Source organism: Micromonospora sp. NPDC047187 (assembly GCF_040643355.1).
Classification (GTDB): Bacteria; Actinomycetota; Actinomycetes; order Mycobacteriales; family Micromonosporaceae; genus Micromonospora; species Micromonospora salmantinae.
The window spans coordinates 1-101,665 of sequence record NZ_JBEYUF010000024.1; the positions used below are offsets into that span (position 1 = coordinate 1).

The 101,665-nt window shown below is 71.8% G+C and carries 86 protein-coding genes and 1 pseudogene; 41 read left to right on the forward strand and 46 right to left on the reverse strand.

Annotated features, from left to right (window positions below):
• Window positions 1-149: 149 nt before the first annotated feature.
• The 6 genes and pseudogenes from ABZ794_RS27585 to ABZ794_RS27610 form a co-directional block, all read right to left on the reverse strand.
• Window positions 150-1,082, reverse strand: coding sequence for an HNH endonuclease (locus tag ABZ794_RS27585; RefSeq protein ID WP_210782343.1), 933 nt, complete (start codon window positions 1,080-1,082; stop codon window positions 150-152).
• A gap of 26 nt (window positions 1,083-1,108) precedes the next feature.
• The gene (locus ABZ794_RS27590) at window positions 1,109-1,255 is read right to left on the reverse strand and encodes a hypothetical protein (protein WP_210782341.1); all 147 of its coding nucleotides are present in this window, start codon (window positions 1,253-1,255) and stop codon (window positions 1,109-1,111) included.
• A 57-nt stretch (window positions 1,256-1,312) separates the two neighbouring features.
• Window positions 1,313-1,939: a restriction endonuclease gene (locus ABZ794_RS27595; RefSeq protein WP_357518264.1), complete on the reverse strand. Its 627-nt coding sequence runs from the start codon at window positions 1,937-1,939 to the stop codon at window positions 1,313-1,315.
• A gap of 257 nt (window positions 1,940-2,196) precedes the next feature.
• Window positions 2,197-2,769 carry a hypothetical protein gene (locus ABZ794_RS27600; protein ID WP_357518266.1) on the reverse strand — a complete coding sequence of 191 codons (573 nt, stop codon included), beginning with the start codon at window positions 2,767-2,769 and terminating at the stop codon, window positions 2,197-2,199.
• A gap of 114 nt (window positions 2,770-2,883) precedes the next feature.
• Window positions 2,884-4,509: an anibiotic ABC transporter gene (locus ABZ794_RS27605; protein WP_357518268.1), complete on the reverse strand. Its 1,626-nt coding sequence runs from the start codon at window positions 4,507-4,509 to the stop codon at window positions 2,884-2,886.
• A gap of 119 nt (window positions 4,510-4,628) precedes the next feature.
• Window positions 4,629-5,498: pseudogene (locus tag ABZ794_RS27610) on the reverse strand (ABC transporter ATP-binding protein); the annotation flags it as partial.
• Between the two features lie 109 nt (window positions 5,499-5,607).
• On the opposite strand from ABZ794_RS27610, the gene ABZ794_RS27615 reads away from it, so the two are divergent.
• Complete coding sequence (locus tag ABZ794_RS27615; RefSeq protein WP_357518270.1) at window positions 5,608-6,573, forward strand: TetR family transcriptional regulator; 966 nt, start codon at window positions 5,608-5,610, stop codon at window positions 6,571-6,573.
• Between the two features lie 44 nt (window positions 6,574-6,617).
• Here ABZ794_RS27615 and ABZ794_RS27620 read toward each other — a convergent pair whose 3' ends face one another.
• A complete protein-coding gene (locus ABZ794_RS27620; RefSeq protein ID WP_357518272.1) occupies window positions 6,618-8,411 on the reverse strand; it encodes an ABC transporter ATP-binding protein in 1,794 nt (597 codons plus the stop codon).
• An 83-nt stretch (window positions 8,412-8,494) separates the two neighbouring features.
• Between ABZ794_RS27620 and ABZ794_RS27625 the strand changes: the two genes are divergently transcribed.
• Both ABZ794_RS27625 and ABZ794_RS27630 read left to right on the forward strand, forming a co-directional pair.
• Window positions 8,495-8,926, forward strand: a complete 432-nt coding sequence (locus ABZ794_RS27625; protein WP_238688777.1) for a MarR family winged helix-turn-helix transcriptional regulator — start codon at window positions 8,495-8,497, stop codon at window positions 8,924-8,926.
• 98 nt (window positions 8,927-9,024) lie between these two features.
• Complete coding sequence (locus ABZ794_RS27630) at window positions 9,025-10,809, forward strand: N-acetylglutaminylglutamine amidotransferase (protein WP_357518274.1); 1,785 nt, start codon at window positions 9,025-9,027, stop codon at window positions 10,807-10,809.
• 22 nt (window positions 10,810-10,831) lie between these two features.
• On the opposite strand, the gene ABZ794_RS27635 is transcribed toward ABZ794_RS27630, so the two are convergent.
• Window positions 10,832-11,965 (reverse strand): glutamate--cysteine ligase, encoded by a 1,134-nt coding sequence (locus tag ABZ794_RS27635; protein ID WP_357518276.1) that lies wholly within the window; start codon window positions 11,963-11,965, stop codon window positions 10,832-10,834.
• A 235-nt stretch (window positions 11,966-12,200) separates the two neighbouring features.
• Here ABZ794_RS27635 and ABZ794_RS27640 point away from each other — a divergent pair, with 235 nt between their 5' ends.
• Entirely contained in the window at window positions 12,201-13,862 is a 1,662-nt protein-coding gene (locus ABZ794_RS27640) for a DUF885 domain-containing protein (RefSeq protein WP_357518278.1), read from the forward strand.
• Here ABZ794_RS27640 and ABZ794_RS27645 read toward each other — a convergent pair.
• Both ABZ794_RS27645 and ABZ794_RS27650 read right to left on the reverse strand, forming a co-directional pair.
• Window positions 13,816-15,036, reverse strand: coding sequence for an RNA polymerase sigma factor (locus tag ABZ794_RS27645; RefSeq protein WP_357518280.1), 1,221 nt, complete (start codon window positions 15,034-15,036; stop codon window positions 13,816-13,818). The genes ABZ794_RS27640 and ABZ794_RS27645 overlap by 47 nt on opposite strands.
• A gap of 2 nt (window positions 15,037-15,038) precedes the next feature.
• Window positions 15,039-15,395 carry a YciI family protein gene (locus tag ABZ794_RS27650; protein WP_357518282.1) on the reverse strand — a complete coding sequence of 119 codons (357 nt, stop codon included), beginning with the start codon at window positions 15,393-15,395 and terminating at the stop codon, window positions 15,039-15,041.
• Between the two features lie 292 nt (window positions 15,396-15,687).
• Between ABZ794_RS27650 and ABZ794_RS27655 the strand changes: the two genes are divergently transcribed.
• Entirely contained in the window at window positions 15,688-16,992 is a 1,305-nt protein-coding gene (locus ABZ794_RS27655) for an FAD-dependent oxidoreductase (protein WP_307850490.1), read from the forward strand.
• 111 nt (window positions 16,993-17,103) lie between these two features.
• Here the strand turns inward: ABZ794_RS27655 and ABZ794_RS27660 are convergent, their stop codons facing one another.
• Window positions 17,104-19,740 carry a discoidin domain-containing protein gene (locus ABZ794_RS27660; RefSeq protein ID WP_357518284.1) on the reverse strand — a complete coding sequence of 879 codons (2,637 nt, stop codon included), beginning with the start codon at window positions 19,738-19,740 and terminating at the stop codon, window positions 17,104-17,106.
• 229 nt (window positions 19,741-19,969) lie between these two features.
• Window positions 19,970-21,169 (reverse strand): ROK family transcriptional regulator, encoded by a 1,200-nt coding sequence (locus tag ABZ794_RS27665; protein WP_210782312.1) that lies wholly within the window; start codon window positions 21,167-21,169, stop codon window positions 19,970-19,972.
• Window positions 21,170-21,404: 235 nt separating this feature from the next.
• Here ABZ794_RS27665 and ABZ794_RS27670 point away from each other — a divergent pair, with 235 nt between their 5' ends.
• From ABZ794_RS27670 to ABZ794_RS27690, 5 genes are all read left to right on the forward strand, one after another.
• A complete protein-coding gene (locus ABZ794_RS27670) occupies window positions 21,405-22,703 on the forward strand; it encodes a sugar ABC transporter substrate-binding protein (protein ID WP_210782310.1) in 1,299 nt (432 codons plus the stop codon).
• Between the two features lie 70 nt (window positions 22,704-22,773).
• On the forward strand, window positions 22,774-23,766 hold the full coding sequence (locus ABZ794_RS27675) for a sugar ABC transporter permease (protein ID WP_210782308.1): 993 nt from the start codon (window positions 22,774-22,776) through the stop codon (window positions 23,764-23,766).
• Window positions 23,759-24,598: a carbohydrate ABC transporter permease gene (locus ABZ794_RS27680; RefSeq protein ID WP_210782306.1), complete on the forward strand. Its 840-nt coding sequence runs from the start codon at window positions 23,759-23,761 to the stop codon at window positions 24,596-24,598. Before ABZ794_RS27675 ends, ABZ794_RS27680 begins: the two co-directional genes overlap by 8 nt.
• 29 nt (window positions 24,599-24,627) lie before the next feature.
• Window positions 24,628-26,004: a GH1 family beta-glucosidase gene (locus ABZ794_RS27685; RefSeq protein ID WP_238688768.1), complete on the forward strand. Its 1,377-nt coding sequence runs from the start codon at window positions 24,628-24,630 to the stop codon at window positions 26,002-26,004.
• A gap of 109 nt (window positions 26,005-26,113) precedes the next feature.
• Window positions 26,114-26,782: a TMEM175 family protein gene (locus ABZ794_RS27690; protein WP_210782302.1), complete on the forward strand. Its 669-nt coding sequence runs from the start codon at window positions 26,114-26,116 to the stop codon at window positions 26,780-26,782.
• On the opposite strand, the gene ABZ794_RS27695 is transcribed toward ABZ794_RS27690, so the two are convergent.
• The gene (locus ABZ794_RS27695) at window positions 26,742-27,350 is read right to left on the reverse strand and encodes a nucleotidyltransferase family protein (RefSeq protein WP_238688767.1); all 609 of its coding nucleotides are present in this window, start codon (window positions 27,348-27,350) and stop codon (window positions 26,742-26,744) included. The two genes, ABZ794_RS27690 and ABZ794_RS27695, sit on opposite strands and share 41 nt — an antisense overlap.
• 126 nt (window positions 27,351-27,476) lie before the next feature.
• Here ABZ794_RS27695 and ABZ794_RS27700 point away from each other — a divergent pair, with 126 nt between their 5' ends.
• The 6 genes from ABZ794_RS27700 (at window position 27,477) to ABZ794_RS27725 (ending at window position 32,702) form a co-directional block, all read left to right on the forward strand.
• Window positions 27,477-27,974: a 2Fe-2S iron-sulfur cluster-binding protein gene (locus ABZ794_RS27700; RefSeq protein ID WP_210782386.1), complete on the forward strand. Its 498-nt coding sequence runs from the start codon at window positions 27,477-27,479 to the stop codon at window positions 27,972-27,974.
• Window positions 27,971-28,954: a xanthine dehydrogenase family protein subunit M gene (locus ABZ794_RS27705; protein WP_238688766.1), complete on the forward strand. Its 984-nt coding sequence runs from the start codon at window positions 27,971-27,973 to the stop codon at window positions 28,952-28,954. The genes ABZ794_RS27700 and ABZ794_RS27705 overlap by 4 nt, the downstream gene beginning before the upstream one ends.
• Complete coding sequence (locus ABZ794_RS27710; protein WP_357518289.1) at window positions 28,951-31,041, forward strand: xanthine dehydrogenase family protein molybdopterin-binding subunit; 2,091 nt, start codon at window positions 28,951-28,953, stop codon at window positions 31,039-31,041. The genes ABZ794_RS27705 and ABZ794_RS27710 overlap by 4 nt, the downstream gene beginning before the upstream one ends.
• A 28-nt stretch (window positions 31,042-31,069) precedes the next feature.
• Window positions 31,070-31,435 (forward strand): metalloregulator ArsR/SmtB family transcription factor, encoded by a 366-nt coding sequence (locus ABZ794_RS27715; protein WP_210782296.1) that lies wholly within the window; start codon window positions 31,070-31,072, stop codon window positions 31,433-31,435.
• Window positions 31,435-32,076: an SRPBCC family protein gene (locus ABZ794_RS27720; RefSeq protein WP_210782294.1), complete on the forward strand. Its 642-nt coding sequence runs from the start codon at window positions 31,435-31,437 to the stop codon at window positions 32,074-32,076. The genes ABZ794_RS27715 and ABZ794_RS27720 overlap by 1 nt, the downstream gene beginning before the upstream one ends.
• 110 nt (window positions 32,077-32,186) lie before the next feature.
• Complete coding sequence (locus ABZ794_RS27725; protein WP_238688764.1) at window positions 32,187-32,702, forward strand: NUDIX domain-containing protein; 516 nt, start codon at window positions 32,187-32,189, stop codon at window positions 32,700-32,702.
• A 107-nt stretch (window positions 32,703-32,809) separates the two neighbouring features.
• Here the strand turns inward: ABZ794_RS27725 and ABZ794_RS27730 are convergent, their stop codons facing one another.
• Entirely contained in the window at window positions 32,810-34,243 is a 1,434-nt protein-coding gene (locus ABZ794_RS27730) for an ATP-binding protein (protein ID WP_357518292.1), read from the reverse strand.
• A gap of 101 nt (window positions 34,244-34,344) precedes the next feature.
• Entirely contained in the window at window positions 34,345-36,003 is a 1,659-nt protein-coding gene (locus ABZ794_RS27735) for an FAD-dependent oxidoreductase (protein WP_238688762.1), read from the reverse strand.
• Window positions 36,004-36,154: 151 nt separating this feature from the next.
• Between ABZ794_RS27735 and ABZ794_RS27740 the strand changes: the two genes are divergently transcribed.
• The 6 genes from ABZ794_RS27740 to ABZ794_RS27765 all read left to right on the forward strand — a co-directional run bounded on the left by ABZ794_RS27740 (window position 36,155) and on the right by ABZ794_RS27765 (window position 42,206).
• Complete coding sequence (locus ABZ794_RS27740; protein ID WP_357518294.1) at window positions 36,155-38,392, forward strand: hypothetical protein; 2,238 nt, start codon at window positions 36,155-36,157, stop codon at window positions 38,390-38,392.
• 43 nt (window positions 38,393-38,435) lie between these two features.
• Window positions 38,436-38,927 (forward strand): SsrA-binding protein SmpB, encoded by a 492-nt coding sequence (gene smpB, locus ABZ794_RS27745; RefSeq protein ID WP_210782286.1) that lies wholly within the window; start codon window positions 38,436-38,438, stop codon window positions 38,925-38,927.
• A 156-nt stretch (window positions 38,928-39,083) separates the two neighbouring features.
• On the forward strand, window positions 39,084-39,506 hold the full coding sequence (locus tag ABZ794_RS27750) for a MerR family DNA-binding transcriptional regulator (protein WP_210782284.1): 423 nt from the start codon (window positions 39,084-39,086) through the stop codon (window positions 39,504-39,506).
• Window positions 39,503-40,309, forward strand: coding sequence for a molybdate ABC transporter substrate-binding protein (gene modA, locus ABZ794_RS27755; RefSeq protein WP_357518296.1), 807 nt, complete (start codon window positions 39,503-39,505; stop codon window positions 40,307-40,309). The genes ABZ794_RS27750 and modA overlap by 4 nt, the downstream gene beginning before the upstream one ends.
• Window positions 40,306-41,142, forward strand: a complete 837-nt coding sequence (modB, locus tag ABZ794_RS27760; RefSeq protein ID WP_210782280.1) for a molybdate ABC transporter permease subunit — start codon at window positions 40,306-40,308, stop codon at window positions 41,140-41,142. The genes modA and modB overlap by 4 nt, the downstream gene beginning before the upstream one ends.
• Window positions 41,139-42,206: an ABC transporter ATP-binding protein gene (locus ABZ794_RS27765; RefSeq protein WP_357518298.1), complete on the forward strand. Its 1,068-nt coding sequence runs from the start codon at window positions 41,139-41,141 to the stop codon at window positions 42,204-42,206. Before modB ends, ABZ794_RS27765 begins: the two co-directional genes overlap by 4 nt.
• Before the next feature lie 58 nt (window positions 42,207-42,264).
• Here the strand turns inward: ABZ794_RS27765 and ABZ794_RS27770 are convergent, their stop codons facing one another.
• The 3 genes from ABZ794_RS27770 to ABZ794_RS27780 form a co-directional block, all read right to left on the reverse strand.
• Window positions 42,265-42,678 (reverse strand): type II toxin-antitoxin system Phd/YefM family antitoxin, encoded by a 414-nt coding sequence (locus tag ABZ794_RS27770; RefSeq protein WP_112590058.1) that lies wholly within the window; start codon window positions 42,676-42,678, stop codon window positions 42,265-42,267.
• Window positions 42,679-42,707: 29 nt separating this feature from the next.
• On the reverse strand, window positions 42,708-43,280 hold the full coding sequence (locus tag ABZ794_RS27775) for a GNAT family protein (protein ID WP_357518300.1): 573 nt from the start codon (window positions 43,278-43,280) through the stop codon (window positions 42,708-42,710).
• Window positions 43,281-43,429: 149 nt separating this feature from the next.
• On the reverse strand, window positions 43,430-44,656 hold the full coding sequence (locus tag ABZ794_RS27780; protein WP_238688757.1) for a hypothetical protein: 1,227 nt from the start codon (window positions 44,654-44,656) through the stop codon (window positions 43,430-43,432).
• Between the two features lie 176 nt (window positions 44,657-44,832).
• On the opposite strand from ABZ794_RS27780, the gene ABZ794_RS27785 reads away from it, so the two are divergent.
• The gene (locus ABZ794_RS27785; protein ID WP_357518303.1) at window positions 44,833-46,395 is read left to right on the forward strand and encodes an NAD(P)/FAD-dependent oxidoreductase; all 1,563 of its coding nucleotides are present in this window, start codon (window positions 44,833-44,835) and stop codon (window positions 46,393-46,395) included.
• A 171-nt stretch (window positions 46,396-46,566) separates the two neighbouring features.
• Here ABZ794_RS27785 and ABZ794_RS27790 read toward each other — a convergent pair whose 3' ends face one another.
• Window positions 46,567-47,292 (reverse strand): TetR/AcrR family transcriptional regulator, encoded by a 726-nt coding sequence (locus tag ABZ794_RS27790; RefSeq protein WP_357518305.1) that lies wholly within the window; start codon window positions 47,290-47,292, stop codon window positions 46,567-46,569.
• 22 nt (window positions 47,293-47,314) lie between these two features.
• Here ABZ794_RS27790 and ABZ794_RS27795 point away from each other — a divergent pair, with 22 nt between their 5' ends.
• From ABZ794_RS27795 to ABZ794_RS27805, 3 genes are all read left to right on the forward strand, one after another.
• Window positions 47,315-48,442 (forward strand): FAD-dependent monooxygenase, encoded by a 1,128-nt coding sequence (locus ABZ794_RS27795; RefSeq protein WP_357518307.1) that lies wholly within the window; start codon window positions 47,315-47,317, stop codon window positions 48,440-48,442.
• 38 nt (window positions 48,443-48,480) lie between these two features.
• Entirely contained in the window at window positions 48,481-49,017 is a 537-nt protein-coding gene (locus ABZ794_RS27800; RefSeq protein ID WP_238688752.1) for a hypothetical protein, read from the forward strand.
• A 222-nt stretch (window positions 49,018-49,239) separates the two neighbouring features.
• The gene (locus tag ABZ794_RS27805) at window positions 49,240-49,683 is read left to right on the forward strand and encodes a peptidase inhibitor family I36 protein (RefSeq protein WP_357518310.1); all 444 of its coding nucleotides are present in this window, start codon (window positions 49,240-49,242) and stop codon (window positions 49,681-49,683) included.
• A gap of 275 nt (window positions 49,684-49,958) precedes the next feature.
• Here the strand turns inward: ABZ794_RS27805 and ABZ794_RS27810 are convergent, their stop codons facing one another.
• The gene (locus tag ABZ794_RS27810; protein WP_238688750.1) at window positions 49,959-50,804 is read right to left on the reverse strand and encodes an SAM-dependent methyltransferase; all 846 of its coding nucleotides are present in this window, start codon (window positions 50,802-50,804) and stop codon (window positions 49,959-49,961) included.
• A gap of 232 nt (window positions 50,805-51,036) precedes the next feature.
• On the opposite strand from ABZ794_RS27810, the gene ABZ794_RS27815 reads away from it, so the two are divergent.
• Window positions 51,037-54,501: a ThuA domain-containing protein gene (locus ABZ794_RS27815; protein WP_357518312.1), complete on the forward strand. Its 3,465-nt coding sequence runs from the start codon at window positions 51,037-51,039 to the stop codon at window positions 54,499-54,501.
• A gap of 76 nt (window positions 54,502-54,577) precedes the next feature.
• On the opposite strand, the gene ABZ794_RS27820 is transcribed toward ABZ794_RS27815, so the two are convergent.
• Window positions 54,578-55,768, reverse strand: coding sequence for a hypothetical protein (locus ABZ794_RS27820; protein WP_210782256.1), 1,191 nt, complete (start codon window positions 55,766-55,768; stop codon window positions 54,578-54,580).
• A 23-nt stretch (window positions 55,769-55,791) separates the two neighbouring features.
• Between ABZ794_RS27820 and ABZ794_RS27825 the strand changes: the two genes are divergently transcribed.
• The 3 genes from ABZ794_RS27825 to ABZ794_RS27835 all read left to right on the forward strand — a co-directional run bounded on the left by ABZ794_RS27825 (window position 55,792) and on the right by ABZ794_RS27835 (window position 58,855).
• Window positions 55,792-56,826 carry a hypothetical protein gene (locus tag ABZ794_RS27825; protein WP_357518314.1) on the forward strand — a complete coding sequence of 345 codons (1,035 nt, stop codon included), beginning with the start codon at window positions 55,792-55,794 and terminating at the stop codon, window positions 56,824-56,826.
• A 134-nt stretch (window positions 56,827-56,960) separates the two neighbouring features.
• Window positions 56,961-57,605 (forward strand): alpha/beta hydrolase, encoded by a 645-nt coding sequence (locus tag ABZ794_RS27830; RefSeq protein WP_357518316.1) that lies wholly within the window; start codon window positions 56,961-56,963, stop codon window positions 57,603-57,605.
• A 224-nt stretch (window positions 57,606-57,829) separates the two neighbouring features.
• Window positions 57,830-58,855, forward strand: a complete 1,026-nt coding sequence (locus tag ABZ794_RS27835) for an IS30 family transposase (RefSeq protein ID WP_357518367.1) — start codon at window positions 57,830-57,832, stop codon at window positions 58,853-58,855.
• A gap of 163 nt (window positions 58,856-59,018) precedes the next feature.
• Here ABZ794_RS27835 and ABZ794_RS27840 read toward each other — a convergent pair whose 3' ends face one another.
• Window positions 59,019-62,090, reverse strand: coding sequence for a S8 family serine peptidase (locus ABZ794_RS27840; RefSeq protein WP_357518318.1), 3,072 nt, complete (start codon window positions 62,088-62,090; stop codon window positions 59,019-59,021).
• A gap of 270 nt (window positions 62,091-62,360) precedes the next feature.
• On the opposite strand from ABZ794_RS27840, the gene ABZ794_RS27845 reads away from it, so the two are divergent.
• The gene (locus tag ABZ794_RS27845; protein WP_210782247.1) at window positions 62,361-63,320 is read left to right on the forward strand and encodes a DUF4034 domain-containing protein; all 960 of its coding nucleotides are present in this window, start codon (window positions 62,361-62,363) and stop codon (window positions 63,318-63,320) included.
• Here ABZ794_RS27845 and ABZ794_RS27850 read toward each other — a convergent pair whose 3' ends face one another.
• The 9 genes from ABZ794_RS27850 to ABZ794_RS27890 all read right to left on the reverse strand — a co-directional run bounded on the left by ABZ794_RS27850 (window position 63,321) and on the right by ABZ794_RS27890 (window position 71,654).
• Window positions 63,321-64,484, reverse strand: coding sequence for a hypothetical protein (locus ABZ794_RS27850; RefSeq protein WP_238688744.1), 1,164 nt, complete (start codon window positions 64,482-64,484; stop codon window positions 63,321-63,323). It abuts the gene before it with no gap.
• Window positions 64,477-65,310, reverse strand: coding sequence for a sugar phosphate isomerase/epimerase family protein (locus tag ABZ794_RS27855; RefSeq protein WP_357518321.1), 834 nt, complete (start codon window positions 65,308-65,310; stop codon window positions 64,477-64,479). The genes ABZ794_RS27850 and ABZ794_RS27855 overlap by 8 nt, the downstream gene beginning before the upstream one ends.
• Window positions 65,307-66,458, reverse strand: a complete 1,152-nt coding sequence (locus ABZ794_RS27860) for a dihydrodipicolinate synthase family protein (RefSeq protein ID WP_357518323.1) — start codon at window positions 66,456-66,458, stop codon at window positions 65,307-65,309. The genes ABZ794_RS27855 and ABZ794_RS27860 overlap by 4 nt, the downstream gene beginning before the upstream one ends.
• Window positions 66,455-67,606, reverse strand: a complete 1,152-nt coding sequence (locus tag ABZ794_RS27865) for a Gfo/Idh/MocA family oxidoreductase (protein WP_357518325.1) — start codon at window positions 67,604-67,606, stop codon at window positions 66,455-66,457. Before ABZ794_RS27865 ends, ABZ794_RS27860 begins: the two co-directional genes overlap by 4 nt.
• Before the next feature lie 38 nt (window positions 67,607-67,644).
• Window positions 67,645-68,439: an ABC transporter ATP-binding protein gene (locus ABZ794_RS27870; RefSeq protein ID WP_357518327.1), complete on the reverse strand. Its 795-nt coding sequence runs from the start codon at window positions 68,437-68,439 to the stop codon at window positions 67,645-67,647.
• A gap of 4 nt (window positions 68,440-68,443) precedes the next feature.
• Window positions 68,444-69,448 carry an ABC transporter substrate-binding protein gene (locus ABZ794_RS27875; RefSeq protein WP_210782234.1) on the reverse strand — a complete coding sequence of 335 codons (1,005 nt, stop codon included), beginning with the start codon at window positions 69,446-69,448 and terminating at the stop codon, window positions 68,444-68,446.
• Between the two features lie 23 nt (window positions 69,449-69,471).
• Entirely contained in the window at window positions 69,472-70,434 is a 963-nt protein-coding gene (locus ABZ794_RS27880; RefSeq protein WP_357518329.1) for an ABC transporter permease, read from the reverse strand.
• A 166-nt stretch (window positions 70,435-70,600) separates the two neighbouring features.
• Window positions 70,601-71,317 carry a cupin domain-containing protein gene (locus ABZ794_RS27885; protein ID WP_357518331.1) on the reverse strand — a complete coding sequence of 239 codons (717 nt, stop codon included), beginning with the start codon at window positions 71,315-71,317 and terminating at the stop codon, window positions 70,601-70,603.
• Window positions 71,310-71,654 (reverse strand): cupin domain-containing protein, encoded by a 345-nt coding sequence (locus ABZ794_RS27890; RefSeq protein WP_210782228.1) that lies wholly within the window; start codon window positions 71,652-71,654, stop codon window positions 71,310-71,312. Before ABZ794_RS27890 ends, ABZ794_RS27885 begins: the two co-directional genes overlap by 8 nt.
• A gap of 93 nt (window positions 71,655-71,747) precedes the next feature.
• Here ABZ794_RS27890 and ABZ794_RS27895 point away from each other — a divergent pair, with 93 nt between their 5' ends.
• The 3 genes from ABZ794_RS27895 to ABZ794_RS27905 all read left to right on the forward strand — a co-directional run bounded on the left by ABZ794_RS27895 (window position 71,748) and on the right by ABZ794_RS27905 (window position 74,429).
• Window positions 71,748-72,821: a LacI family DNA-binding transcriptional regulator gene (locus tag ABZ794_RS27895; protein ID WP_210782226.1), complete on the forward strand. Its 1,074-nt coding sequence runs from the start codon at window positions 71,748-71,750 to the stop codon at window positions 72,819-72,821.
• Window positions 72,818-73,837, forward strand: a complete 1,020-nt coding sequence (locus ABZ794_RS27900) for an aminoglycoside phosphotransferase family protein (protein ID WP_210782224.1) — start codon at window positions 72,818-72,820, stop codon at window positions 73,835-73,837. The genes ABZ794_RS27895 and ABZ794_RS27900 overlap by 4 nt, the downstream gene beginning before the upstream one ends.
• A gap of 106 nt (window positions 73,838-73,943) precedes the next feature.
• Window positions 73,944-74,429: a GNAT family N-acetyltransferase gene (locus ABZ794_RS27905; protein ID WP_357518334.1), complete on the forward strand. Its 486-nt coding sequence runs from the start codon at window positions 73,944-73,946 to the stop codon at window positions 74,427-74,429.
• Between the two features lie 160 nt (window positions 74,430-74,589).
• Here ABZ794_RS27905 and ABZ794_RS27910 read toward each other — a convergent pair whose 3' ends face one another.
• Window positions 74,590-75,870 carry an MFS transporter gene (locus ABZ794_RS27910; protein ID WP_357518336.1) on the reverse strand — a complete coding sequence of 427 codons (1,281 nt, stop codon included), beginning with the start codon at window positions 75,868-75,870 and terminating at the stop codon, window positions 74,590-74,592.
• Window positions 75,871-76,036: 166 nt separating this feature from the next.
• Window positions 76,037-76,597, reverse strand: a complete 561-nt coding sequence (locus ABZ794_RS27915) for an NAD(P)H-dependent oxidoreductase (protein WP_238688736.1) — start codon at window positions 76,595-76,597, stop codon at window positions 76,037-76,039.
• 137 nt (window positions 76,598-76,734) lie between these two features.
• Here ABZ794_RS27915 and ABZ794_RS27920 point away from each other — a divergent pair, with 137 nt between their 5' ends.
• On the forward strand, window positions 76,735-77,208 hold the full coding sequence (locus tag ABZ794_RS27920; RefSeq protein ID WP_210782216.1) for a MarR family transcriptional regulator: 474 nt from the start codon (window positions 76,735-76,737) through the stop codon (window positions 77,206-77,208).
• Between the two features lie 38 nt (window positions 77,209-77,246).
• On the opposite strand, the gene ABZ794_RS27925 is transcribed toward ABZ794_RS27920, so the two are convergent.
• From ABZ794_RS27925 to ABZ794_RS27955, 7 genes are all read right to left on the reverse strand, one after another.
• Window positions 77,247-77,747, reverse strand: a complete 501-nt coding sequence (locus ABZ794_RS27925) for an anthrone oxygenase family protein (protein ID WP_357518339.1) — start codon at window positions 77,745-77,747, stop codon at window positions 77,247-77,249.
• Window positions 77,748-77,795: 48 nt separating this feature from the next.
• The gene (locus ABZ794_RS27930; RefSeq protein ID WP_357518341.1) at window positions 77,796-79,643 is read right to left on the reverse strand and encodes an IucA/IucC family siderophore biosynthesis protein; all 1,848 of its coding nucleotides are present in this window, start codon (window positions 79,641-79,643) and stop codon (window positions 77,796-77,798) included.
• Window positions 79,640-80,248, reverse strand: a complete 609-nt coding sequence (locus ABZ794_RS27935; protein ID WP_357518343.1) for a GNAT family N-acetyltransferase — start codon at window positions 80,246-80,248, stop codon at window positions 79,640-79,642. The genes ABZ794_RS27930 and ABZ794_RS27935 overlap by 4 nt, the downstream gene beginning before the upstream one ends.
• Window positions 80,245-81,522, reverse strand: coding sequence for a SidA/IucD/PvdA family monooxygenase (locus ABZ794_RS27940; protein ID WP_238688816.1), 1,278 nt, complete (start codon window positions 81,520-81,522; stop codon window positions 80,245-80,247). The genes ABZ794_RS27935 and ABZ794_RS27940 overlap by 4 nt, the downstream gene beginning before the upstream one ends.
• A 62-nt stretch (window positions 81,523-81,584) precedes the next feature.
• Window positions 81,585-83,123 (reverse strand): aspartate aminotransferase family protein, encoded by a 1,539-nt coding sequence (locus ABZ794_RS27945; protein ID WP_357518345.1) that lies wholly within the window; start codon window positions 83,121-83,123, stop codon window positions 81,585-81,587.
• Between the two features lie 98 nt (window positions 83,124-83,221).
• Entirely contained in the window at window positions 83,222-84,082 is an 861-nt protein-coding gene (locus ABZ794_RS27950; protein WP_357518347.1) for a siderophore-interacting protein, read from the reverse strand.
• Window positions 84,083-84,086: 4 nt separating this feature from the next.
• Complete coding sequence (locus ABZ794_RS27955; protein WP_357518349.1) at window positions 84,087-85,118, reverse strand: ABC transporter substrate-binding protein; 1,032 nt, start codon at window positions 85,116-85,118, stop codon at window positions 84,087-84,089.
• Window positions 85,119-85,275: 157 nt separating this feature from the next.
• Between ABZ794_RS27955 and ABZ794_RS27960 the strand changes: the two genes are divergently transcribed.
• From ABZ794_RS27960 to ABZ794_RS27975, 4 genes are read left to right on the forward strand one after another with little or no spacing between them, the layout of a single operon-like run.
• Window positions 85,276-86,304: an iron chelate uptake ABC transporter family permease subunit gene (locus tag ABZ794_RS27960; RefSeq protein ID WP_238688815.1), complete on the forward strand. Its 1,029-nt coding sequence runs from the start codon at window positions 85,276-85,278 to the stop codon at window positions 86,302-86,304.
• Entirely contained in the window at window positions 86,301-87,329 is a 1,029-nt protein-coding gene (locus ABZ794_RS27965) for an iron chelate uptake ABC transporter family permease subunit (RefSeq protein WP_355585376.1), read from the forward strand. The genes ABZ794_RS27960 and ABZ794_RS27965 overlap by 4 nt, the downstream gene beginning before the upstream one ends.
• A 29-nt stretch (window positions 87,330-87,358) precedes the next feature.
• Entirely contained in the window at window positions 87,359-88,183 is an 825-nt protein-coding gene (locus ABZ794_RS27970) for an ABC transporter ATP-binding protein (protein WP_091398778.1), read from the forward strand.
• Complete coding sequence (locus ABZ794_RS27975; RefSeq protein ID WP_357518352.1) at window positions 88,180-90,252, forward strand: penicillin acylase family protein; 2,073 nt, start codon at window positions 88,180-88,182, stop codon at window positions 90,250-90,252. Before ABZ794_RS27970 ends, ABZ794_RS27975 begins: the two co-directional genes overlap by 4 nt.
• 61 nt (window positions 90,253-90,313) lie before the next feature.
• On the opposite strand, the gene ABZ794_RS27980 is transcribed toward ABZ794_RS27975, so the two are convergent.
• The 4 genes from ABZ794_RS27980 to ABZ794_RS27995 form a co-directional block, all read right to left on the reverse strand.
• Window positions 90,314-94,027 carry a S8 family serine peptidase gene (locus ABZ794_RS27980; RefSeq protein WP_357518354.1) on the reverse strand — a complete coding sequence of 1,238 codons (3,714 nt, stop codon included), beginning with the start codon at window positions 94,025-94,027 and terminating at the stop codon, window positions 90,314-90,316.
• A 258-nt stretch (window positions 94,028-94,285) separates the two neighbouring features.
• Window positions 94,286-94,894: a bifunctional 4-hydroxy-2-oxoglutarate aldolase/2-dehydro-3-deoxy-phosphogluconate aldolase gene (locus tag ABZ794_RS27985; protein WP_357518356.1), complete on the reverse strand. Its 609-nt coding sequence runs from the start codon at window positions 94,892-94,894 to the stop codon at window positions 94,286-94,288.
• 67 nt (window positions 94,895-94,961) lie between these two features.
• Window positions 94,962-95,918 carry a sugar kinase gene (locus ABZ794_RS27990; RefSeq protein ID WP_357518358.1) on the reverse strand — a complete coding sequence of 319 codons (957 nt, stop codon included), beginning with the start codon at window positions 95,916-95,918 and terminating at the stop codon, window positions 94,962-94,964.
• Between the two features lie 163 nt (window positions 95,919-96,081).
• Window positions 96,082-96,945 carry a S1 family peptidase gene (locus ABZ794_RS27995; protein ID WP_357518360.1) on the reverse strand — a complete coding sequence of 288 codons (864 nt, stop codon included), beginning with the start codon at window positions 96,943-96,945 and terminating at the stop codon, window positions 96,082-96,084.
• 172 nt (window positions 96,946-97,117) lie between these two features.
• Between ABZ794_RS27995 and ABZ794_RS28000 the strand changes: the two genes are divergently transcribed.
• Together ABZ794_RS28000 and ABZ794_RS28005 are read left to right on the forward strand one after the other, a co-directional pair.
• Complete coding sequence (locus tag ABZ794_RS28000) at window positions 97,118-98,299, forward strand: low temperature requirement protein A (protein ID WP_210786035.1); 1,182 nt, start codon at window positions 97,118-97,120, stop codon at window positions 98,297-98,299.
• Window positions 98,300-98,442: 143 nt separating this feature from the next.
• Window positions 98,443-99,627 carry a low temperature requirement protein A gene (locus ABZ794_RS28005; RefSeq protein WP_357518362.1) on the forward strand — a complete coding sequence of 395 codons (1,185 nt, stop codon included), beginning with the start codon at window positions 98,443-98,445 and terminating at the stop codon, window positions 99,625-99,627.
• A gap of 11 nt (window positions 99,628-99,638) precedes the next feature.
• On the opposite strand, the gene ABZ794_RS28010 is transcribed toward ABZ794_RS28005, so the two are convergent.
• On the reverse strand, window positions 99,639-100,211 hold the full coding sequence (locus ABZ794_RS28010) for a nucleosidase (RefSeq protein ID WP_210786033.1): 573 nt from the start codon (window positions 100,209-100,211) through the stop codon (window positions 99,639-99,641).
• Between the two features lie 37 nt (window positions 100,212-100,248).
• Window positions 100,249-101,665: PQQ-binding-like beta-propeller repeat protein (locus ABZ794_RS28015; protein WP_357518364.1), on the reverse strand; the 1,417-nt coding region annotated here is incomplete at its 5' end.

Genomic DNA, 101,665 nt, shown 5'->3' on the forward strand with positions numbered 1-101,665 from the left:
TCGACAGCGCATCCCACTCGACGTCAGACAACTCGTAGCGACGACCCACGCCCTACATCATCCGACACCAAGATCCTTTGAAGACACTGCCTAGCGGCGTCCGGGCAACCGAATCAACCCGAGCCTCGCTTAGCGCGGGCAGTACTGGATCAAGCCGCCTTGTAGACGGTGTCGAGGTGCCATTCGAGGAAATCAGCACGCGGCCGGTCGCGGCGTCGTTCTGGCAAAGCGATCTGTTCGCCCGCCTTCGCATAGAACTGGTCACCGTTGCCGAACTCGCTGCGAAGCCGCGGACTGACCAGTAGGCGGTGCTTCGGATCGACGCCCAGGTAGCCACGGTCGAAGAGGATGTGCACGTCGGACTTGAGCAACAGGCCGTTGTCCAGCCGATGCTCGCCCCCCAGCGGGAGCGGGCGGATGTGCGCGGCCTGCAGCACGGGCTGGACCCTGTTGCCGGTGATCGCGCAACGTCGGCCGTAGGCTCCCAGGACCACCGCCTTGAATGACTGCTGCCCGAGCCGTTGGGGCACCAGTCGCGGGTCTCCGTAGACGGGTCCGGGACGATGCCAGGGCCCGCTCAGGTCAACCGCCGCCGTCGTCCCGATCAGACGGTGGATCAGCAGGTCGAAGTACGACGCCGAACCGGCGTCGGCCAGGTTGTAGGTCTTGCCCTGCACGATATTTGACGCGAACTCTGGCGGTGGATCGACGGTCGATTCGTCGGGGAAGAAGGTCACGTCCCGGACGAAGATGCAGCCGATGATCGGATCTTCCCCTGCACCGATCGCCTGCTTGCGGTAGCGCCCGACACTGCGGCGCATCTCGTCGATACTCGAAGCTCCATTGGCCTCGCCGAAGAGCTCCCACGCCTCGGAGATCCGTAGCTGCGTGAAGCCGCTGAAGAAGCCGCCACCCACCACCCGGTTCAGCGGAAAGTGTGCCTTGAACAGGAAGGGCTCGCCTGGAGTGAGAGCCCGAAATGTACCGCCGGAGGGCCGCCAGAAGTTGACCTCGTTCAGCGCGGGACGCTCCGCAAGGAAGCGGTACCACCTCTCGTCAGTCACCCCCACGAAGGCCTTCACAACGAACAGTGTTGATCAAAGAGGATTTAAACGCCACCACCTGAACGGTCACCTGTGCGCGCGTCGCGGCGGCCGCTGTCCTCAGAGACATTCAATCGCGCGAGCGAGGTGGCGAGGATCGTGCCGACCAGGACGCCGAGGAGCGCTGCAAGCAGCATCAGAAGCGTGCCCACGAGGCCGTGGCTGTCAGCACGGTCAAGCCCCGCCAGCCTTTGCCCCGACGTTCTGCGTCAGTGCGATCCGCCTCCCGCGATGGACCCCAGCGCTGGTCTCCCCGTCCAGGCCCACATTTCCAGCGCATCCCGGTCGACGAGCGTGATGTTGAGCTGTCGGGCTATCTGAATACCGTCGCCCGCAGTGAAGAAGCTGTTAGTCACGAGCATGCAGATCTCGCCACCGTGGATGTCTCGGCAGGTGCCGGCGAACCGCTGGATCGCGGCACTTCCGACCCGGTTGTCAGGGCTCTGCCGCTTGCACTGCACCACGACGCGTCGGCCGTCGGAAGCGACCGCCAGGACGTCCGCTCCCCGGTCGCCGGAGCCACCGCACACCGTCACGTTCCGAAACCCGGATGCGACCAGGATCCGGGCGAACCACTGCTCGAACTCGGGTCCGCTCATCGTGTCGGTCACCGCGATCAGCCTGTCCCGCTGGGCCTGGTCGGCCCGCTCGCGGGCACGCTGCTTCGACACGACAAGACCCACCGCGGCCGCCGCCATTACGACGAGGCTCACCAGGAGGGCGGACCAGTATGGGTGCCGCTGCACGAAGTCGATGACCATGCGGAGGAGCAGGAAAACGACGACGGCACACAGCGCCAGAACCCAGCCGTTGGCAGATCTGCCGCCACCGGCCACGCGGCGGGCCGTCGATCTGCGCCGAACGCTGCCCCTGCGCCGCCTTCGGTAGTGCGCCCGAACCCGCGCGCCACCCTTCCTGGTGTGGGACCTGACATACGGCACGAGGCACCTCCCCGGTCGAGGAAGCCTCAGTGTCGCGGTAGCGTGCGACAAACCCCCTGCACGGCCGTCGATGGTGTCCGGTACCCGTCAGTCGGCATCAGCCGACGTCCCACATGGGAGCGCCCGCAGCGGACCCACGGGCACCGCCGCACCTATACGGCGGGCGCCTCCGGCGTCGCGGTGGACCGGTCGACCAACGCCTGCCGCAGCGTCGCGGACTGCTCCACCGACCCCCCGCGTACCCCGAGACTGCGCCGGGCCGCCCGGTAGTACCCGTCGCGGGCCTCGTCGACCCGGGTCAGCATGCCCGCCACGTCCGACGGCGGCTCGACGATTCCCCGGGCGAGCCGTTCGACCTGCCAGATCGCGTCCCGCCAGCTGGCGGCGGCGACGACAGTCGGCTCGTCGCCGAGCAGCAGCAGGTTCTCCCAGACGATGGTGCGCCGAGCGTCCGCCTCAGCCAGCCGGACCAGCCCCTCCTCGCGGTCGATGGGGTGGCTTCGCGATCCCGGCCGGTGCTCGGACGTGAGTCGCAGCGCCACCGCGTGACTCTCCTTGAGGGCGTGCGCGTAGTCGACGTACGCGTCGAGCCGCCGCTCGTCCCAGCGGACGCTCTGGCTGCGACGCCATCGGGCGCGGTCGGCGAGGGACGTGGCGAGGATCGTGCCCGCGGTGCCAACCAGGACGCCGAGGAGTGCCGGAAGCTGCGTCAGAAGGTCGCTCACGCGATCGAGGCTGCCAGCCCCAGGCAATCCCGTCCGCCCCGACCCACGCCCGCGAGCTGCCCGCCCCCCGGTTCCGGTTGTCGGCGGCAGTCAGCAGGGATCAAGGAACACGGCTCAGGACGGGACGTCGCGGTGGCGGAAGGCGGCCACGCCGACGGCGAGCAGGGCCGCGGCCACCGCCGCCAGCACCACAAGGGGAAGCGCCGCCGGGTCGACAGCGGGCACGGCCGGCACATGGGTGTACGGCGAGACGTTGAGCGCGGCCTGTGGCAGCTCCAGCACCGCGCCGAGCTGCCCGAGGAGCAGGAAGACCAGCAACGCCGTCCAGGACAGCACTACCGACCAGCGGGGCAGCAGCCCGAAGATCGCGGTCACCACGCCGGCGATCACGAGCAGGGCGGGTAGCCGCAGCAGCGCGGCGCCGCCCAGCTCGACGGCCTGGCCGAGCGGGTCTCCGGTGACGATGCCGTACCCGAGGCCGGTGGTGACGCCGGCGAGGAGCAGCAGGGCGACCGCGCCGAGTGTCGCGGCGAGCACCTGGGTGCCGAGCCAGCGGGTACGGCTGACCGCCGTGGCGAGGGCGGCCTCCAGCACCCCGTCGGCTTCGTCGCCGCGTACGCGCAGCAGGGCCTGCACGACGTACGCGCCGATGGTCAGGGCGAAGAGGCCGAGCATCGCGGCCAGGTACGCGTTGATCAGGTCGGCTCCGCCACCCATCGCGTTGATCGCCTCGGCGGCGGCCGGATTCGCGTCGATCATGTCGTTGAACTCGTCGGCGGCGACGCCCATGGAGAGGCCGAGCACGGCCACCCCGACCGCCCAGCCGAGTAGCGTGCCGCGCTGCATCCGCCAGGCCAACCCGGTGGGGCTGAGCAGCCGTGGCGCGCCGGTGGCCGGGCCGCGTCGGGGGGCGATCAGCCCGGCGCCCTGGTCGCGTCGCTCGGCGAGGGTGTACGCCAGCGCCACTCCGGCGAGCAGCAGCGCGACGGGCAGGGCGAGCACCCACCAGCGTTCACCGTCGAAGGCTCGGACCTGGTTGCCCCAGCCGAGCGGGGAGATCCACGACGGCCAGGCGCTGCGCACGCGGGTGCCGTCGGCGCTCTGTTCGCCGAGGACGTCTCCGGCGGCGCGCAGCACGAAGGACAGCCCGAGGGTGGCGGCGGCGAGCGCGTTGGCGCCGCGCGAGGTGACGGAGAGCTGGGCGGTGACCGCGGCGATAGCGGTGAAGGCGACCCCGACGCCGCCGATCGCGGCCGCTGCCGCGACGGAGCCGGCGAGCGGCAGACCGGCGCCGACCAGCGCGACCGCGAGCAGCACGGCGGCCACTGTGTTCGCCGCGACGATGACGATCAGCGCGGCGGTGAGCGGCGCGTACCGGCCGACCACGTTGGCGCCGAGCAGTTCGGCGCGGCCGGTCTCCTCGTTCTGGCGGGTGTGCCGGGTCACCGCGAAGGTGCTCAGCAGCGCGACGATCAGGGCCAGCGTCACGTACGTCTCGGCGACGACCACGGCGCCGAGGTCGGTGCCGTGGATGGGGCCGTTGAAGGCGCGGGCGACCAGACTGGACGCCGAGGTGGTGGCGTAGCCCAGCCGGGTCTCCTGGTCCGGGTAGATGCCGGCGACGCTGCCGGCGAGGGCGTAGCCGAGCAGGGGCGTGCCGAGGATCCAGATGGCGAGGCGGATCCGGTCGCGGCGCAGCACGAGCCGGGCCAGCCGGGTCGCGCCGGTGAGGGCGCTCACCGGGCACCGCCCTGCGGGGCGTCCGCCTGCACATCGGCGTCCGAGGAGCCGGCGGCGGGAGCCCCCGATGCGGCGGTGGCGGGAGCGTCCGTGCCAGCAGTGGTGGCGGGGTCGTCGCCGTAGTGGCGGAGGAAGAGCTGCTCCAGGGTGGGTGGTGTGCTGGTCAGCGCGCGGACGCCGAAGCGGATGAGCTGGCCGAGCAGCTCGTCGAGGTGGGCGGGCTCGACCTCCAGGTGGGTGCGGCCGTCGACCTCGTGTACGTCGTGCACGCCGGGCAGCGCGTCCAGGCCGGTGACCGGGCGGGCGGTCTCGACGGTCACGGCCGTGCGGGTGAGGTGGCGCAGCTGGGTGAGGGTGCCGGATTCGACGGTGCGGCCCTCGCGGATGATGCTGACCCGGTCGCAGAGCGCCTCGACCTCGGCGAGCACGTGGCTGGAGAGCAGCACTGTGGCGCCGGCCTGCTTGACCCGCCGGACCTCGTCCTGGAACACCGCCTCCATGAGGGGGTCGAGGCCGGAGGTCGGCTCGTCGAGCACGTACAGCTCCACCGGGGAGGAGAAGGCGGCGACGATGGCTACCTTCTGCCGGTTGCCCTTGGAGTAGGTGCGGCAGCGGCGGGTCGGGTCCAGGTCGAAGCGGTGCAGCAGCTCGTCGCGGCGACGCCGGTCGAGGCCGCCGCGCAGTTGACCGAGCAGGTCGATGGCTTCCCCGCCGGTGAGGTTGGGCCAGAGGCTGACGTCGCCAGGCACGTACGCCAGCCGGCGGTGCAGGCGGACCGCGTCGCGCCACGGGTCGGCGCCGAGCACCTTGGCGTCGCCGGAGTCGCGGCGGAGCAGCCCGAGCAGGATCCGGATGGTGGTGGACTTTCCGGAGCCGTTGGGCCCGAGGAAGCCGTGCACCTCCCCCTGCTCGACGTGCAGGTCCAACCCGTCGAGTGCCCGGATGGCGCCGAACGTCTTGACCAGGTTGCCGATCGAGATGACGGGCATGGCCCCTCCTGCCGTTGGCTGCGTCGACCGTGACCACTGTACTGACCAACGGTCAGTCGAATCAATGGTGATGGTGCCCACCGGTCAGGACGTCGCTAGGCTGGCCGGCATGACCGCCGATCCCGCGGACGACACCCGCACCCGGATCCTGCGCGCCGCGCTCGACCTGTTCGCCGAACACGGCTACCAGCGCACCTCGCTGCGCCAGATCGGCGAGCGGCTGCGCCTCACCAAGACCGCGATCCTGTACCACTTCCCCGCCAAGGAGCATCTGCTCGCCGCCCTGGTCGAGCCGTTGGTGGCGGATCTGGAGGCGCTGCTCGACTCGGCGCAGACACAGCCCACCGAGCGGGCCCGGTGGACGGTGCTGGAGGGCTGGCTGGACACCATGCTCGCCCACCGCCGGCCGCTCGGCATGCTCTTCCACGACATCGCGCTGATCGGCCGGGGCGACACGTACCACCGCCTGATGGAGGTCGCGATGCGGGCCAACGACCTCATCGCCGGACCGAACGCGGGGCGTCGCGAGCGGGTCCTCGCGGTCCAGGCGGTGGGCGCGTGCAGCGATCCGGTCGTTTTCTTCACCGACGTGTCCGACGAGGTCCTGCGCGCCGACATGCTCGACGGCGCACGCCGACTGCTGGCCCCGCTGCCCACGAACGCCGCAGCCGGGCCGCGCGCCGACCCCGCGACCGCGCCGCACGCGGACCCCGCAGCCGGGCCGCGCACGGACCCCACAGCCGGATCGCGCACGGACCCCACGACCGGGCCGCGCACGGATGTCACAGCCGCCCCGCGCACGACGGTCCCGCCGCCAGCGGGCGAAGCCCCGACGCGTGTGACAGCGAGGGGCGCGGCCCCGGCAAGCGCTAGCTCGGCGACGCCACCGGGCGTGGCCGACGGTGCGGGGGCGACGAGCCGACGTCGGCGGCCGGGACGGCCGCCTGCGCTGGGCCGGGAGCAGGTCGAGGCGGCCCGGCGGATGCATGCGGCGGGCACCCACTCGGTGGACGCCATCGCCGCCGCGCTGGGGGTTTCGCGGGCGACCGTTTACCGCCACCTGACGGCACCATAACGAGACAGTTCTAAGACTGTTTCGAGACGGTTGTGATCCGGGTTTCAGGCGGCCAGCGTCGCGTAGCGGCCGTTGCTGTCCAGCAGGCTGGCGTGGGTGCCGGCCTCGACGATCCGACCGTGGTCGAGCACCGCGATCTGGTCGGCGTCGCGGACCGTGGAGAGCCGGTGCGCGATGGTGATCGTGGTGCGCCCCTGGGCGAGCACGTCGAAGGCCCGCTGTACGGCGCGTTCGGTCTCGGTGTCCAGCGCGCTGGTGGCCTCGTCGAGGACCAGGATGCGCGGGTCGCGCAGCAGCGTCCTGGCGATGGCGAGGCGCTGCTTCTCACCGCCGGAGAACCGGTGCCCGCGTGAGCCGACCACTGTGTCGTACCCGTCGGGCAGCCCGGCGATGAGATCGTGGATCTGGGCGGCGCGGGCGGCGTCCTCGATCTCGGCGTCGGTGGCCTCGGGCCGGGCGTAGCGCAGGTTCTCCCGGACGGTGGTGTGCAGCAGGTACGTCTCCTGGCTGACCACGCCGACGATCGCGGCCAGATCGGCCAGGCGCAGGTCGCGCAGGTCGACGCCGTCGACGGTGATCCGGCCGGCGGTCGGGTCGTGCAGTCGGCTGACCAGCCCGGCGAGGGTGCTCTTGCCCGAGCCCGTCTCGCCGACCAGGGCGAGGCTGGTGCCGGCGGGCACGTCGAGGGTGATCCCGGCGAGGGCTGCCGTGTCGCTGCCCGGGTAGCCGAAGGTGACGTCCTCCAGGCGCAGGTGGCCGCGCACCTGGGCGGGGTCGAGGCGGACCGGCTCGGTGGGGTCGGCCACGTCGACCGGTAGGTCCAGGTATTCGAAGATCCGGGCGAAGAGCGCCAGCGAGGCGGTGAGCGAGACACCCACGTTGAGCAGTCCCATCAGCGGTCGGAACAGGCCGCCCTGCAGGGCCGTGAAGGCGACAAGGGTGCCGATGCTCAGCGTGCCGGCGGTGCCGGGCAGCCCGGCGGCAAGGTAGATGACCGCCGGTACGGCGGCGAAGATGATGCTCATCGAGGCCATCCGCCAGCGGCCGGCCAGCTCGCTGCGCAGCTCCAGGTCGACAAGGCGGGCCGAGGAGGCGGTGAACCGGTCGATCAGCGCGGGGCCGGTGCCGAGGGTCTTGGCCAGCTGGACGCCACTGATCGAGAGCCCCTCCTCCACTGTGACGTTGAGGTCGGCGAGTTCGCGTTGCCGTTGGGCGGTGATCTCGCGACGCATCCGGGCGACCCGACGGGTCAGCCAGATGGCCGGGGGCAGCACCACGAGCGAGACCAGGGAGAGCTGCCAGGAGAGCGCGACCATGGCGACGACCGTGGCGACCACTGTGGTGAGGTTGGCGGCGACGGCGGTTGCGGTGGAGGTGACCACCGACTGCATGCCGCCGATGTCGTTGGTGATCCGGGACTGCACCTCGCCGGTGCGGGTGCGGGTGAAGAAGCCGAGCGACTGGCGCTGGAGGTGGCTGAAGACGTCGGTGCGCAGTCGGTGCATGACCCGCTGGCCGACCTGGGTGGAGATCCAGGTCTGCACGACGCCCAGGGCGGAGGTCACCGCCGCGACGGCGACCATGCCGACGACCAGCCAGACCAGCAGCGTCACGTCGCCCTGCGGCAGGGCCCGGTCGATCACGACACGCAGCAGGAACGGGGTGGCCATCGCGATGATCGAGGAGACCACGATGATCGCGGTGACGGCGGCCAGCGCGGGCCGGTGGGGGGTGAACAGGCGACCGATGCGGCGCAGCGACACCTGACGGGCCTGCGTCTTCTCTTCGGCGCTGACGGTGCGGTGGCCGCGGTCGCGGCCCTTCGGGGTGGGTTCCAAGGGGGGCACTGCCTTTCGTCGACAATATTGCTGAGGTTACCTCATCATGAGGGAGCAACCACATATCCTGCTACCGTATTCCGGTGACCGAGCACACCGTCGAGAGCGCCGACGACGAGAGCCTGGCGGAGACGTTCTGGGCGGTGGCGTCCCGTCTGCGCCGGCAGAGCCGCGACTCACTGGCGCCCTGGGACGTCACGCCCAGCCAGTCCCGGGCCCTCGGCGTGCTGGCCCGGCACGGTGAGGTACGCCCCGGCACCCTCGCCGAGCACCTGCGCATCGCGCCCCGCTCGGCGACCGAGGTCGTCGACGACCTTCAGACGCGAGGGCTGGTCGAACGCCGACCCGACCCGGCCGACCGTCGGGCGACCCTGGTCGCGCTCACCGAGGAGGGCGACCGGGTCAGCACCGCCATCCGGGCCGCGCGGCGGGCCGAGGCCGACCGCTTCTTCGGCCACCTCGACGACGCCGACCGCGCCGAACTGGCCCGCATCCTGCGCACCCTGCGCGGCTGACGGGTTTGCTCCCCGCGCCCACGGGTAGCCAGCGGCCCCGTCCGGTCGGCGGGACCGGCCGGCACCGGTCGGGGGCGAGGTGACGGGAGGCCCGGCTGATGTGCGGGATCAGCGGGGAGGCGCGGTTCGACGGCCGCTCGCCCGACGCGGCGGCGGTCACCCGGATGACCGAGGCGATGCGCTCACGCGGCCCGGACGACGAGGGCCTGTTCGCCGACGGTTGGGTGACCCTGGGGCACCGCCGGCTGACCATCATCGACCTGTCCGACGCGGGCGGGCAGCCGATGGTCCGCGACGACCTGGGCCTGGCGCTGGTCTTCAACGGCTGCATCTACAACTACCCGGAACTGCGCGAGGAGTTGCGCCACGCCGGGTACGCCTTCCACTCCACCAGCGACACCGAGGTGATCCTGGTGGCGTACGCCCACTGGGGTGAACGTTTCGTCGACCACCTGGTCGGCATGTTCGCGATCGGGCTGGTCGACCGGGTGCGGCGGCGGCTGATCCTGGCCCGCGACCGGCTCGGCATCAAACCGCTCTACCTCGCCGAGACACCGGGACGGCTGCGGTTCGCTTCCACCCTGCCCGCCCTGCTGCGGGCCGGTGACGTCGACACCGGCATCGACCCGGTGGCGCTGCACCACTACCTGTCCTGGCACTCTATCGTGCCCGCGCCGCGGACGGTGCTGCGTGGCGTGCGCAAGTTGCCGCCGGCCACCCTGCGGGTGATCGAGGCGGACGGGAGCAGCCGCGAGGAGGTCTACTGGCGACCCGACTACGTGCGGGAGCCCGCCGACGAAGGGATGGACGCCGCCGACTGGCGGGCCGCGATCGGCGACGCGCTACGCGCGGCGGTACGCCGACGGCTGGTCGCCGACGTGCCGGTGGGGGTGCTGCTCTCCGGCGGACTGGACTCCAGCCTCATCGTGGCGCTGCTCGCCGAGGCCGGCCAGCAACACCTGCGGACGTTCAGCATCGGCTTCGACAGCCGCGACGGCGAGTCCGGCGACGAGTTCCACTACTCCGACCTGGTGGCCCGCGCGTACGACACCGACCACCATCGGATCCGGCTGGCCGACGACGACCTGGTGCCCGCCGTCCGACGGGCCGTGCTGGCGATGACCGAGCCAATGGGTAGCCACGACGTGGTCGCCTTCCACCTGCTCTCCGAGCAGGTGGCGCAGCACGTGAAGGTGGCCCAGTCGGGTCAGGGCGCCGACGAGGTGTTCGCCGGCTACGGCTACCACCAGCCACTCGTCGAGGCGCCCCGGCACGGCGCCGCCGAGACGTTCGCCGCCGCGTTCTTCGACCGCGACCACGACGAGCTGCGCCGCATCGTCGGCCCGGCGTACGCGCTGGAGCACGACGCCAGCCGGGACCTGCTCACCGGGCACCTCGCCGCGCCCGGGGCGCAGACCGCGCTGGACGCCGTGCTGCGCCTGGACACCCACCTGATGCTCCCCGACGACCCGGTCAAGCGGGTGGACAGCATGAGCATGGCGTGGGGTCTGGAGGTGCGTACGCCCTTCCTCGACCAGGACCTGGTCACCCTGGCCGCGCACTGCCCGCCGGAACACAAGGTCAGTCAGGGCGGCAAGGGCGTACTCAAGGAGGTCGCCCGTGAGGTGCTGCCCGCCGAGGTGACCGACCGGCCCAAGGGCTACTTCCCGGTGCCGGCACTGCGCAACGTGGACGGCCCGGTGCGCGAGCTGGTGGCCGAGGCGTTGCAGGCGCCGGCCGCGCGCGAGCGGGGGCTGTTCCGCCCGGAGTACGTGGCACATCTGCTGGCCGAGCCGGACCGGGCGGAGGCCGCGGCCGGCAGCAACAAGTTGTGGCAACTCGGCCTGCTGGAGCTGTGGCTACAAACCCACGACATCCGCTGACCCGCTGGGCCGTGACGGGCCGTCAGCCGGCGGCGGTGCGGGCGACCAGGTCGTCGAGGACCACCTGCAGGTCTCCGGCGCGCTCCAGCACCCGCCGCTGCCGGGTGGCGCCGGTGCCGTCGCGGCGCAGCCGGGCGAGCTGCGCCAACACGTACCCGAGGTCGCCGTGGCGCAGCAGGGCCGGGGCGATCACCGCCATCAGCTCGTCGACGAGTGCCCACGCGGGGCGGGTGCCGCCGGCACGCAGGTCGATCAGCTCGCCGTCGAGACCGTCGTGAGCGGCCCGCCAGTGCGCCGCGGCGACCAGGCAGTCCCGGACGTTCGGGGCGCTCACCCCGGCGCGTACGTCGTCGGCGAGGGTGGCCACGAGCGACCGGACCAGCGCGGCGACCAGCACCGCGTCGTCCACCTCGGTGCAGACGTCACCGACGCGCACCTCCACCGTCGGGTACGTTGACGACGGCCGGGCGTACCAGTAGACCATCGCCGCGTCGAGCATGATGCCGGCGGCGATCAGCTCGCCGACGGTGCGGTCGTAGTCGGCGAGCGAGTCGAAGTACGGCGTCGGACCGATGCTGGGCCACCGTTCCAACTGCATCGAGCGCCAGCTGGCGTGCCCGGTGTCGTACCCGTCGTGCAGCGGCGAGTTGGTGGTGATCGCCTGCACCACCGGCAGCCACACCCGCAGGTGGTTGCAGACCTGCACGGCCAGTTCCCGGTCGGGCAGCCCGACGTGCACGTGACAGCCACACACCGCCGGGTCGTGCGCCACCGGACCGTACCGGCGCGACATCGCGTGGTAGCGCGGTTCGTCGGGGACCGTCCGGTGGGGTTCGGCCACCGGGGTGGCGCCGACCGCCACCAGTCGGGCGCCGGCCGCCGTGGCGGCCTCGGCGGCGGATCGGCGCAGCGCCACCAGGTGCGCGCGCAGTTCGGTGAGGTCGGAGCAGACCGGCGTGACCATCTCCACCATGCTGTGCCGGAACTCCTGGCGGCTCTGGTCCCGGGCGGGGCCGCGCAGCGCGGCGAGCACCTCATCGGCGACCGGCAGGTTCCGGCCGCTGTCCGGGTCGAGCAGCAGGTACTCCTCCTCCACGCCCAGCGTGAGGGTGAACAGGTCGGGCACGGTGTCGACGGCGGTCGGTCGGTACGCCATGGCCCCTCCCATCCCCCGCTGCGGCGGTGCCTCGGGTTCCCGGCCTACCCCGATGACAAACACCCGCTGAGGACCGCCGCGCGGGCGGTGAGGAAGGCCTGTTCGGCGGCGTTGTCCGTAAAGGCGACGGCCGTCCGGTACGCGTCGAGGGCCTCGGCGTCCCGACCGAGCCGGGCCACCGCGATCGATGCGGCTCGTACCACGGCAGCTAGGTCAAGGCCCTAGCATGGCCCCCGTGATCGAGGACTTCGCCAATCGGTTCCTGTGCGACATGGCCAGCCTCGACCCGTGCACAGCGGTCGTCGAGGCTGGCGAGCAGGATGTCGACGGGCTCACCGACTACAGCCCGGAGGGCCACCAGGCCCGGGCCGACCTCGCAGCCCGCGCCCTGGGCGAGCTCGAGAGCCTGGGCGACGCACTGGCGGCCACCGGCCCGCTGCACGCTCACCTCGCCGAACGGCTGCACACGCGTATCGCCTTCCACGATGCCGGGGAGGACCTGCGCGAACTGCACGTGGCCGCCACCGGTCCGCTCCAGCTCATCCGCCAGGCCGTCGAGGCCGCGGTTCCCGGCTCCGACGCCGAGGGCGCTGCCTTCGAGGAGGCCTGGGCTCGTGTCGGCGCACGCGTAGCCGCGATCCCCGCCGCCCTGGACGGGTATGCCCGCAGCCTCTCACTCGCCGCAGAGCGCGGCAATCTGCCGGCGCGGCGTCAAGTGGAGCTCGTCGCGCAGCGCTGCCGCAACTGGATCGACGACGATGTCGCCCTGGTGGAGCGCTACGGCGAGGGGTGTCAGCGGGCGTCGTTGCAGGCCGCAGCGACGGACGCGAGAGAGGCGTACCAGAAACTGGCTGGGACGCTGACAGCGGATCTGGCACCACAGGCCGTCGAGGAGGAGACGTTCGGCGAGCAGCGGTACGAACTCTGGGTGCGCACCTTCCTCGCGGCCCAGCCTGATGTGCGTGAGCTGTACGGCTGGGGCTGGGACGAGTTCAGAGCGATAGAGGCAGAACTGATCGCGGAAGCGAAGGCTCTGGGCGGGAGCGTGCCAGAGGCGCTTGCCCGGCTCAACAGCCCCGACGCACCCGGCACCCTGCACAGCAGGGAGTCGTTCGCCGCGTGGTTGCAGGAACTGTTGGAGGCCGCCACCGAGCGGCTGGACGGCGTGTACTTCGACATCCCCGCCCCGTTGCGGCGCGTCGAGTCGCGGTTGACCACGTCGTCCGGCATCGCCTACACCGGGCCGTCGCGGGACCTGACGCGGCCGGGCCGGGTCTGGTGGTCAGTCCCCGAGGACGCGACGAGTTTCCCCACCTGGTACGCCTACAGCACCGCCTATCACGAGGGTGTTCCCGGCCACCACCTCCACCTCGGCTCGGAGGTGTGCCGGGGTGGCCTCGGGCAGAGGCTCAACCTGCTCGGCGGCCTCTCCGGCAGCCAGGAGGGCTGGGCACTGTACGCCGAGCGGTTCATGGACGAGCTCGGGCTCTACGAACAGCCGGGTGCTCGACTGGGGTACCTGTACATGCGGCTGCTGCGCGCCGCGCGGGTCGTGCTCGACATCGGCCTGCACCTGCGACTGCCGATGCCAGCTGGCGATGGAGCCGTGTGGACGGCGGACGCGGCGCTGAAGCTGTTGCAGGACCGCTGCCATCAGGGGCCGTACGCATCCGCCGAGCTCGCGCGTTACCTGGGCCGGCCAGGGCAGGCGCTGGCCTACAAGGCGGGTGAGCGCGTGTGGCTGGCAGGCCGCTCGTCCTTCCCCGGCGACCGGCGCGCATTCCATCGCCAGGCCCTGGAGCTGGGTTCGCTGGGCTTGGATCAGTTGACAGCTTGCCTCCAGTCCCGGCCTACCCCGGTGGCAGACGCGCGCTCAGGGCCGTCGCGCGCCCGGTGAGAAAGGCCCGTTCAGCCGCGTTGTCCGTCAGGGCGACAGCCGTCCGGTACGCCTCGACGGCCTCCCCGCCGCGGCCGAGCCGAGCCAGCAGGTCGGCGCGGACCACGTGGTAGACGTGGTAGCCGACCAGGTCGAGGCGGTCCACCTCGGTCAGCGCGACCGCCGGTCGGGACAGCTCGGCGAGCGCGACGGCCCGGTTCAGCGCCACCACCGGGCTGGGGGCGACGACCGTCAGCTGGTCGTACAGCTGAAGGATCTGGGCCCAGTCGGTGTCGGCGGCGCGCCGCGCGGCGCTGTGCACGGCGGCGATCGCGGCCTGGATCTGGTACGGGCCCGGCCGGTCGCGGCGCAGGCAGCGGCGGACCAGCGCCTGCCCCTCGGTGATCAGCTCGGCGTCCCACCGGGCCCGGTCCTGGCTCGGCAGCGCCACCAGCTGACCCTCGGCGTTGGTCCGCGCGGGGCGGCGGGACTCGGTGAGCAGCATCAACGCGAGCAGGCCGAGCGCCTCGGGCTCGTCCGGCATCAGCTCGACCAGCAGCCTGGTCAGCCGGATCGCCTCGGCGCACAGCTCGGCCCGGACCAGGTGCGGGCCGGCGCTGGCCGTGTACCCCTCGTTGAAGATCAGGTAGAGCACCGCGAGGACGCCGTGCAGCCGGTCGGGCAGGTCGGCGTCGCGGGGCACCCGGTACGGGATCCCGGCGTTGCGGATCTTCGACTTGGCGCGGACCAGCCGCTGCGCCATCGTCGGCTCCGGCACCAGGAAGGCTCGGGCGATCTCGGCGGTGCTCAGTCCGCCGAGCAGCCGCAGGGTGAGGGCGACCCGGGTGCTCGGGGCGAGCGCCGGATGGCAGCAGGTGAAGATCAGCCGTAGCCGGTCGTCGTGCACCGGTCCCTCCTCGGCGGGTGGGTCGGCGGCGTACAGCAGGGCCGCCTGGGCGTGCCGGTCGGCCCGGGACGCGTCGCGGCGCAGCCGGTCGATCGCCCGGTTCCGGGCCGTGGTGATGATCCAGCCGGCCGGACTGGGCGGCAGGCCGGTCGTCGGCCAACGCGCCACCGCGACGACGAAAGCCTCCTGGACGGCCTCCTCGGCGAGGTCGATGTCGCCGAGAAGGCGAACCAGGACGGCGACCGCCCGGCCGTACTCCGCGCGGAACACCGTCTCCACGTCGGGCACTGTCAGTCGCCGGCCCCACCCTGGAAGGGGCGCACCTCGATCGGCAGGGTGGTGGCCAGCGCGTAGCGGCGGCCCCACAGCAGGGCGGCGTCCAGGTCCGGCACGTCGATGATGGTGATGCCGCCCATGTATTCCTTGCCCTCCACGAACGGTCCGTCGGTGGTGAGCACCTCGCCGTCGCGGGGCCGCAGCACGGTGGCGGTCTCCGGGCCGTGCAGGCCCTGCCCGAAGACCCACGACCCGGTGGACGCCAACTCGTCGCGCAGCTCGCCGAGCTGACGCATCACCCCGGCCAGGAACTCCGGCTCCGGCGGCAGCTCACCCTGCGGCTGGTGGATGCTGAGCAGGTACAGCGTCATCGTTCCTCCTCGCGGGGGGCCGGCCCGTCGCCGACCTCTCATCCTCCACACGATCGGCGGCCGCCCGGATCGACAGGCCGGCGAAAAATTGTCGGCGTCCGACCCGGCCCGCTGTTGGCGTCCTTTGCTCTGCACCCGCGGACGCGACGGGTGCACGGGCACGGGTGTCGCATCGGCGGGTGCAGAGCAAAGGATGAAGAGCAGGGATGCGGTCCGCGAGTGCCGCGCCCGGATCCGGTAGCCATGCCCGCGACGGTTGTGGGTAGACCCCGGTGTGGTCGACGGCTTGCGGGTGATTGTGGTCGGCGCCGGCTTCTCCGGGCTCGCCGCCGCGCTGACGCTCACCCGTGCCGGCGCCCAGGTGCGATTGTTGGAGGCCCGTGGCCGGGTGGGCGGTCGGGTGCTGACCCGATGGCTGCCCGAGCTCACGCAACTCGACCTGGGGGCGCAGTGGATCGGTCCGACCCAGGATCGGATGTACGCGCTGGTCGCCGAGCACGGGCTGGCCACCTTCGCCTCGGCATCGATCGGCGCGCCCACGGTGCTCTGGGCCGGTGCGCGCCAGGCCGAGCCGCCGGTGCAGGTGGGCCGGGTGCTCGGCCTGCTCGACGAGTACGCCGCACGACTGGACCCGGCCGCACCCTGGGCGACGCCGGAGGCCGCACTGTGGGACCGGACGACCCTCGGCGGGTGGCTCGCCGTCACGGCCGGGGACGACGACACCGCCGACTACCTGGGGCGGGTGCTCGCCGGCGGGCTGCTGGCCACCGGCGCCGACGAGCTGTCCCTGTTGCACCTGCTGTTCTACCTGCGCAGCGCCGGCGGGACCGGGCCGTTGCTGGGGATGGCCGGTGGCGCGCAGCAGGACCGGATCGTGGGCGGGCCGGCTGCGCTGGCGGAGCGGATGGCCACCGCCCTGCCACCGGGCACGCTGACGCTGGCCGCGCCGGTGCGAGCCATCGAACAGACCGTCGACGGCGTGACGGCGTGGACCGACACCGGGCGCGTCGACGGCGACGCCGTGGTGGTCGCGCTGGCCCCGGCGCTGGCCGGCCGGATCCGGTACGACCCTCCGCTGCCTCCACTGCGTGACGGGCTCACCCAGCGCATGCCGATGGGTTCGGCACTGAAGGTGCACGCCGTCTACCCGGAGCCGTTCTGGCGGGCCGACGGGCGCTCCGGGGTGGCCACCACCAGCGCCGGTCCGCTCACCGAGACGGTCGACAACTCCACCCCGACCTCACCGATCGGGGTGCTGACCGGGTTCAGCTACTCCACGGACGCCGCCACGCTGCGTGGCATGTCCCCCGCGCGACGTCGGCAGTGCCTGCTGGAAGCGTTCGCCAGCGTGGTCGGGCCGCGTGCCGAGGACCCCGTGGATCTCGTCGAGTACGACTGGTCGGCCGACGAGTGGACCCGGGGCTGTTTCTCCGGTGCGCTCACCCCGGGCACCTGGCGGACCTACGGCCCGCACCTGCGGTCGCCGGTGGGGCGGGTGTACTGGGCGGGCACCGAGACGGCCACCCGCTGGACTGGCTACCTGGAGGGAGCGGTGCGCGCCGGTGAGCGGGCGGCGGCCGAGGTGCTGGCCGGCTGAGCGGCACGACCGCAGCCGGCCCGGTCTCGGCGGGACCGGGCCGGCCACGGCCCTGGGTGCGACCCGGCCGACCCGGTCCGTCAGACGTCCGGGCCGGCGCGGGCGCCCCGGTCAGGGATAGGTGGTCAGGTACACCTGCTGGTTGGCCGCGTTCGCGGTGCCACCGGCGTTGTTGATCACCCGGTTGATGGTGCCGACGCCACCGAGCGAGACGGTGACCATGTTCGTGAAGCGCACGTTCGGGTTGTTGGGAACCTCGAAGGACCGTTCCTCGACCACCGCGGGATTGACGTTGAAGTAGCTGTAGCTGCCCAGCCCGAACGCCTGGTGGCTGGTCACCGAATCGGCCACCTTGTACGCGGCGTAGCCCCGGGTCGACCCGTTCATCCAGGCCGCCTGGTTCGGTGGGTCGTAGGGCAGCTCGTTCTGGTAGAAGTACGTCCGCCCGCCGTTGCCGTTCCAGATGGTCTGGTACTTCTGGTAGTGCTCGACGAAGAGGCCGTACATGGTGACGTTGTCGCCGTTGACGGTGAGCCCGGTGTCGGCGGTGTTCAGCGTCCACCCGGTCGGTACGCCGCTGGCGGCGTGGTCGGCCCGCCACAGCCACATGTGGTCGCCGATCACGTTGTCGCTGTTGACAGTCAGCGTGTTGGTGGCCTTGCCGACGTGCGGCCCGCCGATGCGGAAGAACACGTCGTGCAGCGAGGTCGGGTTCGTGGCGTGGCTCGCGGACGAGCCGGACGGCCCGACCTCCATCAGCACCGGCGAGTTCGTCGTGCCGGCCTCGAACATGATGCCGGCCACCTTCACGCCGTCCACATCGGCCACCCGCATGCCCACCGCGCCGTTGTCGGCCTGGATGGTGGCCAGGCCGAGACCGAGGACGACAGTGTCGGCCCGGTTGACCTGGATCGGCTCGGTGACGCGGTGCACGCCAGGGGTGAAGAGCAGGTGCCGCCCCTGGGCGAGGGCCGCGTTGATGGTGGCGGCGCTGGTGCCGGGCTGGACCACGTAGAACTGCGACAGCGAGATGGACGAGCCGGCCGGGGTCTTGTTGTACCAGCTGGTTCCGGTGGAGTTGGTGCGCAGCGCCGGCACGAAGACCCGGTACTCACCGGTGCCGTCGACGTAGAGGAACGGCTTCTCCCGTACCTGCGGGGTCTGCGGGATGACGGTGTGCGACGGGTTGGGGAAGCTTGGCGCGGGAGCGCCGTTGACGCCCTGGAAGACCATGTTCCACACCGAGCCGGTCCAGCCGTTGCCGAACTCGCTGTTGCGGGAGTACCACTGCTGCTGCGAGCCGGAGACGACCAGGCCGTCGATGCGGGTGTCGGCCATCAGGCCACCGCTGGACCAGCCGTCGCCGCCATTCCAGAGCTGGATCTGGTTCTGCGCGCCGCGCAGGTGCATCCGCCGGTACGGCGCCGCCTGCGACACCGCCCAGCGCTCCACTGTCTGCCCGGCGGGCAGGGTGACCGACAGGTTCTCGGCGGCCCGCCAGAAGTTCTGGGTGGCGTTGCCGCCGAACCAGAACGCCTCGGCACGCACGTGGCCGTTGAGGTTGACGTCGTCGGGGCTCATGCCGAGGCCGGCGACCTGGGTGAAGAAGCCGAGGTTGACGTCGGCGGTGTAGTTGCCGGGCTTGAACAGCACCGCGTAGCGCTGCGGGCCGAACTGGTTGGTCTCCTGCTGGGTGAAGAGCGTGTTCAGTCGACTCTGGATGGTCGACGTCGGCGTGCTCGGGTCGAAGACGAACGTGTTCGGCCCGAGGTTCGGGTTGCGCGGGTCGGTCGTGTCGACCGGGGGCTCGCCGGTTCCGCCGCCGGTGGTGTTCACCGCCAGCTCCCACAGCGAGTAGCCGTAGGCGGTGCCTCGGGCGGTGCCGTACATCCGCAGGTAGCGCCCGCTGCCGGTGACGGTGAGCGACTGCGTGCCGCCGGTTGCCGTGGTGGTGGAGTAGATGGTGGTCCAGGTGGCCCCGTCGGCCGAGGTCTGGAGCTGGAAGGCCCGGGCGTACGCGGCCTCCCAGGTGAGCACCACCCGGCAGATGGTGCGGGTGCTGCCGAGGTCGACGCGCAGCCACTGGGGGTCGCTGGCGGCGCTGGCCCAGCGGGTGCCCGGGTTGCCGTCGACCGCCGCGGATGCCGCGAGGCCGGCGTCCTGGCTGGACGAGGCGGTCGCCGGGCTGCCCTGCGCGACGTTGGTGCTGCCGCAGGTCGGCGTGGTGCCGCCGGTCTCGCCGTACACCTGGAACTCCCAGAGCGAGTAGCCGTAGCCGGTGCCCCGGGCGGTGCCGTTCATCCGTACGTAGCGGCCGGCGCCGGTGACGGTGAGGTTCTGGGTGCCGCCGGTGCCGGTGGTGGTCGAGTAGATCGTCGTCCAGGTGGCACCGTCGTCGGAAGTCTGGAGCTGGAAGGCCCGGCCGTAGGCACCCTCCCAGAGCAGGTTGACCTGGCTGATGGTGGCCCGGGCGCCCAGGTCGACCTGGAGCCACTGCGGGTCGCTGAACGCGCTGGCCCAGCGGGTGCCGGTGTTGCCGTCGACGGCTGCGGAGGCCGGGGTGCCGGCGTTCTCGCTGGACGAGGCGGTGGCGGGGCGGCCCTGGGACAGCAGGGTGGGCGCGGCCTGCGCGGGCGTTGTGGCGCCGGTCGGGGTGAGCGCCGCGACCAGGGCCACGGTGAGCCCGACCAGCAGGTGCCGGACGACGCGTCGAGGACGCGGGCGTACGGATGTTGCACGAGATGTCATGACATCGCCTGTCGATAGGGGGCTACGAGGGGGTGCCGCGTGGATGGGATCGGCTCGCCCCGTGGCGCCGTGGGTGGTGCCGCCGATGCGGCGTCGCGGGTCGGAGAGCGCTCTCGTAGGAGTGTTGCGGCGAGATTGCGACGGCGTCAAGACATCGATCTATAACTTCGTTATTTATCCCGAGGATTCTTTTTGGGTAATTTGCCGACGGCGCAGCAGTCGTCACCGCTCAGCGGCGGACGCCACCCTCGGTGAGGAAGCGGGCGATCGGGAGGGTTGCCGCGCCCAGCGCCACCGCGTCCACCCCGAGCCGGCACAGCTCGATCGACGCCTGCTCGTACGGCTGGCGCAGCGCCTGCCGACCGGCGGCCTCCCGCACAGCCGGTAGCAGGTCGCCGAGGGCCATCGCCGCCCAGCCGCCGAGTACCACGCGCTCCGGGTTGAACAGGTTGATCAGGTTGGCCACCCCGGCGCCGAGGTAGCCGGCGGTGTCCTCCAGCACGCGTCGGGCGGTGGCCGAGGTCTCGGCGGCGGCGACCAGCGCGGCGATCTGGGACTCCTCGTCCTCGCCCGGCACCGGTCGGCCCCGGCGCGCCTCCCGGTAGCGGTCGATGATCGCCTCCGCCCCCACGTACGCCTCCAGGCAACCGCGCGCGCCGCACCGGCAGACCCGGCCGCCGTACACCAGGGTGGTGTGCCCCCACTCCCCCGCGCTGCTGGACGCGCCCCGGTAGGTGGCGCCGTTGGTCACCACCGACGCGCCCACGCCCGAGCCGACAAGCGCGAAGACGGCGTGCCGGGCGCCCCGGCCGGCGCCGAACCACATCTCGGCCTGGCCGAGGGTCTTCGCGCCGTTGTCGATGTGCAGCGGCAGGTCGGTGCCGGCGCCGATCAGACGCTCCAGCGGCACCCGGTCCCAGCCGAGGGCCTGGGCGTGCACGACCGCCTCGGCGCCCTGCTCGACCACGCCGGAGACGCCGACGCCGACGCCGAGCACGTCGCGCGGGGCCACCCCGGCCTGGCTGGTGACCGCTTCGATGCCGGCCAGCACGTGCCCGGCCACCAGGTCGGGCTCGGTGCGGGCCGGGTCGAGCGGGTACTCGACGCTGGCCAGCAGGGCCATCGCGAAGTCGAACAGCTCCACCCGGACCCGGGTCTCGCCGACGTCGACGCCGATCAGGAAGGCGAAGCGCGGCGCGATCCGCAGCAGCATGCTGGGCCGGCCGCCGTCGGACTCGGCGGCGCCGACCTCGGCGACCAGTCCTTCGTCGATCATGTCGGCCACCACGTTGCTGACCGCGGGTTGGCTCAGCCCGGTGCTGCGCACCAGGTCCTGCCGGGTGAGCGGGCCGTCCAGGAAGAGCTTGGTCAGCAGGGCGGACCGGTTGCGCAACCGCACGCTGCGGTTGGTGGCACGCGCCAGCTCCACTCGTCACCTCGTTCCCGTCGGCCGTTCGAGGCGACTGTAACCGCCTCGTGCTTGACGACCCACCGGCCAGCAACTTTAATGACGACATAAATTAAGCCGTGATGTAACTCCCGGGAAACGCCGACGGACCCCAACGGCGCACCCCCGAACCCTGTCCGCAGCCGGCCCCCGTCGCCCGACCCCTATCGGTGACGAAGGTCGGCGGACCCCCACCACGCACCGGAAGGGCTGACCCGTGTCGAGACGACACCTCGGGATATTCACCGCCGCCGTACTGGCGGCCGCCTCGCTGACCGCCTGCGGAGGCTCCGGCGACGACTCCGCCGCATCGCCCAAGACGCTCACCTACTGGGCCAGCAACCAGGGCGCCAGCCTGGAGGCCGACAAGACCATCCTCCAGCCGGAGTTGGACAAGTTCGAGAAGCAGACCGGGATCAAGGTCACCGTCGAGGTGGTCCCCTGGTCGGATCTGCTCAACCGCCTGCTGGCCGCCGCCGCCTCCGGCAAGGGCCCGGACGTGGTCAACATCGGCAACACCTGGTCGGCGTCGTTGCAGGCCACCGGCGCGCTGGTCGAGTTCGACGACGCCGCCCTGCAGGCCGTCGGCGGCAAGGACCGGATCGTGCCCGCCGCGCTCGCCGCCGCCGGCGCCCCCGGCAAGCCGCCGGCCGCCGTGCCGCTCTACAGCATGGCGTACAGCCTGTACTACAACAAGAAGTCGTTCGCCGACGCCGGCATCACCGCGCCGCCGACCACCTGGGAGCAACTCGCCGAGTACGGCAAGAAGCTGAGCACCGGCGGCAAGTGGGGCCTGGCGATCGAGGGCGCCAACCCGTCGGAGAACGCCCACCACGCGTTCACCTTCAGCCAGCAGTACGGCGGCGAGTGGTTCGACTCGGCCGGCAAGCCGACCTTCGACACCCCGCAGAACGTCTCGGCGATCAAGCGGTACATCGACTTCATGGCCGCCGACAAGATCACCAACCCGAGCAACGCCGAGTACGCGCAGAACCAGTCGGTCTCCGACTTCGCCAACGGCAAGGCGGCCATGCTGCTGTGGCAGTCCGCCGGGTCGAACCTGAAGACGCAGAACATGCCCGCCGACGCGTACGGGGTGGCCCCGGTGCCGTTCCTGGCCAGCCCGCCGGCCGGCGGCAAGAAGGTCAACAGCATGGTCGCCGGGATCAACATGGCGGTCTTCAAGCACACCAAGAACAAGGACGGCGCGCTGAGCTTCGTCAAGTTCATGACCAGTGACGAGGAGCAGACGCTCCTCAACAAGACGTACGGCTCGCTGCCGGCGGTGAAGACCGCGGCCTCCGACCCGGCGTTCAGCGCCCCCGAGCAGAAGACCATCCAGGAGACCCTGGTCACCACCGCCGCCCCGCTGCCGCAGGTGCCCGACGAGAGCACCTTCGAGACCCTGGTCGGCACCGCGATGAAGGAGCTGTTCGCCGACGCGGCCAGCGGCAAGCCGGTCACCGAGGAGTCGGTGAAGGCCAAGCTGACCGACGCGCAGCAGAAGATGCGCTGACCCAGGCGTCACCGGTGGCCGTGGTCGGGCGCTGAGCCCGGCCACGGCCACCGCCTCCGAGAGGACCCCGATGGCAACCAGCACCACCGCGCCGGACGCCGACCAGCGCGAACCCCGGGCCGGGTCGCCGGCCCGGGAGCCGGCCCGCCGGCCCCGCGGCCCCCGCCGCTCGCTCCTGCCGTACCTGCTGCTCGCACCGGCCGTCGTGCTGGAACTCGCCATCCACGTGATCCCGATGGTTGTCGGGGTTTGGATGAGCCTGCTGGAGCTGACCCAGTTCCACATCCGCGACTGGTCCACCGCGCCCTTCATCGGGCTGGAGAACTACCGGGCGACGCTCGACCTGAACAGCGCCGCCGGCAAGGAACTGCTGCACTCGTTCTGGATCACCCTGGCCTACAGCCTGCTCTCGGTCGGGTTCGCCTGGCTGCTCGGCATCTCGGCGGCGGTCGTCCTGCAACGGCCGTTCCGTGGACGGGCGATCCTGCGGGCGCTGTTCCTCACCCCGTACGCGCTGCCGGTATACGCCGCCGTGATCACCTGGAGCTTCCTGCTGCAACGCGACACCGGCCTGGTCAACCACGTGCTCGTGGACCAGCTCGGGCTGATGAACGAACGGCCGTTCTGGCTGATCGGCGACAACAGCTTCTGGTCGCTGCTGGTGGTGTCGGTCTGGCGCAACTGGCCGTTCGCGTTCCTGTGCCTGATGGCCGGGCTGCAGAACGTGCCCGGTGAGCTGTACGAGGCCGCCGCCATCGACGGCGCCGGGTTCTGGCGCCGGCTGCGCTCGGTCACCCTGCCGATGTTGCGGCCGGTCAACCTGGTGCTGCTGCTGGTGCTGTTCCTGTGGACGTTCAACGACTTCAACACCCCGTTCGTGCTGTTCGGCGGTTCCGCGCCGGAGCAGGCCGACCTGATCTCCATCCACATCTACCGCAGCTCCTTCAAGACCTGGGACTTCGGCTCCGGGTCGGCGATGTCGGTGGCGCTGCTGCTGTTCCTGCTGGTCGTCTCGGCCGCGTACCTGCTGATCACCAACCGTCGGAGGGACGATCATGCGTGAGACCGCCGGTGAACGCTGGGGCCGGCGCATCGTGCTGACCCTGCTCACCCTCTTCGTCGTCATCCCGCTCTACGTCATGGTCACCTCGGCGGCGAAGCCGTTGCAGGACGTGCAGAACGGCTTCACCTGGTGGCCCAGCCGGCCCACCCTGCAACCGTTCATCGACATGTGGAGCACCGTGCCGCTGGCCCGGTACCTGGTGAACAGCCTGGTGGTGTCCAGCATCGCGGCGATCTGCTCGGTGGCGGTGGCGATCTTCGCCGCGTTCGCGGTCAGCCGGTACCGGTTCCGCGGTCGGGGCGTCTTCTCGGTGACGGTGCTGTCCACGCAGATGTTCCCCGGCATCCTGTTCCTGCTGCCGCTGTTCCTCATCTACGTCAACCTGGGCAACGCCACCGGCATCGAGCTGTACGCCAGCCGCACCGGCCTGGTCATCACGTACCTGACCTTCTCGCTGCCGTTCTCGATCTGGATGCTGGTCGGCTACTTCGACTCGATCCCCCGAGGTCTGGACGAGGCGGCGCAGGTCGACGGCGCAGGGCCGCTGCGCACCCTGTTCCAGGTCATCCTGCCGGCCGCCGTGCCCGGCGTCGTCGCGGTCACCGTGTACGCGTTCATGACCGCGTGGGGTGAGGTGCTCTTCGCCTCGGTGATGACCGACGAGGGCAGCCGCACCCTGGCCGTCGGCCTGCAGGGCTACTCCACCCAGTTCAACGTCTACTGGAACCAGATCATGGCCGCCTCGCTGGTGGTCAGCATCCCGGTCGTCGTCGGGTTCCTGGCCCTGCAGCGCTACTTCGTCGCCGGCCTCACCGCCGGCGCGGTCAAGTGAGTCATCCAACCCCAGAGGAGAACCGACCCGTGCCCGACCTGTCCAAGCTGCCACCCGACTTCCTCTGGGGTGTCGCCACGGCGGCGTACCAGATCGAGGGGGCCGTCGACGTCGACGGCCGGGCGCCGTCCATCTGGGACACCTTCTCGGCGACCCCCGGCGCTGTCGACAACGGCGACACCGGCGCGGTGGCGTGCGACCACTACCACCGGTGGCCGGAGGACCTGGCGCTGGCGCGCCGACTCGGCGTGGACGCGTACCGTTTCTCGGTGGCCTGGCCCCGCGTCATGCCCGACGGCGTCGGGCGGGTCAACGCCGCCGGGCTGGACTTCTACGATCGGCTCGTCGACACGTTGCTCACCGACGGGATCCGACCGTTCGTCACGCTCTACCACTGGGACCTGCCGCAGGTCCTTCAGGACCGGGGTGGTTGGCCGGAGCGCAGCACCGCCGAGGCGTTCGCCGACTACGCGGCGGTGGTGGCCGCCCGCCTCGGTGACCGGGTCGCCGACTGGTGCACTGTCAACGAGCCGCTCTGCGTGTGCTGGATCGGGCACCTGGAGGGCACCATGGCCCCCGGCGAGCGGGACCTCACCCGGGCGGTGCACGCCTCGCACCACGTGCTGCTCGGGCACGGCCTGGCCACCCAGGCGATCCGCGCCAACGCCGCCCGGCCGGCCTCGGTGGGCCTGGTGGTCAACCTCAGCCCGATCGAGGCGGCGACCGACCGACCCGAGGACGTCGCGGCGGCCCGCCGGGCCGACGGGCACGTCAACAGGTGGTGGCTGGACCCGATCCACGGGCGCGGCTACCCGGCCGACATGATTGCCACCTACGGGGTCGAGCCGCCGGTACGCGGCGACGACCTGGCGGTGATCGCCACGCCGACGGACTTCCTCGGGGTGAACTACTACTTCCGTCAGCTGGTGGTCGACGACCCGACCGGCGCGGCCCCGTACACCCGGCAGGTGCCGGTGCCCGGCTCGGTGGAGACCGCGATGGGCTGGGAGATGTACCCGGCGGGCCTGGAGCGGCTGCTCGTCGACGTGCACGAGGAGTACCGGCCGGGACGGATCATCGTCACCGAGAGTGGCTCGGCGTGGCCGGACGAGGTCACCCCGGACGGCACGGTGGAGGACAAGGAACGCACCGACCACCTGGAGCAGCACCTGGCCGCGTGCGCGTCGGCGGTGGCCCGAGGGGTTCCCCTGGACGGCTACTTCGTCTGGTCACTGCTGGACAACTTCGAGTGGGCGTACGGCTACGACAAGCGTTTCGGGCTGGTGCACGTGGACTACACCACCCAGCGCCGGACGGTGAAGGCGAGCGGTCTGCGCTACGCCGAGCTGATCCGTGCCCACCAGCGGCTCGCCCGCACCACCGGCACCGCGACGCCGGTGGCCTGAACGGGGGCGGTGCGAGCGGCCGCCCGGGGTGTCAACCTCGGGCGGCCGTTCCCGTCCGGATCGGATGAAACCGCCACCAACCGCGCTGCCGAGTGGCTAGCCTGCGGCAATGTCCGCAGCACCCGACGAGGTCGAGCAGGCCGATCCCAAGGGGCGAGTGTCCGCCACCGACCGGATGACGGCCTTCAGCGACGGCGTCTTCGCCATCGTCATCACGCTGCTGGTCATCGAGCTGCGGGTGCCCGAATACCACGAGGGCGAACTGCTCACCGGCCTGCTCGGCGAGGGCGCCTCCTATCTGGCCTTCGTGGTGTCCTTCGTCTACATCGGGGTGCTCTGGCTCAACCACCACGCGCTGCTGCGGCTGATCCGTGGCACCACGCTCACGCTGAGCTGGATCAACCTCGGTGTGCTCTTCGGCGCGGTGATCATCCCCTTTCCCACAGCGGTGCTGGCGTCCGCGTTCACCCACGGCGACACCGACGACCAACGCGCGGCCGTCGCCCTGTACGCGCTGGCCGCGGCCCTGATGTCGGCCCCCTGGCTGGTGTTCTTCGGCTACCTGCACCGCCACCCGGCGCTGCTGGAGCGTCGGGTCGACCCCGAGTACGTGCGTACGCAGCGGCTGCGACCGGTCACCGGCCTGATCCTGTACGGGCTCAGCGGGCTGCTCGGCTGGTTCGTCAGCCCGCTGCTGGGACTGATCGGTGTCATCGTCATGATCACCTATCACGCGGTCACCAGCGAAGGGCTCCCCCGCTGGCTGAGCCGCCGCTGAGCGAACGGAGCCGGAGCAGGTCGGCCGGGGTGTCCACGTCGGCCGGGGACCCGACGTCGTCACAGGGCACCTCGACCACCAGGTCCGGCCGGTCGCGCATCAGGTCGCGGGCGCCCCGGTCGCCGACGGCGTACCCGCTCAGCAGCGGCCAGGTGCGTCGAGCCAGCAGGATCGGGTGCCCGCGCCTGCCGGCGTAGGTGGCGACAGCTACGACCGCGCCGTCGGCGTACGCCGTGCGCACCCGGCGCACCGCGATCGGGCTGAGCAGCGGCTGGTCGACGAGGACCACGACGGCGGCCGGTACGTCGGCCGGCAGCGAGGCCAGGCCCCGCAGCAGCGACGAGCCCAGCCCGTCGGACCAGCGATCGTGCCGGACCGGCACCGCGCCGGGCAGGTCGGGCATCTCGTCGGCGCCCGCGCCGAGCACCACGTGCACGGGTGCGCAGCCGCCGTCGCCGAGCAGCCGGATCGCGCGCCGCACAAACGGCTCGCCGTCCAGCTCGACCAGCGCCTTCGGCCGGCCGTAGCGCCGCCCGGCGCCGGCGGCGAGCAGCAGTCCGGCGGTCACCGTCGTCACCTCCCGCACGAGGGGCTTTGCGTTATTCGCCCTGAGATATACCGACAAAGCTAGTCTGGGCCGGTGCAGGGCGGACCGGAGAACGCGACGACGATCGACGAGCGCCACTCGTCCCGGGTGACGGTCGAGGTCAACGGCGCGTCCCGCGAGGTGACCCTGGACAACCGCACCACCCTGCTCGACGCGCTGCGCGAGCACCTCGACCTGACCGGGGCGAAGAAGGGCTGCGACCACGGCCAGTGCGGCTCCTGCACGGTGCTGCTCGACGGCCGGCGGGTGAAGAGCTGCCTGGTCTTCGCGGTCACCGTGGACGGCCGGTCGGTGGTGACCGTCGAAGGGCTGGCCGGCCCGGACGAGCTGTCCCCGTTGCAGGCCGCCTTCATCGCGCACGACGCTTTCCAGTGCGGCTACTGCACCCCCGGGCAGCTCTGCTCCGCCCGCGGCATGCTCGACGAGGTCTCCCGAGGTTGGCCCAGCGCGGTCACCGGCGACCTGAACACGCCCGCGAAGCTGACCGACGCGGAGATCCGCGAGCGGATGGCCGGCAACCTGTGCCGCTGCGCCGCGTACCCGCACATCGTCGCGGCCGTGCGCCAGACGGCGGCGTCCTCGTGAAGGCGTTCCGCTACCACCGGCCCGCCGACGTGGCCGAGGCGGTCGCGGTGCTCGCGGCCGAACCGCAGGCCGCCTACCTCGGCGGCGGAACCAACCTGGTGGACCTCATGAAGCTCGGGGTGCAACGCCCCGACGTGCTGGTGGACGTGACCCGGCTTCCACTCGACACCGTCGAGGAGCTGCCCGACGGTGGGCTGCGGATCGGCGCGACAGTCCGCAACAGCGACCTGGCGGCCCACCCGGTGGTACGCCGCGACTACCCGGTGCTGGCCCGCGCCCTGCTCGCCGCCGCCTCCGGACAACTGCGCAACATGGCCACCACCGGCGGCAACCTGTTGCAGCGCACCCGCTGCGTCTACTTCCAGGACACCGGCAAGGCGTGCAACAAACGAGAGCCGGGCAGCGGTTGCGCCGCTCTGCACGGCCAGAACCGCGACCTGGCGGTGCTGGACTGGTCCGAGCAGTGCGTGGCCACCCACCCGTCCGACCTGGCCGTCGCGCTGGCCGCCCTCGACACAGTGGTGGAGGTGCATGACGCCGACGGCCCCCGTGACGTCCGGATCGCCGACCTCTACCGCTCCCCCGGCACCCACCCGGAACGGGAGACCACCCTGGCCCGGGGCGCGCTGATCACCGCCGTGCGGCTACCGCCCCTACCGGCCGCGCGCCGCTCGACGTACCTCAAGGTGCGCGACCGGGCCTCGTTCGCCTTCGCCGCCGGCTCGGTGGCCGCGGTGCTGGACCTCGACGGGGACGTGGTCCGCGACGTGCGGCTGGCGTACGGGGCGGTGGCGCACCGGCCGTGGCGGGCGTACCGGGCCGAGGAGGAGCTGCGCGGTCGTCCGTTCAGCCCGGAGCTGGCGGCACGGGCCGCCGACGCGGAGCTGGCCGAGGCGCGCCCGTTGCGGCACAACGGCTTCAAGGTGCCACTGACCCGGGCCATCACCGTGCGGGCGCTCACCGAACTGGCGTCGTCGTGAGCACCGGGGCGGTCGGACGGGCGTACCCCCGGCTGGAGGGCGCGGCGAAGGTCACCGGCGCGGCCCGGTACGCGGTGGAGTACCCGGTGGACGGGGTCACCTATGGCTGGGCGGTGCCGTCGGCGGTGGTGCGGGGCCGGATCACCCGGATCGACACGGCGGAGGCGTTGGCGTCGCCCGGTGTGCTGGCCGTGGTGCACCACGGCAACGCGCCCCGGATGGCACCCGGCCCGCAGCCGGAGCTGCGGCTGTTGCAGGAGCCGACTGTGCACTACCGGGGGCAGTACGTCGCCGTGGTGGTGGCAACCAGCCTGGAGGCGGCCCGCGAGGGCGCCCGACTGGTCCGCATCGACTACGACACCGGCCCGCACAGCACAGTGCTCACCGACGACCATCCCGGCCTCTACAAGCCGGACCAGGTCAACCCCAGCTATCCGACGGACACCGCCGAGGGCGACTTCGACGCCGGGTACGCGGCCGCCCCGGTGCGGGTGGACGTCACCTACCGCACGCCGGCGTACCACAACAACCCGATGGAACCGCACGCCACCACGGCGCAGTGGCACGACGGGCGGCTCCTGGTGCACGACTCCACCCAGGGCGCCACGCCGGTGCGCGCCACCCTCGCCGAGCTGTTCGAGCTGCCGCCGGAGTCGATCCGCGTCGTCGCCGAGCACGTCGGCGGCGGCTTCGGCAGCAAGGGGTACGCCAAGGCGTCGGTGGTGCTGGCCGCCCTCGCCGCCCGGCACATGGACCGCCCGGTCAAACTGGCGCTGACCCGCCAGCAACTGTTCGGGCCGGTCGGCTACCGCACCCCCACCATCCAGCGGGTCCGCCTCGCCGCCGACACCGACGGCCGGCTCACCGCCATCTGCCACGACGCGATCAGCCAGACCTCCACCATCCGGGAGTTCGCCGAGCAGACCGCCGTCTACACCCGCAGCATGTACGCCGCACCGCACCGCCGCACCACGCACCGGCTGGTCCGCCTCGACGTGCCCACGCCGTTCTGGATGCGTGCCCCCGGCGAGTGCCCCGGCGCGTACGCCCTGGAGTCCGCGGTGGACGAGCTGGCCATCGCCGTCGGCCTGGACCCGGTCGAGCTGCGCATCCGCAACGACACCGCTGTCGACCCCGACCAGGGACGCCCGTTCACCAGCCGCAACCTGGTGGCCTGCCTGCGCGAGGGCGCCCAGCGGTTCGGCTGGGCCGGCCGTGACCCGTCGCCCCGGTCCCGACGCGACGGGCGCTGGCTGATCGGGACCGGAGTGGCCGGTTCGAGCTACCCGGCCCGGGCCCGGCCGTCCACGGCGACGGCCACCGCCCGGCCCGACGGGAGCTTCCTGGTCCAGATCAACGCCACCGACATCGGCACCGGCGCCCGGACGGCGATCTGGCAGGTGGCCGCCGATGCCCTCGGGGTGCCGCCGGAGCGGGTGGAGATCCGCATCGGGGACAGCGCGCTGCCGACGGCGGCGCTGGCCGGCGGCTCGATGGGGACCGCCAGCTGGAGCTGGGCGGTGATACGGGCCGCGCAGGCGCTGCGCGAGAAGCTGCGCGACGGCGGGCCGCCGACCGGCGAGGTCACCGCCGAGGCGGACACCACCGAGGAGGTGGGAGGGCAGCCCGCGCTGCCCCGGTACGCGTACGGGGCGCAGTTCGTCGAGGTGCGGGTCGACGCGGACACCGGCGAGGTGCGGCTGAACCGGATGCTCGGGGTGTTCGCGGCGGGGCGGGTGGTGAACCCGACGACGGCGCGCAGCCAGCTCATCGGCGGCATGACGATGGGGCTGTCGATGGCGCTGCACGAGGAGGGGCTGCTCGACGAGCGGTACGGCGACTGGGTCAACCACGACCTGGCCACCTACCACATCACCGGCTGCGCGGATGTGGAGTCCATCGAGGCGTACTGGCTGGACGAGCGCGACGACGAGTTGAACCCGGCCGGGGTGAAGGGCATCGGCGAGATCGGCATCGTCGGCGCCGCCGCGGCGGTCGCCAACGCTGTGCACCACGCGACGGGCGTACGGATCCGGGAGCTACCGATCCGGCTGGACAAGCTCATCGGAATATCAGACTTGGCTTAAATAAGCCGTCAGTGATACAACTGTCGTCGTGCACGCCTTCGACGTGCTGGGCGATCCGGTCCGGCGCCGCATCCTGGAACTGCTCGCCGGTGGCGAGCAGACCGCCGGCGCGGTCAGCGCGGTCATCCGCGAGGAGTTCGGCATCTCCCAGCCCGCCGTGTCCCAGCACCTCAAGGTGCTGCGCGACAACGGCTTCGCCACCGTGCGGCCGGAGGGCACCCGGCGGCTCTACGCCGTCGACCCACGCCCACTGCGCGAGGTCGACGGCTGGCTGGAGCACTTCCGCCGATTCTGGGCCCCACCCCTGGCGGCACTCGCCACCGAGCTGGCCCGGGGCCGACGCGAGCGTCGGCTGCGCGGGCCCGCCGACCCACCCGATGAGAGGAACACCTGATGTTCGACGCCACCGAGCAGATCAACGCCGTCCAGCGGAAGGTCGGCAGCCGCACCCTGGAAGCCGGTGAGGCGCGGGTCACCACGATCAGCCAGACCTACCAGGCGACGGCCGAGGATCTGTGGGACGCCTGCACCAGCGCCGAGCGCATCCCGCGCTGGTTCCTGCCGATCTCCGGCGACCTGCGGCTGGGCGGCACGTACCAACTCCAGGGCAACGCCCACGGCACCGTCGAGAGCTGCGAACCGCCGCACCGCTTCACCGCCACCTGGGAAATGGGCGGCGAGGTGAGCTGGATCGAGGTGCGGGTCACCCCGGTCGGCGACGAGCGGGCCCGCCTCGACCTGGACCACATCGCGCACGTCGACCAGGACCGGTGGGCCCAGTTCGGGCCGGGCGCGGTCGGTGTCGGCTGGGACCTCGGGCTGCTCGGCCTCGCCTCGCACCTGGCCGGCGACGGCAGCGGGATCACCCCGGAACAGGGCGCCGAGTGGACCGCCTCCGCCGAGGGACGACGGGCCATCGAGTTGAGCAGCCAGCTGTGGTGCGAAGCGAGCATCGCCGCCGGCACCGACGCCGACGAGGCGAAGGCCGCCGCCGAACGCACCACCGCCTTCTACACCGGCGACCCGGCCGCCTGAGCGCGGGACGAGGCGGCGGCGCGGGAGGCTTGCGGCGGCGCGACGGGCTGGGCACGGGACGAGGCGGCGGCGCGGCGGGCTGAGCGCGGATCGGAGTAACGTGCTGCGGCATGACCGGCACGCCGTACACGCACTGCTCCTACTGCGGCGCCGCCTACCCGCCGGCCGCCGGATGGCCGCGAGTCTGCGCGGTCTGCGGCGAGACCATCTGGCGCAACCCGCTGCCGGTGGCGGTCGCGGTGCTGCCGGTCCGCACCGCCGAGGGGCTGGGAGTGGTGGTGGTCCGCCGGGACATCGAACCGGCCCGCGGCCTGCTCGCGCTGCCCGGCGGCTTCATCGAGTACGGCGAGGAGTGGTCCGACGCACTCGTACGGGAGCTGCGGGAGGAGACCGGCCTGATCGCGGCGGCCGAGGACGCCCGCCTGTTCGCGGTGCACGGGGCGCCAGCGGGCGGCACGATGATGGTCTTCGGAGTGCTGCCCGAGCGGGCGGCCGAGGACCTGCCACCCTCGGCGCCGACCGAGGAGGCGACCGAGTGGCTGGTGCTCACCGACCCGGTCGAGCTGGCGTTCTCCACCCACACCCAGGTACTGGCCGATTTCCTCACCCCCACCCACCAGGTCTGACCCGCGCCCCACCCTCGCGATCTTGCACTTACTGTCCCGACACAAGCGGCTTATCACGCATATCGACGACCGAAACTGCAAGATCGGCGCGGCGGACGCGCGGAACTTCAGTCCGGTGCGCCCTCGGTGATCGGTAGGAGGACCCGGAAGGTGGTTCGTCCCGGCTCGGTCTCGACCCGGATGTCGCCGTGGTGTTTGTGCACCACGATCCGGTACGAGATGTCCAGCCCCAGACCGGTGCCCGCGCCGACCGGCTTGGTGGTGAAGAACGGCTCGAAGATCCGCGGACGCACCTCCGGCGGGATACCCGGCCCGGTGTCGGTGATCTCCACCGTCAGCTGGTCGCCGACCCGTCCCGTGCGGACGGTCAGCACACCCTTCTCCCCCATCGCGCCCAACGCGTTGTCGATCAGGTTGGTCCACACCTGGTTCAGCTCGGCCGCGTACGCCGGCACCGGTGGGAGGTCCCGGTCGTACTCCCGGACCAGCTTGACCTCGGCGGGGATCTTGCCCTTGAACATCACCAGCGTGGCGTCGAGCAGGTCGTGCACATCCACCACCCGGTGCGGGGCGCGGTCCAGCTGCGAGTACTGCTTGGCGGCGCCCACGAGCCCGGAGATCCGGGTGACCGCGTCGCCGATCTCGCGCATCAGCAGCTCGGTGTCGACGGTGTAGGTGAGCCAACGCACCGCCGCCTCCAGGTCCGCGGCGCCGACCGCGGCCTTGACCTGCGCCAGCCAGGCCGCGTCGAGCCCACCGCCGACCAGGATCGGCGCCAGGTCCCAGGCCCCGCCGACGCCATGGTCCTGCAGCCAGTCGGTCAGGGTGTCCTCGGCGTCGGCGGTGGCCATCGGGGTCAACTTCGGCGCGCTGGCCACCCGGGCGACCGCCTCCTCCTGCAGGGCGACCAGGCCATGCAGGGCGCTGCCGTCGAGCCGCCCGTCGGCGATCATGGCGAGCTTGTGCCGCATCCCGGCGACCCGGTCCCGCAGAACCGACGTGGCCCGCACCGCCGCCGCGGCCGGATTGTTCAGCTCGTGGGTCAACCCCGCCGAGAGCGAACCGAGGGCCAGCAACCGCTCCCGCTCACCGACGATGGCCTGACTGTCCCGCATCCCGAAGAACAGCCCCTCCAACAGGTGCATGGGCATCGGGAACCAGGACCGCAGGGCGTACGCGAAGTCCTCCGCCGGCAGCACGAAGAACTCCGCGTCGGTCACCGCCCGCAGGCTGTTGCGGTAGATCTGCTCGACCTGGTCACCCAGGTACGCCTGAGTGGCCCCGCCGTACACCCCGCGCTGGTCGGTTCGGCTGACCTCGACGTCGTCGCCGCGCACCAGGCGACTCAACGCCACCGCCCCGCGCACCAGCACGAAGAAGCAGGTAGCGGGCTCACCCTCGCCGTACACGAGGGTGCCGCCGGCGCGCTGCTCGACCCGGCCGTGCTCGGCCAGCCAGTCGAGCTGCCCGTCGTCGAGCGCCTCGAACAGGAACAGAGTGCGCAACTGCGCAGATGTCAGCCGATCAGACTCGGTGGTCACTGGGCCTCCTTCGCTCGCGACTGCGGGGCTCGCAAACCCGGCTCACTCCTCGCGCTCACTGGGCCTCCTTCGCTCGCGACTGCGGGGCTCGCAAACCCGGCTCACTGGGCCTCCAGGTAGCGGTGCACCAGCGACACCGCCATCGCACCCTCGCCGACGGCCGAGGCGACCCGCTTGACCGACTCGGCCCGCACGTCCCCGGCGGCGAACACGCCCGGCACGCTGGTCTCCAGGTGGTACGGGTCGCGCGACAACGACCAGCCGGCCGGCCGCCGCCCCCCGGCGAGCAGATCCGGACCGGTCACGATGAAACCACGGTCGTCGCGGACCAGCACCCCGTCCAGCCAGTCGGTGCGGGGCTCCGCGCCGATGAAGATGAACAGCCAGGAGGTGTCGACCGAACGGGCCTCCCCGGTACGGGTGTCGCACAGGGTGAGCCGTTGCAGGTGGTCCTCCCCCGCCCCGCCGACCACTGCGGTGTGCGGGTGCACGGTGATCCGGTCGATCCGTTCCAGCTGGTCGATCAGGTAACGCGACATGGAGGCGGTCAGGTCCGCACCGCGGATGAGCAGGTGCACCCTCGACGCGTACCGGGAGAAGTGGACCGCCGCCTGGCCGGCGGAGTTGGCCCCGCCGACGATGTAGACGTCCTGCTCGACGCAGCTCGGCGCCTCGGTGGCGGCGGCGCCGTAGAACACCCCCCGCCCGGTGAAGTCGGCCAAACCAGGAGCGTCGAGCACCCGGTACGACACGCCGGTGGCCAGCACCACCGTGTGCGCGGCGATCTCGGTGCCGTCGCCGAAGCGCAGCAGTCGGGCACCGCCGGCCTCGCTGAGACCGACCACCTCCCGGGCGCTGAGCAGCTCGGCGCCGAACTTGACCGCCTGCCGCCGGGCCCGATCGGTCAACTGCGCGCCGGAGACACCGTCCGGGAAGCCCAGGTAGTTCTCGATGCGGCTGCTCTGCCCGGCCTGACCGCCGGTCGCCCGTCGCTCCACGAGCACGGTGCGCAGCCCTTCCGACGCGCCGTACACGGCCGAACCGAGACCGGCGGGGCCGCCACCGATCACCACCAGGTCGTAGAAGTCACACGCCGGCACCACCGTCAACCCGGCCAGCGCGGCCAGCTCGGCCTCGCTCGGGGCGACCAACGCCTTGCCCTCCGGCGTCACCACCAGCGGCACGTCCGCCTCGGTGGCCCCGGCCGCGTCGAGCAGCCGGACGCCCTCCGGGTCGTCGGACAGCAGCCACCGGTACGGCACCAGGTTGCGGGCCAGGAAGTCGCGGACCTTGAACGACGGCGCCGACCAGCGGTGCCCGACGACCCGGATCTCCGCGCTGGCCGCGTCCGGGGTGAGCGCCCACGCCTCCAGCAGCCCGTCGACCACCGGGTACAGCTTCTCCTCCGGCGGGTGCCAGGGCTTGAGCAGGTAGTGGTCCAGGTCGACCACGTTGATGGCCTCGATCGCGGCGTCGGTGTCCGCGTACGCGGTGAGCAGCACCCGGCGGGCCGCCGGGAAGATGTCCATGGCCGCTTCCAGGAACTCGACACCGGTCATCTCCGGCATCCGGTGGTCGGCCAGCAGCAGCGCCACCTGTTCGCCGCGCAGTTTGACCTCGCGTAGCGCGTCCAGCGCCTCCGGCCCGGAGGACGCCCGCAACACCCGGTAGCGGTCGCCGTAGCGGCGCCGGATGTCCCGGGCCACCGCCCGGGACACCACGGGGTCGTCGTCGACGGTCAGGATCACCGGGTTCGCCATGGCGCCATGAAATCACCTGTCGAGGGTCGACTGCACCATCGCCGAGGCCCGGCCCACGGTTGACCGCCCGGCAGACGGGTAAGCCGGGAAGCCGCGCGGGTGGCCGGACATCGACGACCCTCCCGGTTGCCGCGCACACCTCGGGGGGCCCATGGCGGACGCGACACCGACCGGACCGACGACGTCGGGCGGGATCGTGGAGCTGCGGGTGCACGGTGTCTCCGGCGCGGGCGCGGACCAGGTGTTGGACCGGCCGTACGTGCACCAGGTCGCCGGGGACCGCAGCGGCGGTTTCTACCGACCGCGCCCCGGCTATCCGGACTCCACCGGGACGGACGGGGTGACGCTGGAGGCGTACCGCTGGAGTGACCTGCCGTCCGGCACGGCCGTGCGGACGCTGTCGCTGGTCTTCCTGCTGCCGTTCATGCTGTGCAACGTGGCGCTCTGGATGCGCCCGGCGAACACCGTCTCGAAGCGCGGCTTCATGGCGCTGTGCCGGGTGCTCGCCCTCACCCTCACCGTGCTCTACGTGCTCTCCATCGTCGGGGTGGCGCTGGACCTGGTCGCGTGGCGCTGCATGGACAGCCCGTCGTGCCTGGCCGGCCGGAGCTGGCTGTCCTGGCTCGGTGGGCGCCCGCCCGGGCTGCGCCTGGGAGTGCTGGCGCTCGTGCCGGTCGCCGCCATCGGGCTGGTCTGGTGGCTGGGCGCCCGCCCGGGCCATTCGTTCGACGCGTTCCGGACGCCGTCGACGCCGACGTCGAAACACCAGTTGAGCGCCGTCGGCCAATGGGACGGCGAGCCGCTGGTGGGTCGGCTGCGCTCGGTCCACGTCGCGGCGGCGTTCACCACGCTGAGCGCCAGCCTGCTGGCCGCGCGGGCCAGCCAGCACCGCTCGTGGGTGATGGTGACCCTGCTGACGGCCACCGGGGCGGCGCTGCTGGCCTGTCTGATCCTGGTCACCGTGGTGCCGAGCATGGACCGCACCGACCCGTCGCCCCGGGTGGACGGCGTCTTCCGCGGGCTGCGCATCATCGCCTGCGGCCTGACGATGCTGGTGGCCGTGCACGTCGTCATCAGCCCGGCACCGTGGCCGCAAGGCGGTGCGCTGCCCGGTTACGGCGCGATCGTGGCCTGGCTGTTCGTCAGCCAGACGGTGCTGGTGATCGCGCTCGCCGCGCTGGTGATCTGGCGACGGGGCGGCGGGCAGAGCCGGTCACCCATCCGCGCGTTGGGAGCGCCGGTCTTCATCACGATCTCGGCCGGCCTCGCCGTGGCGTTCTCGGCCGAGCTGGTCTACCGGGTGGCGGACCTGCTCGACCGCGAGGGGACGACCGCGGACGGCCTGGAGACCAGCCCTCCCCTGGCGTACAAATGGGCGATCTTCGGGTTTTTCCTGGCAGTGGTGACCGCGCTGCTGGTGGCCGGCCTGGTCACCAGGCTGACCCGGCGCGGGCGGCGGCGGGCCGCGCGCGCGATCGTGGCCGCCGACTTCCCGGACGCGCCGCCGCAGGCGGCGGACCGGCTGCGGCGGGTGGAGCAGGCGGTGGCGCGGGCCCGCTTCACCGAACGGTTGGAGCCGCTCTCCGTGGTGTACGCCGGCCTGGCGGCGCTCGGCCTGGCCACCAGCGTGCTCGGCCTGCTCCAGCTCCTACCCGGCGACGTGGCGCAGCGCTACGTCGGAGTGCCGGAAAACATGGTCAACTTCCTGATCGGGTCGGGTAGCTACGTGATCGCCGCGATCCTGCTCGGCCTGGTGGTGGGCGGCATCTTCGCGTACCGGACGGCGCAGTTCCGTCGGTACGTGGGGGTCCTCTGGGATCTGGGCACCTTCTGGCCCCGCGCGGCGCACCCGTTCGCGCCGCCCTGCTACGCCGAGCGGGCCGTGCCGGAGTTGGCCAAGCGGATCACCTACCTGGTGGAACAGGGGCACGGTGTGCTGCTTGCCGGACACAGCCACGGCTCGGTGCTGCTCGCCGCCACGGTCCTGCAACTGCCCACCCGGATCACCGAGCGGGTAGCCCTGCTGACCTACGGGTCGCCGCTGGGCCGCCTGTACTCCCGCCTGTTCCCCGCCTACGCCGACGAGCCGGCGCTGCGGGAGATTGGCGAACGGATCGGCTGGCGCTGGATCAACCTGTGGCGCGACACCGACCCGATCGGCGGCTGGATCTTCGCCTCCCACCGTCCCGGGGAGGCCGAGACGCTGACCGGTCCGCCGGCGACTGTGGACCGGCGGTTGACCGACCCGCAGGACGTGGTGCCGGCACCCAGCGACAGCGTTCCCCCACCGATCCTCGGGCACTGGCCGTGTGAGTCGCAGGAGGCGTTCGGGGACGCGGTACGGGACCTCACCGCGCGACTACGCCGCGCGCGCCCGGCACGCGACTGAGCCGGCCGGTACGACTACTCCGGCGGCCGGATATCGTCGCCTGGTGACCCCGTCCAAGCCATCCGCCCGCCGGTTGATCGCCTCGAACAAGAAGGCCCGGCACGAGTACACGGTGCTGCGCACGTACGAGGCGGGCATCGTGCTGGTCGGCACCGAGGTCAAGTCACTGCGCGAGGGGCGGGCCTCGCTGGTGGACGCGTTCGCGCACGAGCGCGACGGCGAGATCGTGCTGTACGGCCTGCACATCGCCGAGTACACCTACGGCACGTGGACCAACCACGCCCCGCGTCGCAACCGCAAGCTGCTGCTGCACCGCGCCGAGATCGACCGGATCCTGGACAAGGTCCGCGAGGGCGGGGTGACCCTCGTTCCGCTGTCGATGTACTTCGAGAACGGCTACGCCAAGGTCGAGTTGGCCCTCGCCAAGGGCAAGCGCTCCTACGACAAGCGGCAGACGCTGGCCGAGCGCGACGCCAACCGGGAGATCGCCCGCGAGCTGGGCCGGCACCTCAAGGGCCACCCCCGCCGGCCCTGACGCCGCAACGGGTCGTCCGCACGCGCCCCAGGGAGCCGCAGGCGTCGTGAGACCGAGAAGTCAGACGCAACTGCTGGCCCTGCTACCCCCTCGTTCACGCGGTTGCTGCCCATGCCGGGCTTTCGCCATGGCAAATGCGGCCGTTAGGGTGAGCGGGTGACGACGTACCGGATCGGGGAGGCGGCCGACCTGCTCGGCGTCAGCGCCGACACCATTCGCCGCTGGGTGGACGCCGGGCGCCTGACGGCCGGGCGCGACGAGCACGGCCACCGGGTCGTCGACGGCGTCGACCTGGCGTCGTTCGCTCGCGCTCAGGCCACCGACCCGGATGCGGGCGCCGAGTTCTCCTCGGCCCGCAACAGGTTGCGCGGCATCGTGGTCGACGTCCGCAAGGACACGGTGATGGCCCAGGTCGACATCCAGGCGGGCCCGTTCCGGGTCGTGTCGCTGATGAGCCGGGAGGCCGTCGACGAGCTAGACCTGCGGGTCGGTTCGGTGGCCGTTGCGGTGATCAAGTCGACAACGGTCGTGGTGGAGCGGGCCGCACCCGCCCCGGCTCGCGGACGGTCGGCCAGATGAACGCGGTGACGGTCGCGCGGAGCAGGCGTACGGCGGTGGCTGTCCTGGTGGCGGCGGGCCTGGCGGTGGCCGGCTGCGGCGCGGGCGGCGACGGCCGGGCAACCGGCGGCGGTGGGGACGGGCGGGTGACCGGCCCGGTGACCGTGTTCGCGGCGGCCTCGCTGACCGAGTCGTTCACCCGCATCGGGAAGGACTTCGAGGCCGCCAACCCGGGCAGTCGCGTGACCCTCAACGTCGCCGGCAGTTCCGCCCTGGCCAACCAGATCACCCAGGGGGCGCCGGCGGACGTGTTCGCCTCGGCCGCCCCGGCGAACATGACCACTGTCGTCGAGGCCGGCGACGCCGACGGCGCGCCGAGCGTCTTCGCCCGCAACCAGCTGGTGATCGCGGTGCCCCGGGGCAACCCGACGGCAGTGGCCGGCCTGGCCGACCTGACCGGCCCGGGTGTGAAGGTGGCGCTCTGCGCCAGTCAGGTTCCCTGCGGCGCGGCGGCCCGCACCGCCCTGGACGCGGCCGGCGTCGCGCTGACGCCGGTCACCTTGGAACGGGACGTCAAGGGTGCGCTCGCCAAGGTCAAGCTCGGCGAGGTCGACGCGGCACTGGTCTACCGCACGGACACGCGGGCGGCGAGCGCCGACGTGACCGGCGTGGAGTTTCCCGAGTCGGCGCGGGCGGTCAACGACTATCCGATCGTCGCGTTGAAGGACGCGCCGAATCCGAACGGCGCACGGGCCTTCGTCGCGTACGTCCGTTCGGCGCCGGCGCAGGCGGTCCTCGCCGAGGCGGGGTTCCAGGCTCCGTGAGGCAGGTCCACACCCACGACGCACGCCGCGGTCGCCCGGCCACGTCTCGACGGCGGGGGCGGGTGCCGGCGGCGTTGGTGATCCCCGCCGGGCTGGGGTTGCTGTTCCTCGTCCTGCCGTTGGCGGGGCTGCTGATCCGGACACCGTGGACGACCCTGCCCGAGCGGCTCACCGAGCCGGGCGCGTTGACCGCCCTGCGGCTGTCGGTGCAGACCGCCACCCTGGCCACCGCGCTCTGTCTGCTGCTCGGGGTGCCGCTCGCCTGGGTCCTGGCCCGGATCGAGTTTCCCGGCCGTCGGCTGGTACGCGCGCTGGTCACCGTGCCGCTCGTGCTGCCGCCGGTGGTCGGTGGGGTGGCGCTGTTGCTGGTCTTCGGTCGGCGGGGCCTGCTCGGCGGCTGGCTCGACAGCACGTTCGGCATCACCCTGCCCTTCACGACCACGGGTGTCGTGCTGGCCGAGGCGTTCGTCGCCATGCCGTTCCTGGTGATCGCCGTGGAGGGTGCGCTACGTGCCGCCGACCACCGCTTCGAGGAGGCCGCTGCGACGTTGGGCGCCAGCCGGTGGACCACCTTCACCCACGTCACGCTGCCGCTGGTGGCGCCCGGCCTGGCCGCCGGGGCGGTGCTCTGCTGGGCGCGGGCGCTCGGCGAGTTCGGTGCCACCATCACCTTCGCCGGCAACTACCCCGGTCGGACGCAGACCATGCCGCTCGCCGTCTACCTGGCGTTGGAGACGGACCTGGAGTCCGCGATCGTGCTCAGCCTGGTGCTGCTCGTCGTGTCGGTGGGCATCCTGGTGGCGCTGCGGGACCGCTGGATGACCACCGCATGAGCGACCGGCTTCTCGACGCGCGGCTCGTCGTCGACCGGGGCGTCTTTCGGCTCGACGTGCCGCTGCGGGTCGCGCCGGGCGAGGTGGTGGCGCTGCTCGGTCCGAACGGTGCCGGCAAGACCACAGCGCTGCGGGCGCTGGCCGGCCTGCATCCCCTCACCGACGGGCACGTCACCCTCGACGACGTCGACCTGGACCGCCCGGCGACCGGTGGCTGGGTGCCCACCGAACGCCGGTCGATCGGCGTCGTCTTCCAGGACTACCTGCTGTTTCCGCACCTCAGCGCATTGGACAACGTGGCCTTCGGGCCGCGCCGGCACGGCGTCGAGCGGCGGGCCGCCCGCGCCACGGCCCGGGAGTGGCTGGGCCGGGTGGGGCTTGACGCGCAGGCGCAGCGCAAGCCGCGGCAGCTCTCCGGCGGCCAGGCGCAGCGGGTGGCGCTGGCCCGCGCGCTGGCCGTGGCGCCGTCGCTGCTGCTGTTGGACGAGCCGCTCGCCGCGCTGGACGCCCGCACCCGGCTGGACACCCGCGCGGAGCTGCACCGGCACCTGTCGGCGCACGCGGGCGCGACGGTGCTGGTCACCCACGACCCGCTGGACGCGCTGGCGTTGGCCGACCGGCTGGTCATCGTCGAGGGTGGCCGGGTGGTGCAGGAGGGCGACGGGTCGAGCGTCACCGCCCGCCCGCGCACCGACTACGTCGCCCGGCTGGTCGGGCTGAACCTGTACCGGGGTCGCGCCGACGGGCACGGGGTGCGGGTGTCGCCGGAGCTGACCCTCACTGTCGCCGACCGGTTGGACGGCGAAGCGTTCGTGGCGTTCCGTCCGGCCGCGGTGGCTCTGCACCCGGCCCGGCCGGAGGGCAGCCCACGGAACACCTGGGCGGGCACAGTGACCGGCGTCCAGCGCCACGGTGACAACGTGCGGGTGCAACTGGACGGACCGATCGGGGTGGCCGCCGACGTCACGCCGGCCGCCGCCGCACAGCTACGGCTGATCCCCGGCCAGCGGGTCTGGGTGGCGGTCAAGGCGACCGAGACCCACGCGTACCCGGCCACGGGCTGACCCGACGCCGGCCACATCGTCACCCGCGCGGGTGCAGCCAACGCCGCGCGGACGCGGGTCAGCCGGCGAGCAGGTCGGCGTGTGCGGCGCGCAGCCGGGCCAGCGTCGGGTCGCTGCCCGGGACGACCCGGCTGTCCAGCTCGGCCCACGCCTCGGCCAGCGCCGCGCGGACCGCGCCAAGCTCGGCGGCGTGCCGCTGTGTGCTGCGTCGGTGCTGCTCCTCGAGGCGACGGGCCCAGCCGGCGGTGACCGTCGCGAGCCGGTCGGCGTCGGCGCGGGCCTGGGCGCCGCTGCGGGCGGCTGCGGCGGGGACGATCGCGGCGACCGGGCGGGGATCGCCGTCGCGGGTGACGACGGTGACCGCGTCGGTCAGCTCGGCCAGCGCGACGAGCTGGCTGAACCGGGTGCGCGCCTCACGCAGCGGCACGGAACGCGGCGGGTCGGAATGAGGGGTGAGCGCGGGGACGGCCATGGATGCATGGTGCCGCGCGGGTATGACAACTATTCGCTGTCGTCAGTGGACGGTGCGTGGCGGGCGGACCACTCGTCGGCCAGCACCGACCAGACCTCAAGGTCGATCCGACCGTGCGGACCCGGGCTGACCTGGCGCAGCGTGCCGTCGAGGCGCAGGCCGAGCCGGTCGGCGAGGGCCTTGCTGCGGGTGTTGTCGGCGTTGGTCCGCCACTCCACCCGCTGGATGCGACGCCTGCGCACCGCCCAGTCGACGATCCGGCGCACCGCCGGGGCGACCAGGCCCCTGCCCTGCGCCGCCGGCTCCACCCAGCAACCGACCTCGCAGACGCCACGGGTCACGTCGAACGACACGAACATGACCCCGCCGACGAGCGTGCCCCGCCACCACAGCCCCCAGATGCCACCGCTGTCGCTGGCCCAGAGGTCGGCGTACCGCTGCAACACCGCACGGGCCGACGGCAGGTCGGTGGCGACGAACGACGGCGACACCCAGGGTTGGATGTGCTCGCGGGCCCGGTCGAGGTGGGTGAGGAACTCCTCGGCCAGCCACGGGTTCAACGGGCGCAGCTCGACGTCCTCGGTCAGCGGCAGGGCGAACACCGGGCCTCCACTCAGTGCGATTCTCAGGTCCGTAGGAGGCTCGCACAGGCACCTCGTCGAGGCACGGCCGCCCTCCGCTCACTGCGGCAGGTGGGTCCGCAGCGCGGCGAACTGGGCCACGGTCAGGTAGGAGGGGTTGGCGGCGCCGATCAGATGATCATGTGGGTCCAGTAGGTGAGCCAGAGGACGAACAGCACGCCCTGCACCACGGCGAGCGTCGCTGTCAGCCACACGTCGACGCTGGCGTGGCGGGCCCAGCGGGCCAGCACCAGCGCGACCGGGAAAGCGGCGAGCAGATAGCGCAGCAGGCTCTTGTACACCGGCGGGCCCATCGACAGCGGCACCAGCACCATGAGGACGCCGTACACCAGGTAGGCCAGGTCCCGGCGGCGGAACCCGGCGACCAGCACGGCGAGGACGGCCACGGCGAACCACGCCCGAGCGGCGTCGCGCAGCTCCCCGGTCAACCCGTTCAGCAGCACCGGAACGGGGTTCTGCACCTCGATGCCCCATCCGGTCTCCTGGGCGTGCTGGTAGGCGAACCAGTCCCCGCCCCGCCACCGGCAGTACACCATGAAGGTGAACCACCCGGCGGGGAGCAGCAGCAACGGCCAGCCGATCCGGAGGTAGCCGAGCAGGGCGCGCGGCCCGAGCCGCCAGTCGTGCTGCCGCAGCAGCACCAGGGCCAGCGGCAGCGCCACGAGCAGGCCGACGGAGCGGCTCATCGCCAGGAAGTAGCCGATCACGCCGACCAGTAGCCACCGGTGTCGCTCGGCGTAGTAGAAGGTGGCCAACGCGAGGCAGACGAAGAGCGACTCGGTCAGCGCGGCCTGGAACAGGAACGCGGTCGGCAGCAGCACCAGGTACCGGGTGAACCGGCGGGCCGCGTACGCGTCGCCGAGCAGCAGCTCCGCCAGCCGGTAGCCGTACCAGAGCGCCAGCAGGAACCCGACGTTGCTGATCAGCAACAGGGCCAGTGCGGTGTCGCCGCCGAGCAGCACGCCGACCGGCCGGGCCAGGAACGGGTACAGCAGGGGGAAGCCGAAGTCTCGCCACGGCCCGCTCAGGGGCAGCTCGCTCAGCCGTAGGTAGAGCAGCGAGTCCCAGGCGAACCAGAAGGAGATCCACCGGTGCCCGGAGATCTCCCGCTGTTGCGCCCACATCAACGCCTCATCCGGCGGCGGGGCACCGGGGACGCCGTCCCAGGCGTGCAGGACCAGGAGCCCGAGCAGGGTGAGCAGCAGCTTCGCGCCGAGGAACAGGCCGATGACGTACGGCCAGGGCGCCGGCACCCGACGGGCCAGGCGCGCTCCGCCGCGGCCGGCCGCGACGGCCCGGGCGGCCAGCGTCGCCGCGCCGCTGCGCCACCGGTCCATCTGCCCCGCTTCCCCGCTCCCCCGGTCGCCGGCCGCGCGGGGAAGTCGCTCTTCTCGTGGTACGCCGCCAGCGTGCCCCGCCGAAGCGGGGACCAGCTACCACTAAGTGTGACATTCTGCGCATAGCGGGTAGACGCCGCGCCTCAACCACGGCGGTGAGCAGGGAGCGCGTCAGCATGAGTGAGCAGAACGGCACTGTGGTCATCGGTGCGGGGCCGGCCGGGCTCACCGCGGCGTACGAGCTGCTCCGGCACGGCCGCTCGGTGCAGGTGTTCGAGGCCGACGAGGTGGTCGGCGGGATCAGTCGAACAGTGGAGCGCGACGGGTGGCGGTTCGACATCGGCGGGCACCGGTTCTTCACAAAGGTGCCCCGGGTGGAGGCGTTCTGGCACGAGATCCTGCCGGACGAGGACTTCCTGACCCGGCCTCGGATGAGCCGCATCTTCTACCGGGGCGCCCTGTTCAACTACCCGCTCAGTGCCGTGAACGCGCTGCGCAACCTGGGTCTGCCGGAGGCCGTCCGCTGCCTCGGCTCGTACGCCCGCGCCCGGCTGCGGCCGCCACGGGACCAGTCACACTTCGAGGGCTGGGTGTCGGCCCGGTTCGGCTGGCGGCTGTACTCGATCTTCTTCAAGACGTACACCGAGAAGGTCTGGGGTATGCCGGCGGACCGGTTGCAGGCCGACTGGGCGGCGCAACGGATCAAGAACCTGTCGCTGGCCACGGCCATCCGCAACGCGCTGCTGCCCCGGCGTCGACGCACGGACGTGACCAGCCTGATCGAGGAGTTCCAGTACCCGAAGTACGGGCCCGGGATGATGTGGGAGCGCTGCGCCGAGCAGGTTCGCGAGCGGGGCGGGCAACTGTCCACCGGTAGTTGGGTAACGGCCGTGCACCGCGACCCGGCCCGCCGGCGGGCGATCAGCGTGACGATCAACGGCGCGGGCGGGCAGCGTACCGAAGCTGCCGACCACGTGATCTCCTCCATGCCGATCTCGGAGCTGGTGACCGCGCTGCACCCGCCGGCGCCGCCGGAGGTGCTGGCCTGCGCGGCCGACCTGCGCTACCGCGACTTCCTGACGGTCGCCCTGGTCGTGCCGGCGGAGTTCTCGTTCCCGGACAACTGGATCTACGTGCACGACCCGGGGGTACGGGTGGGCCGGATCCAGAACTTCGGCTCCTGGTCGCCGTACCTCGTCAAGGACGGCCGCACCTGCCTGGGCCTGGAGTACTTCGTGTTCGAGGACGACGAGATGTGGCGTACCCCGGATGCCGACCTCGTGGCGCTCGCCACCGCGGAGCTGGAGCGGTTGGGGTTGGTTCGACAGGGCGTGGTGGAGGCCGGTTACGTCGTGCGCATGCCCAAGGCCTACCCGGTGTACGACGAGCGCTACCAGCACAACGTGGACGTGATCCGGGCCTGGCTGACCGAGGCGGTGCCGAACGTGCACCCGGTGGGGCGCAACGGCATGCACCGCTACAACAACCAGGACCACTCGATGCTGACCGCGATGCTCACCGCCGAGAACATCGCCACCGGGAGTAGGCACGACGTCTGGTCGGTCAACGTGGAGCAGGACTACCACGAGGAATCCTCCGGCGGCGACAGCCGGCGGGGCACCGGCCGGGACGCGCCGGTGGTGCCCAGCCGGATCATCGCGGCCCCCATCACCCTGCCGGAGGGGTCCGACGACCGAGCCCCTGTCGCAGCTCCCCCGTCTCACGCGTCGCCAGGCTGACGTCCACTCGTGGGCTCCTGTCTGGACTCGCGTCGCCGTGCGTGGGTACGACCAGTCGAGCGGGTCAGGGTGGTGGAGTGCGGTATACCGCAGAGGTATATCTATGACTCACAGGTATATCGCTCAGCGAGACACGTAGCGTCGGCGAGCCGCTGGCCGCAGCGCAACGGATCACGTCGAGCGTCGGCGCGTGATGCCGTCCAGGATGGTGGTCAGGTTGTGGTTGAAGGTCTCCTCGGCGTTGAGGTGGGCGCCGTCGATGACGAGCCGGGCCACTGTGGGGTACCTGCCGGTTCTCAACATGCGCGTGAGGTAAGGGCCGAGGCTGGCCTGGAAGGCGGCTTCGTCGGTGCCGGTGGAACGTGCGGTGCGTCGTTCGGTGACCTCTCTGCGGACCGATCCGATGATGAAGGCGTTGAGGGCGCCCACCGCTCGCTGGAGATCGTCGATGTCACGCACACCGGGGGCCGCACTGAGCGCCGCGGCGGTCGCTTCGCCCACGGCGAGCGCGTGTGGTCCCAGGTGTGGCCGTCCGCCGAGCACGTCGGAGAACCACTCGTGGTCGAGGGCGGCAGCGCGGGTCGCGTGGGCGATGGCCAGCACCGTGTCGCGCCACCCGGAGCGCTGGCCCACCTCGGCGATCCGGGCGTAGACGACGTCGACCATGAGATCGAGCAACTCCGACTTGTTGATCACGTAGTCGTAGAGCCGCATCGGGCCGACACCGAGCTCTTTGGCGATCTTGCGCAGTGACAGCCCGTCGAGGCCGTGCGCGTCGGCAAGCCGGATCGCCGTAGCGGCGATCTTCTCGCGGCTCAACGGCACCGGCACCGCCCGCGGCTGCGGTTCGGGCCGTTCCCAAACGGACAACGGCTCGCTACCGTACGGTGTATCCACCGATACAGTGTACGGTAGCGCCGTGAGAACGCGAATTGCGATCGCCGGTGGTGGACTCGGCGGGTTGACGCTGGCTCGGATCCTGCACCGACACGGCATCGACGCGGTGGTGTACGACCGGGAAGCAAGCCGATCCGCGCGGCCCCAGGGCGGTGCCCTCGATCTGCACCCGGAGTCCGGGCAACTGGCCCTTGCCGAGGCGGGTCTCGCCGACCGGTTTCGGTCGGAGGCACGACCCGAGGGCGAGGAACATCGCATCCTCGACCCGACCGGACGCATCCTGGTGCACCACGAGCCGCAACCTGGCTCATTCTCCGGACGTCCCGAGATCGACCGGAGCGCACTGCGTGATCTCCTGCTCGACTCCCTCCCCGACGACATGGTTGCCTGGCGGCACCGGCTCGTCGCGGCGACCCCACGACCCGACGAGGGCTGGGAGCTGACGTTCCACGACGGCCACCGAGCCAGCTGCGACATCCTCGTCGGCGCGGACGGCGCGCGCTCAGTCGTCCGGTCGCTGCTGACCGACGTCGGATTGTCCTATGTGGCCACTCTGGTGGAGTTGAGCGTCGACGACGTCGACCGGCGTCATCCCGATCTCGCCGAGCTGGTCGGCCCCGGCAACCTGTGGTGCGTCGGGGTGAACCAGATCCTGGCAGCGCAACGTCTCGGCGACGGCAACCTCCGGGTCGGGATCTCGCTGCGCGCAAAGGACCGGTCCCTGGATACGTACCGCAGTAAGCGCGCCCTGCTGGACCTGTTCGCTGGCTGGAACCCCCGCCTCACCGCACTCATCGAGGCCGCCGAGTGCGCGCCGACGCCACGCCTGATCGAGGCGATGCCCACCGACACGCGTTGGACCAGCCGGCCGGGCGTCACCCTCATCGGCGACGCCGCGCACCTCATGCCACCGGTCGGCGAGGGCGCGAACCAGGCCATGCTCGACGCCGCAGAACTCGCCAGCCGGCTCGCCGCCAACCCGGCCGACCCGAATTCGGCGATTCGGACGTACGAAGAGTCGATGTTCAGCAGGATTCACCCGATCGCCGACATGTCCGCACGGGTCCAGGCGATGACGCTGTCCCCTACCGCTGCGGAGGACATCGTTCGCTTCTTCGCCCGGCCGGCGGAGCCCGCACGCGCAGAATGACATCTGGCGCTGTCGACGCGGCTGGCGATAATCGTTTCATGACGACGGATGTGCACCCCGAATCTGGTCTCCGTAAGGCCACCTTGACCGATCGGGACCTTGTGGAAACATCGTGGGACTACTGCCGAATTCACGCGCTCGCCGTCACTGACGACGAGGGCCCACCGGAAGACTCGACACTGGACTACCGGGAGGACGACGACCTCGACCCCACCGCGCCGTCGGCCACGAAACTGCATCTCGACCTCGACTACATCGTGCGCCGGATCGATCCGGGGCCGATTGGGCAGATTCACTTCTGGGTCGCGCCGGCCACGTTGATCTTCCACAGCGTGTGGGACATCGTCGGCAGCTTGGACTCCATCTGTCTGCCGTTCGAGTTGAAGAGCCTGCGCCAGGAGGCTCCCTCACAGCCAGGGGAGCCCTGCTGGCACCTGGAAGGGCGCGACCTGGACCTGAGGTTCCAGGCGACGGGCTACACCCTCTACCTGCGCCAACCCCCGCGTTACGGCGCTCGGGTGCTCCGGATGGCCGAACGGGGCGGCATCAGCTTCGACCCGAAGCCGTTTGCCTGACCGGCAAGGGCCCGGCCCGACGCCCCAGCGGTGGCGGCGAAACCCGCTGTCGCTCACCGCCGACGGTGTGCGGACCACCCGTCTCCCCACGCTCGGCGCCACTGCCGGCGAGGATCCGGCCGCGGCATCCCTCTGGGGTTTCACGAGAACGGGACGCATGCGTTATTTTCCCCACATATCGAGTCTATTGACGCAGTGCCATACATTGATCACTGTGGTCGCATGAAACCACGGCTGTTCCTCATCGCCGCACTCGCCGCTGTCGTCGCCACCCTCACGGTGCCCTCGGCCGCCCACGCCAACCCCGACGACAGCAACCGCGCGAGCGTTGCCGGAATCTCCGCGCAGGCCATCCAGGCCGGCCCCGACGACAACAACAACGCAAGCGTTTCCGGGATCTCCTCGCAGACCGCTGGCTCCTGCCCCTACACCGCCCTGTGCCTCTACACCGAGGGCGATTTCCGCGGCCGCATGTTCGTGATCTACGCCTGTGGCAACTACGCGCTGTTCAACTGGAACGGCTGGGGGTCCGTCTACAACAACCAGACTCCGAGCTACTGGGCCTATCTACTGGACCAGAACGGCAATGAAGCCCACGGCTTCGTCGACGGAGCCGGCGCAAGCTGGGTGGAGTTCGACCCGTACTGGTACGCCAAGCCCTGCTAGTGCTCTGACCACGAACGTTCACGGTGTGGGTCAGGCTGCCGTTCGTACGGCGGGCTGGCCCCATCGTCGTTGGCGTTCGTAATTCGCAGCCGCTGCTGACCTTCCTAGTCGGACAGCCGCCGCACACGCACGGGCTGTGCCACCGGCACAGCCTCAACGCGGACACGGCGCCCACCTCGGAGGCTGAGCGGCGTGTCATCCAACACCGTGAACGTTCGTGGTCAGAGCACCAGCTGGTCAGGCCGTGCCTAGCGACGAAGTCCTGATCGGGCCGGTTAGGGCTTGCGGGCCACCGCGCCGTAGATGGAGGCGTCGGTTAGGGGCGGGCGCTGCTCAGGTGGCACCTGAGGCCGCCACTCAGTGACCGGGACGATGCCCGGTTCGGCCAGCTCCAGACCGGTGAAGAAGCGGGCGAACTCGGCGCGGTCGCGGGGGACGGCGTCCTGCTTCATCCGGCCGGCGGCGAACTCGGCCTCCATCCGCCTGACGATCTCGGCGGGGATGTGGTCGGTGGTGAAGTGGGTCAGCGCCAGCCAGCTTCCCGACGGCAGCGCGTCGAGCAGGCGGGCAACCTGCTCGTGTGGGCGGTCGTCGTCGGTGAGGAAGTGCGTCACGGCGATGAGCACCAGCGCCACCGGTCGGGACAGGTCCACTGTGGCGTGCAGCTGCGGGTCGGCGAGGATCTTCTCCGGGTCGCGCAGGTCGGCGTCCAGGTAGGCGGTGGCGCCGGCCGGGTCGCTGGTCAGCAGCGCCCGGGCGTGGACCAGCACCATCGGGTCGTTGTCGACGTAGACCACCCGGGAGTCGGGGGCGACGGACTGGGCCACCTCGTGGGTGTTGTCGGCGCTCGGGATGCCGGTGCCGATGTCGAGAAACTGCCGGACGCCGACCTCGTCGGCGAGGAACCGGACCGCCCGGCCGAGGAAGGCTCGGTTTTCCCGGGCGAGCGTGCGCACCCCTGGGTAGACGGCCGCGATCTGGTCGCCGGACTCCCGGTCGACGGCGAAGTTGTCCTTGCCGCCGAGCCAGTAGTTGTAGCGGCGAGCCGGATGCACGGTCGTGGTGTCGATCCGGTCGGCACCGCGACCCTCGGGCAATTCCGACGTGGACGGCACCGTCATGAGACCTCCCCAGGTCGGTGGAACACGCAGCATCCACAGCGTCACCGGACGTATCCAGAGGACAGCTTAGGCCGTACCCATCGGTTCGTGGGGTCACCGAGGCGCGGACGTCGCCGGGGCGGGAAACCGCTTACCAGCAAGCTATTGACGGTCGTCACTGGCTGTCAGTACCGTGGTGCGGGCAGCGAGAAAGCGCTTTCCGACCCCTCACCGTCCGACAGGGAGCGCCCCCATGCCCCGACACCTCCGTGCGTTCTGCCTGATCCTGCTCGCCATCGCCACCGTGGTGAGCACCACCACCGCCCTGCCCGCCGAGGCCGCCCCGCGCTTCCGGGTGTTGGTCTTCTCCAAGATCACCAACTTCTACCACGACTCGATCCCGGCCGGCATCGCAGCGATCCAGCAGCTCGGCGCCGCCCACAACTTCGAGGTCGTCGCCACCACCGACGCGGCGGCCTTCACCGACGCCAACCTCGCCACCTTCGACGCTCTCGTGTTCAACAACACCAACAGTCTCCCGACCTCGGGTGACCTGCTCAACGCCAGCCAGCGGGCCGCGTTGCAGACGTTCATCCGCAACGGCGGTGGTTGGGCCGGCCTGCACGCCGCGTCGGCCAGCGAACGTGACTGGCCCTGGTACGAGGGCCTGGTCGGCACGATCTTCGACTACCACCCCGACTTCTCGTCCACCGGCGGCACCTTCCCCGGCCGGGTCAAGGTGCTCGACCGGGCGCACCCCTCGACGCGCAACCTGCCGGAGCTCTGGGAGCAGAGCGAGGAGTGGTACAACTGGCGGACCAACCCGACCGGCAACGTGCACACCCTCGCCCAGATCAAGGTGCGCGACGGGATCAACGGCCTGGACGAGGGCGTCGACCACGCGTACTCCTGGTGTCAGCGCTACGACGGCGGCCGGTCCTGGTTCACCGCAGGCGGGCACGCCAGCTCCCAGTTCAGCACCCCGACCTTCCTGGAGCACCTGCGCTACGGCATCGAGTGGGCGGCCGGCGCGGTCGCCGGTGACTGCTCGGCCACCAAGACCAGCAACTTCGAACGGGTGGGGCTGGTCACCGAGAACCTGGCCGACCCCTTCGAGCTGGCCGTCGGCCCGGACCGGAAGGTCTACTACATCCAACGCACCGGCGCGCTGAAGGTGGTCAACTCCGACACCCTCCAGGTCACCACGCTGCTGGACTTCGCGTACACCTCGGCGATGACCGACCAGTCCGACGGGCTGCTCGGGATGACCCTGGACCGCAACTTCGCCAGCAACGGCTGGATCTACCTGCTCTGGTCGGACAAGACCCTCAAACAGCTCAACCTGTCCCGGTTCACTGTCGCCAACAACAGCGTCGCGCTCTCCTCGGAGAAACGCCTGCTGACCGTCCCCACCTACCGGGGTGAGGGCCGGGCCAACTCGCACATGGGCGGGTCGCTGGCAATGGACGCCGCCGGGCGGCTCTACGCGGCGATCGGTGACAACACCGACCCGTTCGCCTCCAGCGGCTACACCCCGGTCGACGAGCGCGCCGGCCGCGCCGCCTGGGACGCCCAGGGCACCGCCGGCAACACCAACGACCTACGCGGCAAGATCCTGCGGATCACCCCACAGTCCGACGGTACGTACACGGTGCCCAGCGGCAACCTCTTCCCGGCCGGCACCGCGAGGACCCGGCCGGAGATCTACGCGATGGGCATGCGCAACCCGTTCCGGATCACCGTCGAACCGCAGACCAACGCGGTGCTGGTGGCCGACTACGGTCCGGACGCCCGCGCCGCCGACCCCAACCGCGGTCCGGAGGGGACTGTCGAGTTCAACCGGATCACCAGCGCCGGCAACTTCGGATGGCCGTACTGCGTGGGCAACAACATCCCGTTCAACGACTACAACTTCGCCACCAACACCTCGGGGGCGAAGTTCAACTGCGCCGCACCGGTGAACAACTCACCCAACAACACCGGCCTGACCACCCTGCCGGCGGCGAAGTCCGCGCTGGTCTGGTACGCGTACTCCGCCTCCACCCAGTTCCCCGAGCTGGGCACCGGCGGTGGCGGGCCGATGAGCGGCCCGGTCTACGACTACGACCCGGCCAACACCCGCACCACGAAGTTCCCCGAGTACTTCGAGGGCAAGTGGATCACCTATGAGCTGACCCGCAGGTGGTTCAAGACGCTGTCGATCCACAAGACGGCGCAGACCTTCAGCAACACGCGCTTCGGCCCGACCGCCGTGGGTGACCTCCAGTCGATCAACGGGATCTTCGGCAACATGAGCTGGATCCAGCCCTTCGAGGCGGAGTTCGGCCCGGACGGTTCGCTCTACGTCATCGACTTCGGCGAGGGCACCGGCAGCGGTCGCGGCGGCAGCAACGCCGGCGCGGGCATCTACCGGATCGACTACGTCGCCAACGGGCGGCCACCGACCGCGAAGATCGCCGCCACCCCGGACACCGGACGTACGCCGCTCGCTGTGACGTTCTCCTCCGCCGGGTCGTCCGCCGGTGACGGGTCGGCGCTCAGCTACGCCTGGGACTTCACAAACGACGGCAGCACCGACTCCACCGCCGCCAACCCGAGCCACACCTACTCCACGGCCGGGAAGCACACCGCCCGGCTGACAGTGCGCAACAGCGGCAACGGGTTGACCGCCACAGCGGTCACCGACGTGGTGGTCGGCAACACCCGACCGACGGTGACCATCACAGTGCCCGACGGCGGGTTCTTCGACTTCGGCGACAAGATCCCGTACACGGTGACGGTCACCGACCCGGAGGAGAGCGCCATCGACTGCGCCAAGGTGACAGTGCAGACGCAGCTCGGCCACGACTCGCACGCCCACCCGCTCGACGTCTACACCGGTTGCTCCGGGCTGCTTGCCACCGAGGCGGACGCCGGTGACGGCCACGGGCCGGGGCAGAACCTCTACACCCTGATCACCGCGCAGTACACCGACGGTGGCGCGGCCGGCGGCGTACCGGCGCTGACCGGCTCGACCCGCGTGCAGTTGCAGCCCAAGAGCAAGGAGGCCGAGCACTTCAGCGCCCAGTCCGGCGTCACCGTCAACGACCGGGCCACCGCCCGCGCCGGCAAGCGGCTCGGCGAAGTCGACCACAACGACTGGGTGGCGTTCGGGCCGGCGGACCTGCGCAACGTCGGCTCGGTGACGCTCGGGGTGACCAACGGCGGGCTCGGCGGCACCATCGAACTGCGCACCGGCTCGCCCACCGGCACGCTGATCGGCACGGCCACCATCGGCTCCACCGGCGGGTGGGACAACCTGGTCTCCCCCACCGTCACGCTGACCAACAAGCCCACCGGCACGACCACCCTGTACGCGAAGTTCGTCAACGCCGCCCAGGTCAACGGCACCCCGGACCTGCTCGCCCTCGACTGGCTGCGGTTCAACGGCGCCGGGGTCAAACAGGAGCCGAGCGGGACGTTGTCCCTGGCCGCCAACCCGACCGGCGGCACCGCACCGCTGACCACCACGCTCACCGCCACGGCGACGGCGCCGTCCGGGCAGAGTATCACCGACTACGCGTGGGACTTCGGCGACAACAGCGCCATCACGCACGGATCGACACTACGGTCGACGGCGCACAGCTACCCCCGCAAGGGGACCTACACCGCCCGGGTGACGGTCACCTACACCAGCGGGGAGACCCGCTCGCTCAACCTCACCATCACTGTCACCTGACCGTCGGGCGACGGCGGGCGGGGGTCAACCCCGTCCGCCGCCGCTCGGCAGGGCGTGCCGCGTCGCAGCCGGGCCTTCAGGGGAGGGTGACCTCGGCCTCGGACAGGAGCTTCCGCACGTTCGCGCCGTGCGCGGCGGCCTGGTCGTGCAGGCGGGCGGCGGGCCCGGGGCCCCACAGCCGGGCGGCCAACTGCCGGTACTCCGGGAGCTTGGGCATCTTGCTGTCCAGACGGAACAGGATGGCCAGCGGGCGGCGGCGCCACCAACGGCTGATCCAGTCGACCGGCTGCGTCACCAGCAGGGCGCCGTAACTGGTCGGCAAGGTCGGGGCGGCGGCCACCTTGACCGCCTTCTCCGTCAGGTTGAGCATCTCGGTCACCGAGACCGCCTCGCGTCGCGGGCCGCTCGCCTCCTCCAGCAGGGTTCGGTAGCGGGCCAGCAGTCTGCGACGCTCGCGGATCGTGTCGGCGGCCTGCAACTCGGCCTTGAAGTCACCGAAGTAGCGGCGGTAACCGCTGAACTCGTCTCGGACCCGGAGCAACTGCTCGGGAATGTCCCTGAGACGGGACGCGCGGGACAGCACGAGCGCGGCGATCGGCGGGATCGGGATCGTCGACATGGCCGTCCACTCGGCGACGACGTCGCCTCCGGTGAGCGGCTCCTCGAGCGATTCGGCGATCTTGTCGTACAGCTGGCGCGGCAGCGACCGGTAGGTCTTCTGCAGGGTGCCGGCGACGAACGGCACGCGATCGAAGTCCGGGAAGTAGTCGAGGCCGTGCGCGGCGGCCACGACCAGGTAGCCGTTGCCCCTGTGCATCCGGTCCTTGACCAAGGCGTCCCCCGCGCTGGCAAAGCCGCCGAGCCCGTCGACCTGGGCGAGGAGGTTGTTCAGGCCGGTCGTGTAGTCCAGGCCGACCACCGCGCCGGTCTCGCCGGCAGCCGACGGGTCGTCGCCGTCGCCGTCAGTGACCCGCTTCGCGAGTTCGTCGGGCAGTCGCAGCGCGACCCGGCGGAGTTCGTCGCGCGACAGAGTCGGCGCAAACGTCCGGTACAGCCCCTCGCGAGCGAGCCGGCTGCTGAGGCCACTGACGTACTCGCCCGAGGCGCCCAGTGCCTCCATGCGGTCGAGGAGAACCGTGGCCTCGCAGAGCGAGCAGAGATCGAGGAACCTGGGGAGGGTCAGTGCCTCCGGCCGGGACAGGACGCCACTGGCGTTGGCCACCAGCGTCTGCGTCACCAGCGCCACATTCTGATCGTTCCCGGCCACGGCGCCCATTCTAGGATCGACCCATGATGCTGGGATCGACGGGTGTCGAGGTGATCGAGTTCGCCGGAACAGATCTCTGCGCCGTCCGCGAGCTGGTGGCGGGCGGCCAGATCGTCCTGCTCCGCGACGAGGTGCCCGCCGACCACAAAACGGATCAGTGGCCGCGGGACATCGTCGAGTCGGTCGGCGAGTGCGCCGCGGTGCCACTGTCTGGTCTCACCGGCGAGGGCGGGCCGCGCTACCCGCTGGTGATCGGGCAACGCGAGAGCATCCGTTACCTGTGCTCCTATGCCGACCGGGTGCCGCCGCCGCCATTTCCGTACGAGGCCCGGCCGGTGGTGACCGACTACCGCGAGTTCCGGGACCTGTGGGTGGCCGAGCCGGGCCGGTTCACGCCGGACACGGACGGCTACGCCATCGGCCACACCCTGGCGCGCCTGCACTCCCTCAAGATCCTGCACGGCGACGCGCATCGCGGCAACTGGCTGTTCGACCACGAGGGCCGGGCGCTGGTGGCCGACCCGAGGCCGGTGTTTCTCCACTGCCCGCCGAGCCCGGAGCAGTGCGCTACCGACATTCGCCCGCTGCTGCCCGCCCTGGACTCGAACGGCTGGATCAGCTTCCGGCTCAGCTACCGCAAGACCTGGCCGGAAGAGGGCCGGGTGATCGACCTGATCCAGCTCACCGACCTGACCGGCTGGGCTGCCGCGTTCCGGATGCGGGACTACGAGCGGGCCGCCGAGCTGATGGGCCGCCAGCTCACCGGCGAGTGCACCCCGATCGTGCGCGTCATGCTGCTCGCCAACCGGGCGATGGCGCGCAGCCGCATCGGCCGCCACGACGACGCGTTGCGGGACATCCTCGACGCCGCCCGGTTGGCGAAGGAACGCAGCCCACACGTCGCCAACGGACTAGGGATCGCCCTGGCCGTCGTGTGGTGCGACCAGGGCGACCGGGCGGCGGCACTGGAGGCGTTGTCGAGGGTGACCGGGCAACCCGAACAGTTGCTCGCCAGGCTGGAGCCGGGCGACACGCAGCTCCCGATCATGAATATGTGAGCCCACCGCCGGTGCCAAGGGCGATCAGTCGGCCGCAGCCTCAGGTGCTGCGGCAAGGCTGCCATGTGCTGCCCACCTCCGGTCGACAAAGCCGTGGACGATGGCTGTCGTACCAGTGTGTGAGGGTTCGGGACATGGCGACTTTCGTTCTGATCCATGGCGGCGGGGGCAGCGCCTGGGACTGGCATCTCCTTGTCCCCGAGCTGACCAGCCGCGGCCACGACGTGGTCGTACCGGAACTGCCGATCGAGGACAGATCCGCAGGGTTCGCCGAGTTCTGCCAGACGGTCGTCGACGCGATCGGCGACCGGGGCGACCTCGTGATCGTCGGGCACTCCTACGGTGCGTTCACCGCGCCGCTCATCGCCGACAAGCTGCCGGTGCGGCTGCTCGTCCTGCTCACACCGATGGTCCCCAAGCCCGGTGAAAGGCCCGGTGACTGGTGGGCCAACACCGGTTACCGCAGCGCCGAGGGGCTCACTGAGGAGCAGCAGTTCTACAACGGTGTCCCGGCCGAGATCCTCGCGGAGGCAGCATCACACAGCCGGGACCAGGTCAGTGCGGAGGGCGACGAGCCGTGGCCCCTGGACGCCTGGCCAGACGTGCCGACGACGGTGCTCCTCGCACGCGAGGACCAGTTCTTCCCGGCGGACTTCCAGCGCCGGGTTGCCGCCGACCGACTCGGCGTCGTCCCGGACGAGATCGACGGTGGGCACTGCGTGTCACTCAGTCACCCGACGCAACTCGCCGACCGTCTCACCACGTACCCGCTGCTCTGAAGGCGGGACCACGGCCGTCACGGCCCGAACCTTCGGCGCCTCAGCGGGCTGATCAGCCGCAGACGCTTGCCTTCAAGCGGCCGGGGTGGAACAGGTACACGAGCTACGGTCGAAGGCCCACAGCTACCAGGATGCGGGCGAGGTAGATCTTGGACAATCTCCGTTCTCGGGGCGGGCTCAACCGATGGTTGCAACATCCTTTCGTGATCGTCGTTGGGGTGGTTATGGCGTCGAGGTTGAGCCCGCTGGAGCGGGAGCAGATCGGGTTGGGTCGGGCTGCGAATGAATCGCTGCGGTCGATCGCTCGCAGGTTGGAGCGGTCGGTGTCGACGATCTCGCGGGAGGTGGGTCGGTTCGAGCGTTATGGGCAGCGGTATCAGCCGTTGATGGCGCAGTGGGCGTCGTTTCTGCGGCATAACCGGTCCGGGCGGGTGCCGCGGTTGGCCGTTGATGGGCCGTTGCGTGAGGTGGTGCTGGATATGCTGCGGCGGCGTCGTTCGCCGCAGCAGGTCAGTGCTCGGCTGCGGGTGCAGTTCCCGGACATGCCGGAGATGTGGGTGTCGCACGAGACGATTTACCAGGCGATCTACCTGCAGGCGCGGGGCAACCTGCGCGCGGAGTTGACGCGGCAGGTGGCGTTGCGATCGGGTCGGGCGGCTCGCCGTCGTCGGGCGGTGCCGGCCGGGGCGGTGCGCTCGGCGCGGCCGTGGGTGAACCTGCGTATAGCTGACCGGCCGGCTGAGGTCGCTGACCGGGCGGTGCCTGGTCATTGGGAGGGTGACTTGCTCGAGGGGGTCCGTCGGGGTGGGCGTGGTGGTTCCGCGATCGCCACGTTGGTGGAACGCGCTACCCGGTTCGTGATTCTGGTCGGGCTGCCCGAGGGCAAGGTGTCCGAACACGTCGTGTCCCAGTTGGCCGCGGCGATGAACTGGCTCCCGCAGCGGTTGAGGGCCTCGCTGACCTGGGACCAGGGCGTGGAGATGGCCCGCCACCGTGACTTCACCATCGCCACCGACTGCCCGGTCTACTTCTGCGACCCCCACAGCCCCTGGCAACGCGGCAGCAACGAGAACACCAACGGGCTGCTACGCCAGTACTTCCCCAAAGGCCAATTCGACTTCACCACTATCGACCAAACCGGCCTCGACCACGTCGCCGACGAACTCAACGACCGCCCCCGCATGACCCTCGGCTGGGCCACCCCAGGTGAGAAAATGACCCAGCTCCTAGGTGTTGCAACCACCAGTTGAGCCCGCCCGGGTAACGGAAATTGTCCATGATCTACGTTGCGGCGCGGGTAGAGCTGTTCAGGTCGGACGGTGGCAGGTACGACCGGTAGCCGCCGCAATGTCGCGGGTGACGAAGCAACGGTGGGGCGGTGCACGTCGGCACCGCCCCACCGATCATGAACGGTTACTGCCAGGAACTCTGTTGGGTGTAGACGAGGTTGCCGGGGACCACAGTGCCGTTGGTGCTGTACTCGGTGTACGCCCAGAAGTCACCCTCGGCCAGCGGCTTGTTCGGCTTCAGCGTGAAGTTGAAGCCCTGACCGCGCTCCGAGGTGGAGGGCAGTGTGAGGGTGGCACCCGAATACTTGGCGTTACGGCCGATGATGGCGTGGCCCAGCTCGAAGTCGACGACGGGACCACCTGGGTACTGTGCGAACACGTACGCGGTGTAGCGCCCCGGCTCGGGCAGGAACTTGTACGCCTGCTCGGCGCTGGTCCAGAACCTGTCACTGCTGTAGACGAGGGTGCCGCCCTTGTACAGGTAGAGATCGAGGTTCGTGTTCGGATCGGCGGTGTTGGCCTCGACGACAATGCCGGCGGTGTTCGCCGGCACCGTGAAGTCGACCTTCTTCACTCCGGTGGCGCTCGGGTCGAACACGCCCCCGTAGACGCCGGCCGGCATCGAGTACGACGTGCGCCGCATCGGGGTGTAGCCGGTGCTGCGACCGACGAGCGGGCCGGTGAAGCCCGGCTGGACCATGCCGAAGGCACCGTTGGCCATCCGGGCGAACTCCTCGCCGTCGTCCGCGTACGGCCGGGCCGCGATGCCCCAGGGACGGGCGGCGACCGGGATCCGGGCGCTGTGCGCCTTACCCTGCCAGGTGATCGACCCGGTCACGTACCGGTCCCAGGGCGCGCTGCCCCGACGCAGCGTGATGGTGACCGTCGCGGACTTGCCGGGCGCCAGGGTCACCGATGCCGGCGACACGGTGACCTTCATGCCGGGCAGACCGGACACGGACGAACGGTAGGTCTCCCGCGCCTTGCCCACGTTGGTCAGGGTGCGGGTGAGGGTCACCGGGCGGGTCCCGTCGTACTCGCGCAGCGAGATGGCCGGCAGGTTGAGTGCCTTGCCGTCGGGTTCGGTCGTCTCGCTGAACTCGATCAGCTCCGCCGCCGTGGGCTCGATGACCAGTCCCGGGTCGGTGGCCCGGGGCAGATTGATGAAGCCGCTGCCCTGTTCCAGGGGGTTGCTGGTGCCGACGGTGTCGGTGGCGGTGGTGCGCAGCGCGGAGGCGACCGCGCCGGGTGACCAGTCCGGGTGGGTGGCGCGCAGGATCGCCGCCGCCCCGGCCACGTACGGCGATGCCATCGAGGTGCCGGAGTACGCGTCGTACTGTCGCCCGAAGTTGCCCGCCGGTGAGACCGCGGCGATGATGTTCGACCCGGGCGCGACCAGGTCCGGCTTGAAGACGCCCAGGGTCACCTTGTCCGGGCCGGTGGAGGAGAAGTCCGCCACGCTCGGTATGCCCGGGACGCTGGAGCCGTCACCGCCGGTGCGCAACGACACGGTCGCGTCGGTAGGGTGGCGCATCAGGTAGTTGAACAGCGCGCCGGCCTGCTTCTCGGTCGGCAGGTAGACCACCGGGAAGTTGAAGATGGAGTTGATCCGGTAGTTGCCGACCGGGTCGAACACCACCATCGCCGCCCCGCCCTTGGCCTTGATCTCGGCGGCGGAGCCGAACATGTCGGACAGCGCGCAGGCGACCACCTTGCCCTTGATCTTGGCGGGGTCCAGGCTGCCGGGCTCGCAGTAGACCGCGCCCAGATCGGGCGAGCCGGCCTGTTCACCGAATACCAGCGGCCGTGCGCCACCGCCGGGCAGGGCGTCCAGCGAGCCGCCGACCAGCTTCGTGCCGTCGCCCAGCTTGGCGGTGGCCTCGTCGAGCTTGGTCACCGCGGCGCCGACAGTGGTCACCCAGGGGGCCGCGTTGCTGATGGCTCCACTCACGATGCCGGTGTTGCCGGCCGACGCCGCGACGAAGACTCCGGCCAGCGAGGCGTTGAGGAACGCCACGCCGATGGGGGTGTTGGCCTCCCAGTCGCCGAGCTGCGAGCCGATCGAGAAGTTCAGCACCTGCACGCCGTCGGCGACGGCCGCGTCGATGCCGGCGATGATGTCGGCGTCGTAGCCCATGCCACCCCAGAGCACCTTGTAGACGGCGATCTGGGCATCCGGCGCCACCCCGGTGACGGGGCCGAAGCGGCGACCGTCGATCGTGACGTTCGAGATCGGCAGGCCGGCCGCGGTGGAGGCGGTGTGGGTGCCGTGCCCGGACGCGTCGCGGGGGGACAGGAACTCGCCCTCGGGCACCGAGCCACCGCCGGCGAGCCACGAGTCGGCGAAGTACCGGGCACCGACGATCTTGCCGTTGCAGTGCTCGGCCACGAAGGCCACACCGGCCTGGCAGGTGCCGTGCCAGTTCGCGGGAGCGGGCATCTTCTTGGCGAACGACGCGCTCTCCGGCCAGATGCCGGTGTCCAGGACGCCGATCACCATGCCCGCGCCCGTGCCGGGGCCGGGCTTGGCCGGCCGGCCGGAGCGGTCCGTCGGCGCCGACTGGTCCGCGTCACTCGAGGTGGCGGGCGTCGGGTTGGCGGCGGTCGCCGTGGTCGCTGTGGGCGGCGCCGAGGGAGTGCCGAGGGCCCGCGAGACGGTGACGGCGCGGACGCGCCTGTCCGCCCGCAACGTGCTCACCTGCTGGGTGGTCAGCTTCGCCGAGAACCCGTTGAAGGCGGTGGTGTAGACGGCGTTGACGGTGACCCCGGCCGCGGCGGCGACGGAGCTTCGCTGCGTGTCGAGGTGCCGGCGGTACGCCTGCGACGGCGTCGACGTCACGTCCAGCCGGTTACCCGCCGCCGGGCGGGTCCGGGCCAGACCGGACACCCCACCGGTGTACGTGGTCAACGGGTCCTCGGCCAACTCGACGACGTACATGCCGGAGCCGGTCTCGTCGACGGCTGCCTTCGGCGTGGCCGCACGGTCGCCGCCGGGTCGGCGGTCCGCCCCGTCGGTCAGGGTGACCTTCTTGTCGGACCCGGCGGTGAAGTAGCCGGCGCCACTGCCGTTACCCGACGACCCCGCGGGTGCCGCCGACGCCGTTCCCGCTACACCGGTGGTACCGGTGATCAGCGCGACGACCAGCGTAGGTATCGCCAGTCTTCGCAGCCTGTTTCCGCTCGTGCCTGTAGCCACGAGGCTCCTCTCGGTTGCTCCCTTGTGGAGCGTTTCTCATTGATCGCGACCCGCACTGGGAGCGCTCCCCCACCCAAGTCCACGACGGTTAATCGAAGATTTGCGCGGTGTTACGGATCACTGGTGCGTATAAGATCACAACGCCTCAGCGATGCCGCCCAGCCCCACGAGTCGGCTCCGCCACCGCTGAGGCGCGCACCGGTCAGCCGCAGGCCGCGTGATCATCTAGTATCAGCGGCCACCTGGCGTACGACATGGGGGTTCGGTGGCATGTGGTCATTCATCAAGCGGTCAAAGGCCCCGGCACTGGACCCGACCTACGGTGACCCGCACCGGAAGGCCCTGATCCGGGCGTTGGAGAAGCGCAGGTGGAAGTTCGCCCGGGAACTGCTCACCATGGCCGCCGATCCGGACGAGATGGCCTTCCTCATGGAGGCGGTCGGCGGGGTCGACGGGATCCAGGACTGGATCGGCGACTGGATCGACGCCGAGCCCGAGTCGACGCTGCCCGTGCTGGTCGCCGGTTGTCACGCGGTGCACTGGGCGTGGGAGGCACGTGGCGGCAAGCGGGCCAAGTACACCGCCGCTGCCCAGTTCAAGGCGTTCCACGAGCGGTTGCACTACGCCGAGGCGATGTTGGAGAAGGTGCTCGCCCAGGAACCCGACAACGTCACCGCACGAGCCTGGCTGGTCACCAGCGCCCGGGGCCTGGGCATCGGGGCGGCGGAGGCTCAGCAACGCTTCGAGGCGGTGACGCGACTCCACCCGGGGCACGTCGTCGCGCACGAGCAGCGGTTGCAGTATCTGTGTAAGAAGTGGTCCGGCAGCCACGAGGAGATGTTCGACTTCGCGCGGAGCGCCGCCGCGGCGGCCGGGCCCAACAGCCTCCTGCACGAACTGGTGGCCGTCGCCCACTTCGAGAGGTGGGAGGCCACCGACGTAGAAGAGGGCAACGCGTACTTCGACTCGGACGAGGTCCGCGCCGAGCTTCTCACCGCCGCGGAAAACTCGATCTTCCACCCGGATTACGTTCCCGCCGGTCCCGGCTGGGCGCCACGGCTGGCGATCTTCGCGCTGACCTTCGAACTGGCCGAGGAGTTCGACGCGGCCGCGCACGTGTTCGCGTTGCTCGACGGGATGGTCACCGAGTGGCCGTGGTCGGTCCTCGGCGACCCGGTCGAGAAGTTCACCGCCTCCCGCGACTGGGTGGCCACGAACCGGAGCGACTAGCTAGAGCACGTCTGCGCGTCGCCGCCAGAGCACAGTGCACGCCGCGGCCAGGGCCAGCCCGAGCAGCGGGGCGACACCCACCCCGGCGAGCGTGCAGGCCACCGCGAGCAGCGCCGGCGGCATCCAGCACCAGGCGGGCACGGTACGCGGGACACGACCGCGCCGACGGGCCGCCGCCTCCACTGCCATCGGCACCACCAGCACCGGTAACGCGGCGGCCAGCAGGGTCAGCCAGGGCAGCACCAGGCGGTCGAACCGCGCCACCGCCAACATGCCGCCGAGCACCGCGACGAGCAGCATCGCCGCCCGCGCCGGCAGGCGGGGAGCCAGACCACGCAACGCCAGGGAACCGGAGTACGTGGTGGTCAGCGCCGCCGCGAAGACCGCCACCGCGACGAACAGATTCGCGTACGCGGCCAGCCCCGAGCCGGTGGCGAGTAGCGCGACCACGTCGGCCGAGCCGGTCCGCAGCCACAGGCCGGCCCCGGCGAGCACCCCGAGCAGCGCCGGCCCGATCAGCAGCCCCACGCACCAGGCCAGGTCCCGCCTTCGGGACAGGCCCACGCTGAAGTCCGGTGCGCGCAGCGCGAACACGGCCGCGTACCCGATCAGCGCGGCGGCGTCGGCGAGCCCGCCGCCGGCGAGGCGGACCGGTGCACCGGGTGGTGGCAGCACTGTCAGGCACCAGCCGACCAGCACCACCGCGCTGAGCGTGGTGACCACCGCGACCCGGTTGCCGAGCCGGGCCGGCGCCCAGGAGACGGCGAGGACCGCCACCTCCAGCAGTACCGGCCCGGCCCAGCCTGGCAGGTGGGTCAGCGCGGCCAGCGAGGCCCCGCCGAGCCCGACGTTGAACCCGTTCCAACCGATCATCGACACGGCCAGAACCGCCGCCAGCAGCAGCCGCGAGGTGTCCCCCAGGTACGCGGGCAGCACCGCGGTCAACGTCCCGCCGTCGCCGAGCGGCCGGCGCAGCCCGATCCGGCCCTGGCCCCAGAGCAGGGCCGTCATCAGCGCCCCGCCGACCAGCAGCCCGGCCACCGGCACCGCGCCGCCATGTCGGGCGGCCATGGCCGCGCCGAGCACCAGCGTGGCGGGTGCGGTGCCGATGCCCAGCCAGGCGCCGACCGCCGCCGTCCACCGCCGTTCGGAGACGTCAGGCAACGTGGCGCAGGTAGCCGGCGATCGCCGCGTCGAGCACCTCCGCGCCCGGACGCGCCCACACCTCGGCGGAGAAGACCTCCACCTCGATCGGGCCGACGTAGCCGGCCGCGTCCACCGCCTCGCGCAGCCGACGCAGCTCGATGCAGCCGTCACCGGGCAGCGCCCGGCCGAGCAGCACCCCCTCGGGCAGCGGGGTCACCCAGTCGCAGACCTGGAACGCGGCGATCCGGGCGGCGGCCCGCGCGATCTGCGCGTACACCGTGTCGTCCCACCAGACGTGGTACGCGTCGACGACCACGCCGACCACCGCCGGGTCGAACCGCTCGGCGATGTCCAGCGCCTGGTTGAGGGTGGCGATCACGCACCGGTCGGCGGCGAACATCGGGTGCAGCGGCTCGATGGCCAGCCGTACCCCGGCCGCCTCGGCGTGCGGGGCCAGCTCGCCGATCGCGTCGGCGACCCGACGCCGCGCGCCGTCGACGTCCCGGCTGCCGGCCGGCAGCCCACCGGAGACCAGCACCAGCTCCGGAGCGCCGAGGGCGGCGGCCTCCTCGATGGCCCGCAGGTTCTCCGCGCGCCAGTCGTCGGCGGAGAAGAACCCGCCCCGGCACAGCGACGTGACGGCGAGACCGGCGTCGCGGACCAGTTTCGCCGAGCGGGCCAACCCGTACTCGGCCACCGGCTCCCGCCACAGGCCGATGCCCTGTACACCGGCCGTGACGCACCCGGCCACCACCTCGGGCAGCGGCCAGCGCTGGGCGGTGGCCTGGTTGAACGAGAAGCGCCGCAGCCCGTCGGCGCTGCCGACCGTGAGTTCGCCGCTCACTGGGCCACCCCCGCCACGGTGAACAGCGCTCGGGCGCGGGCGGCGGCCAGGTCGGCGTCGGGCAGCAGCCCGGCCGCGTCGGCCAGGGTGAGCAGCGTGGCCAGGTGCGCCGGGGACCGACCGGACTGGGCGCCACCGACCATCGTGAAATGGTCCTGGTGCCCGGCCAACCAGGCCAGGAACACGATCCCCGTCTTGTAGTGCCAGGTCGGCGCCGCGAACAGGTGCCGGGCCAGCGGCACGGTGGGCCCGAAGATCTCGTCGTACGCCGTCAGGTCGCCCCGGTCCAGGGCGGCCAGCGCGGCGGCGGCGGCCGGCGCGATGGCCGCGAACACCCCGAGCAGCGCGTCGGAGTGGCCCACCTCGTCACCCCGGATCAGCTCCGGGTAGTGGAAGTCGTCACCGGTGTAGAGGCGTACCCCGGCCGGCAGGCGGCGGCGCAGCGCGACCTCCCGGTCGGCGTCCAACAGCGACACCTTGATCCCATCCACTGTGGACTGGTGCGTCTTGATCAGCTCGATCACCGTGTCGGCGGCCAGGTCCAGGTCGACAGCACCCCAGTAGCCGGTCAACGCCGGGTCGAACATCGGACCCAGCCAGTGCAGCACCACCGGTTCGTCGGCGGCGCTCAGCAGCTCGTCGTACACCCGCAGGTAGTCCTCCGGGCCGCGTGCGGCGGCGGCCAGGTGCCGGCTGCACATCAGCACCGGCCGGGCGCCGGCGGCGCGGACGTCGTCGAGCTGCTCGGCGTACGCGGCGGTGACCGCCGCCAGCGTGGCCGGGCCGACCGGCAGCTGGTCGGTGCCGACCCCGGCGACGATCCGCCCGCCGACCGCGCGGGCCTCGGCGGCGCTGCGCCGGATCAGCTCCCGGGTGGCCGGATAGTCCAGCCCCATCCCCCGCTGGGCGGTGTCCATCGCCTCGGCGACCCCCAGCCCGTACGACCAGAGATGCCGCCGGAAGGCGAGGGTGGTGTCCCAGTCCACCGTCGCCGGGGCGCCCGGCACGTTCTCCGCGCCCGGATCGGCGACGACGTGCGCGGCGGCGTACGCGATCCGGCTGCTCGTCGGCGCGTCCGGTCGGGTGAAGCCGCTCCCGCCGGCGAGCCGGTGCCGCCGTCCACCGGGCAGCACCACCTCGGCGCTCATGAGCGCAGCTCCGGCACCTCGATGCGGCCACCCTCGCGGGCGGAGCGCAGCCCCAGCTCGGCGAGCTGCACGCCGCGCGCGCCGGCGAGGAAGTCCCACCGGAACGGCTCGCCGGCCACCACGTGCCGCAGGTACGCCTCCCACTGCACCTTGAAGCCGTTGTCGAACTCCTCGTTGTCGGGCACCTCGGCCCACTGGGCGCGGAAATCCTCCGTGGCCGGTAGGTCCGGGTTCCACACCGGCTTCGGGGTGACCGCCCGGTGCTGCACCCGGCAGTTGCGCAGGCCGGCGATCGCGCTGCCCTCCGTGCCGTCGACCTGGAACTCCACCAGCTCGTCGCGGTACACCCGCACCGCCCAGGACGAGTTGATCTGCGCGATCACCCCGCCGTCGAGTTCGAAAGTGGCGTACGCGGCGTCGTCGGCGGTGGCCGCGTACGGGCGACCGGCCTCGTCGACCCGTTCGGGCACGTGGGTGGCGGTCACACAGGAGACGGCCGTGACCCGGCCGAACAGCTCCTCCAGCACGTAGTGCCAGTGCGGGAACATGTCGACCACGATGCCGCCGCCGTCCTCGCTCCGGTAGTTCCACGACGGCCGCTGAGCGGCTTGCCAGTCGCCCTCGAAGACCCAGTACCCGAACTCGCCGCGTACCGACAGGATCCGGCCGAAGAAGCCGCCGTCGATGAGGCGCTTGAGCTTGCGCAGACCGGGCAGGAAGAGCTTGTCCTGCACGACACCGGTGCGGACGCCGGCCGCGTCCGCCGCCCGGGCCAGGTCGAGGGCCGCCGCAGTGTCCTCGGCCAGCGGCTTCTCCGTGTAGATGTGCTTGCCGGCCTCGATGGCCTGCCGGATCGCCTTCTCCCGTTGCTGGGTGATCTGCGCGTCGAAGTAGATCTCGACGTCGTCGCGGGCCAGCGCGGAGGTCAGGTCGGTGGTCCAGTCGGTCAGCCCGTGCCGCTCGGCGAGTTCCCGGAGCTTCGTCTCGTTGCGCCCGACCAGGACCGGTTCCGGCCAGATGGTGGTGCCGTCGGCCAACGCCACACCGCCGGATTCGCGGATGGCCAGCAGCGACCGGACGAGGTGCTGCCGGTAGCCCATCCGTCCGGTCACGCCGTTGACGATGATGCCGATCGACCTGCGGGTCATGGTGTTCCTTCCGTCGTGCTGGTCGTGCCGATCCGCGCTCAGTGGTTGGCGGCCGCGCTGCCGAGCAACCCACGCAGGTCGGTGGCGAGCCGGTCGAAGCGGGGATCCGACATCACCTGCGCGTAGTCGCGGTGCGCCGGCAGCTCGACCGGGAAGGTGCGGATGATCCGGCCGGGCCGGGGACTCATCACCACGACCCGGGTGCCGAGGAAGACCGCCTCGGCGATGGAGTGGGTGACCAGCACCACTGTGGTCCCGGTCTCCCGCCAGATCCGGTGCAGTTCGGCGTTCATCTGCTCGCGGGTCAGCGCGTCCAGGGCGCCGAACGGTTCGTCCATGAGCAGCACCGGCGGGGAGTGCAGCAGCGCGCGGCAGAGCGCCACCCGCTGCTGCATGCCGCCGGACAGCTCGTGTGGCAGCGCCTTCTCGAAGCCGGTCAGGCCGGTCATCTCGATCAGCTCGTCGGCGCGGCGGGCCGCCTGCGCCCGGTCCATGCCGCGCATCTCGGCTTGGAGCAGGATGTTGGCCCGCGCACCGCGCCACTCCAGCAACGCGGCCTTCTGGAAGACGAAGCCGATCTCCTTCTGCGGGCCGCGCACCGGGCGCTCCAGCAGCGACACGTCACCGGTGGTCGGCTTGACCAATCCCGCGACGATCTTCAGGAGGGTGGACTTGCCGCAGCCGGACGGGCCGACGATCGTGACGAACTCGCCCGGCTCGATGTCGAGCGACACGTCGTCCAACGCTGTGGTCTGCGACCGTCGGGTGGTGAACCGGACGGTCAGCCCGGACATCCCGATGGCGGTGCCGGTGGCTGCCGGCGCGGCGGTCACCGGGTCACCCCTGCGCCGCGTACGAGGAGTCCCAGTACGCGCTGGGCGCTCCCGGGTCCTTCAGCTCGGCGTAGCGGGACATCAGGTCGATGGTCTCGGTCCACTGGGCCTCGGTGTTCACCCCGGGCGGGCCGTCCGCGCCGATCAGCGGCATGTTGAGCGTGAGCTGCTTGGTGAGCACCTCGGGCGCCGGCTCGTTCTCGGCCAGAGCCGTCATAGCGCTCACCGCGCCGGCCGGGTCCCGGGCGGCGTCGGCCCAGGACTTCTGGGTGGCCCGGACGAACTTGCGGACCAGCTCCGGGTCCTTCTGCAGGGTCTGGGTGTTGGCGATCAGGCCGGTGCCGAGCAGGTTCATCCCGTAGTCGGCGAAGAGCAGCACGTCGACCTTCTTGCCCGTCTTGCTCTCGATGGTGGGCGCCTGGTCGTGGAAGAAACCCATGATGGCGTCGACCTTGCCCTCGGCCAGGGCGGCGATCTTGCCGGCGGCGTCGACGTTGACCACCTTGACGTCGTCCTTCTTGAGGCCGTTCTTCTCCAGCCAGGCCGGGAAGGTCGCGTAGAGGGCGTCGCCGGGGGTGCCGCCGACGGTCTTGCCCTTGAGGTCGGCCGGGGTCTTGATGTTCTCCTCGGTGAAGAACTCCACCGAGGAGGGACCCTTCTCCAGGTACGCGCCGAGGCTGCGTACCGGCATGCCGCTGGCCACCGACTTGAGCAGCACCGGGCTGTCCGCCCAACCGAAGTCGGTCTGCTTCTGGGCGACCTGCTTGACGGTGTTGCCCGAGCCGTTGCCGGGCAGGATCTTCAGGTCGATGCCCTCGGCGGAGTAGTAACCCTTCTGCAGGCCGTAGTAGAAGGGCGCGTGCTCGCCGTAGGGCACCCAGTTGAGGGTGAGGGTGACCTGCTTGCTGCCGTCGGCGTTGGTGCTGCCGCCGGGGTCGTCCCCACCGCAGCCGGTGGCGGCGAGGAGCAGGGCGGCGGTGGCCAGGATGGTGGTGGCGGTGCGTTTCATCGGTGCCTCCGTGATGGGGTCGGTCAGGAGGTGGTGAGGGACACGCCGGCCCGGCGGCTGGCGTGCCACGGAATGAGCAGTGCCTCGGCGATCTCGACCAGGACGAACAGGACGATGCCGATGGCCGACATCAGGATCAGGTCGGCGAACAGCAGTGGGGCGTCGAGGTTGCCGTTGGCCAGCAACAGGACGTAGCCGAGCCCTTCGCTGGCGCCGACGAACTCACCGACCACGGCGCCGACCACGGCGAGGGTCACGGCCACCTTCAGGCCGGCCATCAGGTGCGGCAACGCGTTCGGGAAGCGGATCTTGCGGAAGGTGCGCCACGGCCCGGCGCCCATCGTGGCGGCGAGGTCGAGCAGCTCCGGGTCGGTGGAGCGCAGCCCGGCCACGCCGGAGATGACCACCGGGAAGAACGCGATGAGCACCGCCAGGATGATCTTCGGGGTGAGGCCGAGGCCGAACCAGACCACCAGCAGCGGCGCGATGGCGATCTTCGGAATGACCTGTGCGAACAGGACGATCGGGTAGAGCGCCTTGTCCAGCGTGCGGGAGTAGGCGATGGCGACCGCCGTGACCAGACCCAACGCGGCGGCCAGCACGAAGCCGAGCACCGTCTCGTAGAGGGTCACCAGTGTGTGTCGGGCCAGCTCGGACCACTGGGTGGTCATCGTCTCCCACACCTGGCCGGGGGTGGGCACCAGGTAGTTCGGGACGTACTCGCGGGCCGCCACGAACCACCAGGCGGCGAAGAAGACGGCGAGCACAAGCGCCGGGCGCCAGAGCGAGTCGGCGAAGGTCACCGCCCGGCGACCGAGCGTGGGACGTGGTGGACGCGCGCCGCCGGGTGGCGTTTTAACCACAGTGGACGAATCCCGGCCGTCGACGGCATGGGGGGCACCGGGAGTGGACGCGGCTGCCTGCGCACCGCTCGCCTCGTCGGCGGCGGCCTGCCGGCCCGCCGTGTCCAAAGAGTTCTCGGTCACGCGGAACCTCCTCGGGGGCCCGGCACGACGCCCAGGAACCGGGCCGGTCGGCGGATCAGGCAAACGCTTTCCTGGAGCGTAGGCGGCACCCTCACGCCGGGCAAGGCCTTTCCTCGATCTGTTTCCACCGATGCCTCACCGCCCGACGGGTGTCCCGAAGGGACGCTCAGCCGGCCGCCGGGTAGGTGTCGAGGAGGCCACACATGCCCAACCGGCCCCGCTCGACCGGCTCGTTCACCGCGTACACGCCGGCGTCGCCCAGGTGGCCGGGATCCCCCCGCTCCAGGGCGTCGAGCTGAGCGGCGGTGTCGGCGGCGGCGCGGCCCGCGCCGGCCTCCCACCGCTGCCGCCACCGCGTCAGCAACGGCTGGCGCAGGGCGATCGCGGCGGCGTGGAACGCGGCCAATGCCGCCGGACCGCCGGCCCGCAGCGCCTGGAAGCCGGTCACCGCCAGATCCCGACGGCGGTACGCGGCGTGCACGTCCGCGCCCGGCGCTCCCCCGTCGGGCAACGCCGCCGCCGCGGCGTACGCGGCCGGGGCGGCCAGCACCTCGGGTGGGAAGGTCAGCACCGCGTCGCCGGCCTCCGGCAGGCCGCTGTTCTGCATCAGCACCACGATGCTCAGCCCGCCGGTGTTGACCAGGCGGTGCACGGTGCCCGGCTCGAACCAGACCACCACCCCCGGCCGCAGCGACGTCTCCCGGTAGCCGGCCGTGGTCAGGGTCTGCACCGCGCCCTCGCCGTCGGTCACCACGTACCCCTCGGTGCAGCACAGGTGCACGTGCGGGGTGCCGCCGACCAGACCGTCCGGGGCCACTGTGTCGTAGACGCGCAGCCGGGACACCCCGACCCCGCCGGGCAGCGGTGCCGGTCGATCACGCATCGAAGTACTCGTCGGTGTCGTCCGCCGCCGGCAGGGACACCAGCAGCACGGTCAGGTCGCCGATGGCCCGGTGCCGGCAGCCCGGCTTGATCAGGAAAGCGGACATCGGCCGGGCCGGGTGACGGACGCCGTCCAGCTCGATCTCACCCTCACCGGCGAGCACGACGTAGTACTCGGTGGCGATCCGGTGGTGGTGGGTCACCGCGTCCTGCACCTGGAGCAGATGCACGCTGGCCTGGCCCTCGCTCTCGGCGATGAAACCCCGGCGGGTGGTCCCACACGAACAGCGCCGGGCGGGAAGGTCATCAAGTTGAAGTACCGCGAAGCGTTCGGACACGGCCGGGCCTCCCTGCGGGAAAGGGCTTTCTCTGCGGTACGGTGACGCTAGCCGGCACGACGAAACGCCGTCAACAGATCGAGGGGGCGGGCCATGGCGACCCTGTCCGATGTGGCCCGCCGAGCGGGCGTCTCACCCGCCACCGCCTCCCGCGTCATCAACGGCAGCAGCAAGCCGGTCACCGACGAGCTGCGCGAACGCGTGCTCGCCGCCGTCGCCGAGCTGCAGTACGTGCCGAACGCGCACGCCCAACTGCTGGCCCGCTCGCACCGCAGCGCGGTCGGCGTGATCGTGCACGACGTCTCCGACCCGTACTTCGCCGAGATCACCCGAGGGCTGCAACGGGTCGCCACCGACCAGGGCCGGCTGCTGATGATCTGCAACAGCTACCGGGACCCGGACCGCGAGCTGGAGTACGTGGAGCTGCTGCGCGGCCACCAGGTGGCGGCGCTGATACTGGCCGGCTCGGGCTACCACGACGAGGCGTTCACCCGGCAGCTCAACGAGAAGCTCGCCGCGTACGAGGCCACCGGCGGGCGGGTGGCGGTGATCGGCCGGCACGAGCACTCCGGCGACGCGGTGATGCCGGACAACCGGACCGGCGGCTACCTCGCCGGGCAGGAGTTGTGCGGTCTGGGGCACCGGGCGATCGGCGTGGTCGCCGGCCCGCGCATCCTGACCACCACCACCGACCGGCTCGCCGGGCTTCGGCAGGCTCTCACCGAGCAGGGCCGCGAGCTGCCCGAACGGCGCATCCGGTACGCCGAGTTCGACCGCGATGGCGGCGCCGAGGCCACCGCCCGGCTGCTCGACGCCGACCCGGAGCTGACCGCGATCGTGGCGCTCAACGACTCGATGGCCATCGGCGCGCTCGCCACCCTGCGCGCGCGGGGGTTGGCAGTGCCGCAGCAGATCTCGGTGCTGGGTTTCGACGACATGCCGATCGCCCGGGACGTGACCCCGGCCTTGACCACCGTGCGGCTGCCCCTTGTCGACATGGGTGTGCGGGCGATGTCCCTGGTGCTCGGCGTCGGGGCCCCGACGCCCCGGGTCGAGGTGCTCCCCGCCGAGCTGGTCCGCCGCGACACCGCCGGTCCCGTCCCACTGTCCACCCGCGCCACAGCGGGTTCCGCGCCACGCGCACGGCGAGGTGACAGCACGTCGTGACCGGTGCCAGCCCGACCCAGCGGCCCCTCACGCGAGCCGATGTGGCGTACCTGGTCGGTGCGTCGTTCGGGCCGGGCACCCGGGTCCGGGACGCCGGTCCGCTAACCGGCGGCGGGTACGCCACGGTCTGGTGGGCGCTGCTCGACGACGACAGTCGGGTGGTGCTGAAGCTGGCGCCGCCGGCCGGAACGCCGCTGCTGCGCTACGAGCGCGGGCTCTGCGCCGCAGAGGAGCGGTACTTCCGGCTCGTCGCGCAGCGGGCGCCGCAGGTGCCCGTCCCCGCGGTGCTGCGGTGCGGCGCCGACCCGGCGTACGGCGAGTGGTTGGTCACCGCGATGCTGCCCGGCCGGTCGCTGTCCGACCTGGCCGAGGCCGGGGTCGCGGTCGACGACGGCCCGGCGCGCTACGACCTCGGGGTGACCCTCGCCGCGTTGCACCGGGTGACCGGTGAGCGGTTCGGGTACGACGGCGACCGGGCCGCCGGGCCGACCTGGCGGGCAGCGTTCACCGCGATGCTCGACGACCTCCTGGCCGACGCGGCCGACTGGGACGTCCGACTGCCGGTGACCCCGGAGCACCTGCGTGCGCTGGTGGGGCGGCACGCCGACGTGCTCGACGAGGTACGCCGCCCGGCGCTGCTGCACTTCGACTGCTGGGACGGCAACGTGCTGGCGGCGCCCGACGGGGACGGCCGGTTGCGGCTGCGCGGCCTGGTGGACGGCGAGCGGTTCCTCTACGGCGACCCGCTGCTGGACCTGGTCTCGCCGCTGCTCTTCCGACGGGTCGAGGACGAGCCGGAGCACCCCCTGCTGCGCGGCTATCAGGCCAACGCAGCCGAACCCCTGGTGCTGAACGCCTCGGCACGCCGCCGGCTCGGTCTCTACCGGTTGCACCTGTACCTGCTGATGACTGTGGAGATGCCCAGCCGCGGGATGACCGCGCGCAGTCATCCCGGGCGGTCCGCCCGGCTGGCGGCGCTGCTCGACGAGGAGCTGGCCGCGCTCGCCTCGGGCTGACGACCCGGCGCGGGTGCCGCCCGGCGCGTGGTCGGACGTAGGCCGCACAGATGCACCAGCGGATAACGGATTGTCCGGGGCCCCTGCCCGGGCCTAACCTCCCCGGGTGCTGATTCGGGAGTTCGTCGACCGGGACTGGTCGCAGGTGTGGCCGATCATCGAGGAGGTGATCCGGGCACAGGAGACGTTCCCCTACGAGCCGGCGATGACCGCCGAGCAGTCGTACGGCACGTGGGTCGAGGCGGCGCCGGGGCGGACCGTCGTGGCGGTCGACGGCGAGCGGGTGCTCGGCACCGCCAAGATGGGCCCGAACCGGCCCGGGCCGGGCGCGCACGTGTCCACCGCCAGCTTCATGGTCGCCGCCGACGCGCGGGGCCGGGGCGTGGGCACCGCGCTGTGCCGTGACGCGCTGACCTGGGCCCGCCGGCAGGGGTACGCCGGCATGCAGTTCAACGCGGTGGCGGAGAGCAACACGTCTGCGGTGCGGCTGTACCTGCGGGAGGGCTTCGCGGTGATCGGCACCGTGCCGGGCGCGTTCCGTCACCCCACCCTCGGCCGGGTCGGCCTGCACGTGATGTACCAGGAGTTCTGACCGCGCCCGCTCCGCTCGCCCAGGAGGCCACAGTGGTGGTCGGCGCCTTTGGAGCTGATGTCGTAAACGAATCGACCGCTGGCCGGGCCGTCCGCATCTTCCCCACCGCTTGGAGCCTCCCCGCAGCCTGAATCGTTTACGACATCAGCTCCATAGCGTCTCAACCAACGGTGCCGCCGGCCGGGGCCGGGCGCAGTCCGGGCTGCCCGGCGGCCGGCTCCGCGCCGGCTCGGCGGATCGGGGTGAAGAGGGCGCCGATCGCGACCAACAGGCACCCCGCGCCCGCCGCGAGCGTCACCGCCGGAGCACCGTAGCGGCCGGCGGCCCAGGTCAGCACGACGGCGCCGGCCGGACCGAGGGCGTAGTGCGTGCTCCAGAACGCCGACGTGACCCGGCCCAGCAGGTGATCGGGGGTGATCTCCTGGCGCAGGGACATCGAACAGATCCCGCCGACGCTGAGACAGCACAGGTACACAGCGGTCAGCGTGGTGACGGCGGGCACTGTGCTGGCGATGCCGACCCCCGCCACGGCGAAACCGCAGATCGCGTGCGCGCCGATCCAGGTGGGGCCGAAGCCGCGACGGCGGCGCAGCGGCGCCACCAGCAGCGCGCCGGCGACAGTGCCCAACGCCGCCAGGCCGAGCACCGTACCGACGGTGCCCTCGGAGCCACCGAGGTCGTGCGTGACGTGATAGATCAGCACGTCGACGAAGCCGTAGGTGAGGAAGATGAAGACCGACAGCAGGACGGTCAGCGCGCGCAGCACGGGCTGTCGCCACAGGAACCGCGCCCCGGCCAGGAACTCGGCCAGCGGACGTTGCCGGGCCAGCCCCTCGTCCGTCCGGACGGGGCGCAGTCGGATCAGCCACAGGCCGGCCGCCGAGAGCGCGAAGCTCGCCGCGTTGACGGCGATGGCGGTGGCCGGGCCGAAGCGCGCCGCCACCACACCGGCGAGCAGCGGCCCGAGGACGGCCGCCGCCGCGTACGTCGCCTGCAACCGGCCGTTGGCCTCGGTGATCCGGTCGGAGGCCACGAGGTTGCGGACCGCGGTCACCGCGGCGACCTGGAACAGCATGCCGGCCGCCTCGCAGATGGGCAGCACGACGAAGAGCAGCCAGACCTGCGGGCCGGCGAGCCACGCCAGTGGCACCAGGGCGTAGAGCACCAGCCGGGTCAGATCCGCCACGATCATCAGGGTGCGGCGGTCGTACCTGTCGACCAGCACCCCACCGAAGATCCCGGCGACGACGGACGCCGCGCCCGCGACGGCGGTGAGCAGGCCCATCCGCGCCACCGACCCGGTCGCCTGGAGCACCAGCAGCGGCACCGCCAGGTAGGCGAACGAGTCGCCGGCCGCCGAGAGCGACTGGGCGACCCAGTACGTGCCGAAGGTCCGGTCGCGCCAGAGCGGAGCCCGACCAGCGGCGGTGGATCGGCTCATCGCGCCAAGGTTAGTGAACGCGCCCCTCCGACGTTGGCCGTGGATTGCTGCCATCAGCGCGCCGGTGGCAGCTCTCGCTGGATCTGCTCGCCGGCGCAGAGCGTGCCTGAACGCCCGGAAACGGCCGTGGGATCGCCCACGGCCGTTTCCGAAAGGCGCGAAACACTCAGCCCTTGCGCAGCGGAGCGAGCGCCGTGCTCCAGGCGACCACCTGGTCGAGCGTGGTGGTCAGCGAGTCCTGGTGGAACTGGTTGGGCGTGAAGACGCTGAAGTTCTCGAAGTCGGTGAAGAGCGACAGCGCGACCTGCGAGCGCACGTCGGCCATCTGGAGCTCACCGGAGATCAGGCGCAGGTGCTCCACGGCGCGCGTCCCGCCGACCGAGCCGTAGCTGACGAAGCCGACGGCCTTGTTGTTCCACTCGGCGTAGAGGAAGTCGATCGCGTTCTTCAGGGCGCCCGAGGTCGAGTGGTTGTACTCGGGGGTGACGATGACGAACCCGTCGAACGATGCGATCGTCTCGGCCCACCGCTTGGTGTGCGGCTGGCTGTACTGGCCCATGGAGGGCGGGTACGCCTCGTCGAGGTGCGGCAGTTGGTAGTCGAGCAGGTCGATCAGCTCGTATTCCGCGTCGGAGCGCTGCTTGGCGATCTCCAGCACCCAGCGGGCGACGGCCTCGCCGTTACGCCCCGGGCGGGTGCTTCCGAGGATGATCCCGATCCTGGTCATGTGTGGCGCCTTTCAGAGGTCCTTGCCTGGCGACGGGAACGCTAACCGGCGCTTGATTGGTCAAGCAAATATGCGACCTATGGGCGTGATCACACGGAGGGTGAGCACTTGCTCAGTCAAACAAGTATGATAAGAGGATGTCCAACCCCTCTGCGGCGACTCCGCAACCCCTCACCCCAGATGAGGAATCCCTGGTCCGCGCCCTGGGCCAGGTGATGCACGTCCTGCCCCGCGCGATCGACGCGGACATGGTCGGTGACCGTCAGCTACCGCTCACCGAGTACACCGCGCTGATGAACCTCTCCGAGACACCGGAGCGGCGGATGCGCATGAACGAGCTCGCCGCGCTCTGCCACCTCTCGCTGAGCGGCATGACCCGCACGATCATCCGGCTGGAGACGCAGGGCCTGGTCCGGCGGGAACGGTGCGAGGAGGACGCGCGCGGCTGGAACGCCGTCCTCACCGACGCGGGCTACGCCCGCCTGCAGGAAGCCTGGCCCAGTCACCTGGCCGCCGTACGCCGCCGGTTCCTCCAGCACTTCGAGGGCTTCGACCTCGCCCAGTTGGCCCGCGCGTTCCAGCGGGCCGGCACGGCAGAGCCGACCGACTGAGCCGACGCCGGCCCGGTCGGTCGCTCGCCCATCCGGTCTCAGCCGAGCAGCCGGCCCTCGGCCACCAGCGCCCACGCCAGCAACCCGAAGGCGCCGGTCGACGCGACGGCGCGGACCACGTTGCCGCGTACCCAGGTGATCTCGAAGCGCGCCCGCAGCGCCGCGAGGTCGGTGGCGTCGTCGACGTCGCCGGCGCGGGCCAGCACGTTGTTGAGCGGCACGTTGACCACGGCGGTGACGCCGAGCACCACCAGGTACAGCAGTAGCCCGGCGACGATCCACGGCAGCACCGCCCGACGCTCGGCCCCCAGGTGCAGCGCCGCCGCCAGCAGCGTGAACAGCAGCGCGCCGCCGAAGCACACAGCGAACCACCCGTTGAGGATCGACTCGTTGATCCGCCGCATGGCGAGCACCAACGTCCGGTCGTCGGTGCGGGCCAGACCCGGCATGACCGCGTACGCGAAGGCGGCGAACAGCCCGGCGGTCAGGCCGGTGGTGAGGGTGGCGGCGAACAGGCTGGCGGTACTCAGAACTCCCATCCGCCTATTGCACCCGTTGGCGTGCGCGCCGACCAAACGCGATAGCGGTCACCGGGCCGGAGCGTGGGCGGCGAGCGGGTTGGTGAGGGTGCCGACGAACTGGAGCGCCGCCGACGGGTCGGCCAGGTCGATCATTTGCTGGTTGTTGCGCAGTTGCAGCCGGTTGAGGCAGGACAGCGTGAACTCCGGGGCGAACAGGTCGTAGTGGCGGACCCGCTCGGCCAGGTGCGGCACCCGGTCGAAGTAGTCGGCGGCGCAGGCCGCGACAGTGCGCCAGAAGTCGTCCTCGGCGAGCACGCCGGCCTCGACCAGGACGGCGTTGAGGTGCCGCAGGAAGCAGTCCACCACGTCGGTGAAAATGGTCAGCAGCTTGGTGTCGTCGGGCACCTCGACGCGGATCCGCTCCACCGCCGCCGGCAGCTCGACCTTGTCGCTCATCACCGCGATCTCCTCGGCGATGTCCTTGAAGATCACCCGCTGGACGGTGTCCTGCTCGTCGAGGACCAGGATGACGTTCTCGCCATGCGGCATGAAGGCGAGGTCGTGGGCGTAGAAGCTGTGCAGCAGCGGGGTCAGGTAGGCGTCCAGGTAGCGACGCAGCCACACCTCGGGCGCCAGGCCGGACCGGGCGATCAGCGCCGCCGCCAGTGAGCCGCCCTCGTCGTCGACGTGCAGCAGCGCGGCCATGGTGGACAGTCGCTGCCCCGGCGCCAACTCGGGCACCGGGCTCTCCCGCCAGAGGGCGGCCAACATCTTGCGGTACGGGGAGGTGCGCTCGGTCGCCGCCTCGTACTGCCGGTGCCGGTAACCCACAGCGGCCCGCTCCCGGATGACGGTCAGGCCGGTGCCGGTCAGCACCTCGTCGGCGACGATCAGCTCGGCCAGCCAGTCGTTGATCGCCGGGGTGGCCTCCATGTACGCGGCCGACAGCCCCCGCATGAAGCCCATGTTCAGCACCGACAGCGCGGTCTTGACGTAGTGCCGACCCGGCTGGCTGACGTTGAAGAAGGTGCGGATGGACTGCTGGGCGAGGTACACGTCCGGCCCGGGGCCGAGATGCACCAGTCGCCGCTCGGCCAACTCCCCGGCGAAGGTGACCGCCAGCTTGTTCCACCACTGCCACGGGTGCGCCGGGATCAGGTGGTAGTCGGCGAGGTCCAGCCCGAGATCGGCCATCGTGGCCGCGAACCGGGCCCGGGTATCGGCGTCCAGCTCGCTCTCGATGAGCGTGTCGTAGTCGAGGTCGGCGGCGCTGCTGAACGTCGAGTGGTCCCGGTGCGCGGCCAGCCACTCCAGCCGCACCGGCGCGGCGGCCTCCGGGGCGTACCGGTGGTACTCGTCGACGCCGAAGCCGAGCCGGCCGTTGTTCGCCACGAAGCAGGGATGGCCCTCGGTCATCGAGGTCTCGATGGTCTGGAAGTCCGCCTCGGCCAGCTCGGCGGCGCTCGGCGCGGCCTGGGCCAGCTTGTACGCCGTACCCGCCAGCGTCGAGGTGATCTCCTCCAGGTAGACCGGGAGCACCCGCGCGGAGAGCCCGAGGGTGTCGCGCAGCTCGACGATGAAGTCCACCGCGTCCGGGGCCAGCGAGGTGCCGTCGCGGTGTCGGGTGATGCTGTCCGCGTCGATCTGCCAGTGCGCCAGGGCGAGCACCCGTGCCGCGAACCGGTAGGTGACGGTGCCGTCGTCGCTGCGGACCTCGTACCACTGCCGGTCGTCGGGGCCGGCCACGGTCTCCGGGCCGAGCAGCCGCTCGTGGGTGAACTCGGCGAGCGCCTTGCGGACCAGCAGCCGGTTGGCCCGGGCCCAGCGCTGCGGGGTGAGGTGCCCGACCGGGTCGCCGGAGGCGTTGTGCGCGGTGGCGACGGGCGGGTGGGTGGGGACGGCGGTGGTGGTCACGCCGGGGCTCCTTCGGTTCGGGTGGCAACGGCGCGGTCGGCGGTGGCGCGGTCGGCAGCGGCCTGGAACTGGGCTCGGGTACAGACGCTGAGCAGCGCGTCCTTCTCGGGCTTGGCGATCGGGCCGACGACGGTGAAGCCGACGGCGGCGTTCAGCGCGTGCACGGCGGTGTTGCGCACGTCCGGTTCGACGACCACGCGCCTGGTCGTCGGGTCGTCGAAGAGCCACGCCATGACGGTGCCGATCACCGCCCGGGTGAAGCCGTGCACTGGTGCGTCGACCGGCGCGCAGAGGAAGTGCATGCCCACGTCACCGGGCTGGTGGTCGTACAGGCCGACCAGCTCGACGTGGGCCGGGTCGTAGCGCTCCGCGAGGAAGGCGGGACTCCCCCGCCACAGGCCGAGGAACGCGTCGTGGTGCGGGTGCTCGGCGATGCGCCGGTACTCCTCGGTCACCTGGGCCAGGTCGGCGTCCTGCATCATCCAGAACGCCGCCTTCGGGTGGGTCACCCAGGCGTGCAGCAGCGCCGCGTCGGCGTCCGGATCGAGCGGCCGCAGCGCGAACTCACCGAGCCCGTCGTCGACGTGGGTGAAGACGGTGGTCACGACGACACCCCGAACTGCTGGAAGGTGATGCTCTTCTCGATCGGGTAGTGCTCCCGGCCGAGCAGCTCGCTGATGATCCAGGAGTTGCGGTAGGCACCCATGCCCAGATCCGGTGAGGTGATGCTGTGCGTGTGGGTGCCCGCGTTCTGCAGGAAGATGCCCCGCCCGCTGTGGTCGATGCTGTAGTTGCGGGCCACGTCGAAGCGGCCGTGCGCGTCCCAGCGGATCCGGTCTGACACCGGCGTGAGGAACTCCGGCACCCGGTAGTGGTAGCCGGTGGCCAGCACCAACCCCTCCGTACGCAGGGCGAAGTCGCGCTCCTGCTCCACCTGACGCAACCCCAGCGTGTACTGCCCGTCCTGGTGCTCGGCACTAACCAGCTCGGTGTTGGTGAGCAGGCGGGTGTTCACCGGCCCGTCCACGCTGTGCGCGTAGAGCAGGTCGAAGATGTCGTTGATCAGGTCGGCGTTGATCCCCTTGAACAGGCCCTTCTGCTCGGACTCCAGCCGGTAGCGGGTCGCCTCGGGCAGCGCGTGGAAGTAGTCCACGTAGTCCGGTGAGGTCATCTCCAGCGTCAGCTTGGTGTATTCGAGGGGGAAGAACCGCGGCGACCGGGTCACCCAGTTGAGCTGGTAGCCGTACCGGTCGATGTCGCCGAGCAGGTCGTGGTAGATCTCGGCGGCGCTCTGCCCGCTGCCCACCACTGTGATGCTGTGCTTGGTGCGCAGCGCCGAGCGGTGCTCCAGGTAGTGGGAGTTGTGCACGGCGTCGCCGGGCAGGTCGGCCACGGCCGGGGGCAGGTGCGGCGGGGTGCCGGTGCCGAGCACCAAATGCCGGGCCCGGTACTCCACGGTCTCCCCCGTGCCGGTGCTGGCCCGCACCACGTACCGCTCGTCGGCGGCGTCGTACTCCACAGTGGTCACGCTCTGACCGAAGCGCAGGTTCGGCAGTTTCGCCGCCGCCCACCGGCAGTACGCGTCGTACTCGCTGCGCAGTGGGTAGAAGCTCTCCCGGATGTAGAACGGGTAGAGCCGGCCGATCTCCTTGAGGTAGTTGAGGAAGGAGTACGGCGACGTCGGGTCGGCGAGGCTGACCAGGTCGGCGATGAACGGGGTCTGCAACCGGGCCGACTCCAGCAGCATGCCGGGGTGCCAGGCGAGGCTCGGCCGGGCCTCCAGGAACACCCCGTCGAGTTCGTCGATCGGCGCGGTGAGGCAGGCCAGGCCCAGGTTGTACGGGCCCAACCCGATGGCGATGAAGTCGTGGGTGGACATCGGGGTCTCCAGGCGCGGGTTCGTGGTCACCGGCGTCAGCCGACGGGGCAGGCTCATCGGCGTCAGCCGACGGTGCAGGTCAGGTCGGCGTCGACGTGGTCGTGCACGTACCGGCCGGCGTGGGTGGCGATCAGGTCGAGGACGTACCCGACGTCGTCGACTGTGGTTTCCGGGTTGAGCAGCGTGAACTTCAGGAAATGCCGGCCGTCCACCCGGGTCCCGGCGACCACGGCGAGACCGGACGCCGCGAGGGCCTCCCGGGCGTGCAGGTTGGCGGCGTCGGCCAACTCCCGGCCTGGGCCGGTGGGCAGGTAGCGGAACACCACGGTGCTCAGCTCCGAGCGCGTCACCACCTCGAAGCGCGGGTCCTCGCTGACCAGTCGCCAGGCGTCCGCGGCCCGATCGACGACCTCGTCGAAGAGCCCGCCGAGCGCGTCCGGGCCCATCACCCGCAGGGTGAGCCAGAGCTTCAGCGCGTCGAAACGGCGGGTGGTCTGCAAGCTCTTGTCGACCTGGTTGGGGATGCGCTGCTCCACCATCCGGGCCGGGTTGAGGTAGTCGGCGTGGTAGGTGACGTGCCGCAGCGTCCGCCGGTCGCGGACCAGCAGCGCGCTGGAGCTGACCGGCTGGAAGAACGACTTGTGGAAGTCCACGGTCACCGAGTCGGCCCGCTCGATGCCGTCGAGCAGGTGCCGGCGCGTCGGCGAGACGAGCAGACCGCAGCCGTACGCGGCGTCGACGTGCAGCCACACGCCGGCTGCCGCGCAGATCCCGGCCAGGTCCGTGAGCGGGTCGATCGAGCCGAAGTCGGTGGTGCCGGCGGTGCCGACGACGGCCATCACCACCAGCCCGGCCTGCCGGCACCGGGCGATCTCCTCGCGGACGGCGGCCGGCCGGATCCGTCGCCGGGCGTCGGTGGGAACCGCGATCACCGCGTCCGGGGCGAGGCCGAGCAGTTTGGCCGACTTCTGCACGCTGAAGTGACCGGCGGCGGAGGTGAGCACGCGCAACCGGGGCAGCAGTTCGGCGCGCTCTGCCGGGCCGATGGCGTCGACGCACGCCTCCTCCCGGGCCAGCAGCAGCGCCTGCAGGTTGGACTGGCTGCCGCCGCTGGTGAAGATGCCGTCGGCGCGGGGGCCGAGACCGATCCGCTCGGCCGTCCAGTCGATCAGCCGGCGCTCGATGAGGGTGGCCCCGGCGCTCTGGTCCCAGGTGTCCAGTGAGGAGTTCACGGCGGTGAGCACCGCCTCACCGAGCAGTGCCGGGATGGCCACCGGGCAGTTGAGGTGGGCCAGGTAGCGGGGATGGTGGAACCAGACGGCGTCGCGCAGGTAGACGTTCTCCAGCTCGTCGAGGGCAGCGCCGGCGTCGCCGAGCGGACGGTCCAGGTCGACCCGGTCGACCACTGGGGCCAGCTCGGCCGGCGTGATTCCGGTGCCGGGACGGTCCACTGTGGCCACCCGACGGGCGACCCGGTCGACGCCGTCGGCGATCGTCCGGCGGTACTGCTCGACCGAGCCGCCGTGCAGCAGCTGGGCCCGCGCGGCGGTTGACGCCGGTGGCGGCGTGGTGGTCTCGACGGGGTACGTCGGCACGGTCACGGAATGTCCTTCCACGTTCTCGACGAGGGGCAGCCGGAACCCTCCCCGGCGCGGCGGTGCGCCTCGGGGCAGTGCTGCCGATCGGTTGGGGTCGTCAGTCAGGCGGAGGCGCCGGCCAGCGCCTCGGCTCGCAGGTCCTCTTCGGACAGTCCGTGTCGCCAGTAGCCGGCGAAGGTCACCCTCCGGCGGTCGAAGCCGCGCTCGTCGACGAGGTGCCGGCGCAGCGCCCGCACGACGCCGGACTCGCCGGCGATCCAGGCGTACGGGGTGCCGCCGGTGGGGAGCCGGGCGGCGCGAACGGAGCTGACCAGCAGGTCACTGCCGGGCGGTGTGCTGCCCCGCACGATCCACCTGATCTCGGCGTCGGCAGCGGTGGGCAGGTCGGTGATGTCCGCGGCGTCGGGCACCTCGATCCAGGCGCGCACCCGGGTGCCGGCGGGCAGCCAGGCCAGGATACCCTCGGTGGCCGGCAGCGCGGTCTCGTCGGCGGCGAGCAGCACGAGGTCCGTGCCGTCCGGCGGGCGGAAGCAGACGCTGCGGTTGTCGGGCACCGCCGGGCCCAGCAGCAACACCCGGTCGCCGGGGCCGGCCAGGGCCGCCCAGCGGGAGGCGGGGCCGGTGTCACCGTGGCTGACGAAGTCGATGTCGACAGCGGTGTCGGCCGGGCGGTGCTCCCGGATGGTGTACGAGCGCAGCACCGCGCGCACGTCCGCCGGCAGTGCCCGCCAGCCGCCGAACCAGTCCTCGCCCTGCTCGACCGGGACCACCGGGGCGTCCTGCCCGGGATGCGGCAGGAACAGCGAGACGCTCTGGTCCCGGCCGCCGCCGGCGAAGTCGGCCAGCTCCGCGCCACCGAAGGTGACCCGGATCAGCGAGGCGCCGACCCGGTGGGTGCGGACGACGTGCGCGGCGTAGAAGCGGTACTGCGAGGCGATCGGTGCGGCGGCGCTCGTACTCATGGCGTCAGCTGACCTTCTTCGCGTTCCGGATGGCGGTGGCGAGGTTCTCCAGCAGCGGCGCGGAGCCGGCGTACGAGAAGCGGGGTACCGCGTCCCACGGGCTCACCTGGTTGGCCTTGACCGCCGGCAGTTGCTGCCAGGTCGGCTTGGCGGTGAGGTCCTTGGCCTGCAAGGCGGTGCTGCGGTTGTCCAGCAGGATCAGGTCGGCCGGGAACTTGCCGGCGCTCTCCCAGCTCAGCGCCTCGAAGTAGTCGCCGGCTTCGAGCTTGGTGGGGACCACGATGTCGACGCCCAGCTCGGCGAAGTACATCAGGTCGGTGCTGACCTTCGGGTTGGAGACGTAGAAGAGGTCGGGGCTGCCGGAGCAGGCCATCACCTTGATCCCGGGGTTGGCCTTGACCGCCTGCCGGACCGCCTCGGCGGCGGCGGCGAAGCGGGCCTTTGCGTCGGTGACCTTCTTCGCGGACAGGTCCGCGCCGAGCGACTCGGCCAGCGCCGCGTACCGCTCGATGGGCTTGGTCATCGGCACCCGGGCGGTGGTGATCGCCACACTGGGCGCCAGCGGGAGGATCTTGGCCTTGCTCTCGTCCGGCACGTACCAGAGCGCGTCGGGGTCGTACATGTGGGTGACCAGCAGTTCGGGGCGCAGCGCCGCGTACTTCTCCAGGCTGAACTCGCCCCACACGTTGCCGAGGATCTCGACGCCCTCGACGTTCAGGTCGCCGGCCTGCGGCTCGGCCGTGCCGTCGGCGCGCTTGGTCTCACCGAACACGCCCACGAGCTGCTTGTCGAGACCGAAATCGATCAGGGCCGCCGCCACGCCGGTGAAGGCCACCACGCGGGTCGGACGGGCCGGCGCCTCGACCTTCGTGCTGCGGTCGTCGGTGAACGACCAGGGACCGCTTCCGTTGCCGGCGGCGGGTTTCGCGGCGTCGTCCTTGCCACAGGCGGCGAGCAGGGTGGCCAGGGTGGCAGCGCCACCGGCGGCCAGCAGGCCACGGCGGGAGAGGCGGCGGGCGGACAGGGCATCGGGCATGGTGTTGTCTTTCGATCAAGGGTTGGCCGGGGTCGACCAGGGCAGCGGGGTTAGGTTAGCCTAACCTCGGTCATTGTCAACAGCGGTACGCCGTGTCGCCACCACCCCGGAGCCCACACTGGACGCCACACCCACCGTCACCCGACCGGCACCGACCGTGCCGGCCAGGCAAACGGCAGCACCCCCGAGCCGGCGTGGCCGCCGGGCGGCCCGCGCCGCCGGCCTGGTCACCGCCGTGGCACTGCTCGCGGTGATCGTGGTGCTCAGCATCGCGGTCGGCGCGAAGGCCATGCCGCTCGCCGACGTCTGGTCCGGGTTGCTGCACCGCGACGCCACCGAGTACGCCGTGGTGCACCGGATGCGCCTGCCCCGCACCCTGCTCGGGCTGCTCGCCGGCACCGCCCTCGGTGTGGCCGGTGCGGTCATGCAGGCCCTCACCCGCAACCCACTCGCCGACCCCGGGCTGCTCGGCATCAACGCCGGCGCGTCCGCGGCCGTCGCCACCGCCGCCGCGTTCCTGGGCGTCACCGCCGTCGGCGGGTACGTCTGGTTCGCGCTGCTCGGCGCGGCGGCGGTGACCGCGCTCGTCTACGCCGTCGGCGGCGGACGCGGCGCCACCCCGGCCCGACTCGCGCTGGCCGGAGCGGCGCTCAACGCCACCCTCTACTCCTACGTGAGCGCGGTGATGCTGCTGGACACCGCGTCGCTGGAGCGGCTGCGTTTCTGGACGGTCGGCTCACTGGCCAGCGCGGACTCCGCGACAGTCACCCGGGTGCTGCCGTTCATCCTCATCGGGTTGCTGGTCGCGCTCGGTGCCGCCCGACCGCTGAACGCGCTGGCGCTCGGCGACGACGCGGCGCGAGCCCTGGGCGCTCGACCCGCGCTGATCCGCGCCGCCGTGATCGTCGCCGTCACCCTGCTCTGCGGCGCGGCGACCGCCGCGTGCGGCCCGATCGTCTTCGTCGGGCTGCTGGTGCCGCACCTGGTCCGCGCCCTGACCGGCCCGGACCTGCGCTGGCTGCTGCCGTACTGCGCGGTGCTCTCGCCCGCGTTGCTGCTCGGCGCAGACGTGCTCGGCCGGGTGCTGGGCCGCCCCGGTGAACTCCAGGTCGGCATGGTGACCGCAGTGCTGGGCGGTCCGCTCTTCCTGTGGCTGGTCACCCGCCGACCGGTGGCTCAGCCGTGACTGTTCTGCGTACCTCATGGGGGTTGTCGCTGCGGTTCCGGCCCCGCGCGTTGGGCGTCGGGGCCGGCGCGGCGGTGCTCGCGGCCGGGTTCGGTCTGGTGGCCCTGGGCAGTGGTGACTACCCGATGGGGCCGGCGGACGTGCTGCGCACGTTGACCGGCGGTGGCACCGTGGCGGAGCAGTTCATCGTGCTCGAGCTGCGCCTGCCCCGGCTGGTCACCGCCCTGTTGGTCGGTGCGGCGTTGGCTCTCGCCGGCACGGTGTTCCAGTCGCTGGTCCGCAACCCGTTGGGCAGCCCGGACATCCTGGGCTTCACCCAGGGCGCGTCGACCGGGGCGCTGGTGGTGGTCGTCCTCGGTGGCAGCAGCCTGGCGTTGGCCGGCGCGGCGGTCGTCGGTGGTCTCGGCACCGGTCTGGTGATCTACGCGCTCGCCTGGCGGCGCGGGGTGCACGGCTTCCGGCTCATCCTGGTCGGTATCGGGGTGTCCGCGATCCTGACCGGTGTCAACGGCTACCTGCTGACCCGGGCGCCCCTGATGGAAGCCGCCCGCGCGGTCCTCTGGCTCACCGGCAGCCTGGACGGGCGAGGCTGGGCCAACGCCGGGCCGCTGCTCGCCGTCCTGGTCGTGTTGGCGCCGCTGGTGCTCGTCGGCTGCGCCCCGGCGCTGCGGATGATGGAGTTGGGCGACGACGCGGCCAGCGCCCTGGGCGTGCCGGTACGCCGGCTGCGGCTGGTGCTGCTCGCTGCCGCCGTGCTGTTGGTCTCGTTCGCGGCGGCCGCCGCCGGGCCGGTGTCGTTCGTGGCGCTCGTCGCCCCGCACGTGGCGAAACGACTGACCCGGGCCCCGGGTCCGAACCTGCTGCCGTCGATGGCCGTCGGCGCGGCGCTGCTGGTCGGGGCCGACCTGGTTGCGCAGCGCGCGTTCGCCGGGCACCAACTCCCGGTCGGCGTGGTGACCGGCGTGATCGGCGGCGGTTACCTGGTCTGGCTGCTGGCGATGGAACGTCGGGCGGGCCGGCTGTGAACACCCGTGACGCCCTCGAAGGAGCACCCATGCGACCCGGCGATTCCCGACTCGGTGGCACCGCGCTGACCCTCGCCTACGACCAGCGCACCATTGCCGAGAACCTGACAGTGGCGGTGCCCGACAGGTCCTTCACGGTGATCATCGGCCCGAACGCGTGCGGCAAGTCGACGCTGCTGCGCGCCCTGTCCCGGATGCTGCGCCCCAGCGCCGGTGCGGTACTGCTGGACGGACGGGACATTCACGATCTGCCGGCCCGTAAGGTGGCCCGTACGCTCGGCCTGCTGCCGCAGTCGTCGATCGCACCGGACGGCATCAGCGTCGCCGAGCTGGTCGCCCGGGGTCGCTACCCCCACCAGGGGCTGCTGCGGCAGTGGTCCCGCGAGGACGAGCGGGTGGTCGAGGAGTCGATGGCCGCGACCGGGGTCGACGACCTCGCCGACCGGGCGGTGGACGAACTGTCCGGCGGGCAGCGGCAGCGGGTCTGGATCGCCATGGCGCTGGCCCAGCAGACGCCCCTGCTGCTGCTCGACGAGCCGACCACGTACCTCGACATCGCCCACCAGATCGAGATCCTGGACCTCTGCGCCCGGCTGCACGAGGAGCAGGGCCGCACCCTTGTCGCGGTGCTGCACGACCTGAACCACGCGGCCCGCTACGCCACCCACCTGATCGCCATGCGCGACGGCCGAGTGGTGGCCGCCGGGGAGCCGGCGTCGGTGGTCACCGCCGACCTGGTGGCGGAGGTGTTCGGGCTGCCCTGCCGGGTGATCGACGACCCGGAGACCGGCACCCCGCTGGTCGTCCCCGCGGCCCGACGCCGCGCCACCACACTGGCCCCGGAGCCGGCGTGAGCGAGCAGAGCGAGCGAGCCAACGGCGAGCGGCGTTTCCGCGACCCGTGGGGGGTTCCGCACCTGCGGGCCGACGACCCGATCGCGCTGGCGGCGGCGCAGGGCCGGGTGACCGCGTACGACCGGGCCTGGCAGATCGAGGTGGAACGGCACCGCGCCCAAGGCACCAGCGCGGCGTTCCTCGGCCCCGACGCGCTCGACTGGGACCGGTTCGTCCGGCAGGTCCGGCTCGACGACACCGCACGCCGCTGCCACGCGGCACTGGACGAGGCTACCGCCGAGTGGGTGGGCGCCTACGTGGACGGCGTCAACGCCGCTCTCGCCGCCGGGGCGGCCCGGTCACCGGAGTTCGCCGCCACCGGGCTGCGACCGGGTCGGTGGGAGCCGTGGACGCCGCTCGCAATCTGGCTGGGCCACCACATCCTGTTCGCCGGGTTCCCCGGCAAGCTCTGGCGCGAGCACGTGGCGCAGCGGCTCGGGCCGGACGCGGTCGACCTGTTCGCCACCGACGGGCCGGCCGTGGCCGGCAGCAACGGGTGGCTGCTCGCCGCCGAGCGCACCGGCACCGGGGCCGCGCTGCTCGCCGGTGATCCGCACCGGTTCATCGAGGATCCCGGCGTCTACCAGCAGATCCGGCTGGCCTGCCCGGAGTACGACGTGCTCGGGTTGGCGGTGCCGGGTGTGCCGGGCATCGCGCACTTCGGGCACACCGGTCCGGTGGCCTGGGCGATCACCAACGCGATGGCCGACTACCAGGACGTGTACGCGGAGCGGCTGCGCCGCGACGGCCCCCGGGTGCAGGCGCTCGGCCCGGACGGCTGGCGACCGGCGCACCGCCACGTCGAGACGATCGAGGTGGCCGGGGCCGACCCGGTCGAGGTCGAGGTGGTGGAGACCGATCGTGGTCCGGTGATCGCCGGCGGGCCGGACGACGAGACCGCCGTCAGCCTGCGCTACCCGCCCCGGGTCCGGGGTGACCTCGGTTTCGCGACGCTGCCGGAGCTGCTGCGCGCCCGCACCGTGGCCGATGTGGACCACGCGCTGCGGCACTGGGTGGAGCCGGTCAACGTGGTGCAGGCGGCGGACACCGCCGGAGGGCTGTTGCACCGGGTCGCCGGGGCGGTGCCGGTACGGCACCCGGAGAACGGCCGGCGGGTGGTCCCCGGATGGGACGCCGAGTACGCCTGGCAGGGCTGGCACGCGCCGATGCCCCGCGCCGAGGTGATCGGTCGGTCGGTGATGGCCAACGAGCGCGGGCTGGCGGCGCCACTCGGGGTGGAGTTCGCCCCACCGCACCGGGCGCATCGCATCGCCGAGCTGCTCGACGCCCGTTCGGCCTGGACGGCCGACGAGATGGCCTCGGTGCACACCGACACGTACCTGGGCGCGGCCGGGCCGCTGCTGACGGTCCTCGCCGAGTCGACGGGGCTCGGTCCGGCCGCCGCCGCGCTGCGTGAACGACTGCTGCGCTGGGATCGCCGGATGGCCGCCGACAGCACTGACGCGGCGACCTACGCCATCCTGCGGGCGGCTGTCGTACGCCGGATGGCCGCCCACCCGGCGTTGGCGGCGCTGGCCGAGCCGCCCGCGTACCCCGAGGTGTTCGCGCCCTGGCTGGCGCTGACGCCGCGCGTCGGTCACGCGCTGGAGCACCTGCTCGGCGCGACCCCGCTGCCCGGTGTGGACATCACCGCGCTGGTACGCGAGGCGGCCGAGGAGGTCGCCGACGCGGCGGCCGGGCAGGTGCCCTGGGGGGACCTGCACCGGCTGGCGCCGTGGCGGGCCCTGCCCGGCCCGGACACCGGGCCCGGCCCCCGGCTCGACGGTGACCACGACTGCGTGTTGGCCACCTCCAGCGTTCCCGGGGTCACCCACTGGTGCTTCCGGGGGCCGGCGGCGCGCTTCGTCTGGGACCTGGCCCGCCGCTCGGACAGCCGCTGGGTGGTCCCCCTGGGCGCCTGCGGGGTGCCCGGCGACCCGCACCGCGACGACCAGAGCGCCGCCTGGCTGGCCGGGGACCTGCTGCCGGTCGTCACGGAGTGGGACCTGCTCGCCGAGGAACTCCACTGACGGCACCGGCCGCCGCTCGGGGTGTTCGCGCACCCCCGGACGGCGGCCGGCCGCAGTGCTGTCAGCGCAGGCCGAACGCCCGGCTGATGCGCTGGCTCACGGTGTTGCCGGCGCTGTCCCGCGCCGTGGTGCGCAGGCTCACGAAGCCGGCCTTCGCCGGTGCGGCCAGCGAGGTACGCCAGCCGTCGCCGTGCCGGGTCAGCCGCTGCTTCTGCCAGGTCGCCCCGTCGTCGTAGGACACCTCGACGCTCACCGCGCCGATCGTGCCGGTGACGTCGGGCAGGTGGGAGGCGACAACGGTCAGCGGTGCCCGCCGCGACGCCCTGCCGGCGGAGTCGATGGCCACCTGGTAGTCCAGCTGGATCATCGGCAGCACCTCGGCCGACTCCTCCCCGGTGACCGCCGAGTGGAAGCCCCACTCGGTGCGGGTCTGCCGGGAGTACGGGTTGGTCCACGCGGCCCGGTCGTTCTCCACCACCAGCCGGTACGGCAGCCGCTGCCCCGCCAGCCCGGAGACCTGGAGGTACTCGGCGTTACCCCAGTTCAGCTCCTTGTCGCCCTGGTAGAGGGTGGTCCGGTTGACCATGTCGTAGTTCGCGTACGCCTCACCGATGTGCCCGCCTCCGTCGCCCCACCCGGGCGCGGGCAGGTAGACGGTGTCCAGGTACCGGACCGGCACGTAGCTGCCGCCCATCCGGGGGCGCTGGATCGGCCCGAACCAGGTGACGGCGCTCGGCTTGCCGGCCGGGTACGTGGTCACCGCCATCAGGTGCTGACCGGTCTCGCCGGCGATGAACGCGTCGTCGATCCACCGCTGGTCGGCGCTCACCCAGTCGGTGCGTCGGCCCTGCGCCGGGGCCGGCTCCTGGTTGCTCGACGCCCAGCCGCGCCAGACGTCGGTGCGGAACTCCAGTGCCTTGCCCTGCCGGTAGTTGCGGAACTCCACGTCGACCCGGGCCAACTGCCGCTTGGTGGGCCGGTAGGTGGGGTCGGCCGGCACCGTGCCGGTCCAGTGGTGCGCCACGTCGTACAGGTAGGTGGTCTCCGGGTGCGACTCGACGGCGAGCCGCAGCGCGCCCCGCTCCAGTGCGGCGATGAGCTGCCCACCCTCGTCGGCGCCGAGGGTTGCCACTGTGACCGGGGCCGGGCTCTCCGGGCTCCACGCCGCCTCGTCCCACGGCTGGAGCCGACCGACGCCGTCGTTGACCACGAGCAGCAGCTTCGCGCCGGCCGCCGCGGCGGCCTGCGCCTGGGTGGCGATGTCCACGCTGTCACTGCGGCGCACCACAACGGCCCGGTCCCGGACCGGACGCTTGGCCAGCCCCGCCGCCGACGCGTCGGTGACGTAGACCGCGTCCAGCTGGCGACGACCGGCCGGCAGCGCCGGGGTCGCCCGCTTCACCAACAGATCGTCGTACGAGCGACCGCCCGCCGAAACGGTCAACGCCGGCTGCTCCAGCCGCCACCGGGCGCCGAACTCGAACTCGCCGTCGGTCACCGGACGGCTCGTCGGCAACGCCCACATGCTGTCGTACGAGTCGTCGGGCAGCACCTGACTCTCGGTGAGACCGTTCTTCGTGGACCGGTGGATGTCCATCCGCAACGCGCTGGCGGTGGCCTCCTGCGGCAACCGGGCCTGCACCTGTCGGGCGGCGCGCGCGTCCAGGGTGACGGTGCGGTCGCGGTCCAGGTTCACGTCGGTGAAGCTGAGCATCGCCATGCCCTTGGAATGCGGCCCGTGCGCGCCGCGCACGTCCGTGGAGATCCAACCGTTCCAGCTTCCCACCGGCAGCCGCAGCGTGGCGGTGCCGCTCTCGGGCAGGTCCACGGCGGTGAACAGGGTGTCGGCGGTGAGGATGACCTTGCCGACGAGCGGCTTGCCGTCGCGGTCCTTGGCGACCAGCGTCAGGTTCTGCCGCTGGCCCTCCTTGCCGGCGCCGATCAGGGTGCGCCCACGCACCGCACCGGTGTCGTCGGTGGCGACGATCATGCCGCTGACCTGCTTCTCCACCGGCAGCTTGTCGTACGCGGCGGTCACCGTCACGGTGGCGGTGCCGCCGGTGGGCACGGTGACCCGGTCGGCGGAGAGCGCGAACAGTCCGGCCGGCGCGGTCGCCGCGTCGAGGGCCAGCTTCAGGTCGATCGACGCGCTGCCGACGTTGGTGTACGTGACCGTACGGTCGACGGTCGTGCCCGGCTGCTGCGGCCACGCCTGGAAGCCGGAGTAGGCGCTCGGGGTGGCGAAGACGGTGGCGTGCGCGGCGGCGACCGCGTCGACCCGGCCGGCACCTGCCTGGTACGGGGTGTACTCGGGCGTGGCCTTGACCGTGCTGACCAGCGCTTCCTTGATCCGCTGACCGGTCCAGTCCGGGTGCGCGGCGGCGACCAGCGCGGCCGTGCCGGCCACGTGCGGGGTGGCCATCGACGTGCCGCTCATCAGCGTGTAGTCGCCGGAGCCGCCGCGCACGAAGTGCGAGCGGGCCGCCAGGATGTCCACGCCGGGGGCGGTGATCTCGGGCTTGAGCCCGCCGTCGCCGGCGCGTGGCCCCTGGCTGGAGAAGTCGGCCAGGTGGTCGGTGTTGTCGACGGCGCCCACTGTGAGCGCGGAGTTGGCGGCACCCGGGCTGCCGATGCTGGCCGGGCCGCTGTTGCCGGCGGCGATCACGAAGAGGGCGCCGGTCTCGGCGCTGAGTCGCTCGACCGCCTGGCTCATCGGGTCGCTGCCGTCGGTGGCCTCACCGCCCAGGCTCATGCTGACCACCCGGGCCTTCTGCTCGCGGGCCGCCCACTCCATGCCGGCGATGATCCACGAGTTCTGTCCGCTGCCCTCGCTGTTGAGCACCTTGCCGATGTGCAGGCGGGCACCCGGGGCGACGCCCCGCTCGGCGCCACCGGACGCGGCGCCGGTGCCGGCGATCGTCGAGGCGACGTGCGTGCCGTGGCCCTTGTAGTCGAGGATATCGGGCTCCTCGGGCACGAAGCTGCTGGACTCGGCGATCTGGCCGACGAGATCCGGGTGTTCGGCGTCCGCACCCGAGTCGAGAACCGCCACGTCGACACCGGTGGCGGTGTTGCCCTCGGCCCACAGCTTCGGCGCGCCGATCTGCGCGGTGGACTCGGCCAGGTCCGCGTGCACCCGACCGTCCAACCAGACCTTGGCGATGCCGTTGGCCAGGGTCGGGGCGTCACCCGTACGCCGGGTCGAACCGGCGGTCAGCGCGGTCCAGAACCGGTCGGCGGTGGCACGCTGGCGGGTCAGCGCCGCGCCCTGCACGCTGTCCAACGGTCGGACCAGTTCCGCGCCGTCGACGGCAGGCCGGGTGCGGTTGCGGGCCGCCGCGTCGGTCATCGTGACGATCAGCGGAAGCGCGTCGGTGTGCGCGTCGTCGTAGCCGTCGGCGATGAGGTCGGTGACGTTGAACAGTTGCCGGTCCAGCAGGCCGCTGGTCACATAGGACAGCGCGGCGTCCGGGTAGACGTAGGTGTCGCCGTCGCGCACGGTGCGGTGGAAGCTGGGGGTGCTGCCGTCCGGCCGGCGCACTGTCGACACCGTGCTGCCGTCCGCCGCGGTGGTGACGGTGACCGTGTCACCGGTGATCAGAGTGACGGTGGACGCGCGTCCGGCGGCGGCCGGGGGTTGACCCGCCGGGCGGTCGGGGTTGTTCGGCGGGGCGGCGGCCGCTCCCGCGCCGGGTGGGGTGAACCCGGCCGCCAGGGTGAGGGCGGCGCCGAGGGCGATCAGCCCGGATCGGCGGCGCCGGTGAGACAGAGCCACGATGACCTCTTTGTGTCGAGAAGTGGTACGCACCACAGCATCGACGCAGAGCCCACACCAACCGCGTACCGCACCCCGACGCACTTACGCCATGGCGCAACCCCGCCACGCCTGCCCCACGTCGCGCCCCACCACCCGCGTCGATCTTGCACTTTCTGTCGCGACCAAAGCCGCGAATCAGGACGCATCGACAACCGCAAGTGCAAGATCGGCGGCGGCGAGGAGGGCGGGCAGGGGCGGGTGAGGGAGGGAGGGAGGCTAGGGGGTGGGGCGGGTCAGGGTGGCGAGGGCGTCCAGTTGCGTGGGGTCGGAGAGGGCGGAGCCGACGGCCACCACGCGTACGCCCGCTTGCAGGAACGCTTCTGCGTTGCCGGCGTCGAGGCCGCCGGTGGCGACGAAGCGCAACTGCGGCAGCGGGCCGGCGACGGCCTTGAACCAGGCCGGGCCGAGGGCGATCGCGGGGAACGCCTTGAGCCAGGTGAGGCCGTGCCGCAGTGCCTGTTGGGCCTCGGTGGGGGTGGCCACACCGGGCAGGTGCGGCAGGCCACGCGCGGCGGCGGCGTCGGCGACCGCGAGGTCCAGACCGGGCGCGACGGTGAACCGGGCGCCCGCGTCGGCCGCCGCGGCGACCTGTTCGACGTCGAGCACGGTGCCGGCGCCGACGATGCGGTCCCGCTCGGCCCCTGCCTCGACGGCGGCCCGCAGCGCCGGCACCGCGTCGGCGGTGGCCACCGGAACCTCCACCACGTCGATGCCGAGATCCCAGGCACGCTCGGCGAGCCGAACGGTTTCGGCGACCGGCAGGCCGCGCAGGATCGCCATCACCCGGGCGCCGCCGAAGATGTGGTCGAAGTCCGGTGTGGTCATGGTGCACTCCATCCGAGGTCGCGGTGGGACTGTTGCTGCTGGTCGGGTCGCAACCCGGCGGCCCGACTCAGGTCGTCGCGCCCGGGTCGGTCAGGTCGAGCGGCGACCAGGCGTCGGCGGGGGCGTCGATGAGTTTCTCGAACCAGGCCCACGGCGGGACGGGGGCGTTGTCGCCGCTGCTGGTCAACGCCTGCGCCGCGACGAGGTGACCGAGGCGCAACCGCCGCATCGGGTCGAGGCCGCGTAGCAGCCCGGCCAGGTAGCCGGCGGCGAAGGCGTCTCCGGCGCCGACCGGCTCCACCACCGTCACCCGGGGCGCGGGCACGAAAACCGGTTCGGCGTCGCGGGCCAGTGCGGTGGCGCCCACCGCGCCGTCCTTGACCACCACCGTCTCCGGATCGGGCAACAGCTCACGTACGGCCGTCGGGTCGGTGGTGCCCCAGAGGGTCTCCGCCTCGTCCTGCCCGACGAAGACGAGGTCGCAGCGGTTGGCGAGGTCGCGCAGCACCGGCGCGGCCTGGTCGGCGGACCACAGCCGGGCCCGGTGGTTGACGTCGAAACTGACCAACGCCTGCGCCAGCGGCCGGTCGGTCACCGCGTGCTCGACCAGCGCCCGACAGGAGGCGGACAGCGCCGGGGTGATTCCGGACAGGTGCAGCACCCGGGCACCGGCCAGCGCCGGATCGGCCAGCGTGGCGGGGTCCATCCGGGCGGCCGCCGACCCGGCCCGGTAGTAGTGCACGGCGGTCCCCTCCGGGCCCGGGTCCTTGACGTACAGGCCGGTGGGGGCGGCCGGGTCCACGCACACCTGGTCGACGCGGACGCCGGCGGCGGCGACGTGCCGGACGACGGCCCGGCCGAAGGGGTCGTCGCCGACCCGGCTCACCCAGGTCGTCAGGTGTCCCAGGCGGGCCAGGTAGCCGGCCACGTTGGACTCGGCCCCACCGACCGAGACGGCGACCCGCTCGGCGCGCTCCAGCGGCTCACCCGGCGCGGGGCAGAGCACCACCATCGTCTCCCCCACCGCTGCCACCTCTATCGACGGAAGGCCGGCCGGAACACTCGGCTGGTCAGGTCGGGCGGCGGTCGGCATCGGGCACACGTCCTCGGGGCGGGGGTGCTGGGCGTCGCCGAGCCTAGGTGTCCCGCGCGGGACGGGCAACCCGTCGCACGTCACACCTCGGCGCTCAGGGCAACGTCAGCCCGTACGCGGCCAGCACCTCCGCGATCGGCTGGTAGTAGGTGGTGCCGCCGGAGGTGCAGTTGCCGGTGCCGCCGGAGAGGATGCCGAGGATCCTGCCGGTGGAGGCCACGTAGAGCGGTCCGCCGCTGTCCCCCGGCTCGGCGCAGATGTTGGTGCGGATCAGGCCGTAGATCACGCCGGTGGCGTAGTTGACGGTCTGGTTGAGACCGGTGACGGTGCCGCAGCGCACGCCGGTGGTGCTGCCGCTGCGGCACACCGCCTGACCGATGTACGCGTTGCCGGGGCCGTTGATGGTCAGCAGGCCGGGGTAGGTGTAGACCGCGCTCGGGTGGGCGATCCGGCCGGTGTAGCGGATCAGCCCGTAGTCGTTGGTGGGGTAGCTGGTGGCGGTGCGGGTGCCGAGCACTGTGGTCTGGGCGCTGTCGGCGTACCAGGTGGCGGCGGCAGCGGTGCAGTGCCCGGCGGTGATCACGTAGTAGGTGCTGCCGCTGCGCGCGTTCGCGCCGAGCGAGCAGCGCGCACCACCGCCGCCGTAGATGCCCTGCCCGCCGGCGATCAGGGGACGCAGCGTTCCCGGTTCACGGCGCAGCAGCACGCCGGCCCGGTCGGTCACCGCCCGCAGTGCGGCCAGCTCGCCGGGGGCCACGGTGTCGTCGACGGTGAGGGTCATCCGGCCGGTGGCGGGGTCGAGACCCCAGGCGGTGCCCGCGGTGCGTACCCCGGTCAGCGTGGCCGTCGGGTCGGCGGCGGGCGCGGCGGCCCGGTCGGGGACGGCGGCCTGCGCCGCGCCGGGCGCGACGAGCAACAGGGCGGTCAGGACGAGGGCGACCAGCGGGGAGCGACGCATCCGAACCTCCGAGGAGATCGAGATTGATGGATGCGGTAAAGCATCGCCCGGCGCCCGACGCCGTGGCAACCTCCGGCCGCCCTCTTCCCCGACCGGCGGGAATCACCGATCCGGGGACGGCCTGTGTCGGGGCCGCCGATAATTCCTCGGGAGACGCGGCGGGAGGCCAGGCATGACCACCAAAGGGAATGCGGCGCTGGTACGCGGGCGGGACCAGTCGACCCGGGCGACACTGCTGGAGTTGCTCTTCGACGTGGTCTTCGTGGCCGCCCTCGCACTGACATCGAAACTGCTGTCCGAAGAGCTTTCCTGGTCCGGCGGCGCCAAGCTGCTGCTGATGCTGACCGCCGTCTGGTGGACGTGGTCGGTCACCACGACCACCACCGAGTTCTACGATCCGCAGCAACGCCCGATCCAGGCCATCCTGATGATCGCCATGGTCGGGTCGGTCGGGATGGCGGCATCGCTGCCGATGGTCAGCATCGGGCACCTGCTGCTCTTCGTGATCTCGTACGTCGGCACGCACGTGATTCGCTGCATCATCCTGGTCACCGCCCTGCACCGGCAGGGGCATCGGACGGCCCGGGAGCGGGCCACCCGGTTCCTCTTCTGGTTCACGGTGTCCGGTGTCTTCTGGGTCCTCGGCGCGCTGTCAGAGACGCCGAACTGGGGGCTCTGGGCGATCGCCATAACTATCGACCTGGTCGGCGGGGCGACCCGCTACCCCACACCCCGGCTGGGCCGGGTGCCGCTGGCGCAGTACGGGCGGACCACCGAGCACCTGGGCGAGCGGTACCAACAGTTCATCATCCTGGCCCTCGGCGACATCATCCTGTTGCCGACGCTGCAGGTCAGCCGGGGCCATCTCGATCACCTCCGGCTCGCCTCCCTGCTCTGCGCCTTTGCCACCATGCTGCTGCTCTGGCAGATCTATGTCTTCCGCGCCGGCGAGTTGTTGGTGGCGGCCGGGTCAAAGGGGGGCCGGGCGACGCGACTGGCCCCGTTCACCCATCTGGTCATGCTGGCCGGCGTGGCCGGCACTGCCGCTACCTTCGACCTGGTCGTCAGCAGGCCGACCGGAACGACGCCGGTGCCATGGCTCGTCCTGATCATCACCGGCCCCACACTGTTCGTGGTCGGCCGCGTCCTCTTCACCCTGGCGGTGTCGTGGGTCGTGCCATGGCGGCGAGTTGCCTGGCAGCTCCTGCCGCTGCTGGTGCTGCCGTGGGCCGGCGGTTGGCCGCCGGTGCTGGTGGCCACGATCGTGGTGCTCGGGTTGGCCGGTCACATCCTGTTTCCCGGAGCGGCCCGGGAGACCACGCCGGGCCTGCGGCTGCGGCAACCCGACGACTGACCCCTGCTTGTTCAGTGTCCACCGGCGCTCGCCGTGGCAACCCCGGCCGCCGCCCTTCCCCGGCCGGCGGGAATCGCCCGATCCGGGGGACGGGAGGCGCTCGCACCGCCGATAATCCTCGGAGACACGGCGGGAGGCCGGGCATGACCACCGGAGGCACCGCGGCACTGGTACGCCGGCCGGACGGTTCGACCCGCGCCACGCTGCTGGAGTTGCTCTTCGACGTGGTCTTCGTGGCCTCGCTCGCGCTGACCTCGACCCTGCTCGCGGAAGTCCACAACTGGTCCGACGCCCCGATGGTCCTGCTGATGCTGACCGCGATCTGGTGGACCTGGTCGGTCACCTCCACCACCACCGAGTTCTACGACCCGCAGCAGCGCCCCATCCAGGTCATCCTGATGGTCGCCATGGTCGGGTCGGTCGGGATGGCGGCATCGTTGCCGATGGTCTCCGACGGGCACGCGATGGTTTTCGCGATCTCCTACGTCGGCACGCACGTGATCCGCGGCGTCATCCTGGTCACGACGTTGCACCGGAAGCGACATCGGGCGGCCATGGTCCGAGCCACCCGGTTCTTCTTCTGGTTCGTGGTGTCCGGCGTCTTCTGGATCACCGGCGCGGTGTCCGGCACTGTGAACTGGGCCCTCTGGAGCATCGCCATCACGATCGACCTGGTCTCCGCAGCGGTCCGCTACCCCACGCCATGGCTGGGCCGGGTGCCCTTCGACCAGTACGAGCGGACCACCGCGCATCTGGGCGAGCGGTACCAGCAGTTCATCATCCTGGCCCTCGGCGACATCATCCTGGTTCCCACGCTGCAGGTCAGCCGGGGCCCGCTGGCCGGGCTCCGGGTCGCCGCGCTGCTCTGCGCGTTCGCCATCATGCTGCTGCTCTGGCAGGTCTACGTGTTCCGGGCCGGCGAGCTGCTGGAGGCTGGGGCCGGGCCGAAGTCGGGCCGGCCGGCGCGGGTGGCTCCGTACACCCACCTGGTGATGCTGGCCGGGGTGGTCGCCACGGCGGCCTCGTTCGACCTGGTCGTCACCCGACCGACCGGCACCACACCGGTGGGGTGGCTGTTACTGATCCTGGGCGGCCCGGCGCTGTTCGTGATCGGCCGCGCCCTGTTCACCCTGCTGGTGTCCATGCTCGTGCCGTGGCGGCGAATGCTCTGCCTCCCCCTGCCGCTGCTGACGCTGCCGTGGGCCGGCCGCTGGCCGCCGCTGCTGGTCACCGCGGTCGTGGCGCTCGCGCTGGCGGCGCACATCCTGGTACCCGGAGCGGCCCGGGAGACCACACCGGGCCTGCGGATGCGGCAATCGGACGACTGACCCCTGCTTGTTCAGGCGAAGTGTCGACCGGCCCATTCGGCGAGGTCCCGGGCGCACGCGTCCACCGACTCCTGCCAGGTCCGGGCCGCGCCCTCCCCCGCCTCGTCGCTGACCTGCTTGACCAGCCGGCACGGCACGCCGGCCTGCGCGGCGGCCCAGGCCACCGCGTACCCCTCCATGTCGACCAGGTCGGCGCGCTGCGCCAACCGGTCCCGCTCGGCGTCGTCGGCGACGAAGGTGTCACCGGTCGCGAGCACCGCGCCCTCGGCGGCCAGCGACAGCGGCGCCCCGTAGGTCTCGCCGGTGAGCGTGCGCAGCAGTTCGGTGTCCAGGTCGTGCTGGAGCACCGTGGCGACCTCGTGGATGCCGGCCCAGCCAGGGCGCAACGCGCCCGCCGTACCCAGGTTGAGCAGCAGGGTCGGGCGCGGCCCGGCGGCCAGCACCGCGGCCACCGCGCTGGCGGCGTTCACCTTGCCCATGCCGGTGAGCAGGACCGGCAGCTCGGGCGGCAGGTAGCGGGCCTCCTCCCCCACGGCAAGAACCACCAACGGGCGATCGGCGCGGACCGTACCTCGAAGATTCACCGGAGCATCGTACGAGCCGACCGGTGGGCCGCTGACGTCAGTCGTCGGTGAAGCGGTACACCACGAAGTCCTTGTCCGCGCCACAGGCGATCACGTGGGTGTTCCACGAGCAGGACGAGCTGCGCACGTCCTTCAGCTCACCCAACTCGTCGACCTCCCCGGACTCGGCCCACACGCCGGCGAGCACCCGGTTGTCCGCGACCATGCTGGGCGCCTTGGCGAAGACCAGCAGGTTGCCCGCGTCCAGGCGGACCGCCACCCCGCCCCGGTCCCGCAGCACCGGCTTGCCGGCGGCGTCGAAGACCGTGACGCTCGGCTCCGGCAACTCCCGCTGGGCGAGCACCTGCTCACCCAGCGGGACCAGGCCGGTCACGCCCGGAGCCGACCATTTGATCATGCGCTCACCCTCGGTGGCCGCCACCACCTCGGTGCGCGCGACGTCGTTGTTCGGCACCTGCAACAGGCAGGCCCGCCGCTCACCGCAGGCCACCAGCTCCTTCGGGCGGTACTCGTCGTTGCCGGAACGGTGCAGCACCACCGGCTCGGCGTCGGAACCCAGGTCGTACGCGAGCAGCTGGTAACCACCCTCGTTGGCGGCCACGTACAGGCGGTCCTCGTGGGCGACCACCAGGTCGTCGAGATCGGCGACGCTGCCCCACTGGCGCAGCACCGCGCCGGATGCCATGTCGAGCAGCCGCACCGACCGGTCCGCACCCACCTGGACCAGTCGCCGCCCCTTGCTCGCCCAGGGGTTGCGGGGCGTGCCGTCGAGGAAGGCCGGACCGCCCGCCGCCGCGTCGGTGCCTACCGGCCGGACCACGGTACGGCCACCGGCGTACTGGCCGCGGGGGTTGGGCTGCGTCCACTTCGCCGAGCCGTTGGTCAGGCGCAGGCCAACCAGCTCGTCGGCGGCCCGGTCCACCAGCACCACCGTGTCGTCGGCGAAGTAGACGTCGTCGTCACCACGCAGAACACGCTGCCAGCGCTGCTCGCCGGTACGACCGTCGAGGACCGCCAGCGGTCGGGGTGTGCTGTCGCCCGGTGCGTCGGCGAGGACCGCGACCCCACCGGGGACGGCGATGACCGCCTTCCAGTCGTCGGCCCGCACGTCGGTCTGCTCGCGCCACAACTCGCGGCCGTTGCCCGCGTCGACGGCAACCACCTCCAGCCGGTCGTCGGGCAGCGGGAACGCCAGGTAGGCCCGGTCGTCGAGCACCGCCGTCCACATGTCGACCGGCCGTTCGGCGCCGGCCGACGGCCGGGACAGCTCGCGCAGCGAGTCGAACGTCAGATCCGGGTAGCGGTCCCGGGTCAGGTAGAGCGTCGCCGCGGTGGCCACCCCGGCCAGGGCCAGCACCGCGCCGAGCACCACCCAGCGCGCCCGCCGCCAGCCTGTCGCGCCGCCCGGTGGGGTCGGGGTGGCGCCGGCCAGGCCCGGCCCGGGGGGCGGACCC

Bases quoted from the DNA above. Each gene is read 5' to 3' on its own strand.
- ABZ794_RS27615 (WP_357518270.1), top strand. From the start codon at position 5,608: ATGACCGCCGATCCCGCGGACGACACCCGCACCCGGATCCTGCGCGCC.
- ABZ794_RS27630 (WP_357518274.1), top strand. From the start codon at position 9,025: ATGTGCGGGATCAGCGGGGAGGCGCGGTTCGACGGCCGCTCGCCCGAC.
- ABZ794_RS27635 (WP_357518276.1), bottom strand. From the start codon at position 11,965: ATGGCGTACCGACCGACCGCCGTCGACACCGTGCCCGACCTGTTCACC.
- ABZ794_RS27650 (WP_357518282.1), bottom strand. From the start codon at position 15,395: ATGACGCTGTACCTGCTCAGCATCCACCAGCCGCAGGGTGAGCTGCCG.
- ABZ794_RS27660 (WP_357518284.1), bottom strand. From the start codon at position 19,740: ATGACATCTCGTGCAACATCCGTACGCCCGCGTCCTCGACGCGTCGTC.
- ABZ794_RS27675 (WP_210782308.1), top strand. From the start codon at position 22,774: ATGGCAACCAGCACCACCGCGCCGGACGCCGACCAGCGCGAACCCCGG.
- ABZ794_RS27680 (WP_210782306.1), top strand. From the start codon at position 23,759: ATGCGTGAGACCGCCGGTGAACGCTGGGGCCGGCGCATCGTGCTGACC.
- ABZ794_RS27690 (WP_210782302.1), top strand. From the start codon at position 26,114: ATGTCCGCAGCACCCGACGAGGTCGAGCAGGCCGATCCCAAGGGGCGA.
- ABZ794_RS27720 (WP_210782294.1), top strand. From the start codon at position 31,435: ATGTTCGACGCCACCGAGCAGATCAACGCCGTCCAGCGGAAGGTCGGC.
- ABZ794_RS27725 (WP_238688764.1), top strand. From the start codon at position 32,187: ATGACCGGCACGCCGTACACGCACTGCTCCTACTGCGGCGCCGCCTAC.
- ABZ794_RS27735 (WP_238688762.1), bottom strand. From the start codon at position 36,003: ATGGCGAACCCGGTGATCCTGACCGTCGACGACGACCCCGTGGTGTCC.
- ABZ794_RS27740 (WP_357518294.1), top strand. From the start codon at position 36,155: ATGGCGGACGCGACACCGACCGGACCGACGACGTCGGGCGGGATCGTG.
- modA (WP_357518296.1), top strand. From the start codon at position 39,503: ATGAACGCGGTGACGGTCGCGCGGAGCAGGCGTACGGCGGTGGCTGTC.
- ABZ794_RS27765 (WP_357518298.1), top strand. From the start codon at position 41,139: ATGAGCGACCGGCTTCTCGACGCGCGGCTCGTCGTCGACCGGGGCGTC.
- ABZ794_RS27770 (WP_112590058.1), bottom strand. From the start codon at position 42,678: ATGGCCGTCCCCGCGCTCACCCCTCATTCCGACCCGCCGCGTTCCGTG.
- ABZ794_RS27780 (WP_238688757.1), bottom strand. From the start codon at position 44,656: ATGGACCGGTGGCGCAGCGGCGCGGCGACGCTGGCCGCCCGGGCCGTC.
- ABZ794_RS27785 (WP_357518303.1), top strand. From the start codon at position 44,833: ATGAGTGAGCAGAACGGCACTGTGGTCATCGGTGCGGGGCCGGCCGGG.
- ABZ794_RS27800 (WP_238688752.1), top strand. From the start codon at position 48,481: ATGACGACGGATGTGCACCCCGAATCTGGTCTCCGTAAGGCCACCTTG.
- ABZ794_RS27805 (WP_357518310.1), top strand. From the start codon at position 49,240: ATGAAACCACGGCTGTTCCTCATCGCCGCACTCGCCGCTGTCGTCGCC.
- ABZ794_RS27810 (WP_238688750.1), bottom strand. From the start codon at position 50,804: ATGACGGTGCCGTCCACGTCGGAATTGCCCGAGGGTCGCGGTGCCGAC.
- ABZ794_RS27815 (WP_357518312.1), top strand. From the start codon at position 51,037: ATGCCCCGACACCTCCGTGCGTTCTGCCTGATCCTGCTCGCCATCGCC.
- ABZ794_RS27825 (WP_357518314.1), top strand. From the start codon at position 55,792: ATGATGCTGGGATCGACGGGTGTCGAGGTGATCGAGTTCGCCGGAACA.
- ABZ794_RS27830 (WP_357518316.1), top strand. From the start codon at position 56,961: ATGGCGACTTTCGTTCTGATCCATGGCGGCGGGGGCAGCGCCTGGGAC.
- ABZ794_RS27835 (WP_357518367.1), top strand. From the start codon at position 57,830: ATGGCGTCGAGGTTGAGCCCGCTGGAGCGGGAGCAGATCGGGTTGGGT.
- ABZ794_RS27845 (WP_210782247.1), top strand. From the start codon at position 62,361: ATGTGGTCATTCATCAAGCGGTCAAAGGCCCCGGCACTGGACCCGACC.
- ABZ794_RS27860 (WP_357518323.1), bottom strand. From the start codon at position 66,458: ATGAGCGCCGAGGTGGTGCTGCCCGGTGGACGGCGGCACCGGCTCGCC.
- ABZ794_RS27865 (WP_357518325.1), bottom strand. From the start codon at position 67,606: ATGACCCGCAGGTCGATCGGCATCATCGTCAACGGCGTGACCGGACGG.
- ABZ794_RS27875 (WP_210782234.1), bottom strand. From the start codon at position 69,448: ATGAAACGCACCGCCACCACCATCCTGGCCACCGCCGCCCTGCTCCTC.
- ABZ794_RS27885 (WP_357518331.1), bottom strand. From the start codon at position 71,317: ATGCGTGATCGACCGGCACCGCTGCCCGGCGGGGTCGGGGTGTCCCGG.
- ABZ794_RS27895 (WP_210782226.1), top strand. From the start codon at position 71,748: ATGGCGACCCTGTCCGATGTGGCCCGCCGAGCGGGCGTCTCACCCGCC.
- ABZ794_RS27910 (WP_357518336.1), bottom strand. From the start codon at position 75,870: ATGAGCCGATCCACCGCCGCTGGTCGGGCTCCGCTCTGGCGCGACCGG.
- ABZ794_RS27915 (WP_238688736.1), bottom strand. From the start codon at position 76,597: ATGACCAGGATCGGGATCATCCTCGGAAGCACCCGCCCGGGGCGTAAC.
- ABZ794_RS27920 (WP_210782216.1), top strand. From the start codon at position 76,735: ATGTCCAACCCCTCTGCGGCGACTCCGCAACCCCTCACCCCAGATGAG.
- ABZ794_RS27925 (WP_357518339.1), bottom strand. From the start codon at position 77,747: ATGGGAGTTCTGAGTACCGCCAGCCTGTTCGCCGCCACCCTCACCACC.
- ABZ794_RS27940 (WP_238688816.1), bottom strand. From the start codon at position 81,522: ATGTCCACCCACGACTTCATCGCCATCGGGTTGGGCCCGTACAACCTG.
- ABZ794_RS27950 (WP_357518347.1), bottom strand. From the start codon at position 84,082: ATGAGTACGAGCGCCGCCGCACCGATCGCCTCGCAGTACCGCTTCTAC.
- ABZ794_RS27955 (WP_357518349.1), bottom strand. From the start codon at position 85,118: ATGCCCGATGCCCTGTCCGCCCGCCGCCTCTCCCGCCGTGGCCTGCTG.
- ABZ794_RS27970 (WP_091398778.1), top strand. From the start codon at position 87,359: ATGCGACCCGGCGATTCCCGACTCGGTGGCACCGCGCTGACCCTCGCC.
- ABZ794_RS27985 (WP_357518356.1), bottom strand. From the start codon at position 94,894: ATGACCACACCGGACTTCGACCACATCTTCGGCGGCGCCCGGGTGATG.
- ABZ794_RS27995 (WP_357518360.1), bottom strand. From the start codon at position 96,945: ATGCGTCGCTCCCCGCTGGTCGCCCTCGTCCTGACCGCCCTGTTGCTC.
- ABZ794_RS28000 (WP_210786035.1), top strand. From the start codon at position 97,118: ATGACCACCAAAGGGAATGCGGCGCTGGTACGCGGGCGGGACCAGTCG.
- ABZ794_RS28005 (WP_357518362.1), top strand. From the start codon at position 98,443: ATGACCACCGGAGGCACCGCGGCACTGGTACGCCGGCCGGACGGTTCG.